General features: G+C 62.4%; 108 protein-coding genes (2 of these 108 only partly in view). 42 read left to right on the forward strand and 66 right to left on the reverse strand.

Annotation, left to right across the window (positions count from 1 at the left end):
• Both argB and slmA read left to right on the forward strand, forming a co-directional pair.
• On the forward strand, positions 1-43 hold the final stretch of the coding sequence (gene argB, locus LVD10_RS05090) for an acetylglutamate kinase (protein WP_232940210.1). The gene continues 866 nt to the left of window position 1, outside the view; only the last 43 of its 909 coding nucleotides appear in the window; its start codon lies off the left edge, out of view; its stop codon occupies positions 41-43.
• A gap of 142 nt (positions 44-185) precedes the next feature.
• Positions 186-797, forward strand: coding sequence for a nucleoid occlusion factor SlmA (gene slmA, locus LVD10_RS05095; protein ID WP_232940211.1), 612 nt, complete (start codon positions 186-188; stop codon positions 795-797).
• A 114-nt stretch (positions 798-911) separates the two neighbouring features.
• Here the strand turns inward: slmA and LVD10_RS05100 are convergent, their stop codons facing one another.
• On the reverse strand, positions 912-1,502 hold the full coding sequence (locus LVD10_RS05100) for a hypothetical protein (RefSeq protein ID WP_232940213.1): 591 nt from the start codon (positions 1,500-1,502) through the stop codon (positions 912-914).
• A gap of 41 nt (positions 1,503-1,543) precedes the next feature.
• A complete protein-coding gene (gene pyrE / locus LVD10_RS05105; RefSeq protein ID WP_232940215.1) occupies positions 1,544-2,194 on the reverse strand; it encodes an orotate phosphoribosyltransferase in 651 nt (216 codons plus the stop codon).
• A 215-nt stretch (positions 2,195-2,409) separates the two neighbouring features.
• On the opposite strand from pyrE, the gene LVD10_RS05110 reads away from it, so the two are divergent.
• Entirely contained in the window at positions 2,410-3,183 is a 774-nt protein-coding gene (locus LVD10_RS05110) for an exodeoxyribonuclease III (protein WP_232940217.1), read from the forward strand.
• Positions 3,184-3,219: 36 nt separating this feature from the next.
• Here LVD10_RS05110 and rph read toward each other — a convergent pair whose 3' ends face one another.
• Entirely contained in the window at positions 3,220-3,939 is a 720-nt protein-coding gene (gene rph / locus LVD10_RS05115; protein WP_232940219.1) for a ribonuclease PH, read from the reverse strand.
• A gap of 127 nt (positions 3,940-4,066) precedes the next feature.
• Here rph and LVD10_RS05120 point away from each other — a divergent pair, with 127 nt between their 5' ends.
• The 4 genes from LVD10_RS05120 to LVD10_RS05135 all read left to right on the forward strand — a co-directional run bounded on the left by LVD10_RS05120 (position 4,067) and on the right by LVD10_RS05135 (position 12,013).
• Positions 4,067-4,942, forward strand: coding sequence for a YicC/YloC family endoribonuclease (locus tag LVD10_RS05120; RefSeq protein WP_232940221.1), 876 nt, complete (start codon positions 4,067-4,069; stop codon positions 4,940-4,942).
• A 253-nt stretch (positions 4,943-5,195) separates the two neighbouring features.
• Entirely contained in the window at positions 5,196-6,695 is a 1,500-nt protein-coding gene (locus LVD10_RS05125) for a PKD domain-containing protein (protein WP_237062146.1), read from the forward strand.
• 455 nt (positions 6,696-7,150) lie between these two features.
• Positions 7,151-9,223 (forward strand): S8 family peptidase, encoded by a 2,073-nt coding sequence (locus tag LVD10_RS05130; protein ID WP_305080374.1) that lies wholly within the window; start codon positions 7,151-7,153, stop codon positions 9,221-9,223.
• Positions 9,224-9,838: 615 nt separating this feature from the next.
• Entirely contained in the window at positions 9,839-12,013 is a 2,175-nt protein-coding gene (locus tag LVD10_RS05135; protein ID WP_305080573.1) for a S8 family peptidase, read from the forward strand.
• A gap of 72 nt (positions 12,014-12,085) precedes the next feature.
• On the opposite strand, the gene ahr is transcribed toward LVD10_RS05135, so the two are convergent.
• Positions 12,086-13,093: an NADPH-dependent aldehyde reductase Ahr gene (gene ahr / locus LVD10_RS05140; protein ID WP_232940225.1), complete on the reverse strand. Its 1,008-nt coding sequence runs from the start codon at positions 13,091-13,093 to the stop codon at positions 12,086-12,088.
• Positions 13,094-13,213: 120 nt separating this feature from the next.
• Complete coding sequence (locus tag LVD10_RS05145) at positions 13,214-13,756, reverse strand: carboxymuconolactone decarboxylase family protein (protein ID WP_237062148.1); 543 nt, start codon at positions 13,754-13,756, stop codon at positions 13,214-13,216.
• Between the two features lie 156 nt (positions 13,757-13,912).
• Here LVD10_RS05145 and LVD10_RS05150 point away from each other — a divergent pair, with 156 nt between their 5' ends.
• The 6 genes from LVD10_RS05150 (at position 13,913) to LVD10_RS05175 (ending at position 19,903) form a co-directional block, all read left to right on the forward strand.
• Positions 13,913-14,503 (forward strand): TetR/AcrR family transcriptional regulator, encoded by a 591-nt coding sequence (locus tag LVD10_RS05150; RefSeq protein WP_232940228.1) that lies wholly within the window; start codon positions 13,913-13,915, stop codon positions 14,501-14,503.
• A gap of 112 nt (positions 14,504-14,615) precedes the next feature.
• Positions 14,616-15,860: a sterol desaturase family protein gene (locus tag LVD10_RS05155; protein ID WP_232940230.1), complete on the forward strand. Its 1,245-nt coding sequence runs from the start codon at positions 14,616-14,618 to the stop codon at positions 15,858-15,860.
• Positions 15,861-16,161: 301 nt separating this feature from the next.
• Positions 16,162-16,782 carry a guanylate kinase gene (gene gmk / locus LVD10_RS05160; RefSeq protein WP_237062157.1) on the forward strand — a complete coding sequence of 207 codons (621 nt, stop codon included), beginning with the start codon at positions 16,162-16,164 and terminating at the stop codon, positions 16,780-16,782.
• Positions 16,783-16,949: 167 nt separating this feature from the next.
• Positions 16,950-17,216 (forward strand): DNA-directed RNA polymerase subunit omega, encoded by a 267-nt coding sequence (gene rpoZ / locus LVD10_RS05165; protein WP_232940233.1) that lies wholly within the window; start codon positions 16,950-16,952, stop codon positions 17,214-17,216.
• Positions 17,217-17,256: 40 nt separating this feature from the next.
• On the forward strand, positions 17,257-19,377 hold the full coding sequence (gene spoT / locus LVD10_RS05170; protein ID WP_232940234.1) for a bifunctional GTP diphosphokinase/guanosine-3',5'-bis pyrophosphate 3'-pyrophosphohydrolase: 2,121 nt from the start codon (positions 17,257-17,259) through the stop codon (positions 19,375-19,377).
• A 142-nt stretch (positions 19,378-19,519) separates the two neighbouring features.
• Positions 19,520-19,903: a RidA family protein gene (locus tag LVD10_RS05175; RefSeq protein WP_232940235.1), complete on the forward strand. Its 384-nt coding sequence runs from the start codon at positions 19,520-19,522 to the stop codon at positions 19,901-19,903.
• Positions 19,904-19,957: 54 nt separating this feature from the next.
• On the opposite strand, the gene LVD10_RS05180 is transcribed toward LVD10_RS05175, so the two are convergent.
• Both LVD10_RS05180 and LVD10_RS05185 read right to left on the reverse strand, forming a co-directional pair.
• Positions 19,958-20,836, reverse strand: coding sequence for an NAD-dependent epimerase/dehydratase family protein (locus tag LVD10_RS05180; RefSeq protein WP_237062172.1), 879 nt, complete (start codon positions 20,834-20,836; stop codon positions 19,958-19,960).
• 226 nt (positions 20,837-21,062) lie between these two features.
• Positions 21,063-21,323 carry a GlsB/YeaQ/YmgE family stress response membrane protein gene (locus LVD10_RS05185; RefSeq protein ID WP_237062174.1) on the reverse strand — a complete coding sequence of 87 codons (261 nt, stop codon included), beginning with the start codon at positions 21,321-21,323 and terminating at the stop codon, positions 21,063-21,065.
• Between the two features lie 188 nt (positions 21,324-21,511).
• Here LVD10_RS05185 and LVD10_RS05190 point away from each other — a divergent pair, with 188 nt between their 5' ends.
• The 4 genes from LVD10_RS05190 (at position 21,512) to LVD10_RS05205 (ending at position 26,511) form a co-directional block, all read left to right on the forward strand.
• Positions 21,512-22,438 (forward strand): hydrogen peroxide-inducible genes activator, encoded by a 927-nt coding sequence (locus LVD10_RS05190; protein ID WP_232940238.1) that lies wholly within the window; start codon positions 21,512-21,514, stop codon positions 22,436-22,438.
• Entirely contained in the window at positions 22,431-24,515 is a 2,085-nt protein-coding gene (gene recG, locus LVD10_RS05195; protein ID WP_232940239.1) for an ATP-dependent DNA helicase RecG, read from the forward strand. The genes LVD10_RS05190 and recG overlap by 8 nt, the downstream gene beginning before the upstream one ends.
• 223 nt (positions 24,516-24,738) lie before the next feature.
• Complete coding sequence (locus tag LVD10_RS05200; protein WP_232940240.1) at positions 24,739-25,473, forward strand: hypothetical protein; 735 nt, start codon at positions 24,739-24,741, stop codon at positions 25,471-25,473.
• Between the two features lie 351 nt (positions 25,474-25,824).
• The gene (locus LVD10_RS05205) at positions 25,825-26,511 is read left to right on the forward strand and encodes a hypothetical protein (RefSeq protein WP_232940241.1); all 687 of its coding nucleotides are present in this window, start codon (positions 25,825-25,827) and stop codon (positions 26,509-26,511) included.
• Positions 26,512-26,598: 87 nt separating this feature from the next.
• Here the strand turns inward: LVD10_RS05205 and LVD10_RS05210 are convergent, their stop codons facing one another.
• Positions 26,599-27,903: a dicarboxylate/amino acid:cation symporter gene (locus LVD10_RS05210; RefSeq protein WP_237062176.1), complete on the reverse strand. Its 1,305-nt coding sequence runs from the start codon at positions 27,901-27,903 to the stop codon at positions 26,599-26,601.
• A 231-nt stretch (positions 27,904-28,134) separates the two neighbouring features.
• On the opposite strand from LVD10_RS05210, the gene LVD10_RS05215 reads away from it, so the two are divergent.
• The 4 genes from LVD10_RS05215 to phoR all read left to right on the forward strand — a co-directional run bounded on the left by LVD10_RS05215 (position 28,135) and on the right by phoR (position 31,849).
• Complete coding sequence (locus LVD10_RS05215) at positions 28,135-28,734, forward strand: chorismate--pyruvate lyase family protein (protein WP_237062201.1); 600 nt, start codon at positions 28,135-28,137, stop codon at positions 28,732-28,734.
• A complete protein-coding gene (gene ubiA, locus LVD10_RS05220) occupies positions 28,731-29,612 on the forward strand; it encodes a 4-hydroxybenzoate octaprenyltransferase (protein ID WP_232940244.1) in 882 nt (293 codons plus the stop codon). Before LVD10_RS05215 ends, ubiA begins: the two co-directional genes overlap by 4 nt.
• Positions 29,613-29,702: 90 nt before the next feature.
• Positions 29,703-30,407: a phosphate regulon transcriptional regulator PhoB gene (gene phoB, locus LVD10_RS05225; RefSeq protein ID WP_232940245.1), complete on the forward strand. Its 705-nt coding sequence runs from the start codon at positions 29,703-29,705 to the stop codon at positions 30,405-30,407.
• A gap of 140 nt (positions 30,408-30,547) precedes the next feature.
• Entirely contained in the window at positions 30,548-31,849 is a 1,302-nt protein-coding gene (gene phoR, locus LVD10_RS05230) for a phosphate regulon sensor histidine kinase PhoR (RefSeq protein ID WP_232940246.1), read from the forward strand.
• A 21-nt stretch (positions 31,850-31,870) separates the two neighbouring features.
• Here phoR and LVD10_RS05235 read toward each other — a convergent pair whose 3' ends face one another.
• The 4 genes from LVD10_RS05235 to LVD10_RS05250 all read right to left on the reverse strand — a co-directional run bounded on the left by LVD10_RS05235 (position 31,871) and on the right by LVD10_RS05250 (position 34,208).
• Positions 31,871-32,233 (reverse strand): hypothetical protein, encoded by a 363-nt coding sequence (locus LVD10_RS05235; protein ID WP_232940248.1) that lies wholly within the window; start codon positions 32,231-32,233, stop codon positions 31,871-31,873.
• Between the two features lie 14 nt (positions 32,234-32,247).
• The gene (locus tag LVD10_RS05240) at positions 32,248-32,892 is read right to left on the reverse strand and encodes a DUF938 domain-containing protein (protein ID WP_232940250.1); all 645 of its coding nucleotides are present in this window, start codon (positions 32,890-32,892) and stop codon (positions 32,248-32,250) included.
• Positions 32,889-33,665, reverse strand: a complete 777-nt coding sequence (yaaA, locus tag LVD10_RS05245) for a peroxide stress protein YaaA (protein ID WP_237062203.1) — start codon at positions 33,663-33,665, stop codon at positions 32,889-32,891. Before yaaA ends, LVD10_RS05240 begins: the two co-directional genes overlap by 4 nt.
• Positions 33,666-33,728: 63 nt before the next feature.
• The gene (locus tag LVD10_RS05250; RefSeq protein ID WP_237062205.1) at positions 33,729-34,208 is read right to left on the reverse strand and encodes a DUF4265 domain-containing protein; all 480 of its coding nucleotides are present in this window, start codon (positions 34,206-34,208) and stop codon (positions 33,729-33,731) included.
• A gap of 66 nt (positions 34,209-34,274) precedes the next feature.
• Between LVD10_RS05250 and LVD10_RS05255 the strand changes: the two genes are divergently transcribed.
• A complete protein-coding gene (locus LVD10_RS05255) occupies positions 34,275-35,549 on the forward strand; it encodes a M48 family metalloprotease (protein WP_237062214.1) in 1,275 nt (424 codons plus the stop codon).
• Between the two features lie 102 nt (positions 35,550-35,651).
• Here LVD10_RS05255 and LVD10_RS05260 read toward each other — a convergent pair whose 3' ends face one another.
• The 6 genes from LVD10_RS05260 to LVD10_RS05285 form a co-directional block, all read right to left on the reverse strand.
• A complete protein-coding gene (locus LVD10_RS05260; protein ID WP_237062216.1) occupies positions 35,652-35,966 on the reverse strand; it encodes an antibiotic biosynthesis monooxygenase family protein in 315 nt (104 codons plus the stop codon).
• 143 nt (positions 35,967-36,109) lie between these two features.
• Positions 36,110-36,811, reverse strand: a complete 702-nt coding sequence (gene phoU, locus LVD10_RS05265; RefSeq protein WP_232940256.1) for a phosphate signaling complex protein PhoU — start codon at positions 36,809-36,811, stop codon at positions 36,110-36,112.
• A gap of 41 nt (positions 36,812-36,852) precedes the next feature.
• Entirely contained in the window at positions 36,853-37,593 is a 741-nt protein-coding gene (gene pstB / locus LVD10_RS05270; RefSeq protein ID WP_255701180.1) for a phosphate ABC transporter ATP-binding protein PstB, read from the reverse strand.
• Between the two features lie 160 nt (positions 37,594-37,753).
• Positions 37,754-39,040, reverse strand: a complete 1,287-nt coding sequence (gene pstA, locus LVD10_RS05275) for a phosphate ABC transporter permease PstA (protein ID WP_232940258.1) — start codon at positions 39,038-39,040, stop codon at positions 37,754-37,756.
• Complete coding sequence (gene pstC / locus LVD10_RS05280) at positions 39,033-40,412, reverse strand: phosphate ABC transporter permease subunit PstC (RefSeq protein ID WP_237062218.1); 1,380 nt, start codon at positions 40,410-40,412, stop codon at positions 39,033-39,035. The genes pstA and pstC overlap by 8 nt, the downstream gene beginning before the upstream one ends.
• Positions 40,413-40,583: 171 nt before the next feature.
• A complete protein-coding gene (locus LVD10_RS05285; RefSeq protein ID WP_232940260.1) occupies positions 40,584-41,651 on the reverse strand; it encodes a PstS family phosphate ABC transporter substrate-binding protein in 1,068 nt (355 codons plus the stop codon).
• 235 nt (positions 41,652-41,886) lie between these two features.
• Here LVD10_RS05285 and LVD10_RS05290 point away from each other — a divergent pair, with 235 nt between their 5' ends.
• Entirely contained in the window at positions 41,887-42,462 is a 576-nt protein-coding gene (locus LVD10_RS05290; RefSeq protein WP_237062220.1) for a TRAP transporter small permease subunit, read from the forward strand.
• Entirely contained in the window at positions 42,459-43,826 is a 1,368-nt protein-coding gene (locus LVD10_RS05295; protein ID WP_237062222.1) for a TRAP transporter large permease, read from the forward strand. The genes LVD10_RS05290 and LVD10_RS05295 overlap by 4 nt, the downstream gene beginning before the upstream one ends.
• 27 nt (positions 43,827-43,853) lie before the next feature.
• Here the strand turns inward: LVD10_RS05295 and LVD10_RS05300 are convergent, their stop codons facing one another.
• The 4 genes from LVD10_RS05300 to LVD10_RS05315 form a co-directional block, all read right to left on the reverse strand.
• Positions 43,854-46,994 carry an efflux RND transporter permease subunit gene (locus tag LVD10_RS05300; RefSeq protein WP_232940265.1) on the reverse strand — a complete coding sequence of 1,047 codons (3,141 nt, stop codon included), beginning with the start codon at positions 46,992-46,994 and terminating at the stop codon, positions 43,854-43,856.
• Entirely contained in the window at positions 46,991-48,538 is a 1,548-nt protein-coding gene (locus LVD10_RS05305) for an efflux RND transporter periplasmic adaptor subunit (RefSeq protein WP_232940267.1), read from the reverse strand. Before LVD10_RS05305 ends, LVD10_RS05300 begins: the two co-directional genes overlap by 4 nt.
• 74 nt (positions 48,539-48,612) lie before the next feature.
• On the reverse strand, positions 48,613-49,920 hold the full coding sequence (locus tag LVD10_RS05310; RefSeq protein ID WP_237062224.1) for a TolC family protein: 1,308 nt from the start codon (positions 49,918-49,920) through the stop codon (positions 48,613-48,615).
• 57 nt (positions 49,921-49,977) lie between these two features.
• Entirely contained in the window at positions 49,978-50,337 is a 360-nt protein-coding gene (locus LVD10_RS05315; protein WP_232940270.1) for a hypothetical protein, read from the reverse strand.
• A gap of 187 nt (positions 50,338-50,524) precedes the next feature.
• Here LVD10_RS05315 and LVD10_RS05320 point away from each other — a divergent pair, with 187 nt between their 5' ends.
• Positions 50,525-50,917 carry an acyl-CoA thioesterase gene (locus LVD10_RS05320; protein WP_091513887.1) on the forward strand — a complete coding sequence of 131 codons (393 nt, stop codon included), beginning with the start codon at positions 50,525-50,527 and terminating at the stop codon, positions 50,915-50,917.
• A 22-nt stretch (positions 50,918-50,939) separates the two neighbouring features.
• Here the strand turns inward: LVD10_RS05320 and LVD10_RS05325 are convergent, their stop codons facing one another.
• Positions 50,940-51,536, reverse strand: a complete 597-nt coding sequence (locus tag LVD10_RS05325; protein ID WP_232940271.1) for a hypothetical protein — start codon at positions 51,534-51,536, stop codon at positions 50,940-50,942.
• Positions 51,537-51,769: 233 nt separating this feature from the next.
• On the opposite strand from LVD10_RS05325, the gene groES reads away from it, so the two are divergent.
• Both groES and groL read left to right on the forward strand, forming a co-directional pair.
• Entirely contained in the window at positions 51,770-52,084 is a 315-nt protein-coding gene (groES, locus tag LVD10_RS05330) for a co-chaperone GroES (RefSeq protein WP_232940272.1), read from the forward strand.
• Positions 52,081-53,709: a chaperonin GroEL gene (gene groL / locus LVD10_RS05335; RefSeq protein WP_237062226.1), complete on the forward strand. Its 1,629-nt coding sequence runs from the start codon at positions 52,081-52,083 to the stop codon at positions 53,707-53,709. Before groES ends, groL begins: the two co-directional genes overlap by 4 nt.
• A gap of 44 nt (positions 53,710-53,753) precedes the next feature.
• Here groL and LVD10_RS05340 read toward each other — a convergent pair whose 3' ends face one another.
• Both LVD10_RS05340 and uvrD read right to left on the reverse strand, forming a co-directional pair.
• Positions 53,754-54,887: a TRAP transporter substrate-binding protein gene (locus tag LVD10_RS05340; RefSeq protein WP_232940274.1), complete on the reverse strand. Its 1,134-nt coding sequence runs from the start codon at positions 54,885-54,887 to the stop codon at positions 53,754-53,756.
• Between the two features lie 122 nt (positions 54,888-55,009).
• The gene (gene uvrD, locus LVD10_RS05345) at positions 55,010-57,223 is read right to left on the reverse strand and encodes a DNA helicase II (protein ID WP_237062228.1); all 2,214 of its coding nucleotides are present in this window, start codon (positions 57,221-57,223) and stop codon (positions 55,010-55,012) included.
• A gap of 177 nt (positions 57,224-57,400) precedes the next feature.
• Here uvrD and hexR point away from each other — a divergent pair, with 177 nt between their 5' ends.
• Together hexR and LVD10_RS05355 are read left to right on the forward strand one after the other, a co-directional pair.
• Positions 57,401-58,255 (forward strand): transcriptional regulator HexR, encoded by an 855-nt coding sequence (gene hexR / locus LVD10_RS05350; RefSeq protein ID WP_232940276.1) that lies wholly within the window; start codon positions 57,401-57,403, stop codon positions 58,253-58,255.
• 138 nt (positions 58,256-58,393) lie between these two features.
• Positions 58,394-59,653, forward strand: coding sequence for a multidrug effflux MFS transporter (locus tag LVD10_RS05355; protein ID WP_232940277.1), 1,260 nt, complete (start codon positions 58,394-58,396; stop codon positions 59,651-59,653).
• Positions 59,654-59,667: 14 nt separating this feature from the next.
• Here the strand turns inward: LVD10_RS05355 and gstA are convergent, their stop codons facing one another.
• Positions 59,668-60,273, reverse strand: coding sequence for a glutathione transferase GstA (gene gstA / locus LVD10_RS05360; protein ID WP_232940278.1), 606 nt, complete (start codon positions 60,271-60,273; stop codon positions 59,668-59,670).
• Between the two features lie 62 nt (positions 60,274-60,335).
• On the reverse strand, positions 60,336-60,755 hold the full coding sequence (locus tag LVD10_RS05365) for a secondary thiamine-phosphate synthase enzyme YjbQ (RefSeq protein ID WP_237062237.1): 420 nt from the start codon (positions 60,753-60,755) through the stop codon (positions 60,336-60,338).
• Between the two features lie 87 nt (positions 60,756-60,842).
• On the opposite strand from LVD10_RS05365, the gene LVD10_RS05370 reads away from it, so the two are divergent.
• Positions 60,843-61,397, forward strand: a complete 555-nt coding sequence (locus LVD10_RS05370; protein ID WP_237062239.1) for a hypothetical protein — start codon at positions 60,843-60,845, stop codon at positions 61,395-61,397.
• Positions 61,398-61,423: 26 nt separating this feature from the next.
• On the opposite strand, the gene LVD10_RS05375 is transcribed toward LVD10_RS05370, so the two are convergent.
• From LVD10_RS05375 to LVD10_RS05385, 3 genes are all read right to left on the reverse strand, one after another.
• On the reverse strand, positions 61,424-62,395 hold the full coding sequence (locus tag LVD10_RS05375; protein WP_232940284.1) for a glutathione S-transferase family protein: 972 nt from the start codon (positions 62,393-62,395) through the stop codon (positions 61,424-61,426).
• 114 nt (positions 62,396-62,509) lie between these two features.
• Positions 62,510-62,911, reverse strand: a complete 402-nt coding sequence (locus LVD10_RS05380; RefSeq protein WP_232940286.1) for a DoxX family protein — start codon at positions 62,909-62,911, stop codon at positions 62,510-62,512.
• Positions 62,912-63,040: 129 nt separating this feature from the next.
• Entirely contained in the window at positions 63,041-63,928 is an 888-nt protein-coding gene (locus LVD10_RS05385; RefSeq protein ID WP_232940288.1) for a LysR family transcriptional regulator, read from the reverse strand.
• 218 nt (positions 63,929-64,146) lie between these two features.
• Between LVD10_RS05385 and LVD10_RS05390 the strand changes: the two genes are divergently transcribed.
• The 3 genes from LVD10_RS05390 to LVD10_RS05400 are packed head-to-tail and all read left to right on the forward strand — an operon-like array spanning position 64,147 to position 68,318.
• Positions 64,147-65,025 (forward strand): pirin family protein, encoded by an 879-nt coding sequence (locus LVD10_RS05390; RefSeq protein ID WP_232940289.1) that lies wholly within the window; start codon positions 64,147-64,149, stop codon positions 65,023-65,025.
• A 47-nt stretch (positions 65,026-65,072) separates the two neighbouring features.
• On the forward strand, positions 65,073-66,416 hold the full coding sequence (locus LVD10_RS05395) for a cation:proton antiporter (protein WP_232940290.1): 1,344 nt from the start codon (positions 65,073-65,075) through the stop codon (positions 66,414-66,416).
• A 36-nt stretch (positions 66,417-66,452) separates the two neighbouring features.
• A complete protein-coding gene (locus tag LVD10_RS05400; RefSeq protein ID WP_232940291.1) occupies positions 66,453-68,318 on the forward strand; it encodes a monovalent cation:proton antiporter-2 (CPA2) family protein in 1,866 nt (621 codons plus the stop codon).
• 99 nt (positions 68,319-68,417) lie between these two features.
• Here the strand turns inward: LVD10_RS05400 and LVD10_RS05405 are convergent, their stop codons facing one another.
• The 8 genes from LVD10_RS05405 to glmU form a co-directional block, all read right to left on the reverse strand.
• Complete coding sequence (locus LVD10_RS05405) at positions 68,418-68,645, reverse strand: hypothetical protein (protein WP_237062248.1); 228 nt, start codon at positions 68,643-68,645, stop codon at positions 68,418-68,420.
• A gap of 58 nt (positions 68,646-68,703) precedes the next feature.
• The gene (locus LVD10_RS05410) at positions 68,704-70,326 is read right to left on the reverse strand and encodes a Na+/H+ antiporter (RefSeq protein ID WP_232940293.1); all 1,623 of its coding nucleotides are present in this window, start codon (positions 70,324-70,326) and stop codon (positions 68,704-68,706) included.
• 248 nt (positions 70,327-70,574) lie between these two features.
• Positions 70,575-72,404, reverse strand: a complete 1,830-nt coding sequence (gene glmS / locus LVD10_RS05415; protein WP_237062250.1) for a glutamine--fructose-6-phosphate transaminase (isomerizing) — start codon at positions 72,402-72,404, stop codon at positions 70,575-70,577.
• 71 nt (positions 72,405-72,475) lie between these two features.
• The gene (locus tag LVD10_RS05420; RefSeq protein WP_237062252.1) at positions 72,476-73,246 is read right to left on the reverse strand and encodes a DeoR/GlpR family DNA-binding transcription regulator; all 771 of its coding nucleotides are present in this window, start codon (positions 73,244-73,246) and stop codon (positions 72,476-72,478) included.
• 108 nt (positions 73,247-73,354) lie between these two features.
• Positions 73,355-74,536, reverse strand: a complete 1,182-nt coding sequence (locus tag LVD10_RS05425) for a dihydrolipoamide acetyltransferase family protein (protein WP_237062254.1) — start codon at positions 74,534-74,536, stop codon at positions 73,355-73,357.
• Positions 74,533-75,516, reverse strand: coding sequence for an alpha-ketoacid dehydrogenase subunit beta (locus LVD10_RS05430; protein WP_237062256.1), 984 nt, complete (start codon positions 75,514-75,516; stop codon positions 74,533-74,535). The genes LVD10_RS05425 and LVD10_RS05430 overlap by 4 nt, the downstream gene beginning before the upstream one ends.
• Positions 75,516-76,625 (reverse strand): pyruvate dehydrogenase (acetyl-transferring) E1 component subunit alpha, encoded by a 1,110-nt coding sequence (pdhA, locus tag LVD10_RS05435; RefSeq protein ID WP_232940300.1) that lies wholly within the window; start codon positions 76,623-76,625, stop codon positions 75,516-75,518. Before pdhA ends, LVD10_RS05430 begins: the two co-directional genes overlap by 1 nt.
• A gap of 119 nt (positions 76,626-76,744) precedes the next feature.
• Positions 76,745-78,106: a bifunctional UDP-N-acetylglucosamine diphosphorylase/glucosamine-1-phosphate N-acetyltransferase GlmU gene (glmU, locus tag LVD10_RS05440; protein ID WP_232940302.1), complete on the reverse strand. Its 1,362-nt coding sequence runs from the start codon at positions 78,104-78,106 to the stop codon at positions 76,745-76,747.
• A 136-nt stretch (positions 78,107-78,242) separates the two neighbouring features.
• Here glmU and LVD10_RS05445 point away from each other — a divergent pair, with 136 nt between their 5' ends.
• On the forward strand, positions 78,243-79,133 hold the full coding sequence (locus LVD10_RS05445) for a cation diffusion facilitator family transporter (RefSeq protein ID WP_237062265.1): 891 nt from the start codon (positions 78,243-78,245) through the stop codon (positions 79,131-79,133).
• Here the strand turns inward: LVD10_RS05445 and LVD10_RS05450 are convergent.
• The gene (locus LVD10_RS05450; protein ID WP_232940306.1) at positions 79,124-79,972 is read right to left on the reverse strand and encodes a formate/nitrite transporter family protein; all 849 of its coding nucleotides are present in this window, start codon (positions 79,970-79,972) and stop codon (positions 79,124-79,126) included. The two genes, LVD10_RS05445 and LVD10_RS05450, sit on opposite strands and share 10 nt — an antisense overlap.
• Positions 79,973-80,445: 473 nt before the next feature.
• Between LVD10_RS05450 and LVD10_RS18035 the strand changes: the two genes are divergently transcribed.
• Entirely contained in the window at positions 80,446-81,750 is a 1,305-nt protein-coding gene (locus tag LVD10_RS18035; protein ID WP_237062267.1) for a glycosyltransferase family 4 protein, read from the forward strand.
• Between the two features lie 10 nt (positions 81,751-81,760).
• Here LVD10_RS18035 and LVD10_RS05460 read toward each other — a convergent pair whose 3' ends face one another.
• Together LVD10_RS05460 and LVD10_RS05465 are read right to left on the reverse strand one after the other, a co-directional pair.
• Entirely contained in the window at positions 81,761-82,390 is a 630-nt protein-coding gene (locus tag LVD10_RS05460) for a glutathione S-transferase family protein (RefSeq protein ID WP_237062269.1), read from the reverse strand.
• A gap of 149 nt (positions 82,391-82,539) precedes the next feature.
• On the reverse strand, positions 82,540-83,634 hold the full coding sequence (locus LVD10_RS05465) for a hypothetical protein (RefSeq protein ID WP_237062278.1): 1,095 nt from the start codon (positions 83,632-83,634) through the stop codon (positions 82,540-82,542).
• Between the two features lie 240 nt (positions 83,635-83,874).
• Between LVD10_RS05465 and LVD10_RS05470 the strand changes: the two genes are divergently transcribed.
• Complete coding sequence (locus LVD10_RS05470) at positions 83,875-84,012, forward strand: hypothetical protein (protein ID WP_237062280.1); 138 nt, start codon at positions 83,875-83,877, stop codon at positions 84,010-84,012.
• Between the two features lie 87 nt (positions 84,013-84,099).
• Here the strand turns inward: LVD10_RS05470 and rssA are convergent, their stop codons facing one another.
• The 19 genes from rssA to rpmH form a co-directional block, all read right to left on the reverse strand.
• Complete coding sequence (gene rssA / locus LVD10_RS05475) at positions 84,100-85,095, reverse strand: patatin-like phospholipase RssA (protein ID WP_237062282.1); 996 nt, start codon at positions 85,093-85,095, stop codon at positions 84,100-84,102.
• 186 nt (positions 85,096-85,281) lie between these two features.
• Positions 85,282-85,701, reverse strand: a complete 420-nt coding sequence (locus LVD10_RS05480) for a F0F1 ATP synthase subunit epsilon (protein ID WP_232940318.1) — start codon at positions 85,699-85,701, stop codon at positions 85,282-85,284.
• An 82-nt stretch (positions 85,702-85,783) separates the two neighbouring features.
• Positions 85,784-87,196, reverse strand: a complete 1,413-nt coding sequence (gene atpD / locus LVD10_RS05485) for a F0F1 ATP synthase subunit beta (protein ID WP_232940320.1) — start codon at positions 87,194-87,196, stop codon at positions 85,784-85,786.
• 34 nt (positions 87,197-87,230) lie between these two features.
• Positions 87,231-88,091 (reverse strand): F0F1 ATP synthase subunit gamma, encoded by an 861-nt coding sequence (gene atpG, locus LVD10_RS05490; RefSeq protein ID WP_232940322.1) that lies wholly within the window; start codon positions 88,089-88,091, stop codon positions 87,231-87,233.
• Between the two features lie 84 nt (positions 88,092-88,175).
• Entirely contained in the window at positions 88,176-89,720 is a 1,545-nt protein-coding gene (atpA, locus tag LVD10_RS05495; RefSeq protein ID WP_232940324.1) for a F0F1 ATP synthase subunit alpha, read from the reverse strand.
• A gap of 52 nt (positions 89,721-89,772) precedes the next feature.
• Entirely contained in the window at positions 89,773-90,309 is a 537-nt protein-coding gene (locus tag LVD10_RS05500; protein WP_232940326.1) for a F0F1 ATP synthase subunit delta, read from the reverse strand.
• Between the two features lie 12 nt (positions 90,310-90,321).
• Positions 90,322-90,792: a F0F1 ATP synthase subunit B gene (locus LVD10_RS05505; RefSeq protein WP_232940328.1), complete on the reverse strand. Its 471-nt coding sequence runs from the start codon at positions 90,790-90,792 to the stop codon at positions 90,322-90,324.
• Between the two features lie 69 nt (positions 90,793-90,861).
• A complete protein-coding gene (gene atpE / locus LVD10_RS05510) occupies positions 90,862-91,110 on the reverse strand; it encodes a F0F1 ATP synthase subunit C (RefSeq protein WP_067084854.1) in 249 nt (82 codons plus the stop codon).
• A 71-nt stretch (positions 91,111-91,181) separates the two neighbouring features.
• Positions 91,182-92,108, reverse strand: coding sequence for a F0F1 ATP synthase subunit A (atpB, locus tag LVD10_RS05515; RefSeq protein ID WP_232940330.1), 927 nt, complete (start codon positions 92,106-92,108; stop codon positions 91,182-91,184).
• A gap of 43 nt (positions 92,109-92,151) precedes the next feature.
• Entirely contained in the window at positions 92,152-92,514 is a 363-nt protein-coding gene (locus tag LVD10_RS05520) for an ATP synthase subunit I (RefSeq protein ID WP_232940332.1), read from the reverse strand.
• A gap of 214 nt (positions 92,515-92,728) precedes the next feature.
• The gene (locus LVD10_RS05525) at positions 92,729-93,628 is read right to left on the reverse strand and encodes a ParB/RepB/Spo0J family partition protein (protein ID WP_232940334.1); all 900 of its coding nucleotides are present in this window, start codon (positions 93,626-93,628) and stop codon (positions 92,729-92,731) included.
• An 18-nt stretch (positions 93,629-93,646) separates the two neighbouring features.
• The gene (locus LVD10_RS05530; RefSeq protein WP_232940336.1) at positions 93,647-94,447 is read right to left on the reverse strand and encodes a ParA family protein; all 801 of its coding nucleotides are present in this window, start codon (positions 94,445-94,447) and stop codon (positions 93,647-93,649) included.
• A gap of 170 nt (positions 94,448-94,617) precedes the next feature.
• Positions 94,618-95,250 carry a 16S rRNA (guanine(527)-N(7))-methyltransferase RsmG gene (gene rsmG / locus LVD10_RS05535; RefSeq protein ID WP_232940338.1) on the reverse strand — a complete coding sequence of 211 codons (633 nt, stop codon included), beginning with the start codon at positions 95,248-95,250 and terminating at the stop codon, positions 94,618-94,620.
• Between the two features lie 86 nt (positions 95,251-95,336).
• Positions 95,337-97,226 (reverse strand): tRNA uridine-5-carboxymethylaminomethyl(34) synthesis enzyme MnmG, encoded by a 1,890-nt coding sequence (gene mnmG, locus LVD10_RS05540; protein ID WP_237062283.1) that lies wholly within the window; start codon positions 97,224-97,226, stop codon positions 95,337-95,339.
• A gap of 757 nt (positions 97,227-97,983) precedes the next feature.
• Positions 97,984-99,366 (reverse strand): tRNA uridine-5-carboxymethylaminomethyl(34) synthesis GTPase MnmE, encoded by a 1,383-nt coding sequence (gene mnmE, locus LVD10_RS05545; RefSeq protein ID WP_237062291.1) that lies wholly within the window; start codon positions 99,364-99,366, stop codon positions 97,984-97,986.
• 97 nt (positions 99,367-99,463) lie between these two features.
• Positions 99,464-101,116, reverse strand: coding sequence for a membrane protein insertase YidC (gene yidC / locus LVD10_RS05550; RefSeq protein ID WP_237062300.1), 1,653 nt, complete (start codon positions 101,114-101,116; stop codon positions 99,464-99,466).
• A 31-nt stretch (positions 101,117-101,147) separates the two neighbouring features.
• Entirely contained in the window at positions 101,148-101,381 is a 234-nt protein-coding gene (gene yidD / locus LVD10_RS05555; protein ID WP_232940343.1) for a membrane protein insertion efficiency factor YidD, read from the reverse strand.
• Positions 101,378-101,767, reverse strand: coding sequence for a ribonuclease P protein component (gene rnpA / locus LVD10_RS05560; protein ID WP_232940344.1), 390 nt, complete (start codon positions 101,765-101,767; stop codon positions 101,378-101,380). Before rnpA ends, yidD begins: the two co-directional genes overlap by 4 nt.
• A gap of 35 nt (positions 101,768-101,802) precedes the next feature.
• Positions 101,803-101,937 (reverse strand): 50S ribosomal protein L34, encoded by a 135-nt coding sequence (gene rpmH / locus LVD10_RS05565; protein ID WP_091514029.1) that lies wholly within the window; start codon positions 101,935-101,937, stop codon positions 101,803-101,805.
• 505 nt (positions 101,938-102,442) lie between these two features.
• Here rpmH and dnaA point away from each other — a divergent pair.
• The 4 genes from dnaA (at position 102,443) to gyrB (ending at position 108,826) form a co-directional block, all read left to right on the forward strand.
• On the forward strand, positions 102,443-104,005 hold the full coding sequence (gene dnaA / locus LVD10_RS05570; RefSeq protein ID WP_237062311.1) for a chromosomal replication initiator protein DnaA: 1,563 nt from the start codon (positions 102,443-102,445) through the stop codon (positions 104,003-104,005).
• 33 nt (positions 104,006-104,038) lie between these two features.
• Complete coding sequence (gene dnaN / locus LVD10_RS05575) at positions 104,039-105,145, forward strand: DNA polymerase III subunit beta (RefSeq protein WP_237062314.1); 1,107 nt, start codon at positions 104,039-104,041, stop codon at positions 105,143-105,145.
• 134 nt (positions 105,146-105,279) lie between these two features.
• Positions 105,280-106,392 (forward strand): DNA replication/repair protein RecF, encoded by a 1,113-nt coding sequence (gene recF, locus LVD10_RS05580; protein ID WP_237062315.1) that lies wholly within the window; start codon positions 105,280-105,282, stop codon positions 106,390-106,392.
• Between the two features lie 13 nt (positions 106,393-106,405).
• Positions 106,406-108,826, forward strand: a complete 2,421-nt coding sequence (gene gyrB, locus LVD10_RS05585; protein WP_232940348.1) for a DNA topoisomerase (ATP-hydrolyzing) subunit B — start codon at positions 106,406-106,408, stop codon at positions 108,824-108,826.
• Between the two features lie 130 nt (positions 108,827-108,956).
• Here the strand turns inward: gyrB and LVD10_RS05590 are convergent, their stop codons facing one another.
• The 4 genes from LVD10_RS05590 to LVD10_RS05605 form a co-directional block, all read right to left on the reverse strand.
• Positions 108,957-109,634, reverse strand: coding sequence for a hypothetical protein (locus LVD10_RS05590; protein ID WP_232940349.1), 678 nt, complete (start codon positions 109,632-109,634; stop codon positions 108,957-108,959).
• Positions 109,631-109,903, reverse strand: coding sequence for a hypothetical protein (locus LVD10_RS05595; RefSeq protein ID WP_237062317.1), 273 nt, complete (start codon positions 109,901-109,903; stop codon positions 109,631-109,633). The genes LVD10_RS05590 and LVD10_RS05595 overlap by 4 nt, the downstream gene beginning before the upstream one ends.
• Positions 109,904-110,215: 312 nt before the next feature.
• Positions 110,216-110,899, reverse strand: a complete 684-nt coding sequence (locus LVD10_RS05600) for a phosphoadenosine phosphosulfate reductase domain-containing protein (protein WP_237062319.1) — start codon at positions 110,897-110,899, stop codon at positions 110,216-110,218.
• A 139-nt stretch (positions 110,900-111,038) separates the two neighbouring features.
• Positions 111,039-111,488: a GNAT family N-acetyltransferase gene (locus LVD10_RS05605; RefSeq protein ID WP_232940353.1), complete on the reverse strand. Its 450-nt coding sequence runs from the start codon at positions 111,486-111,488 to the stop codon at positions 111,039-111,041.
• Between the two features lie 197 nt (positions 111,489-111,685).
• On the opposite strand from LVD10_RS05605, the gene LVD10_RS05610 reads away from it, so the two are divergent.
• The gene (locus LVD10_RS05610; protein WP_237062321.1) at positions 111,686-113,854 is read left to right on the forward strand and encodes a TonB-dependent receptor family protein; all 2,169 of its coding nucleotides are present in this window, start codon (positions 111,686-111,688) and stop codon (positions 113,852-113,854) included.
• A gap of 173 nt (positions 113,855-114,027) precedes the next feature.
• Positions 114,028-114,372 carry a DUF8738 domain-containing protein gene (locus tag LVD10_RS05615; RefSeq protein ID WP_237062322.1) on the forward strand — a complete coding sequence of 115 codons (345 nt, stop codon included), beginning with the start codon at positions 114,028-114,030 and terminating at the stop codon, positions 114,370-114,372.
• Between the two features lie 168 nt (positions 114,373-114,540).
• Here LVD10_RS05615 and gmhB read toward each other — a convergent pair whose 3' ends face one another.
• Both gmhB and glyS read right to left on the reverse strand, forming a co-directional pair.
• A complete protein-coding gene (gene gmhB / locus LVD10_RS05620; protein WP_232940356.1) occupies positions 114,541-115,089 on the reverse strand; it encodes a D-glycero-beta-D-manno-heptose 1,7-bisphosphate 7-phosphatase in 549 nt (182 codons plus the stop codon).
• 83 nt (positions 115,090-115,172) lie between these two features.
• On the reverse strand, positions 115,173-115,343 hold the 3' end of the coding sequence (gene glyS / locus LVD10_RS05625) for a glycine--tRNA ligase subunit beta (RefSeq protein WP_232940357.1). It continues 1,911 nt past the right edge of the window; the window shows 171 of its 2,082 coding nt (coding positions 1,912-2,082); its start codon lies beyond the right edge, outside the window; its stop codon occupies positions 115,173-115,175.

Consider the following 115,343-nt stretch of genomic DNA (forward strand, 5'->3'; position numbering starts at 1 on the left):
CGGTGTGGGCACCCTGATCACCGACGGCGAGGCCGCGGACTGAAATCCCGACGGCACCCCGCCCGACGGAGCGCCGATTGAAGCGCGTCCGCTGAATCGTTAGGATTCCACCGCCCGCCGCTCCGGTGCGGTGGGCAATAACAAGAATGGATAACCCCGGGCCGTCCCCGGGTCAAAGGCACTGAATGAGCAGCGAAAAAATCAACCGGCGACAACAGATCCTGCAGGCACTGGCACATATGCTCGAGGCCAGCCCCGGCGCCCGCATTACCACCGCGGCCCTGGCCAAGGAAGTGGGCTTCTCGGAAGCAGCGCTCTACCGGCACTTCCCCAGCAAGTCCAAGATGTTCGAGGGCCTGATCGAGTTTATCGAGGAGACGATTTTCAGCCGCGTCTCCATGATCCTGCAGGAAGAACCATCGGCACCCCTGCGCTGCCAGAAGATCCTCCACCTGCTGCTGGCCTTCTGCGAGCGCAACCCGGGCATTACCCGCCTGCTCACCGGCGATGCGCTGACCGGGGAGACCGAGCGCCTGCACGGACGCATCCTGCAGTTTTTCGACCGACTCGAGACCCAGCTCAAGCAGATTCTCCGCGACGCCGAGCTGCGCGAGCAGTTGCGCCCGGCGATCCCGCTGGGCGGTGCCGCCAACCTGTTGATGGCCAGCGCCGAAGGTCGCATCGTCCAGTATGTGCGCAGCGGTTTCCGCCGCCGGCCCACCGAGTACTGGGCCGAGCAGTGGCCCGTGCTCATTGCGGGATTCTTCCGCGAACCGGTACCTGTCGCGCACGCCTGAGCGCGGGCTCCTCATCCTGATAGACAGCCAGAACCGGCTGAAAGTTCGGGCCCGGCCGGGCCCGATGGGAAAACAGGGGGGGACAGGCCACAGTGCGGACTGCGGCCGGGCCGGCTACTTGCCGGCAATCTCGGTATAGCGCCCCGCCGCGCGGTCGAACTCGGCGTTGATGCGCTTTTCCTCTTTGCGTCGCAGGGCCATCCGCTCCTCAAGCACCTCGATCTCGGTACGCAGGTCCTCAATGCGCTGCAGGCGCTCGGGACGCACTTCACCGCCATTGCGCTGGATCCGCGCCGCCTCGTCTTCCTCGCGCTCGATCTGCGAACCGAGACTGGCAATATTGGAGCGCATGATTGCCATATCCTGTTGCACGATTGCCAGCTTGCGATCGCGGGCGCTCTCGATATCCGCCACACTGCTGTAGCGCTTGAGCAATTCGCGATCGGTCTTTTCCCGCTCCAGGCGGCGCTTCTTCTCTGCCAGGGCGGCACCGGTCAGTTCCGGGGGCACCTCCTTCAGGACCCGGCCGGAGGGTGTAATTATCTCGTAGCCCCCCGCCACATAGCGCGGTGGCACCAGGTCGTCGATCACCTGTACCCCATTTTCATCGGTGTAGCGGTAAAGTACCTGGCCATCCTGCTTGGCGATGGCAAGTGCCGGCAGGGCCAACACCACCAGGAGTGGCCATACTGTGGAGATTTTCATCGAATCACTCTTTCCGTCCCGGCCTGCGGCGGCAACCGCAGTTATCCCGCCACGCCGTAGCGCTGCCGGTATTCGATTATTTTTTGTACGGTTTCGCTGTCCTGCGATTCCTCACTAAGGTAGCTGATTATATCGTCCAGTTGCACGATGCTGATCACAGGTACACTGTAATCACGCTCTACTTGCTGAATCGCCGACAGCTCCGTATCCTCCCCGGCCCGCTCCTGGCGGTTGAGGCCGATGACCACGCCGGCCGCCTCGGCGTTGTGCCCGTCGATGATATCCATCACTTCGCGCACGGCGGTGCCGGCGGTAATAACGTCATCGATAATGAGGACCTTGCCTTCCAGGGGCGCACCCACTAAGGTTCCGCCCTCGCCGTGGGCCTTGGCTTCCTTGCGGTTGTAACAGAAGGGCTTGTCCACGCCTTTCTGCGCCAGGGCGACAGCGGTTACCGCCCCCAGTGGTATACCCTTGTATGCCGGCCCGAAGATGACATCGAACTCCACTCCCGACGCCAGAATGGCCTCGGCATAGGCATGTCCCAGTGCGGCCAGGGCGGCACCGGAGTGGAATCGGCCGGCGTTGAAAAAGTAGGGACTGCGACGCCCGGACTTGAGGGTGAAGTCGCCAAAGCACAGCACCTGGTGGTCCAGGGCCAGTTGGATAAAGTCGCGCTGATACTGCTGCATGAAAAATTGCTAACTATTGGCTAAGGTGAAGGGAGATCTACCCGCAGCCCTGCGGGAGACATGTCAAATAATGCTAGTTAATACAGTGTACTGCCTCATACTGAAAGGCGCTATCCGGGCCGTGGCTGCCGCGCGCGGGGAGTGCTCGTATAATCATACGCCGCGATGCCTCTGTATGAATCCGAACACTAGTCCGCTGGTAAGGGGCTAAAACAATGCGAATAGTAAGTCTGTCGGTAGACGGCGTGCATCAGGCGGCACAGCGCGGCCTGTACGATTGGTTGGCGGACCAGGACGCAGACATCATCTGCCTGCAGGACCTCCGCTCCCTGGAACCGGAGTTGGATCACCCGATCTTCCATCCGGATGGCTATTACAGCTACTTCTTCGACTCCGGCACCCCGCATGAGAATGGCGTGGCGATTTACACCCGCAGCCAGCCCAAGGCGATCATCTTCGGCATGGGATTCGCCAATGGCGAGGATATGTACGGCCGCTACCTGCAGGCCGATTTCGAGCGACTCAGCGTCGGTTCACTGCTGGCGCCACAGGCGGCCGCCGGGGACGAGGCCTCGCTGGAAAAGAAGGTGCAGTTCTTCGACGACATGCAGGCCCACCTGACCAAGATCAGCCGCAAGCGCCGCGATTTCATCTTCTGCGGCAACTGGGGCATTGCCCACCGCCGCGCCGATGTACAGAACTGGCAGGACCACCAGGATACACCGGGGTTCATGCGCCACGAACAGCGCTGGCTGGACCAGCTGTTCAACGATATCGGCTATATCGACGCCTTCCGCAAGGTGGTGAAGGATGCCGATGAGTTCACCTGGTGGCCCAGCGGCACAGTGGGCGAGGGTGATGGCTGGCGCACCGATATGCAGGTGACTTCACATGGCCTGCGCAATCGCATCGAGTACGGTGCCATCAACAAGAACGTGGAATTTTCCAGTCACCTGCCGGTGATCATGGATTACGAGCTGGAAGTATGACGCAGCGGCGGCGGGCCGCGCCCGCCGCCATGATTGTCACTCGGCCAGGGCCTTCTTCTGCAGGCTCACCAGCTCGTCGATACCCGCCTTGCCCAGCGCCAGCATCTTCGCGAACTGTGCCTCGGTGAAGGGCGCACCCTCGGCAGTGCCCTGAACCTCGATCATGCCGCCGTCCTCGGCCATTACCAGGTTCATGTCGGTATCCGCCTGGCTGTCCTCCGGGTAGTCCAGGTCCAGCACCGGCTCACCCTCGTAGATGCCCACGGACACCGCCGCCACCATATTCTTCAGCGGGTCGACACTAATGATTTTCTCCCGCTGCATATAACGCAGCGCGTCCACCAGTGCCACGCAGGCACCGGTAATGGAGGCCGTGCGGGTGCCCCCATCGGCCTGGATTACGTCGCAGTCGACAGTGATCTGGTGTTCACCCAACAGGCCCAGGTCCACGGCTGCCCGCAGGGAGCGACCGATCAACCGCTGGATTTCCACGGTGCGGCCACTCTGCTTCCCGCGCGCGGCCTCGCGACCCATGCGGGAACCGGTGGAGCGGGGCAACATGCCGTATTCAGCAGTGATCCACCCACTGCCCTGGCCGCGCAGGAAGCGCGGCACATCGCTCTCCACGGAGGCATTGCACAGCACCTTGGTATCGCCGAACTCCACCATCACCGAGCCCTCGGCGTGGCGGGTGTAGTTGCGCGTTATCTTCACTGCGCGCATATGTTCCGGCTGGCGGCCGCTGGGACGTTGCATAAATTCACCTCGCGTTTGCATCCAAAGCTTTTCATTATACGCGCATTCAGCGGTGCCGCGGGGCCATCCGGTAGCGCCTGTCGCTATGCTATGATGCCGGACCATTTTTCTGTTTGCGGGAGAGACCATGGCCCAGAAACCAGTTCGCAGTATGACCGCCTTCGGACGCGCAGAGGCACCCTATGCCACCGGAACGGCCGTCTGGGAGCTGCGCTCGGTCAATCACCGCTATCTGGAGCCACACTTTCGCCTGCCCGAGGCCGGCAGGCCACTGGAACCCAAGCTGCGCGAGGCCCTGCGCAAGCAGCTGAGCCGCGGCAAGGTGGAGCTTTCCCTGACCCTCAAGCCCAGCGATCTCGCCAGCACCGGCCTGGAGATCAACCAGCCGTTGGTGGAAGCGCTGAAACAGGCTGCGCGCCAGGTGGCTCCCGGACTCGACACCATGCCCCTGGACCCCCTGCGCATCCTGCAGTGGCCCGGCGTGATTGCCGAGCAGGATATCGACCGGGAAGAGCAGGCAACGGCCGTGATGGCGGCATTCCGCGAGGCCATCGACCAGCTGATCGCCAATCGCGAGCGCGAGGGGACAGAACTGCGCAGTTTTATCGAAGCCCGGCTCGAGGGCATTGAACAGCAGGTGGAGTCGGTGCGCCAGCTGCTGCCACAGATTCTCGAATCCCAGCGGGAAAAACTGCGCACCCGCCTGGAAGAGCTGCTCAACGAACTGGACCAGGATCGCATCGAGCAGGAAATCGCGCTGCTGGCACAGAAAGCGGACGTGGATGAGGAGCTGGACCGGCTCGAGGCCCACGTCAAGGAAACCCGCCGGGTGCTCGCCGGCGGTGGCGCGATCGGCCGGCGACTGGACTTCCTGATGCAGGAGTTCAACCGCGAGGCCAACACACTCTCTTCAAAGTCTGTCGTCACCGATACTACCCAGGCTGCGGTGGAGCTCAAGGTGCTGATCGAACAGATGCGCGAGCAGGTGCAGAATATCGAATAACCCGCAGTTTTCGCCTGCCGGCCCTCACTGCGCCAGGCCAAGCGTGTCTTGGCTGTTATCCCCCTGAGGCGGCAGGACGCCGCCACAGACCTTCCGATTTAAACGATATTTTTTTGGTAGCGAGAACAAAACAGAAAAATATTGCGCACTGTTTCCCAAAAAGAAAAATTAACCTGCTTATAACTGTATCCAGAAAAAAAACCTGTCAGCATTGCTCCTCCCATTAAAGGAATAAATTGATTAAGGAGGATCGATGTTTCGATTAATGTTGCTGTCTGTCATGGCGCTGGTCGCCGTCTCCAGCCGGGCTGACATGCCCGATTACCCCGATGACGGCGCCGGCGGCAGTAGCCCCACCTATCTCGGCTGCGGAGTATACGGCAGCAGTTCTTCCGGATTTCCCAAAATGATGTACGCCCAGCGTGTACGCTACTGTCGCTACGATGGGCCATTGTTTTGTAACGGCAAGACCCAGGGGGAGTTTGCCGAGTGGGAACACAATGGCGTCTCCACCGGCAAGCAAAAGCGCACCATCATCGCCACTTACAATGCGCCGCAGAAGTCATCGGTGGATACACTGATGTATTTTATTGGGGGACAGTATTTTGATGCTGAAACCCCGAAGGCGAGCGGCATTGGGCTCTGCGAGGACTGGGACAACCTGTTCGACCACAGCGACTTCAACCTGGCCAACAAGAACATCCCCATGCTGCCGGATTCGGTTCCCTACGAAATTGCCACCGATGGTTTTTTCGATATGGGACGTACGTTTATGGCAGTTGCCATGGACGCCCGCTTTAACTATGACTTTACCAGAGACAACCAGCACGAAATCCTGAACGCGCACTATCAGTGGCTGCGCAAGAAATTCTATCGTTCTGAAATGAAGTTCATCTACCTGGTCGGACACAGCCGCGGTGGCACCCTGGCGACCATGCTCGCCAGCAAGTTCAAGGACGAGATGCCCGAGGTACCTGTATTTGTACAGCTGTATGATCCGGTCGCGAATCCGGATTCTGCGCACCATGAACTCGGCACTGACAAATACAGTAAGATCACCAATCCAATTCCACGACAGATATCTTTACTGGGGCAGACATATACAGTCCACGATTTCACTTATCGAACCGACCTTTTCAACGGTGTATTCAATACACCCCTGAAGCGTGATCGGTTGCTGATTCACAACCATGTCGCCGGACGACAGTTTATAAATGGGACGCTGGAGGACCTCAGCCACGAAGTGCGCGCGTTTGCCGAGCTGGACACGGGCACTGACAGCTCAGGCACGATCGGCAACTGGTATTACCAGAAATGGTATACGACCTCCCACAGCTGGATGGCCAACCTGCCCGACTACTATGGCAGCCGCTACCTGCAAGCGGCCAAGGATGCCTACGCAGCGATGGTACCGGAAAGGGTGGCCTCAATGGCGCCCGAGGCGCGCTGTAATATGTCACCGCGCTGGGCCGAGGGAACACAGGTCACTGTTTCCTTTGACGGCAACGGATCAGAGAGCCGTAGCGGCACTGCACTGGATTACCGCTGGCAGCTCCCGAATGGCACCACCCGCTCCGGTATCGGGCCCCACTCGGCAACCTTCTACTCTGGTGGTGAGCAGCTCTCGTCCCATTCGGTTCGCCTTACCGTGACCGACGCTAACGGCAATACGGATACTGCCTCCTGTTCTGTCACACTCGAGGACCGTGACCAGAGCTGTGGCGACCCTTTCTGCAAACCCGCGATACAATAAACCGGCTGGACGGGAGCCCCAGGCTCCCGTCACCAGCGTGGACACTTTCAAAAATATTCGAACAGCGAATATCCATAATACTCCCACCCAATTCTTCTCCGATTTATTGATCAGGCTCGCAAGCCATCCAGGGTGAACCACGACCAATTCTCAACTCTGGAATAAGAATCATCTTTCCAGTTTTCTTTCTCTTTTTCTGGCGCCCCTATCCTCGACTTCCCAGCATTTTTATTGAGGGAAATATTACTGCAACGTCACTGCTTGGTGCTGGCAATAGAAAGGCCGGTGAACCCGGCAAGCCGTGACCGGTTAAGGTCTCCTGAGAGAAGGTTCAGCACAGGTTTAAGCAAATTTATTCAGTCAAGGAAGTCTCTAGAAGCGGCTTTGCCGCTGAAATTGTGACCTGCCCCCCACAAGGGGAAAGGTCGATAATAATTATGGAGAACCGAGAAACAATGAAGCATCCGATAAAAAAACTGATCGGGACTGTGGCAGCCAGCAGTGTTATTGCGCTGGGTGCCTCCTTCTCCCTGCAGGCACTCGCGGTGGAAACGAACCAGCCCTCCGCCGCCCTGGCCAGTACCCCCATGGTCAGCGACCGCATCATCATCAAGTACAAGGACAATGCGCAGATAGGGGCCGCCAATGTCATGTCACAAACCGCCATTGAGCGTGCGTCCCAGGTGGCCGGTGCAAAAATGTCGCATATGCGGCGTCTTGCTACCGGCGCCCAGCTGATGCGACTGGAGAACCGCCGTGGCGGTGCTGACATGGCGGCCATCATCAGCCGCCTGCAGCAGGACCCGACCGTGGAATACGCCGAACCGGACCTGCTGTTGCAACCCATGGCCACCCCCAATGATCCCAGCTACAACCAGCAGTGGCACTATTTCGAAGCCACCGGCGGCCTGAACCTGCCCACTGCCTGGGACACCACCCAGGGTGAGGGCGTCAATGTCGCGGTACTGGATACCGGCTACCGCCCCCACGCCGACCTGGTGGATAACCTGCTGCCGGGTTACGATATGATTTCCGACGCTACCGTAGGGCAGGACGGAAATGGCCGGGACAGCGATGCCAGCGACCCGGGTGACTGGGCCCCGGCAGGTGCCTGCTACTCCGGTTCTCCGGCCAGCAACAGTAGCTGGCATGGCACCCATGTGGCCGGCACCATTGCCGCTGCCACCAACAATGGCACCGGTGTTGCCGGTGTTGCCTACAAAGCTAAAGTGGTACCGGTCCGGGTTCTGGGTCGCTGCGGTGGCTACACCTCGGATATTGCCGACGGCATGATCTGGGCCGCCGGCGGCAATGTCAGTGGCGTCCCCGCCAATGCCAACCCGGCCCAGGTACTGAACCTGTCCCTGGGTGGCAGCGGCTCCTGTGGCAGCACCACCCAGAATGCCATCAACACTGCCCGCAGCCTGGGTGCAACAGTGGTGGTTGCTGCCGGTAACTCCAATACCAATGCCAGCAATGCCACGCCGGCTAACTGTTCGGGCGTGGTGACGGTAGCCTCCGTCGACCGCTCCGGTGGCCGCGCCTGGTATTCCAACTACGGCAGCGTCGTGGACGTGGCCGCACCTGGTGGTGATACCTCGGTGTCCAGCAACGGCGTCCTGTCCACACTGAACAGTGGCAGCCAGGGCCCGGGCAGTGACAACTATGCCTTTTACCAGGGCACCAGCATGGCCACCCCGCACGTGGCGGGTGCCGCGGCACTGCTGTACGCGCTCGACGGTTCACTGACACCCACCGAGGTGGAATCCATCCTCAGCGATACCGCCCGCAGCTTCCCCTCCTCCTGTAGCCAGTGCGGTTCCGGGATTGTAGATGCGGCCGCTGCGGTGGCGGCAGTTTCCGGTGGTGGCGGCCCCGATCCTGATCCCGGTACCGGCGTGCTGGAAAATGGCGTGGCAGAGACCGGTTTGTCCGGCAACAGCGGCGACGAGCTCTTCTTCACCCTGGAAGTGCCGGCGGGAGCCTCGAACCTGCAGTTCGAGATTTCCGGTGGCAGCGGCGATGCTGACCTTTACGTCCGCTTTGGCTCGGCACCAACCACCTCGACCTATGATTGCCGTCCCTACCTGAACGGCAATAACGAGACCTGCTCCATCTCCAATGCCCAGGCCGGTACCTATCACGTGATGCTGCGGGGCTATACCAGCTTCTCCGGTGTGGACCTGGTGGGTAGTTTTGACGAGAGCGGCGGCGGCAGTGGTGGACCGACCGGGTGGACCGAGAGCAATCTCTCCGGCGCCACTGGCTCGTGGCAGCACTTCACCCTGCAGGTGAATGCCGGCATGACCTCACTGGATGTGAATATGTCTGGTGGCAGCGGTGACGCCGACCTGTATGTTCGGTTTGGTTCGCAGCCCACCACGAGCAGCTACGACTGCCGGCCCTATCGCTGGGGCAACAGTGAGACCTGCTCCATCAGCAACCCACAGGCCGGTACCTGGTATATCAGCCTGCGGGCCTATGACGCCTACTCTGGCGTCACTGTAGAGGCCCAGGCGAGCGAGTAATCCACCCAGGTCATACTGACTGTAAAAGCCGGCATCCCTGATGCCGGCTTTTTTTCAGGTGGCGAGCACGAGTCCGAAGCCTGTCCGGGTGAAAACCTGAAGGGCTTTTCCAGTTGCCCATTCATTACCGGTAAACGTTACCCGTCAGTGGTATTTCCGGCCTCTTTTGCCTCAACGCAGCACATTACCAGCCAATGAAAAGTGAGCACCAATATTAAAAATACCTTTTCTATTATCTAGTAAATAGAAGAAAACGTTTTAATTCTCGCTGCTCGAATAGCTCTTATATCTGGCAAAACCCATCTGTGAGGAAAGTTTTCATATGTTAATTTTTACCACTAAAAATCGAGCAATTTGAATTAGAAACATTCTGGCGCGCAAAGCAACGTCAGCCTTCCAAACATGATGAGGAAGTAACGGCCTTTTCCGTTTACAGCCTTTATCTTCACCATTATCAGGACACGCAGAGATCCCCGGCCGCTGATTGCGGCTTTTTTATTGCGTGGGCCGCAGTATCGGATAGCAAATTTAAAAAATTTCACTACTCAATTCAGCAACAGAGGAGGGCCTGCAAGAAAAGATTCAATCGTCGCGATTTGCCAAAAGCAATTTGCAATGGAACGTATCATTCTGGAGAACCTGGAAGTAATGAGAACCAAAACAAAACAACGAAAACAGATAACAACCCTATCGAGAAATACCCGTGGTAATTTACCCGGCACCCTGTCGCGGGCCCTGGCCGGCTTGCTGACCATGGTGGCCGCCGGTAACAGCCTCGCTGTAGAAACCCGCTCACCGTCAGAGGTGCCGGCAACCAGTATGGCAACTGCGACAGCGGACACAGCCGCTGTTACCGACCGGCTGATTGTGAAATACAAGAATGTCCCCGGGGCTTCCGCATCGGCGATGGCTGCACAGCGCATGTCGGATACCGCGGTCAGCCGCCTGTCCCGCAACGCCGGGGCAAAACTCAAGCACATGCGTCGCCTGGCCACTGGTGCGCAGCTGCTTCGTCTGGAGAAGGGCGCAAACGCCCGTGACCTCGGCGCTATCATGCAGCGCCTGCGCCAGGACCCGGAGATCGAGTATGTAGAGCCGGACCTGCTGCTCAAGCCACAGGCCGTGCCAACCGATCCCCGCTACAACGAGCAGTGGCACTATTTTGAGCCCACCGCAGGCCTCAACCTGCCAGATGCCTGGGACACCACCCAGGGCGAGGGCGTCGTGGTTGCGGTTATCGATACCGGCTATCGCCCACACCCGGACCTGCTGGATAACCTGCTGCCGGGCTATGACATGATTTCCGACAGCACCATTGCCCAGGATGGCGACGGGCGCGACGGCGACGCACTGGATCCCGGCGACTGGGCTCCTGCCGGGGCCTGTGGTGAAGGCGAGCCCGAGAGCGGCAGCAGCTGGCACGGCACCCACGTCGCCGGCACCGTGGCGGCGGCGACCAACAATGGCGCCGGTATTGCCGGTGTAGCCTACAAGGCGAAAGTGGTGCCGATCCGCGTGCTGGGTCGCTGTGGCGGTTACACATCTGACATTGCCGACGCAATGATCTGGGGCGCCGGCGGTGCAGTGGCAGGCGTACCGGCCAATGCCAACCCGGCCCAGGTACTCAACCTCAGCCTTGGCGGTGGCGGCAGTTGCGGCAACACCACCCAGAACGCCATTAATACGGCGCGTAGCCTGGGGGCAACCGTGGTAGTGGCCGCAGGCAACTCCAACACCAATGCCAGTAATGCCAACCCGGCCAACTGTGACGGTGTGGTAACGGTTGCCTCGGTGGACCGCTCCGGCGGACGCGCCTGGTACTCCAACTATGGCGATGTTGTCGACGTCGCGGCGCCGGGTGGTGATACCTCGGTTTCCTCGAACGGCGTGCTGTCGACCCTGAACAGCGGCAGCCAGGGACCGGAAAGCGACAACTACGCCTTTTACCAGGGGACCAGCATGGCAACCCCGCATGTAGCCGGTGCCGCGGCTCTGCTTTACTCGCTGGACCCGGCGATTACGCCAGACGAGGTGGAATCGGTACTGGCCAGCACCGCGCGCAGCTTCCCGGCCACCTGTAACCAGTGTGGAACCGGCATTGTCGACGCCTCTGCGGCAGTGGCCGCCGTAAACGGGGGGGGAACTGACCCATTACCCGGCGATGACGCGCTCTATAACGGGGTAGCGGTGGACAATCTGCAGGCAGTCCAGGGCACCGAATTGCAGTTCACCATGGAAGTGCCCGCCGGCGCCTCCGACCTGCAGTTTGAAACCTATGGCGGCAGCGGCGATGCGGACCTGTATGTAAGATTTGGTTCGGCGCCCACCACCCAGGCTTACGACTGTCGTCCCTACCGCACCGGCAACAGTGAAACCTGTACTTTTGCCACGCCCCAGGCAGGCACCTACCACGTCATGCTGCGGGCCTATAACAGCTTTTCCGGTGTAAGCCTGGTGGGCAGCTTCCAGGAGAACAGCGGCAGCGGTGCCAGCAGCGTTGTGGAAAGCGACCTTTCCGGCGCGGCCGGTTCCTGGCAGCACTTTCCGCTGGAAGTAGCGGCTGGCAGCAGCACCCTGGACGTGCAGATGTCCGGTGGCAGCGGCGATGCGGACCTGTACGTCAATTTCGGCTCCCAGCCCACGACCCAGGACTACGTCTGCCGTCCATACCGCAACGGTAACAGCGAGACTTGCAGCATCGACAACCCGCAGGCGGGCACCTGGTATATCAGCGTGCAGGGATACTCGGATTATTCCGGTGTCTCACTTGACGCCCAGGCGACTCCCTGAGTAAAACCCGGGCACAAAAAAAGGCCGGCACCATGCCGGCCTTTCCCGTTTCAGGGACAGCTCCCGGCGATCCTATTTCCCCGCCTCGAGCACGATACGATAGCGGGCATCACCACTCTTGAGCCGCTCCAGCGCCTCGTTCACCTTGCTCATCGGAAACATTTCCACTTTGGGTTCGATCTTGTGGCGTGCGGCAAATTCCAGCATCTGCGCGATGGTTTCGGGACTACCCACCGGTGAACCGGATACCTGCCGCTGGCTGAGGATCAGCTGGAATACGTTGAGGTCCAGCGGGTCGGTGGTTGCGCCGACAAAGTGCAGGCGACCGCGGGCTTTCAGCGTGGACAGGTAGAGGTTCCAGTCGAGCTTGGCGTTGACCGTCGACAGGACGGCATCAAAGCGACCGGCAGCGCCCTCAACCGCACCCTCATCGCGCGAATCCAGCGTATGGTGCGCACCCAGCTCCAGGGCTTCGTCGCGCTTGGATGCGCTGGAAGTAAATGCCGTCACCTCACAGCCCCAGGCATTGAGGAACTGCAGGGCCAGGTGACCGAGGCCGCCAATGCCGATCACCCCGACGCGACTGTTGGGCTTGATATCGAACTGCACCAGCGGGTTGAAGACAGTAATGCCCGCACAGAAGAGGGGACCCGCCTTGGCCGGGTCGATATTGTCCGGGATGGGGACCACGCTGTTGGCATCGGCCCGCACCCTGTCGGCAAAGCCACCGTGGTGGCCGATGATGGTGTGCTGGGCCTCGGCACACAGGTTCTGGTCGCCAGAGTTGCAGGAGTGGCAGTGATTGCAATATCCGGAATGCCAGCCGAGCCCCACAAGCTGGCCCTGCTGCAGGTGTGTAACCTGTCCTCCCAGCTGGCCAACGCGGCCAACCACTTCATGGCCCGGCACCACCGGGTACTGGGACATTCCCCACTCGTCGTCGATGATGCTCAGGTCGCTGTGGCACAGGCCACAGTACATCACTTCGATCTCCACCTGCCCGGGCTGCAACTCACCCGGATCGTACTGGAACGGGGACAGCTCGCCACCGGCTTCGCGCGCCGCATAAGCGTTGATCATACGTTACTCCATTGTGTTATCTGGCAGGGTAGGGTGTGTGCGCAATCAAAACCCTGAAGCGTAGAACATGGCAAGGACCGCCCGCGCCGGGATCACCGGCACGGGCAGGTGTGCGCCGGTTCAGCGCACAAATGCCTGGAACTGCTTGTCTACGGGCGTATCGGCAAAGTGGTTGATGTAGTTGCTCATCACTTTCTGCGCCACGCCCACGATGATTTCCAGCAGATTCTGCTGAGTGTAGCCGGCGTCGTAGAAACGCTGCAGCACCTCGTCGGCGACTACGCCACGATCGCGCACCACCGCCAGGGTGGTATCCCGCAGGACTTCCAGTTTCTCGTCGGGCAACGGAGTCCTGTTGCGCAGGGCCTCGCTGATTTCATCGTCCACTTTCATGGATTTGGCAATGGCGCTGTGGGCCGGTACGCAGTAATGGCAGCCGTGCTCCACATTGATGGTCTGCCAGACTACCGTCTTTTCCTCGGCGGAAAACGAGGTGTTGAGGAACTGCTCGTGCAGCACCTGGTAAGACTCAAGCGCCGTGGGCGCGGCGGCCATCACACCATGCAGGTTGGGGATCGAGCCGAAGGCCTGGATGGATTTATCCAGCAGGGGCTTGCTGGCTTGCGGGGCGGTGTCCTTGTCATGGATCTGGAATGCTGTCATCGCTGTACCTCCAGCTTGCAACGGATTTCTACTTGAGCGATCGCTCAAGAGGGAAGAAGCGTAACCCATATTTGAGCGACCGCTCAACCCCTTTGGATGTTTGCCGACCCACGCAGCCCCCGGTAGACTTTGAGCAGGTGTTCAAGCGGAGGGGTTATGGCCAATACCGCAAAATTCAACCGTCGTCAGGTGCTGGAGAAGGCCACCCGGCTGTTCTGGCAGAAGGGCTTCCATGCCACTTCGACACGGGATATCCAGCAGGCGATCGATATGCGTCCGGGCAGCATTTATGCAGCTTTTGGCAGCAAGTCGGGACTTTTCCGCGAAGTTTTACAGTTTTACGCCGCCAATATGACGGAGCAACTGGCCCGGAGCCTGGCGGCGGCGGACACCGTCGTAGGCGGCCTGCAGGTGTTTTTCCGGCGGGTCCTGCTGGAAGGGGGTGACGATGCCCCCAGCGAGCTCTGCCTGCTGGCAAAGTCCCTGTCGGAACTGGATGAAGAGGAAGGCGAACTGCTGCGGGAAACCCGCCAGCTACTGGCGGCGACGGAAGCGGAATTCCGCTCCCAGGTGGAACGCGCCGTGTCCCGTGGCGAACTGCCCACCCACACAGATGCCGCACTCCTGGCGCGCCAACTACAGGTCCAGCTGATCGGCCTGCGCAGCTACCTGCGCGCCACCGGCAACCGGGCAGCTGTCAATGAAATCGTCGGGCACCTGTTCGACACTCCGGAGATCAGTCAATGAGCCAGCGCGAGCTAACGGATTCCGAAATCCGCCTCCCGTAGCCGTTTGCGGCCCCCGGCGACTGTGGCAAAGTCGTGGGTCCGATACGGGATAAGAACTACAAGAGGTCGCCGTGAGTCTCGTCACCCTAGCCATTCCCTTTTTCCTGCTCGCCGTGCTGGTGGAGCTGGCCTTCGACCGCTGGAAAGGCTGGGGCCTGTACCGGCTCAATGACGCCATTGGCAGCCTGGGCGCGGGGGTGCTGAGCCGCCTCTCGGGCCTGGTGCGGGCTGGCCTGTTGCTGGTCATCTATATCCCCCTGCACGAGATGCTGCAGCCCTGGTACCAGCTGGCGGGGTTCAACTGGTCGATGGACAATCCCTGGCACCTGTTCCTGGCGGTAGTGGCATACGATTTCTGTTACTACTGGAAGCACCGGTTCGGCCACGAGATCAATATTTTCTGGGCGGATCACCTGGTGCACCACCAGAGCGAGGACTACAACCTCACCACCGCCCTGCGCCAGCCCTGCGGTGGCCTGCCCATCGGCTGGATCTTCTACATGCCGCTGCTACTGATCGGGTTGCCAGCGGAGATGCTGGTGACTGCCGGTGCCATCGACCTGATCTACCAGTTCTGGGTCCACACGCAGAAATTCCCCAAGGTACGCTGGATGGAGTGGATCCTGGTTACGCCGTCCAACCACCGGGTGCACCATGCGCAGAACCGGGTCTACGTCGACCGGAATTACGGCGGTGTGTTTATCTTCTGGGACCGCCTCTTCGGCACCTACCAGGAGGAGCTGGAAGACGAGCCGTGCATTTACGGCGTGCGCAAGCCGCTGAACAGTTTTGACCCGCTGGCGGCCAACCTGCAGCACTACAAGCGCATGGCCCTGGACGCCTGGCATACCCGCAGTTGGTGGGACAAGCTGACACTCTGGTTCCGTCGCACCGGCTACCGCCCGGCGGATGCCGAAGCGGCGATGCCCGTGCCCTCGTCTGACCTGGAGCAGTTCCAGCGCTTTGACCCCCGTATCGACCCCGGGCGGCGTATCTATGCCCTGGTCCAGCACCTGGCCTACTCGGCTGCCACCCTGCTGCTACTCTGGCAGGCTGCCGACATGAGCTACGCCGAGCTGTTGACCGCCGTACTGCTGGTGGCTGCCGGCCTGGTAGTCAATGGACGGATCCTCGATGGCCACCCCCGGAGCCACTACTGGGAGATCTCGCGACTGGCGTTACTGTTACTGGCGGCCCCCCTTGCGGGGCCGGCCGCCGGCCCCTGGGTGTTCGGCTATGCGCTGGCGAGCCTGGTGGCCTGGTGGTGGTTGGCTTTTGCCGGCAAAGAGGATACAGTCGCCCACGTTAGCGATTAGCAACAGGAAGCTGACGCCTACCACAGGGGGTTTGAGGTGGTTGGCAGGTTTCCGCTGGGCGATCCCGGCCGGGCTCAGCGACGCAGGTACCACGAAGTTTGTCAGTATGGTTTTCCGGCGTCGCTGAAAATCCCAACACTTCCCCCCCCCAACCCGGCCGGGGTGCAGCCTGGTTCACGTGCTCCTTCGAGTACCGTTCCGGCACCTATCCCGTCTCTCCCCAGGCCGGCCACAGTAAGGCCCTGCTGCCCGGGTCATTCGGTTATAATCTCCGCGCATTTGCCCCGAGACAGGAACAGTTGTGCAAGCAGGAACCCTATTTACCGTATCCGCACCTTCCGGCGCCGGTAAGACCAGCCTGGTGAAGGCCCTGGTCGACGGCGACCCCCAGGTGACCGTGTCCGTATCCCATACCACGCGCCCCATGCGACCGGGCGAGCAGAATGGGGTCAACTACCACTTCGTCGGGCGCGAGACGTTCCTGGAAATGCTGGATCGCGATGCCTTCCTGGAGCACGCGCAGGTGTTCGATAACTTTTACGGCACGTCGCAGGAATGGGTACAGGAGACCCTCGACAGCGGCCGCGACGTCATCCTGGAAATCGACTGGCAGGGGGCCGCCCAGGTCCGCCGGCTGCTGCCGGAAACAGTCGGCATCTTTATCCTGCCGCCTTCCCAGCAAGCACTGCGCGAGCGCCTGACCGGGCGCGGCCAGGATGACGAAAGCGTGATCGAGCGGCGAATGTCGCAGGCCATCGATGAGATGTCCCACTACGTCGAGGCCGATTACCTGGTGATCAATGATGACTTCCAGCAAGCACTGGAAGAGCTGCGGGCGGTGGTGACTTCCCAGCGCCAGCGCCTCGGCCGCCAGCAGGAGCGCCATGGCGACCTGCTGCAGGCGCTGCTCAATCGCAACTGACGCCACCGACAACACGTCACTGCTCGATTTACGTACACTGTACAGTACGGTAAACTCCCCGGTCCCGCGGATACCGGCGCCCGGCAAGGCAACAGGAAACCGCGAGCCCTGTACCGAATTCGCTCCCGGCCGCTGGGCCGGCAGCACTGCAATGGAATACTAGATCTATGGCACGTATTACCGTTGAAGACTGCCTCGAGCACGTCGACAACCGCTTCGAACTCGTCATCGTGGGCAGCAAGCGCGCCCGCCAGATTGCCACCGGTGGCCGCGATCCGCTGGTGGAGGAAGAGAACGACAAGCCCACCGTGATCGCCCTGCGTGAAATCGAGGAAGGGCTGGTGGACGCCAGCATCCTTGACGAGCCGGAAGAGGAAGAGGCCCCGGTGGCACGGGCGCCGGCGCCCGCGTACCTGCCGGAACAGGACCTGTAAGCGATCCTCAGATCTGTAGCAACGGGAGGCGAGCGCGGCTTTGCATACCATCGATAGTCTGGCCCATCGCCTCTCTTCTTACCTGCCCCCCGACCAGATCCAGATTGTCCGCCGCGCCTACTTTTACGCGGAGCAGGCCCACGAGGGCCAGCAGCGCCGTTCCGGCGAGCCCTATGTCACCCATCCGCTGGCGGTAGCGACCATCCTGGCCGGCATGCACATGGATCACGAGAGCCTGGCCGCGGCCATGCTGCACGACGTGATCGAGGATACCGGCATTCCCAAGGCCGCACTGCAGGAGCAGTTCGGTGACGAGGTGGCCGACCTGGTGGACGGGGTCTCCAAGCTGACCCAGTTCGAGACCGACAGCCCGGCGGAAAAACAGGCGGAGAACTTCCAGAAAATGGCCCTGGCCATGGCACGGGATATCCGCGTGATCCTGGTAAAGCTGGCTGACCGGCTGCACAACATGCGCACCCTTGGCGCGCTCAAGCCGCAGAAGCGGGTACGAATCGCCCGCGAGACCCTCGAGATCTATGCCCCCATCGCCCACCGCCTGGGCATGAACGATGTGCGTATCGAGTTTGAGGACCGCGCCTTCTTTGCCATCTACCCGCTGCGGGCCAGCCGGCTGCGCGCGGCACTGGTGGCGGCACGCGGCAACCGCAAGGAACTGCTGGAGAAGATCCAGAATGCCATCGAGGTGCGCCTGCAGCGGGAGAATATCGACGCGCTGGTAATCGGACGCGAGAAGCACCTGTTCAGCATCTACCAGAAGATGCGCGCGAAGAAGAAGTCGTTCAAGGAAATCATGGATGTCTACGCCTTCCGTATCATTGTCGACAGCGTGGACACCAGCTACCGGGTGCTCGGGGTTATCCACAACCTCTACAAGCCGGTGATCAGCGAATTCAAGGACTATATCGCCATCCCCAAATCGAATGGCTACCAGTCCCTGCACACGGTTCTGCTGGGCATGCACGGCGTGCCGATCGAAGTACAGATCCGCACCAAGGAAATGGACGAGATGGCCAACAGCGGTATCGCCGCGCACTGGCTGTACAAGGCCTCCGGCGACGAGGTGATCAATACCGGCGGCACCAGCCAGGTGCGCGCGCGCCGCTGGGTACAGGGACTGCTGGAAATGCAGCAGCGTGCCGGTGACTCGCTGGAATTTATCGAGAACGTGAAGATCGACCTGTTCCCGGACGAGGTCTACGTGTTCACCCCCAAGGGCGAGATCATCGACCTGCCAGCGGGCGCCACCGCAGTGGATTTTGCCTACTCGGTGCATACCGATGTCGGCAATTCCTGTGTGGCAGTACGCATCAACCAGCGGCTGGCACCGCTGTCGCAACCGCTGGAAAGCGGGCAGAAGGTGGAAATCCTCACCCGCAAGAATGCCCAGCCGAACCCCAACTGGCTCAACTTCGTGGTTACCGCCAAGGCGCGCAGTGCCATCCGCCACTATCTCAAGCACCAGCGCCACCACGACTCCATCGCCCTGGGCCGGCGACTGCTGGAAAAGGCCCTGCTCAAGTTCAACACCAGCCTCGACCAGCTGGGCGAAGAACAGCTCCAGCGCGGCCTGAAGGAAGCCAAGTGCGCGACCCTCGACAAGCTGCTGGAGGAAATCGGGCTGGGCAACAAGGTCGCCTTTTCGGCGGCCAAGCTACTGGTACCGGCCGGCAGCGCCGAGACCGAGGCCAGCAATATCTCCTCGCCGCTGAACATCGACGCCCAGGAGGGCATGCTGATCAGCTTTGCGCGCTGTTGCCGGCCGATCCCGGGCGACACCATCATCGGCCATATCAGCTCCGGCAAGGGCGTGGTGGTGCACCGCGATACCTGCCGCAACACCAATGACTTCCGCGATCACCCGGAAAACATCATGCTGGTGAACTGGTCACCGGATGTGAAGGGTGAGTTCCTGGCCGACGTGCGGGTGGAAGTGGAATCGGAGCGGGGCATCATCGCGCGCCTTGCCACGCGTATCACGGAAGAGGGCGCCAGTATCGAGCAGATCCATGTGGACGAGAAAGACGCCCATAACAGTGTCATCGCGATGACCCTGGAGGTCGGCAACCGGGTCCACCTGGCGCGCGTCATGCGGCGCCTGCGCAACCTGCCCTCGGTGATCCGCATCGCGCGCCCGGGATGATTTTGGGATAAGTGGCGGATTTTTCACCGTCCGACGCAAAACTTCTGCTTTATCCGGGGGCCAATGGCCGACGCCCTCCCCAAAACCCACCAGTCGCGCTATATTGCCCCGCTTCGTTTTTCAGCAAACACTGGAGTTACCCATGCCTAATCGCGCGGTAATAAAAACCGATAAGGCACCGGCCGCTATTGGCAGTTATTCCCAGGCCGTCAAGGTGGACAACACGGTCTACATCTCGGGCCAGATCCCGCTGGACCCGGAAACCATGGAAATCGTACCGGGCGGCTTTGAGGCCCAGGCACGGCAGGTGTTCGCCAACCTGAGCGCGGTCTGCGAGGCAGCCAATGGTTCGCTGGGACATATCGTCAAGCTGAATCTCTACCTGACCGACCTGAGTGACTTTGCCACCGTAAACGCCGTCATGGCCGACTGCTTTGACGAGCCCTTCCCGGCGCGGGCGGCCGTTGGGGTTAAGGAATTGCCCAAAGGCGCGCTGTTTGAGGCGGAAGCGGTAATGGTGATCTGAGCCGATCGCCAGGGGATCCGGCGCGGCGGCATCACCGCCCGCGCGCGCCGGGCTTCAGTCTATGTCCAGCAGGGCGCTGTAGCCCTTCCGGTAATCCGGGTACTTCAGTTCATACCCGCTTTCCAGCATGCGCCGGTTGCTGAGCTTCTTCGAGCGGCGCTGGCTGGTCTGCACTTCCTCGCGCAAATGCGCTCCCGTATAGCCCATCACCCTTGCCAGCCAGTGCTGCAGCTCATGCATCGGTACCGGATGCGAGTCCGCACCGATGTAGAGGCGCTCGGGAGTCCATCCCTGGCGCTGCTTCTCCATCAGGTGAATCAGGAAACCGATACAATCGTCCACGTGGATACGATTACTGAACTGCGGCGGGTGCGGCGGTGCACACCGGCCGGCGCGCACCTGGGAGAGCAGCCGATCGCGCCCGGGACCGTATATACCGGCGAAACGCACCACGCAGGTATCCGGGACCGCCTTGCGGATGATTTCCTCCGCTGCCAGCAGCATGTCGCCCTGGAACCCTGTGGGTATCGGGGGCGTACGCTCGTCGATCCACTCGTCACCGCCCTGGCCATAGACCCGGGTGGACGATACCCAGATCAGCAGGCGCGGCGGGTTTGGCAGATTGCCGAGGGCCTCGGCCATGGCGGTCGCGGTATCGACGTAAGCCCGCTGGTAGCCCCCGGTGGTGTATTCATCGGGAGTGAAAGTGGCCATTACCACATCGGCGCCACCGGCCAACAACCGTTCGATGTCTTCCGGCTTGGTGGCATCACCGCGCCGCCAGCGCACCGCGTCGGCCCGGCGCTTGCGCGCCAGGGCCACCAACGGATTGCGGCGGACGCCGTACACCTCGTAGGCATTGCGATCGAGCTGCAGCGCCAGGCGGGCACCCAGGTCACCGCAGCCAAAAATCCAGAGCTTTTGTTTGTTCATCAGCAACTCCGCAGGCAACCGGCCATCCTGCCGTCACCATGCGGTACCCCCCAAGAAATACAGTCCGAGCCATTGTTATGCAGCGGAACCCGCGGCCCGATAAGTGTGTCACTGTTTACACCGGGGTTCCTCGACCTCCAGCACAGTTCGGGCGCCGCGTACGACACAAGCCGGGGCACTACCGGGGGCAGGCCCGCCTGCGTTGCCCCCGGGGCGCCACGGCGGGTCAGCCGCCGCGGGTCTTCAGCTTGCGATAGATAAACAGGAAAATCAGTGCACCGATGGTGGCCGTCACAATATCGCCCAGGCCAAACCCGCTAACCGGACCGCCGATGCCCACCAGCGAACCAAGCCAGCCGCCGATAAACGCACCGATGATCCCGATGACCAAAGTGACGATCCAGCCGCCCGGGTCGGGGCCGGGCATAATCCACTTGGCCAGCGCGCCGGCGATCAGGCCAAGAATAATCCACGAAAAAATACCCATGGTGGCTCTCCACTCAGTGTGTCCTTACACGTATAGCAAATTTGCGCGCCTTTTTCCTCTTAAAGGGGTTTTTTATAGCAATTTTTTCTAAGAGATCAAAAAAGTATCCTCGGTCACGCCAGGGGCTGGCAGAGGGCGGTTTTATATGAATAATCCCTATTAAAGCAGACCAACTGATTGCCTTAACCATGACACTGAATGAACTCCGCTATATCGTGACCCTGGCCCAGGAGCAGCATTTCGGCCGTGCCGCCGAGCGTTGCTTTGTCAGCCAGCCGACCCTGTCCATCGCGGTGAAAAAACTGGAGACCGAGCTGGGCGTCTCGCTGTTCGAGCGCTCCAAGACACGGGTGCAGGCCACGCCACTTGGAGAGCGTATCGTGGCACAGGCGCAGCTGGTACTCGAGCAGGCAGCGGCCATCCGCGATATCGCCAGCGCCGGTAAGGACCAGCTGTCGAGCCCACTCTCGGTGGGCGCCATTTTCACCATAGGGCCCTACCTGTTCCCGCATTTCATCCCACAGCTGCAGCAGCTGGCACCGGACATGCCCCTGATCGTGGAGGAGGGCTATACCGCCACCCTGCGCCAGCGCCTGCGCAAGGGCGAACTGGATGCCATCATCATCGCGTTGCCATTCAATGAACCGGATGTGGTGACCCAGCCCCTCTACGATGAGCCCTTCGTGGTGCTGATGCCGTCGGATCACCCGCTGGCAGAGCAGGAGCAGATCTCCGCCAACCAGCTGTCCCAGGACAACGTCCTGCTGCTGGGGGAAGGACACTGCTTCCGCGACCAGGTGCTGGAAGCCTGTCCGCAGCTGCAGCAGAGTATTGAGAAAGAGTCGGGCAACGGCCGTATCCGCACTGCGGCGGACGGCAGCTCCCTGGAAACCCTGCGCCACATGGTGGCGTCCGGCCTGGGTATCACGGTGCTGCCGATGTCGGCGGTGACCGCCTCGCAGTACGCCAGCGGCCTGCTCACCACACGCCCGTTCGAGGCCCCGGCACCGCAGCGCACCGTGGCCCTGGCCTGGCGCGCCAGCTTCCCGCGCCATCGCGCGATCGATATACTGCGCGACGCCATCAACCAGTGCCAGCTATCCACCAGTGACTAACCCAGCCGACCAGCCCGTCACGACTTTGCGGGGCGTGGGCGACAAGTTCGCCCAGGTGCTGGCCCGCCTGCATATCTCCTCGGTCCAGGACCTGCTGTTCCACCTGCCGCACCGCTACCAGGACCGCACCCGGGTAACGCCGATTGCGGCATTGATGCCCGGCGTGGATGCGGTGATCGAGGGCGAGGTGCGCGCCGCCGATATCGTCTTCGGCCGCCGGCGCAGCCTCGTGGTGCGACTGCAGGACGGCAGCGGCACCATGTCGCTGCGTTTTTTTCACTTCAGTGCAGCGCAGAAACAGCGCTTCAGCCCCGGCGTGCGCCTGCGTTGTTTCGGCGAGGCGCGCCGCGGCAGTGCCGGCATTGAGCTCTATCACCCTGAAACCGAAATCATTGGCGACTCCACCCCGGACCGGCCCGACACCCTCACCCCCGTATACCCGCTGACCGAGGGCGTCACCCAGGCGCGCCTGCGCGGCCTGGTGCAGCAGGCGCTCGAGCGCCTGGAGCAGTCCGGTGTTACCGAGCTGCTGCCACCGGCGATCCTGCCCCGGGAGATGCGCTACCCGCTCGCCGACGCGTTGCGCTTCCTGCACACCCCCCCGGCAGGCGCCGATCTGGAACAACTGTTGCAAGGGATGCACCCAGCGCAGCAACGCCTGGCCCTGGAGGAATTGCTGGCCCATCACCTGAGCCTGCTGGAACTGCGACGCAAGGGAAACATCGATGCGGCACAGCCGCTGCCGGCGGACAGTGCCCTGGAGCGGGACTTCCTCGCCCGCCTGCCGTTTCGCCTGACTGGCGCACAGGAGCGTGTCTGCGGGGAAATTGCCGCAGACCTGGCACGGCCCACGCCGATGATGCGGCTGCTGCAGGGGGATGTGGGTGCCGGCAAGACACTGGTGGCCGCCCTCGCAGCCCTGAAGGCGATCGGCAACGGGGCGCAGGTGGCGGTGATGGCACCCACCGAGATTCTCGCCGAGCAGCACCGGCGCAACTTCAGCGCCTGGCTGGAGCCGCTCGGCGTCGCGGTTGCCTGCCTGACCGGCAGCCTCAAGGCCGGCGAACGCCGGTTGCAGGCTGCGGCCATTGCGTCCGGTGAAGCGCGCGTGGTGGTGGGTACCCACGCGCTATTCCAGGCGGATGTGGAGTTCCACAACCTGGCGCTGGTGATTATTGATGAACAACACCGGTTCGGGGTGCGCCAGCGGCTGGAATTAAGGCAGAAGGGGAGTGTTGCCGGGGGCGGCAAGCCAGTGCACCCGCACCAGCTGATCATGACCGCCACACCGATTCCACGCACACTGGCGATGTCGGTGTTTGCCGACCTCGACTGCTCGGTAATCGACGAGCTGCCGCCGGGCCGGCAGCCCATCAATACCGTGGCGATCTCGGGCGAGCGGCGCGATGAAGTGATGGAGCGCGTACACAAGGCCGTCGCTGAGGGCCGCCAGGCCTACTGGGTCTGCACACTGATCGAGGAATCAGAGAGCCTGCAGGCCCAGGCTGCGGAGTCAACAGCATCGGAGCTGGCGGAAGCGCTCGACGGTGTCCGCATTGCGCTGGTGCACGGGCGCCTCAAGGCCGCACAGAAAGAGCACGTGATGAACGCGTTCAAGGCCGGGGAGGTGGACCTGCTGGTGGCCACGACGGTAATTGAGGTTGGTGTGGATGTGCCCAACGCCAGCCTGATGATTATCGAGAACCCGGAGCGGCTGGGCCTGGCGCAGTTACACCAGCTGCGCGGGCGCGTGGGCCGAGGCTCGGTGGCCAGCCACTGCGTACTGCTATACGGCAGCCCCCTGTCGAAAAATGGCCGGGCCCGCCTGCAGGCACTGCGCCAGCACAGTGATGGTTTTGCCATCGCCGAGGAGGACCTGCGGCTGCGCGGCCCCGGGGAAATCCTGGGCACGCGCCAGACTGGTGAAATCGGCCACCGTATCGCCGACTTGCAACGGGATGCCCCGCTGCTGCCACTGGTGCAGAAAATTGCCGCCTCTGCCGAGTTGCCCGAGGCGGCGCGCCGCATGCTGGTACAGCGCTGGCTGCAAACCAAGCCACGCTTTGCCGAGGCCTGAGCATCGGGCCCAAGGCGCGTTACAATGGCGCCACACAAATGAATTGCAGGGTTTTGCCCGCGTCGCCGCCCGGTTGTCCTTACCAGGGAAGTCCGGGCGGGGCGGGGCCGGTTATCAACCAACGCTCTATCCCGGGACCGCACACGAGCCCTCTGCCTCACCCGATCCGAGGATCGACAGAACGAAAACAGCATCAAGAGCACTCTGGGAGAGTCCCATGCAAATGAGTCGCATAAGTCGCATTCAAAGTCCCATCAACAGGAGCCCCGTAAAGGCCAGCCCAATCAGTACCTGCAAATCACTACTGCTGTCCGCACTGCTTGCCTGCCTCGCAGTACCGGCACAGGCCCAGTGGTTTGGCGGTGGCGAAGACACACCCAACCCGAGCCTGCTGCTCCGGCCCAGTGAAATCTCGCTGGATGGCCCAACCCCGATGGATGGCCAGAGCCTGCAACTATTGCTTTCACTGCCCAACGGCCTCGGCAAACTGAAACAGGACGCCGTGGAACGGTTCAGTGCCCACCTGCAAACTGAGCTCCAGGGCAGGATCTCCGAACTGCTCGCAGACGAAGACATTCCCGTGGTAGGGCAGAACGGTGACCTGGTCCTGGACAGCTCGGTAGATGTCGCCATCCGGCAGAAAATTCGCGACGTGATGAGGTCCAGCCGCCACGACACGGAGAAAGGCTCTCTCAGGGTCTATGGCAAATTCCGCTACACGCTGAAGAACCGGCAGGGACGCCTGTTGGACGAGCAGCTGATTGATCTTGGGCAACTGGAAGTGGAACGCCGCTACATCACGCGTACCCCCAAAGATGGCGGTGCCGTCGAGGACAGCACCGGTCCGGCAGTGGAGCGGGCCCTCACCGACCTGGCCGATGAAATCGTCGAACAACTGGAGGACCGATTCGAGTCCGACAGGCTGCAGCAGCTGGCTTTGAAGAGCCAGTCTCGCTGATACAGCACTACAATCTGACCCCTCCGGCGCGGCGCGCAACCCAGCGTGCCGCGCTTTATTTTTTCCCGGACCTACCTATCCGACTGGCGCGTAACATGCCAGGGAAATTCCCCGTCTCCCGAGATAACACACTCTCTTTCACTTAGTGACTAATTTTAGAAATTTAGTCCCACAAATCACTCCAGTTGCGGACTGGCGTACTATAAAAATTTCTGTTATCTATTCCCCACATAACAACGGCGAATACAGCAGTCTCTCCCGGTAATCGCCCCTGTGGTTGCACTGCGTTGCGACCCATAAGAACGACGGTACACCGTCGCACAAATAAAAATAAATATGTCGGAGACAACAGTGATGATATTCCCCGCCCGCCGGTTTGCCATGACCGGCCTGCTGCTCGTGCTGTCTGTACCCACTTGGGCCCAGGGCAACTTCCTGGGTTTCAAGGATGATGCGGTCAATCCGCGGGTGCGGGTCGCACCGGCCGAGATTGCGCTGGATATTCCCATGCCGGTCAGCGGCGCAGGCCTTGCCGAACTCTTGGAAAAAGCCAATGCCGGCCTCAGCCTGACCGCCATCAAGGACGAAGCACTGCGTACCTACCACACCCATGTACACAATGAACTGTCGCGCCAACTGACCGAACGATTCACTGACAGCGAGGTGCCGCTGGTGGAGCGGGCAGCACACCTCACGCTGAAAAACACCCTGGACGTAAAGGTCATCAAGCGTTTCAGCGACCTGCGCACCGGCAGTGAATACAAGCTTGAGCGTGGCAAGGTGGAACTGGAGGGCGTCTATCGCTACCAGTGGCTCACCTCTGAAGGGCGCGTCATCCGCGCGGGGGAAATCGACATCGCCGGCCTGCGCATCAGCGAGTCCTACAAAACGAAAACGCCGCTCGGTGGCGGCGGCAACGGCGAGGATACCACCGAGGAATCAATCAAGCGGGCGCTCGCCGAAATGGTGGATGAGATGCTCGATGAGAGCGAAGACGACTTCGAGGCGGAGCAACTGCGCACGCTGGCCTCACTCTGAACCCCGGGCCAGCAACTTCTGTAAAGAGGGGGCGCCGGCAACAACTGGCTACCGGGCACCCCACTTCAGGCAAGATCCCGTATCCCGCTAGGTAGCCACGGCTTCCCGGTTGTTATCCGACACACTGTTGTAGTTACCATCGTAAAACACCTCCCGTGAGAGGGCGCCCTCGCTGTTGGCAACCACCGTGCTGACCACCGAATCACCGGTGATGTTAACCGCCGTGCGCACCATATCCAGCAGCCGGTCAACACCCATCACAATGGCGATGCCCTCCAGCGGCAGGCCCACCTGCTGCAGTACCATGGCCAGCATGATCAGGCCCACGCCGGGCACGCCCGCTGTGCCGATTGAGGCCAGGGTCGCGGTCAGGATCACCGTGAGGTAACCGGCGAGACCGATATCCACGCCGTACATCTGGGCAATAAAGACCGTGGCCACGCCCTGCATGATGGCAGTGCCGTCCATATTGATGGTGGCTCCCAGGGGTACGGTAAAGGCAGCCACCTTGTTATCCACACCCAGGCGCTTCTCAACCGTGGCCAGTGTGACGGGGATAGTGGCGGCCGAGGAAGCGGTACTGAAGGCAAAGGCCATCGCCGGGCGCATTTTCTTCAGCAGTTCCAGCGGGTTGAGCCCGGACAGCAGCTTGAGCACCAGGGAATAGACCCCCAGCCCGTGAAGCAGCAGCACACCCAGGACCACCAGGAAGTATTTGCCCAGGTCGAGCATGAAGCCCCAACCCAGCTCGGCGAAGGTCTTGGCGAGCAGGGCGAAGACACCGTAGGGCGCAAACACCATCAGCACGCCCACCATGCGCAGGATCACGTCGTTGAGGTCGCGGAAGAACGCCGACACGCGCCGGCCGGGCTCGCCGCAGTGCGCGATCGCGTAGCCCATCAGCAGGGCAAACACGATGATCTGCAGCATGTTCCCCTCGGCCATGGCCTGCACCGGGTTGGTGGGGAAGATATTCACCAGTACCTCGGACAGGGGCGGGGACTCCTTGGCCTCGAATGTCGCGGAGGCACTGGCCTCAACGCCGACACCGGGCTGCACCACCAGGGCCGCCAGCAGCGCCAGTGAAATGGCCACTGCGGTGGTGAGCAGGTACAGCAACAGGGTCTTGCCTGCCAGGGGGCCGATGCGGTGCCCCTCGGACAGGGCACAGGCACCACAGATCAGCGATACCAGCACCAGCGGCACCACCATCAGTTTGAGCGAGGCGATAAATACCCGGCCGATGATATCGAACAGGCCACCGGCGAGGTATGTGTCGAGGAAGTGGGCCAGGCTGCTGCCCGGCATCAGGGTGTGGCCGACGGCATAGATGACGACCCCGACCACGATGCCGGCCAGCATCCCCAGGAGTATTCTTGTAGTGAGACCCATGTCTGTTGCAGTTCTCCACGATTGTTTGGCCCCGTGCCGCAGGCCCGCACGATACTTTCCGTGCAGGAACCGGTGCGCTGGTGCGGGTCGGGGGACCGGATAGGTTCCGCTTTGCGCAAACGGCCACTATATCGGCAGCCGCGGCCTTCGGCAAAAGTCGGGTGGCGGAATTGGTTACCGGGCCGCAGGCCGGGGTACAATAGCGCCTTTGGTTTTGCTCCGGGGTTTGTGTTGTACCAGTCTCCTTACGCACCTGTGGGCCAGTGGTTCAGGCAGCCGCTGGAGTCCCTGCACTGCCGGCCGCCGGCTCCGCTGCTGGCGTGGCTGCTGCATCCCGGCTCATTGACGGCGGCGCTGCGGCAGCTGAGCGCCAACCGGTTCCGGGTACAGGTGCTGGACCAGCGCTGGGCGCAACCCAACCTCGAGGAGCGACGCGAACTCGGACTGCGCAACCGGCAACTGGCGCTGGTGCGCGAAGTGCTGCTGTACGGCAACGACACCCCCTGGGTCTATGCCCGCAGCGTTTTGCCGGAACAGACCCTGCGCGGGCCCGCGCGGCAATTGCGCCACCTGGACAGCCGCCCGCTGGGCGAGCTGTTGTTCAGTGAACCGGGCATCCGGCGAGACCCGATTGTGCTGAACCGCCAGCGGCGCAACCCGCAATGCGCCCTGCCGGAACTGGCGGGCGAGTCGGAACTGGCCTGGGGACGGCGCTCGACTTTCTGGCTGCATCACCGGCCGCTGCTGGTGGCGGAGACATTCCTGCAGGCTTTTGATCCCGACTGCCCGCCCATGGCGGGACGGCAGCCGGGAAGGGGACAGAACACGTGATCAGTCAACAACTCTCCCAGCGCTGGCCCGCAGCGCTCCCTTACTGGCAGCTGGCGCGACTGGACCGCCCGATCGGCTCACTGTTGCTGCTGTGGCCCACCTGGTGGGCACTGTGGCTGGCGGCCGGCGGCTGGCCCGGCCTGCACCTGTTTGCGGTATTCACCCTGGGCGTGATCCTGATGCGTGCCGCCGGCTGCGCAATCAATGACTTCGCCGACCGGGGTATCGACGGCCATGTAAAGCGCACTGCGGGCCGCCCGCTGGCCACCGGTAAAATCACTCCGGCCTCCGCGGTGTGGCTGTTTGTCGGCCTGAGCCTGGTGGCCCTGCTGCTGGTGCTGACCACCAACAGGCTGACGATCCTGCTGTCACTGCCGGCGGTGGCCCTGGCATTCTGCTATCCCTTCGCCAAGCGCTATACCCACCTGCCGCAGGTGGTGCTGGGCGCGGCCTTCAGCATGGGCATTCCCATGTCATTCGCAGCGGTGCGGGGCGAGGTGCCAGCCGAGGCCTGGTTGCTGTATACCGCCAACCTGCTGTGGACAGTGGCCTACGACACCTTCTATGCCATGGTGGACCGGGATGACGACCTGAAGATCGGGGTCAAGTCCACCGCGGTACTGTTCGGCGAGCTGGACCGGCCCATGACCGCCGTCCTGCAGCTGCTGGTGGTAACGTCGCTGCTGCTGGTGGGCCCGCGCTTCGGGCTGGGAGCTGTCTATTATGCCGGCGTGCTGGTCGCCGCCGGGCTGTTCGCGTACCAGCAGTGGCTGGTGCGCGACCGGGAAAGAACACCCTGCTTTCAGGCCTTCCTGAACAACAACTGGGTAGGCGGTGTCGTTTTTGCGGGTATATTTTTCTCTTTCCTGTTCGGCTGAACAAACCTGTCACGGCACAGGGTGACTGTCATATGGTTGTCACTAAAATGCCGTTAAATGACCCCACCGACAGTAGGGTGTGACAGTTACATGGACAGCAAAACGATTCTCATCGTCGACGATGAAGCTCCCGTGCGCGATATGCTACGGGTGGCACTGGAAATGGCGGATTACCGCTGTATCGAGGCTGAAAACGCGCAGGAAGCGCACGCACTGGTAATCGACGAGCGGCCGGACCTGATCCTGCTCGACTGGATGCTGCCCGATGTATCCGGGATCGAGCTGGCCCGGCGCCTGAAGCGGGACGAGCTCACCTCGACCCTGCCCATCATCATGCTGACCGCCAAGGGCGAAGAGGACCACAAGATCAAGGGCCTCGAAACCGGCGCCGACGATTACATCACCAAGCCGTTTTCCCCGCGCGAACTGGTTGCCCGCCTGAAAGCGGTGCTCCGTCGTGCCGGCCCCTCCACCCCGGAGGAACCGCTCACCGCCGGCGACCTGGTGCTGGACCCCATCAGTCACCGGGTAAGCATCAAGGGCCAGGCAGTGGATATGGGCCCCACCGAGTTCCGCCTGCTGACATTTTTCCTCTCCCACCAGGAGCGCGCCTACACCCGTACCCAGTTGCTGGACCATGTCTGGGGCGGCAATGTCTACGTCGAAGAGCGCACCGTCGATGTTCATATCCGGCGCCTGCGCAAGGCCCTCGCCGTCGACGGTCACGACCGCTTTATCCAGACGGTGCGCGGCACCGGGTATCGCTTTTCTGTGCAAACCGCCGAGAAAGTGTAAGAATTCGCCCTGCGCGACCTGCGGCACGGCCCGTCGCTGGAAGCCGTACCACCAGACAACGAGCAACCTGACCCGAGCCGGACCAGAGGCGGCGGCCACTCGCCGTACGCCCATCCGCAGACCGGAGACAGCCCACCACTATGCTGGAACGGAGTATCGGCGAGTTTTCCCGCTTCGCGGTGATCGCCCTCGGCACGGCAATATTCGGCTTTGCCACCACTGAATGGCGCTGGGCGCTTGTGTTGGGCCTGGGGGTCTACCTCTTCTGGATCCTCGCCCAGCAGCACCGCTTCAATCGCTGGCTGGCCAACGGCCGTCGCGGCCCTGCCCCCACCGTATTCGGCATCTGGGGCGAGATCTCGGACGATTTCTACCGCCTGCAGCGCCGCCACCGGCGCGAAAAGCAGAAACTCCACGCCATGCTGCGCCGGGTGCAGGAGAGCACCAGTGCCCTGCGCGAGGGTATCGTGGCGCTGGAAGACGACGGCAACCTGGCCTGGTGGAACCCCGCCGCCGGTGAGCTGTTGAAGCTGCGCCCGGAAGACGCCGGCCAGCCACTGGTCAACTTTGTCCGCGACCCCGGCTTCGTGCGCTATATCCACAATAACGAACCCGGCGCCCGCGGCCCGCTGACCATGCCCGCGCCGGGCAATGACGCCCGCATCCTGCAGCTGGAACTCACCCGCTACGGCCGCGACGAGGCGCTGGTGATCGTGCGGGACATCACCCGGCTGCACAACCTGGAGCAGATGCGCCGGGACTTTGTCGCCAATGTTTCCCATGAATTGCGCACACCGCTGACCGTGATTGCCGGCTACCTGGAGACCCTCGAGGGCAGCGGGATGGCGCCACAACCCTGGCAGCGGCCCATGGCGCAGATGCGTGAGCAGACCGCTCGCATGACGGCGCTGGTCAATGACCTGTTGCTGCTGGCGCGACTGGAAACCTCGGAGCGGGAAAGCGGGCGGGAAAAGATTACTGTCAGCGAGCTGATGGAACGGGTTGCTCAGGAGGCGCGAAGTTTCAGTGGCGGCCGCCACGAAATCACGGTGGACTGCCAGCAGGATTCAATCATCACCGGCGATGCCACCGAGCTGCACAGCGCTTTTGCCAACCTGGTGCTGAATGCGGTCAAGTACAGCCCGGAGGGCGGGCCGATCCAGCTGCGCTGGTGGGTCGATGGCCGGGGCGGCCACTTCGCCGTGCGCGACAGTGGCATCGGTATCGATCCCATCCATATCCCGCGGTTGACCGAGCGCTTTTACCGGGTGGACGCCGGGCGCTCCCGGGAGAGCGGCGGCACCGGCCTGGGGCTGGCCATCGTCAAGCATGTATTGCTGCGCCACGGGGCCGAGATGACCGTACACAGCAGTCCCGGGCGGGGCAGTACTTTCACCCTGCATTTCCCGGAACAGCGCCTGGCAACCAGCAGCGCCGCCTGATCCCGGGAACGGGCGGGGGCGTTACTGGTTCAGCTCCTCGAGCTCGACCTCTTTGCCATCCTTCGTATAGGTCACTTTCTCGCCTTCACCCACGGCATTGCACTGGCGCCGCAGGGTCAGGTGGTAGAGCTGCATATCTCCGTCGCGGACCAGCAGGTGTTCGCGGCCCTCATCGTCTATTGGCAGGCCGTTACTGCCCACCAGCGCATCGCGCAGGGCGCGCAGGGTGGTGGCATCCCGGTAGCGGGTCAGCTCGCTGGAGAGCCGCTTTTTCATCCGCTCACTCTCGTGCAGGGTGGCCGCGGTCTCGCGGTATTTCGCCAGGAAAAACACGGCGGCAATGGCAAACGCCATCACCACGGCAATCTCGAGCCACTGGGGCATATCAGCTCACCTCGTTATTGATAACTGCTTGTTGTCGACTGCCTGTAACCAGCCGGCGCCGCGCGATTGCGCCAGGCTACCAGCTGGTTATTGGCCGGCAGGAAATTCAGCTCGCGGCGCTCCAGGCCCGCGGCCGCCGCCAGGCCATCCAGCCACTCCAGGTCGCGAATCCCGCTGGCCGGATCCCGCTGGTGCAGCCACTGGTCGAAGTCGGCATTGCCCGGCCCAATATAATCGCCGGCAATTTTCATGGGACCGTACACTAGCAGCTGGCCACCGGGGCGCAATACCCGCGGCAGCTGCCGGAAAAGCGCCGCCACCGAGGATTCTGCCATGATATGCAGGCTGTTGGCGGTAAACACCGCATCTACCTGCAACTCCGGCCAGGCCCGGTCCACATCCAGCTCCAGGGGTGGTGGCAGGTTGGGTGAGGGACAGTGAGCCAGCCAGGCCCGGATACCGGGCAGGTTATCGGCCCGGTCCGACGACTGCCAGCACAGGTGCGGCAGCCGCGGGGCAAAATAGACCGCGTGCTGGCCGGTGCCGCTGCCGATTTCCAGCACCGAGCGGCTGTCGGCCAGCAGGCGGCGCAATTCACCGAGAATGGGCGCGCGGTTGCGCCCGCAGGCCGGCGCGTCGGGCAGTCCGGTTTCGCTCACTGGGCCTCGTCGCGGGTAAAGACCCAGTCGTTGCCGTTCGACAGTCCGGCGTTGTACGCGTAACCGGCCACATCGAAGTCTTTCAGCTCCGCCGCCTTCTTTACACGCTTGTCGATGGCCCAGCGGCTCATCATGCCGCGGGCCTTCTTGGCGAAGAAGCTGATCATCTTGTACTCGCCGTTTTTCAGGTCGCGGAAGTGCGGGGTAATGACCTCGGCTTCCAGTTGCTTTGGCTTCACCGCCTTGAAGTACTCGTTGGAAGCCAGGTTGACCAGTTCCCGGCTCTTGAGTCCCTGCAATTGTTCGTTCAGCGCTGCGGTAATCTTGCCATCCCAGAACTCGTACAGGTTCTTGCCCCGGGAGTTGGCAAACCTGGTGCCCATCTCCAGCCGGTAGGGCTGCATCAGGTCCAGCGGGCGCAGCAGGCCATAGAGGCCCGAGAGCATGCGCAGGTGCTTCTGCGCGTAGTTGAAATCCCGCTTGCCCATCGTCTCTGCCTCGAGGCCGGTATAGACATCGCCCTTGAAGGCGAGCAGGGCGGGGCGGGCGTTCCTGTCGGTGAAAGGCCGCTTCCACTGCTGGAAGCGGTCATAGTTGAGCACGCCCAGCTTGTCCGAGATTTTCATCAGGCTGGAGATATCCTGCGGGCCCAGCGCGCGCAGCTCCTTGACCAGTGTGGCGGAATCCCTGAGGAACTCGGGCTGGGTGGTGTCCAGCTCCGGTATTTCACTGTCGTAATCCAGGGTCTTGGCTGGGGAGATAACGATTAACATCGGTTTCCTTGGTTGGCTGGATTGTTGGTCGGTGCAAGTGGGCGGACGGTCCAAAAGCCGGGGTTACTCCGGCTTGAGAATTTCCGTCCACCAGTTGAGCGGTGTCTGGCCGTCCTGCGGGTCGTAGACGTTGCCATAGTTCCAGACACTGTTGGCACCGTCGCAGACGCTGTTGAGTATATGCTCGATATTGGCGAAGCCGCAGCTGACATGGATGCTGTAAACCAGCAGGCGCGGGGTCTCCATGTCCAGCTCGCCGCCGAGCTTTTCCAGCTGCGGGGTGAGCTCGTCGGACAGCTTCGCGCTGTCGCCGCGGCACAACACCCTGATCGCCAGGTTGCCCGAGCGCTTGACCAGCTCAAACTCCTGGGTGTCCTTCTTCACCTTGATGGTATCGCCGCTGGCGATCCCCTTGATAAACGCCGGGGAGCGCACCAGCTGGCAGCTGTCGTCCTCATTGACCCGCACCTGCAGCCGCTCCACCACCGGCTGGCCTTCGGGGTCCACGCCCGCGAACAGTTCAATAATCTGCAGTGCCGTCATAACCTCTCTCCCGGGACTGTGTAAAATAGGTCGCAACTAATCCAGGCATTATACAGGGAGGAGACAATGATCTCGCGTGCACTCACCGCGGCCGGCCTGGCCGTCACCCTGCTGTCCGGCTGCGCGGTCAATCCCGTCACCGGCAAACAGGAACTATCACTGATTTCCCAGGGGCAGGAAGTGGCCCTGGGGGAGAAGCAGTACCCCATCACCCAGCAGCAACAGGGCGGTGAATATGTGGTCGACAAGTCCCTGCAGGACTATGTCAGCCGGGTGGGCCAGAAGCTGGCGCGGGTTTCCGACCAGCCGCAGCTGCCCTACGAATTCGTGGTGCTGAACAACGGTACCCCCAATGCCTGGGCGCTGCCCGGCGGCAAGATCGCGGTCAATCGCGGGCTGCTGACACTGCTGGAGGACGAGGCGGAGCTGGCGGCGGTACTCGGCCATGAGATCGTCCACGCCGCGGCGCGCCATTCAGCCGCTGCCATGTCCCAGCAGCAGGTCCTCGGCGCGGGCCTGGCGGTACTGGGCGCCGCCACCCAGAGCACCGGTTACGGCGACCTGGTCTCGCTCGGTGGCCAGCTGGGCGGCTCCGCCTATATTGCCCGCCACGGCCGTGGCGACGAACTGGAGGCGGACAAGTACGGCATGCGGTATATGGCCGCCGCCGGCTACAACCCCCAGGGCGCAGTGGAACTGCAGCGCAAGTTTGTGAAATTGTCCGAGGGCAGCCAGTCCGGTGGCCTGGCAGCCCTGTTTGCCAGCCACCCACCGTCCCAGGCGCGGGTGGATGCCAATATCGCGCACGCCAAGAAGCTGTCCAGCGATGGCGCCACCAACCGCGCCGCCTACCAGCAGGCCATTGCCCAGCTGAAGCGCGACGCGGATGCCTACGCGACCTATGACAAGGCCCTGGCCGCAGTGAAGGAGAAGCAGTATGACCGGGCCCTCAACCTGACCCGCCAGGCCCAGCGCCAGCAGCCGCGCGAGGCCGCCTTCTTCCAGCTCGAGGGCGACCTGCTGGCGCAGAAGGAACAGTACCAGGCCGCCCACGGGGCCTATGACAAGGCGGTGCAGAAAAACCCGGGGCTCTTCTCCCACTGGCTCAAGCGTGGCCTGATGAGCGCGCAGCTGAACAACTACACCGATGCCGAGCGCGACCTGACCCGCTCCATGCGCTACCTGGAAACGCCCCATGCACATTATTTCCTGGGCCAGGTGTACGAAAAGCAGGGCAATGTACAGACCGCCTACGGCCACTACCAGACGGCAGCCAAGGCCGGTGGCGAGATAGGCACCAAGGCGCAGGCGCGGATGCAGGCGTTGGGGAATAAAGGCTGAATAGCCCCTACCGGCAGAAGCACAAAGGCCGCTTACAGCGGCCTTTTTTATTCCTGGTGCAGCAGCGGGTCGCTGCCACAACCAGCCCCCGAACTTGACGGGTCACCGGCCCTTCGGGGTTACCACCCATTCGGGCTCTTCAAATTCGCCGATGGGCGTGATTTCAACATATGGCGCGGCGCTGCGGATAATTGCATCGATCTCCGGGCTGTGGTTTCTCTCCATGGCGTCTCGCTGTTCCTTGCTGTCCCAGCTGGCAATGGCAATCAGCCGGGTCGGGTCGCCGATCTTGCGATGCAGTTCGGTGCCGCGGGCACCGGGGGCCTGCTGGATCAGCTCCGAGGCGCGCACCCAGGCATCGGCATATTCCTCGGCCGTGTGGCCCTCCCGGATTTTCACTTCGAATAAGTACTTCATCGGTTAGTCTCCGCACTAAATCCACTGGTTTCGCCAAGGTTAGCTGTTTAACCGGCGGGCATAAAAAAAGGCCGCGGGAAGCGGCCTTTTCTATGGCTGGTCTGCCGGGCAACCTGGATAGTGATGCTGCCCGCAGGGCCGGCTTACACCTTCTTCAGGTTATCCTCGTGGCCGTGGCGGATATCCGCGCCCTCCACCAGGTAAACCACCTGCTCGCAGATATTCTTGGCGTGGTCACCGATGCGTTCCAGTGAACGCAGGCTCCAGAGTACATTCATTACCCGGGAGATACTGCGCGGGTCTTCCATCATGAAAGTGATCATCTCGCGCAGGGCGGTGCGGTAATCCATGTCCACCTGCTCGTCTTCCGCCAGGGTGTCCAGTGCCGCTTTTACATCGAAACGGGTGAAGGCATCCAGGGAGTCGTTGAGCATCTTGCGCACCGCGTTGGCGATATGGCGAATCTCGGTATAACCGCGGGGGGCTGTGCCTTCCTCGGTAAGGGCGATGGCCATCTTGGCAATCTTGGCCGCCTCGTCGCCGACCCGCTCCAGGTCGCGGGCAATACGGATCACCGACATCACCATGCGCAGGTCCGATGCAGCCGGCTGGCGCTTGGCAATAATCAGGGTCGCGTGTTCGTCGAGATCCATCTCCCGCCGGTCGATTTCCTTTTCCACCCGCAGGACTTTCTCGGCCAGTTCGCTGTCGGCGTTGGCCAGGGACTCCACCGCTTCAGCCACCTGGCGGGTGACCATGCCACCCATTTCCAGCATCTCGCTCTTGAGGCTTTCCAGGTCTTCGTTGAATTGACGGGAGATATGTTGGTCGAAATGCATTTCCATAGTTTTGTCGCTTCTTTACAGCGCCATTGTAGACCAGCTTCTTAACCGAAGCGGCCGGTGATGTAGGCTTCAGTCAGTTCGTGCTGCGGATTGGTGAACACCGTCTCGGTATCGTTGACTTCCACCAGGTGACCCAGGTGGAAGTAAGCGGTGCGCTGGCTTACCCGCGCCGCCTGCTGCATGGAGTGGGTGACGATGGCGATGGTGTAGTTCTCGCGCAGCTCGTCGATCAGCTCCTCGATCCGGGCGGTGGCGATCGGGTCCAGGGCGGAGCAGGGCTCGTCCATCAGGATCACTTCCGGGCTCACGGCAATGGCGCGGGCGATACACAGGCGCTGCTGCTGGCCGCCGGACAGGCCGGTACCGGGCTTGTCCAGGCGGTCTTTCACCTCGTTCCACAGGCCGGCGCGACGCAGGCTGTTCTCGACAATCTCGTCCAGCTCGGCGCGACGGCTGGCAATGCCGTGGATCTTGGGACCGTAGGCCACATTCTCGTAAATGGTCTTGGGAAAGGGATTCGGCTTCTGGAACACCATGCCCACCCGCGCGCGCAGGGGCACCACATCCACCTTGGGGCCGTAGATCGGCTCGCCATCCAGGGTCAGGTCGCCATCGACCCGGCAGCCCTCGATGGTGTCGTTCATGCGGTTGATGCAGCGCAGGAAGGTGGACTTACCGCAACCGGACGGACCGATCATGGCCACCACCTCGTTGCGGCCGATATCCAGGCTGACATCGTGGATGGCCTGGGTTTCGCCGTAGAAGACATTGACGTTGCGCATGCTCAGCTTGGCATCGTCACACAACGGCTGGCCGACGGTCTCGCTTACCTTGGTATTGGTGTCCACAGTGTCCTGTTCCAGTTGTCCGGTTGCTGCCGGCGCAGCATTGCCGGCATCGAGGGTCATGGTATTCATGCAATCAGTCCCAGTTTATCAGCCGCTACCAGCGGCGCTCGAGTTTCTTGCGCAGCCAGACGGCACTGGCGTTCATCACGATCAGGAAGCTCAGCAGAACCATGATCGCAGCGGAGGTTTTCTCCACGAAGGCGCGCTCGGGGCTGTCCGCCCACAGGAAAATCTGTACCGGCAGCACAGTGGCCGGGTCGGTGACACCACCGGGTACGTCGACGATAAAAGCCACCATACCGATCATCAGCAGCGGCGCCGTCTCACCCAGTGCCTGCGCCATGCCGATAATGGCGCCGGTGAGCATGCCGGGCATGGCCAGTGGCAGCACATGGTGCAATACCACCTGCATCCGGGAAGCGCCCATGCCCATTGCCGCCTCGCGGATCGACGGCGGTACCGCCTTGAGTGCCGCACGACTGGAAATAATGATGGTGGGCAGGGTCATCAGGGTCAGTACCAGGCCGCCCACCAGTGGCGCCGAACGCGGCAGCTCGAAGAAATTGATAAAGATCGCCAGGCCCAGCAGGCCGAACACGATGGACGGTACCGCCGCGAGGTTGTTGATATTCACCTCGATCAGGTCGGTCCAGCGATTCTTGGGCGCGAATTCCTCCAGGTAGATGGCCGCTGCCACACCGATGGGGAATGACAGCGCCAGGGTCACCATCAGGGTAAGCAGTGAGCCCACCAGCGCCGCGCGGATACCGGCCTGTTCCGGCTCGCGTGAATCGCCGTTGGTGAAGAAGGTGGTGTTGAAACGCTTCTTCAGCTCGCCACTGTCCGCCAGCTGCGCCACCCACGCGGCCATCTGGTCGGAGGTGCGGCCACGGAAACCCTCGGCCGAGTCGTCGAGGCTCTTGTAATAGGTGTCCACATCGTCGTCGGCGGCAAACCAGACCTTCTCGGTCTTCCCCAGCAGTTCCGGGTTGGCCTGCAGGCGGTTTCGCAGGGTAAAGGGCGCACCGGTGGAGACCAGCGTGTAGAGCTGGCGCTTCTCGCCGCGGCTGCTGACATCCGGGAAACGCGCGCGCAGTGCCTCGCGCACCACACCGGTGAAGTTGGCCCAGGTGAGGCTCTCGTCATCGACCGTGTCGATGCCCAGCACCGCGGGGTCGTAGGTCACTTCCAGCTGCACCGCGGTCTGTACAAAGGCGCCGCTGCCCTTGCTGATGATATCGGTGAACAGCACCAGCACCGCCAGTATACCGAAGGCAATACTGGCAATACCGAGGCCACGAAACAGCTTTTCCTTGCGGTGGCGGCCGGCGAGGCTCTGCTCGATACGCTCGCGCACCTGGTCTTGGGTTAAATCAGTCATACTGTTCCCGGTATTTTTTCACGACGTGCAGGGCGATAAAGTTCAGCACCAGCGTGGACAAAAACAGCATCAGGCCCAGTGCAAACGCGGCCAGGGTCTTGGGGCTGTCAAATTCCTGGTCGCCCACCAGCAGGGTGACGATCTGCACCGTCACAGTGGTAACCGACTCCAGCGGGTTGGCGGTGAGGTTGGCGGCCAGGCCGGCGGCCATCACCACGATCATGGTCTCGCCAATGGCGCGCGAGACTGCCAGCAGCACACCACCGACGATGCCCGGCAACGCCGCCGGGATCACCACCTTGCGCACGGTCTCCGAGTGGGTGGAACCCAGCCCCAGGGCACCGTCGCGCAGGGACTGGGGCACTGCGTTGATCACGTCGTCGGACAGCGACGACACAAACGGGATAATCATCACCCCCATTACCAGTCCCGCCGCCAGCGCACTCTCGCTGGACGCCTCGAGGCCAATGGAGGTGGCCATCTCGCGCACGAACGGCGCCACGGTCAGCGCTGCGAAAAAGCCATAAACCACGGTGGGCACGCCGGCGAGGATCTCCAGTACCGGCTTGGCCAGGGAACGCACGCGCTTGCTGGCGTACTCAGCCAGGTAGATGGCGGACATCAGGCCCACCGGGACCGCAACGAACATGGCGATGGCGGAGACCATCAGGGTGCCGGTAAACAGCGGCACCGCACCGAAGGCACCACTGGAGCCCACCTGGTCGGCGCGCAGGGCCATCTGCGGGCTCCAGTGCAGGCCAAACAGGAACTCGGTCACCGGCACCGACTGGAAGAAGCGCAGGGACTCGAACAGCACCGACAGCAGGATGCCGACGGTGGTCAGGATCGCGGCGCTGGCACAGGTCACCAGCACCCCACGCAGGACTTTTTCCACCTTTTCCCGCGCGCGCAGTTCCGGCGAGAACCGCAGCAGGGTGAACGCACCCAGCCCCGCCGACAGGATCAGCACGATCACCGTCTGCAGTACCGCCGCGGTTCCCTGCAGGCCCTGCAGCCGCTCCGCCGCAGCCTTGACCTGGGCGCTGGGCTCACCGAACAGGTTGCCCGCCGCCACATTCTGGATCTGCGCGTACAGCAGGTCGCGGCCGGCGATGGTATCCGGCTTGTCCTCGATGGTACCCATCACCAGCGAGCGGATGATCGGGTCGTCAAAGGCCAGCCACGCCCCCAGCAGCAACAGCGCCGGCAGGCCGCACCAGAGCGCGGTGTGGGTACCGTAATAGCTGGGCAGGGCTGCCAGGTTGCGCATGCCACCGCGACTGCGGGCCGCCGCCAGGGCGCGGCTGAAGCCGGTGCCGTAGGCCACCAGCACCAGCAGCAACAGCAGGGCGAATAAAGTTGGTGTCTGCATCGAATTTCCGTGCGTTCAGGTATTTGCGCCGGGCATTATCCGGACTTTTTACTGTGAATTCATTGCCCAGCAGGGCCTTTCCAATACGAGAAAGGCCAAGCCCTTGCGGGCTTGGCCGGTAAATCCGTTTACCTGCTTCTCTGATTGAGAAGTTATCCTGTTATCAAACTGTTATTGCTTCTTCGCCAGGTTGGTCAGGGCATTCAGCTTGCGTACGTTCTGGGCCACCTGCTGGCGCTTGGCCATCGGCAGCGGGATCATGCCCTTGTCGGCCAGGTAGCCGTCCTCGCCCCAGGCGCGCTCGCTGGTGAACTCGGCCAGGAACTGCTTCATGCCCGGGATCACATTGGCGTGCGCCTTCTTCACGTAAATGAACAGCGGGCGGGATACCGGATAGCTCTGCTCGGCGATACTGTCAAACGTGGGCTTTTCACCCTCGATGATGGAACCGTGCACCTTATCGGCGTTCTGGTCCAGGAAGCTGAAGCCGAAGATACCAAGGGCGTCCGGGTTGGCCACCAGCTTGTTGACGATCAGGTTGTCGTTCTCGCCGGCCTCGATATAGGCACCGTCTTCACGGATGTTATGGCAGATTGCCTTGTAGGCATTCTTGTCCTCTTTTTTCTTGGCGGCAATCCAGTCGAACTTCTTGCAGCCGCCCTCCATCGCCAGCTCGGCGAAGGCGTCGCGGGTACCGGAAGTGGGGGGCGGTCCCAGCACCTCGATATCGGTATCGGGCAGCGCCGGGTTCACTTCTTTCCAGGTCTTGTAGGGGTTGGCGACCAGGGTCTCGGAACCGTCCGGGTTGGGGACTTCCTTGGCCAGGGCCAGGAAGATGTCCTTGCGTGACAGCTCGAACTGCTCGGCACCCTTGGCGTTGGCCAGGACGATGCCGTCGTAGCCCACCTGCACTTCCACCACGTCCACGCCGTTGCTGTTACACATCTCCAGCTCGGACTGCTTGATACGGCGCGAGGCGCCGGTGATGTCGGCAGTGCCCTCACCCACGCCCTGGCAGAACAGCTTCATGCCGCCGCCGGTACCGGTGGATTCAACCACCGGGGTCTTGAACTGGGTCGCGCGGCTGAAACGCTCGGCCACAGTGGTGGTAAACGGGTATACGGTTGAGGAACCGACGATGCTGATATGATCGCGGGCCGCCAGGGCCGCCTGGGAAGCTGCAATCGTCAGGACCGCCAGTGAGGAGGCCACGATCTTGCTGACAGGGCGCTTGTTCATGTTTAACTCCGGTGTGTTCTGAATTTGTTTCACGCGGCGATGCTAGGTAGAACGGGTGACGATTCTATGAACGGAATGTGACAAACAGGTTACATGCCGCCATATTTGCCCAATCCGCCACCCGCGCGCACCACCAGTACCTGCCCGGAGCCGGCGTGGCGCGACCTCTGGCGTGAAACTGGCGCCGGGGTTACTCTCTGCAACAGAACAATAAGATGAAGAGAGAGGCTTCCCCATGTCCCCCTTATTGGGTTGCGCACGCGGACTCGACCGGCTGGCCACAGCAACCGGCCGCCTGCTGGGCTGGTTTACCCTGGCAATGGTGCTGCTGCAGAGTGCCGTGGTGATACTGCGCTACGGTTTCAATGGCGGCTCGCTGGCGCTGCAGGACACCGTTGTCTACCTGCACGGTGCGGTATTCATGCTGGGCCTGGCCTATGCGCTGCAGACCGATTCCCACGTGCGGGTCGACGTCTTCTACCGCCGCATGGGCCCGCGGGGGAAAGCCTGGGTCAATGCGGTGGGTACCCTGGTGTTCCTGCTGCCCCTGTGCGCGTTCATCCTCGCTGGCAGCTGGCATTTCGTCACCAGCAGCTGGGCGGTACGCGAGGCCGGCGCCAGCGCCGACAGCCTGGGCGGTATCTTCCTGCTCAAGAGCCTGGTCCCGCTGGCCGCCTTCACCCTGGCACTGCAGGGCGTGGCGCAGCTGGCCCGTGCCCTGGCAACCCTGGTCCAGGTGGAGTCCGCGCCCCCAAAGCCGCAAGCGGTCAGCAAGTCCTCACCCCGCGTGGCTGAGGAGATGAGCGCATGATGGAACTGGTTCCCCTGTTGATGTTCCTCGCGGTCTGCGCCGCGCTGATGTTCGGCTACCCGGTGGCTTTCACCCTGGGCGGCACCGCGCTGCTGGCAGCGGGGCTGGGTATCGTTGCCGGCGCCTTCGACCCGGAGCTGCTACGCGCTTTCCCCGACCGCCTGTTTGGCATCATGCAGAATGGCACCCTGATGGCGGTGCCGCTGTTCGTATTGATGGGCGTGATGCTGGAGCGGGCACGGATTGCCGAGGAACTGCTGGTCAACCTGGCCCGGGTCTTCTCCCGCGTGCCGGCGGGCATGGCGGTATCCGTGGTAGTGGTAGGCGCGCTGCTGGCCGCCAGCACCGGCATCGTGGGCGCCACGGTTGTGACCATGGGCCTGATGTCCCTGCCCACCATGCTGAAGCGCGGCTATTCCCCCCGCCTGGCCACCGGCACCATCTGCGCAACCGGCACCCTGGGACAGATCATCCCGCCCTCGATTGCCCTGGTGCTGCTGGGGGATACCCTCTCCAACGCCTACCAGCAGGCACAGCTGTCGGCGGGCATCTTCAATCCCAAGCCGGTGAGCGTGGGTGACCTGTTCGTGGGCGCCATTGTGCCGGGCCTGCTGTTGGTGGGCGCTTACATCGTCTACCTGCTTTTTGTGGCGCGGCGGGAGCCGGACGTCGCGGCTGGCGACAGCCGCGAAGAGCGGGTGGAGCCGGTGGAAATCCTGAAGAGCCTGCTGCCACCCATCGCGCTGATGGTGCTGGTGCTGGGTTCCATTATCAGCGGCGCCGCCACCCCCACCGAGGCAGCGGCCGTGGGTGCACTGGGGGCGGGCCTGCTGGCCTTCGGCCGCGGCGCGCTCAACTGGGATCGTGCAGGGGAAGTGGGCCGCAGCACGCTGCAGGTGACGGCCATGGTGTTTGCGATCCTGATCGGCGCGTCGCTGTTCTCGCTGGTATTCCGCGGCTACGACGGCGAGGAGCTGGTAACCGGCTTCTTCAACAGCCTGCCGGGCGGGGTGGTGGGGGCCACCCTGCTGGTAATGGTGGTGATCTTCCTGCTGGGCTTTATCCTCGACTTTATCGAGATCACCTTCGTGGTGGTGCCGATTGTGGGGCCGGTTCTGCTGGCCATGGGCGTGGACCCGGTGTGGCTGGGCATCATGATTGCCATCAACCTGCAGACCTCCTTCCTCACCCCACCATTCGGCTTTGCGCTCTTCTACCTGCGCGGGGTCGCACCGGAGGCAGTGGCAACCGGGGCCATCTATCGCGGGGTGATGCCGTTTATCGCCATCCAGCTGCTGGTGCTGTGCCTGCTGGCCCTGTGGCCGTCACTGGCCACCTGGCTGCCGACCCAGCTCAGCAACTAGCCGGGGCTGCGGGGCGGCGAACAACAGTCAGTCCCGCAAGCGACGCCCCTTCCACAGGCGAAAAATCGCCGGGATCACCAGCAGCGTCAGCAGCATGGCGCTGACCATACCACCCACCATCGGCGCCGCGATTCGCTGCATCACTTCCGACCCCACGCCGCTGCCAACCATCACCGGGACCAGGCCGATAAATACCGTCGCAGTGGTCATCAGCACCGGCCGCATACGCTGGCCAGCCCCCTCGCGGATCGCCTGCTCCAGGTCGGCGCGGCGCAATGCGGTACCATCGACCGTGCGTGCCTCGCGCACCCGCTGCCAGGCCTGGTTGAGGTACACCAGCATGATCACGCCGATCTCCACGGCGACGCCAGCGAGGGCGATAAAGCCCACGCCCACCGCCACCGACAGGTTGTAGCCCAGCCAGTAGAGCAGCCACAGGCCGCCGATCAGGGCCAGCGGCAGGCTGCCCATGATCACCAGCACCTCGCCCACATGGCGGAAGCTCAGGTACAGCAGCAGCACGATGATCCCCAGGGTCAGCGGCAGCAACACCGCCAGCCGCTCCCGCGCCCGCTCCATATACTCGTACTGGCCGGACCAGATCAGCGAATAACCCGGCGGCAGCTCCAGCTGCTCCGCTACCGTCTGCTGCGCCCGGTCGACCCAGGAGCCCAGGTCCACGTCGGTGATGTCCACGTAGATCCAGCCGTTGGGTCGCGCATTTTCGGTCTTGATCATCGGAGGGCCGTCGCGTACCTCGATGCGCGCCACATCCCCCAGGGCCAGGTGGCTGCCGTTGGGTGCCACCAGCGGCAGCTGGCGCATTTCCTCCGGGGAATCGCGCCACGCCTGTGGATAACGGAGGTTCACCGGGTAGCGCTCCAGGCCCTCTACGGTCTCACTGACATTGCGGCCGCCGATGGCGGTGTCCACCACTGACTGGACGTCGGCAATATTCAACCCGTAGCGGGCCGCGGCCCGGCGATCGATATCCACATCGATATAGCGGCCTCCGGCCACCCGTTCGGCATAAACCGACGCCGTACCAGGCAGGCCGCCGAGGATCTTCTCCAGCCGAGTGCCGATGCGCTCGATCTCGCCCAGGTCTGGCCCGGCCACCTTGATCCCCACCGGGGTCTTGATGCCGGTAGCGAGCATGTCGATACGGGTCTTGATCGGCATCACCCAGGCATTGGTGACCCCGGGCAGCTGCACGGCGGCGTCGAGCTCCGCGCGGATCTTGTCCGGTGTCATCCCCGGGCGCCACTGGTCCCGTGGCTTGAAGCGGATGATGGTCTCGATCATGGTCAGCGGCGCCGGGTCGGTGGCGGTATCCGCGCGGCCGATCTTGCCCCACACCTGCGCCACTTCCGGTACCGACTTGATCAGCTTGTCGGTCTGCTGCAGCAGTTCGCGCGCCTTGCCGATGGAAATGCCCGGGTAGGTGCTGGGCATATACATCAGGTCGCCCTCATCCAGCGGTGGCATAAACTCACTGCCGGTGCGCGACAGTGGGTACAGGGCACTGGCAAGCAACAGCAACGCCACTGCCAGCACAGTACGCGGATACCGGATCGCCAGCGCCAGTGCCGGCCGGTAGGCGGCCGCCAGCCCCCGGTTGATGGGGTTGTCCTGCTCTGGCCGGATGCGGCCGCGGACAAAATAGCCCATCAGCACCGGTACCAGGGTAATGGCGAGTCCGGCAGCCACCGCCATGGCGTAGGTCTTGGTGTAGGCCAGCGGCGCGAACAACCGGCCCTCCTGGCCCTCCAGGGCAAACACCGGCAGGAAGCTCAGGGTGATGATCAGCAGGCTGAAGAACAGCGGCGGCCCCACCTCACTGGCCGACTCGGCCACGACCTGCCAGCGCTTGCGCTCAGACCAGTGCTCGCGTTCTGCGAGAGGTGTGCGCTCCAGGTGCTTGTGCAGGTTCTCGATCATCACAATGGCGCCGTCCACCATGGCGCCGATGGCGATGGCGATACCCCCCAGGCTCATGATGTTGGCGTTGATGCCCTGCAGGTGCATCACCACGAACGCACCCAGGATGCCCAGGGGCAGGCTGATGGCAATCACCAGCGACGAGCGCAGGTGGAACAGGAACAGGGCGCATACCAGTGCCACCACGATAAATTCCTGCACCAGCTTGTGGGCCAGGTTGTCCACCGCATCGTCGATCAGCTTGCTGCGATCGTAGGTGGGCACGATTTCCACGCCCTCCGGCAGGCCCTGCTGCAACTCGTCCAGGCGGGTGGTAACCCGCTCGATCACGGCGCGGGCATTGTCGCCGAAGCGCATCACCACCACACCGCCGACCACTTCGCCCTCACCATCGAGCTCGGAAATGCCGCGGCGCATCTGCGGCCCGGTGCGGATTTCGGCCACATCGCCGAGCAGCAGCGGCGTGCCGCTGTCATCCACTTTCAGGGGAATCTGGCGCAGGTCGTCGACGCCCTCGATATAGCCGCTGGCCCGCACCATGTATTCGGCCTCGGCCATCTCCACCACCGAGGCGCCGGTCTCGCGGTTGCCGCGCTCGATGGCGCTGCGCACCTGTGCCAGGGTCAGGTCATAGGCACGCAGGCGCAGGGGGTCCACCACCACCTGGTATTGCCGCACCATACCCCCGACGGTGGCCACCTCTGACACCCCGGCAATGGTCTGCAGCTCGTACTTCAGGAACCAGTCCTGCAGCGAGCGCAGCTGTGCCAGGTCGTGATTGCCACTGCGATCCACCAGCGCGTAACTGAAGATCCAGCCCACGCCGGTCGCATCCGGGCCCAACTCCGGCTGGGCCCCGGCGGGCAGCCGCGGCGCCACCTGGCTCAGGTACTCCAACACCCGCGAGCGGGCCCAGTAGAGGTCGACGTCGTCCTCGAACAGGACGTACACGTAGGAATCGCCGAAAAACGAGTAACCGCGCACGGTGACCGCACCGGGCACCGACAGCATCGCCGTGGTGAGCGGGTAGGTGACCTGGTCTTCCACTACCTGCGGGGCCTGCCCGGGGAAGGACGTCTTGACGATCACCTGCACGTCGGAAAGGTCGGGCAGCGCGTCCACCGGGGTGTTGCGCATGCTGTAGAGCCCGCCCAGGCACAGCGCCGCGGCGGCCAGCAATACGGCGACCCGATTGTGCAGGGACCAGTGGATAATCCGTGCGATCATTTCGGCTCGCCCCCGTGATCGTCGTGATCCATCTCACCGTGATCCATGTCTCCATGGTCCATTTCCCCGTGCTCCATCTGGCCGTGGTCCACGCCCGCCGGTTGCCGCACCGCCAGCACCTCGTACTTGCCGTCGGCGCGCTCGCGGATCTGCACCTCGATACGCTCGTCGCTCTCCATCGCCCGGCGCAGGTCGTCGCCCGCCTCCTCGGCCACGTAGAAACCCATCACCATTGCCGGCCAGTCCCAGGCCGGCACCGGCTCGTGGTCCAGCCGCGCATAGTGGTTGTCATCGGGCATGCTCAGGACCCGGGCACCGACCCAGGGCCGGTCCGAGGTATCCATGCGACCCAGGTCGGCGCTGACGCTGGATTCAGAGTCGATCAGGAACTGGGCCGAGGTAACGACCCGGTCTCCCGCCTGCAGTCCCTCGAGTATCTGCACCCGGTCGCCGAACTCGTGGCCGGAACGGACCCGCACCGAGCGGAAGCGGCCGTCGCCTTCCGCCAGCACCACCCGCTCCATGCGACCGGTGCGGATCAATGCCTCGCGGGGAATAGTGAGGGCAGTGGCGGTGCGGCCGTCCAGTTCCAGGCGTACAAACATTCCCGGCCTCAGGGTCTGGTCCGGGTTTTTCACCTGCACCCGGAGCGTCAGGGTGCGCATGGGCTCGTCCACCTGCGGCAGTATCTTGCTGACCTGGCCCAGCCAGATGCGCCCCGGGGCAAAGTCCCCGCGCACGGTGACCTTGTCCCCGCGTTCGACGGCGTAGCCCTGGCGCGGGAAGACCTCGCCCTCGACCCAGACCGTATCCAGCGGACCGACACTCACCAGTGCCTTCTCCGGCGTGATATACATGCCGCTGCGCACGCCCAGTGTCTCCACATAACCACTGGCATCGGCATAGAGCGTGACCTTCTCGCTGGCGCGGCGGTCGCGTTCGACCCGTTGCACTTCCCGTGCGGGGATACCCAGGCTGTGCATCCGCTCGCGGGCCGCCTCGATCAGCGCCCGGTTGCCACTGCCCAGGGCGGCGAGGAACTCCCGCTGGACCTTGACCAGTTCCGGCGAATAGATCTCCACCAGCGGCTGGCCCTTTTCCACCCGGTCGCCCTCGGCCGTCACCCAGCTCTTCTGCACCCAGCCACTCAGCCGCGTGTGCTGGTGGCGGATGCGGTCCTGGTCCAGCCGCACGATCCCCACGGTGCGAAGGGGCGCGGATACCGGCCCGCGCTCGACAGTGGCGGTGCGCACACCCAGGTTGTTTTCCACGGCGGGGGAGATGGTTACGGTCCCCGGCGCATCACCGGGTTCCTCGCCCTCGTAGACCGGGATCAGGTCCATCCCCATGGGGGACTTGCCGGGTCCGTCGCGGCGGTAGTTGGGGTCCATGGGTGCGACCCAGTAGAGGATCTTGCGCTCACCGCTGGCCCCGTCATCCATACCGCTCCCATCGCCGTTGCCACTGAGCCACCAGCCCAGCATTACGCCGACGATTGCTGCGGTAGCGACCAATATCGATGCTTTTATCGGTGCTTTCTGCATTATTCAGTTTCCCATCGGGCCCACCACCGGGGTGGGCGTCATCTGCTGCCTGTATCCGCGGTGTTGCACACCGCTCACTTGCTGTCCCGTGCCGGCGTCTCCACGCCGGGCGCCGCCGCGCGGTAGTAGCGAACGCGTGCCAGGGCGCGGTAATAGTCGTAATCCAGTTGCACGGCGTCGATCTGCGCCTCGATGGCCTCCACCCGGGCATCGATCACCGCATCCAGGTCTGCGGTGTTGCTGGCGTAGCCACTCAGCAGCGCCCCGGCGGTATCTTCCGCGGTAGGCAGCAGTTCGGTGTGGTAGAGGTGGCGCCGCGCCGCGAGGCTGTCGGCGGTGGCGGCGGCGCCATTGAGGCCGCTGTGCAGGGTTTGCAGGATGTCCTGGCGCTGCAGGATACCGGCGCTCTCCCGGGCGCGGGCGGCAGCCAGGCGCCGGTCCTGCCGCTTGCCGGTAAACAGCGGCAGGTCGAAGGACACCATCGCGCTGGCGAAGTCGGCACCGTCGCTGGTGGGCGTGGGTTCACGCTGGCCGTAGCTCAGTTCGAACTGCCACTGCGGCTTGTAGGCCTCGAGGGCGATATCCACATTGCGGCCCTCGGCCTCCACGCGGGCCGCGGCCGCCGCCAGGGCCGGGTGCCCGGCAACGGTTTCCGGCGCCACCGGCACCGGCCGGGACGCCAGCCAGGCACTGGTCTCCGCCCAGCCGGGCAGGCTGGTATCGATCGGTTCCCAGGCCGCAGTGCCTATCCACTGGCTGAGCTGGCCGCGACTGCGGTTGGCCTCGCCCTCCAGCGCCTGGATGCGGTCATCGAGACGCGCCAGGGCCAGCTGGGATTGCAGCAGCTGCTGGGACTGGGCCTCGCCGGTGGCCACCCGGGCACGGTCGTACTCCACCAGTTGCACCAGCCAGTGGCGGTTTTCCCGCATCAGTTCCAGGGACTCCAGTTGCGCGGACAGCCGCAGGAAAGCCTCGCTGACCTGCAGCGCCAGGCGCAGCTCCCGGTCGGCGGCATCGGCGTAGCCGGCCTGTGCCTGCAGCGACCCCCTCTCACCCGTGAGGCGGGCGCTGTCGCCGCGCGGCAGCTTCTGGCTCACGCCCACGAGTTTCTGCGTCATGGGCTGCTCGTCGAATGCGAAGCTGTCGGTGGGCAGGTTCACCGCGCCGAGCTTGATCATCGGATCAGCCCACTGGCTGTCGGCTACCGCATCCTGCTGTACCGCATCGGCCCGCTGGCGCACTGCGGCGACCTGTGGATCCAGCTCCTGGGCAAGCTGCAGGGCGCGCTGGTAATCGACCGCTGCCGGCGCCGGCACAGATGCCAGGGCAAACGCCAGCGCAAGCAGGCCGCACATCCGGCGGGCCCGTATTGGGGAAAACATGTGTCAATCCTGTCTGGTTGATGGCTCGCTGGTGCCGGGGCACCGGTTAACGGGTCATCAGCCGGCGATGGGGGGCCGGAACAGGCTTGCAGAGGGCGTCAGCGGGCGGTCCACACATTCGGTGCGGGCCGGCGGACGGTCGGGGGAGAAGTCCAGGGGATGGTCCGAGGACACGAGTGCCAGCGGCGCGGCGCAGGCACCGGCCTCGCAGCTCAGCTGGCATTGCCAGGCATCGGCGGCGGCTTCGGAGGCATCGTCTTCACAACAGGGCATATCGTGGTGCATATCCATCGCCATGTCGGCCCCACCGGCGGGGTTGCCCATACCGTGCATCTCGCCACAGTCATGCCCCCCCGCGACGGCGAGGCTCTGGGCGCTGAACAACAGCAGCAGGAAAATCACGGCTAGACGATGCATGGGAACGGATTCTAGGTGCCCGCGGGGCGCCGGGCAAGCAGCGGCCACTGCGGCCACCGGTCAGGCAGGGCCGGCGAGGCGGGTTTTCCCGCCAGCGCGACTGGCTAAAATCTATGCACTGTGTGCTATAATGCGCCGCCGCGCCCATGCGCGGGGCCCAATAAATCTAACAATTCGCGAGTACCCGATGTCCGCACTTGATGAAGAGCCGCAACCCACCGGCACCCTGACCCTGCAGACCCTGGCCATGCCGCGGGACACCAACCCGCAGGGAGACGTTTTTGCCGGCTGGCTGATGTCACAGATGGACCTGGCCGGTGCCATCCTCGCCCAGAGTATCGCCCGCGGCCGCGTGACCACGGTGGCTACCGGCAATATGGTGTTCCTGCGCCCGGTGCCTGTCGGCTCCACCGTCAGCTGTTACGCCGAACCACTGGAAGTGGGTCGCTCCTCTATCCGCTGCATGGTGGAAGTCTGGCTGACGCGGGTGGATTCCGGGGAACAAGTGAAAGTCACCGAGGGCGAGTTCGTGTTCGTGGCGATCGATGACCGCGGTAATACCCGTCCGCTGCCCCTCTGACCTGTTTCCGGCGCGACCGCCGTCAGTGGCGGCCCTCCGCTTCGGGCAGCACGACTCCCAGCCGGCCCAGTTCCCTGGCCAGCCGCGGGTCGCCGCTGCGCCGCCAGCGCTGATATAGCTCAAGCACATCGTGGGCGTCGTAGGGATGCTCCTTGGCGCATGCCCGCGCCACCAGTTCCAGCAAGCGGCCGAACATAGCGGCGAGTTCAGAGAACACGTGCCGGTTGTCGCGCGCATTGTCTGCCAGGTAGTCGTAAGCGCCACCGCCCATGCCGATGAAGTAGTCCTGCCGGATGCCGCGCCGGGCGTAGTTATCCGGGAAGAGCCCGCCGAGGAACAGCGCCAGGTCCCCCAACTGTCGCAGTATCTGGCAGCGCTCCCAGTCACTCGCCGCCTCGTGGGCGTCCTTGTAGAGAAGTGCCAGCGGGCGGATGCCCAGCTCCCCCCGGTCGTAGGTGAACAGCTCATCGCTGTCACCGAAACGGGCTAGCATGCTGCCCATATACCAGAGTGTGTCCTCCTGGGGCAGGGGCTCCAGTTCGCGGCCGCACTCTTCCAACCGGTTGCGGAAATAGTCCGCCAGCGTTCTCTCAAAGTCGGGCTGGTTCCGCAGCGACATGGTCCCACCTCCCGTGAATCCTATTGCCCTACTGAAAACTATAAGCCAGATTTCTGCGCTTTCAATTGTTAAAAACCGTTTTTATATAATAAAAAATTATACAAAATCCGCCGCGCGTCCCTCTTGAAAATGCCCCTCGCGCTCCTATTTTGCCGCTGTCGGGGGATGGTCAGCGTCCCAGGACTTCGAATCTTCAACCATTGAATTGCACATGCTTATTGGGAGGAAATCCGATGAGTATCAAACCGCTCTACGACCGGGTGGTTGTCAAACGCCTCGCCGCGGAAACCACGACCGCCAGCGGCATCATCATTCCAGACAAAGCCGCAGAAAAGCCCACCCAGGGCGAGGTAATTGCCATCGGCAATGGTGCGCCGCTGGATAACGGTGAATTGCGCGCGCTGGCCGTCAAGGTGGGTGACCGGGTGCTGTTCGGCCAGTACGCCGGCAGTGAAATCAAACACGACGGCGAGACCTACCTTATCGTCAAGGAGTCCGACATCCTCGCCATCGTTGAACCGACCCAACAGCAGGAGAAAGCCGCATGAGTGCGAAGGCCTTAAAGTTTTCCGATGACGCCCGCGAGCGCATGCTGACCGGCGTAAATATCCTGGCAAATGCCGTCAAAGCCACACTCGGCCCAAAAGGCCGCAACGTGGTACTGAGCAAAAGTTTTGGCGCGCCGCGAGTGACCAAAGACGGCGTTTCAGTGGCGAAGGAGATCGAACTCAAGGACAAGTTCCAGAACATGGGCGCACAGATGGTCAAAGAAGTTGCGTCCAAGACCGCAGATGTCGCCGGCGACGGCACCACCACCGCCACGGTACTGGCCCACGCGCTGCTGCGAGAGGGGCACAAGTCCATCGCCGCGGGTATGAATCCGATGGACCTGAAACGCGGCATCGATACGGCCGTGAAGGCTGCGGTAGAGGAACTCGCCAAACTCTCCAAACCCTGCGACGACACCAAGTCCATCGGCCAGGTGGGCACAGTGTCCGCCAACTGGAACGAGGACATCGGCAGGATTATTGCTGAGGCCATGGAGAAAGTGGGCCGCGACGGCGTAATCACCGTTGAGGAAGGCAAGTCGCTGCACAACGAGCTGGAAGTAGTGGAGGGCATGCAGTTTGATCGCGGCTACCTCTCCCCTTACTTCGTGACCAACCAGGAGAAGATGCAGGCGGAACTCGATAACCCCTTCATCCTGCTGTTCGACAAGAAAATCAGCAATATCCGCGACCTGCTACCGCTACTGGAATCCGTTGCCAAGGCCGGTCGACCACTGGTAGTGATCGCCGAGGATATCGAGGGCGAGGCGCTGGCCACACTGGTAGTCAACAGCCTGCGGGGCATCATCAAGGTGGCAGCGGTCAAGGCGCCCGGCTTTGGCGATCGCCGCAAAGCGATGCTGGAAGACATCGCCACCCTCACCGGCGCCAGGGTGATCTCCGAGGAGGTCGGGCTCACCCTGGAAAAAGCGCAGCTGGAACAGCTGGGAAGCGCCAAGCGCATCGTGATCAGCAAGGACAACACCGTGGTTGTGGATGGTGCCGGGGACAAAGCTGCCATCGATGGCCGGGTAAAACAGATCCGTGCTGAGATCGAGGCATCCACTTCCGATTACGACCGGGAAAAGCTGCAGGAGCGCGTAGCAAAGCTGGCCGGCGGCGTTGCCGTGATCAAGGTCGGTGCCGCTACCGAAGTGGAAATGAAAGAGAAGAAGGACCTGGTGGACGACGCCTTCCATGCAACCCGCGCGGCGGTGGAGGAGGGCATTGTACCCGGTGGTGGCCTGACGCTGGTGCGCGTTGCCGACAGCCTGCGTAAAAGCGGGATCAAAGGCGCCAACGACGACCAGCAGGTGGGGATCAATATCGCGCTGCGGGCGATGGAAGAACCTTTCCGTCAGATCGTTGCCAACGCAGGCGTGGACGGCAGCGTGGTGCTGAACAATGTGCGTGCGCACGATAACCCCAATTTCGGTTACAACGCCCAGACCGCAGACTACGGCGACATGCTGGAATTCGGCATCATCGACCCGGCCAAGGTCACCCGCTCAGCGCTGCAGAATGCGGGCTCCATCGCCGGCCTGATGTTGACTACCGAGGTAATGGTGGCCGATAGAGCAGAAGGCATAAAGCCTGAAACATCTGCAGGTGCTTATGATTACTGATTCATTACGGTAATCAAAAAACGGGGCCACAGGGCCCCGTTTTTTTAATCCGCGCTAATGGCTCTGGTCTGGTAATAAGCCTCTTCGCTGATGCGATGATAGGGGATCACATCGTCCCTGAATTCCTTGAAGGCCTCGTAGACCCGCGCGAACTGGGGGTCCTCGGCTGCGGTCTCCTCCAGGATTTGCCGGTTTACCTTCTTCAGGTGCGCCAGCACCTCGTCCGGCAGGCGCCGCAGTTGCACACCGTGCTCCTTCACCAGTTCCTGTAACGCGCGGTTGTTGCGCGCGGTGTACTCATCGAGCATATCCTGGTTGGCGTCGCGGGCGGCCACGCGCACGATTGCCTGCAGGTCTTTCGGCAGCTTCTGGAACGCGGTCTTGTTGACGATGATCTCGAGGATCGAGCCGGGCTCGTGCCAGCCGGGGTAGTAGTAGTACTCGGCGATCTGGTGGAAACCGAAGGCCAGGTCATTGTAGGGGCCGACCCATTCGGTGGCATCGATGACGCCGGTCTGCAGGGCTGTGTAAAGCTCGCCGCCGGGAATGGTGACGGCGGTACCACCGGCCCGGTTCAGTACCTCGCCCCCGAGGCCCGGGATACGCATCTTGAGGCCCTGCAGGTCCTCTACCGAGTTGATCTCCTTGTTGAACCAGCCCGCCATCTGCACGCCGGTGGAACCCCCGGCCATGGGGATCAGGTCAAACGGCGCATAGAGTTCTTCCCACAGTTCGCGGCCGCCGCCGTAGTGCAGCCAGCCGTTCATCTCCTGGGCATTGAGGCCGAAGGGCACGGCGGTAAAGAACTGTGCCGCCGGCACCTTGCCCTTCCAGTAATAGGCCGCGCCGTGGCCCACCTGGGCAGCGCCCTCGGACACCGCACCGAATACCCCCATCGCCGGCACCAGCTCCCCGGCACCGTATACCTTGATCTTCAGACGCCCGTCGGACATCGCCTCCACCGTGCGGGCAAAGCGCTCCGGCGCACTGCCGAGGCCGGGAAAGTTCTTCGGCCAGGTGGTGACAAGCTTCCACTCGAAAGTCTCGCGACTGCCGTCCTCGGTGAACTGCCGGGCCGGGCCCTGTTCCGAGCGGGAGACCACCAGCGCGCCGAAGGTAATGACCAGCAGGGCCAACAGGCCGAGGATGACGGGGGGATACCAGTTAATTTTTTTCATGTTTTTTATTGTCGGGTTTTCGATCTTCGCCAGTGGGGATACTGGCAAAGTTACGTGCAAGAGTCACCCGGTGCTGCTGTCAAATCCCGGCCCGCGCCGGGATGGCGGGCCGGCTCCCGAAACTACAACGGCTGCAGCTTGGCCATCGCTACCACCAGCCACTTGCTGCCGGCATCGTCAAAATTGACCTGCACCCGGGCCCGCGGACCGCTGCCCTCGAACTGCACCACGGTGCCCTCACCGAACTTGGGATGCTCCACCCGGCCACCCAGGGCCAGCGGCGGCAGGTCGTCGTCGAAATCCGGCGCCGGGTCGGAGAAGCGTCCCACCTTGCCATAATCCGGGTTGAACAGGGGGCGCGAGATCTCGGTCTTGAGGCGCACCTCGTGCACCAGTTCCGGCGGTATCTCGCCGATAAAGCGCGACGGGCTGTTGAAGGTCTCGCTGCCGAACAGGCGCCGGTTCTCGGCGTAGGTGATATAGAGCTTCTGCATCGCACGGGTAATGCCCACGTAACAGAGCCGCCGCTCCTCCTCCATGCGCCCCGGCTCCTGCGCCGACATCTTGTGCGGGAACAGGTTTTCCTCCACCCCGGCCATGAACACCAGCGGGAACTCCAGCCCCTTGGCCGAGTGCAGGGTCATCAGCTGCACCGCTTCCTCGAACTCGTCCGCCTGGCCCTCGCCGGCATCCAGCGCGGCGCTGTCGAGGAACTGGTCGAGCAGGGAGGGCTCCTCCACCTCGACCCCGGACTCGTCCGGCGGCACCTCGATGCCGTCGAAGCTCCGGCAGGCGCTGACCAGCTCCTTGAGGTTTTCCACCCGGGTCTGGCCCTTCTCACCCTTTTCCTTGCCATGGAATTCCAGCAGGCCACTGGTCTCGATCACGTCCTCGGCGATGGCATCCAGCTCCCGGTCCACCGCATCGCCTGCCAGCCGGTTGACCAGCTCCAGGAAGCCCTGCAGGGCATTGGACGCGCGCGCCGCCAGCACCCGCTGGGCCACCATCTGCTGCGCCGCCGCCCACAGGGAGCAACCGTGCTCGCGGGCGAAACCGCGCACGGCGTCGACACTGCGCGCGCCGATGCCGCGGGTGGGGGTATTCACCACACGCTCGAAGGCGGTGTCATCGTGGGGGTTGCTGATCATGCGCATGTAAGACAGCGCGTTCTTGATCTCCAGGCGCTCGTAGAAGCGCTGGCCGCCGTAAATGCGGTAGGGCACCCCTTCCCGCAACAGGGCCTCTTCCAGTACCCGCGACTGGGCATTGGAACGGTACAGGATGGCGACGGAGTCGCGCGGGTTGCCATCGCGCACCCACTGCTCGATGCGCTCGACAATAAAGCGCGCCTCGTCCTGCTCGTTGTAGGCAGAGTAGAGGGAGATGGGCTCGCCTTCCTCGCCCCGGGTCCACAGCTCCTTGCCCAGGCGGCCGGCGTTGTGCTCGATCACCGCGTTGGCGGCCTTGAGGATGGTGCTGGTGGAGCGGTAGTTCTGCTCCAGGCGTACGGTCTGCACATCGCGCATGTCACTGGCGAAATGCTGGATATTCTCGATCTTGGCGCCGCGCCAGCCGTAGATCGACTGGTCGTCATCCCCCACCGCGGTAATGTGGCACTGGTCGCCGGCCAGCAGGCGCAGCCAGGCGTACTGGATGGTGTTGGTGTCCTGGAATTCGTCCACCAGGATATGGGGAAAGCGCTGGCGGTAATGGGCCAGTACGCCGTCGTTGTTCAGCCACAGTTCGTGGGCCCGCAACAGCAGTTCACCGAAATCCACCAGGCCGCCGCGCTGGCAGGCTTCCTCGTAGGCGAAGTAGATGCGCACCATGGTCTGCAGCCAGGGGTCGCCGCCGGCCTGGATGTACTGCGGGCGCAATCCCTCGTCCTTCTGGCCGCCTATCCACCACTGGGTCTCCCGCGGCGGCCACTTGGCCTCGTCCAGCCCCAGGTCGTTCTGCACCCGCTTGATCAGGCGCAGCTGGTCATCGGAATCCAGGATCTGGAAGTTCTGCGGCAGGTTGGCCTCTTTGTAGTGGGCCTTGAGCAGCCGGTGGGCCAGGCCGTGGAAGGTGCCCACCCACATGCCGAAGGTGTTGACCCCCAGCAGTTCCTCGATGCGCGCGCGCATTTCGCGGGCCGCCTTGTTGGTGAAGGTCACGGCGAGGATGGAGTAGGGCGAGGCCCCCTCCACCTGCATCAGCCAGGCGATGCGGTGCACCAGCACGCGGGTTTTGCCGGAGCCAGCGCCGGCCAGTACCAGCTGGTTGCAGGGCGGTGCCGCCACCGCCTCGCGCTGGGCGTCGTTCAGGGGGTCTAGAATCTGGGATACGTCCATGGAGCGGGATTGTACCAGAGCTGGCGCCGGAACCCTGTGTAAATAAACAGGTTTTTGGTCAGTCCCGAAGCCGGGACAGGGTGCCGGCGCTGAACGAAACAGCCCGGGCCCTGCAATCGCTCGCCACAGCCGTGGGCAACCGCTAAACTGCGCGTCTGTAATAAGGAAGGAAGTCCCGTGAAGCCGGCGGAAGTCACGCAGAAAATCAGCGAACAGCTGTCCTCCATGCGCAAGTCCGAGCGCAAGGTGGCGGAGTATATCCTCGCCAACCCGGATGAGATCATCCATATGCGCATCGTGGACCTGGCTACCGAGGCCCAGGTGAGCGAGCCTACCGTGGTGCGCTTCTGCCGCGCCGTGGGTTGCTCAGGTTTCCAGGAGTTCAAGCTCAACCTGGCGCAGCAACTGGCCTCCAGCCCCAGTTTCGGCCAGATCGCGGTCACCGAGACCGACACCATCGCCGAGTACAAGCGCAAGGTGTTCGACTCCACCGTGGACACCCTGCTCAACGTGCGCGACAAGATCGACGCACGGGCGCTGGAGGCGGCCGTCTCCGCCATCGCCGCCGCCAAGCGTGTGGAGTTCTTCGGTTTCGGCGCCTCGGGCGCCGTGGCCAGTGACGCCCAGCACAAGTTCTTCCGCCTGCAGCTGGCCACCGCAGCCCACTCCGACCACCACATGCAGAACATGTCGGCCATGTCGATGGAGCCCGGTGACGTGGTGGTGGCCATCTCCCAGAGCGGCCGTACCAAGGCGCTGCTGCACTCCATGGAAATGGTGAAAGAGCAGGGCGGCACCGTCATCGGCCTGGCGCCCAGTGGCTCGCCGGTAGCCCAGCGCTCCACCATCCCGCTGGAAGTGGACGTGGAGGAGGATATCGAGATCTATACCCCGCTGTCCTCGCGCATCGCCCACCTGGTGGTGATCGATGTGCTCGCCATCGGCGTGGCCCAGCGCAAGGGACCCCAGCTGCAGGAGCACCTGCTGAAGCTGAAAAAGGGGCTGTACACCCTGCGCGAGGACCAGCGCTGAGCCGCTGGCGACCACTGCGCTGGCCGTGACGCCCCCGCGCCGCTAACATGCGCCCGGCCCTGACGGCCCGGGGCGCCGCAAACCGCGACTGCCCTTCACCTGAACCGACTTCGACGCCACCGGCGTGCCGAGAACCTTATGCATCCAACTCCCGCCGGGGAGGAGTCCGCGCCGTCCCGTTCGCTCGCCCTGTGGCTGGCGGCGCTGGTGGCGCTGACACCATTTTCCCTGGACACCTACCTGCCGGCAATCCCGGCCATGGCCGACTCCCTGGGCAGCGGGGTGGCACAGGTGCAACACTCCGTCTCCAGCTTCCTGCTGGGGTTCGCGCTGGGGCAGCTGACCGGCGGGCCCCTTTCCGACCGCTGGGGGCGGCGCACGGTCGGCACCATCGGCCTCACCATCTACCTCGGCTGCACCCTGCTGATCCTGTTCGTCACCAACGTACAGCAGCTGATCGGCCTGCGGTTGCTGCAGGCCTTTGGCGGCGGCTTTGCCACGGTGATCTGTGCCGCAATCGTGCGCGACCTGTACAGCGGCCGGGCGGCAGCCAGGGTGATCTCGATGATCAGCACCATGATGCTGGTGGCGCCACTGATGGCACCTGTGATCGGTTCCGCCCTGCTGGAGGCCGGCGGCTGGCGCGGCATCTTCGTGTTCCTGCTGGCCTATGGCGGCGCGATGATGATCCTGGTGCGCCTGCTGCTGCCGGAAACCGTGTCACGCTTTACCCGCGCCCGCCGCAGCCTGGCGCCCAAGCGCATGCTGGCGCGCAACTACCTGGAGGTGTTGCGCAATCGCCGGGCGCTGGGCTTCCTGGGCGCCCAGGCCTTCGTCAGTGGCTCCATGTTTATCTACATCACCACCGCGCCGTTTGTGTTCATGGAGTATTTCGGCGTGCCTTCCAGCCGCTTCCCGCTGTTCTTTGGCAGCTGCGTGGTGGGGTTGATCGTGATGGTGCAGGTGAATATCCGCCTGCTGAATTTCTTCGAGCCACGGCGCATCCTGCTGGCGGGGATTGGCCTGCAGATCCTCGGCTGCGGCCTGCTGTTTCTGGGCACACTGACCGGTATCCGCGAGCTGTCCCTGTGGATGGTACCGCTGGTGCTGACCATGTCCTGTATCGGCATCACCGGGCCCAACGCAGCGGCCTGCTACCTGGAGTTCTTCCCCCGTATCAGCGGCAGTGCCAACGCCTTCTATGGCGCCAGCCTGTTTATCAGTGGCGGGGTGCTGGGCGGCATCGTCAACGGGCTCCACACCGGCACCCTGGTGCCGATTGCCGGCACCATGTTCGGCTGCGCAATCAGTGCAATGCTGCTGGCCCTGTTCGTGGCCCGGGCACGGCAGCCAATCGAGGTCCGGCAACCGCCCCCCAGGCGTTTCGCCGCCGGCTGACCCGGCAACACGGCTCAGTTGCCCAGCAGGCCCTCTTCACGCAGGGCCCGACGGACACCGGGACGGTTGCGCACCCGCTCCTGGTAGGCCTGCAGGCGCGGCCAGGATTCGGTGTCGATATGCTGGCGCTCGAGCCAGCTGGCGATGGTGAACAGGTAGGCGTCGGCGGCAGTAAAGCTTTCGCCCATCAGGTAGTCCGGCCCCAGCTTGTCCTCGATAAAGTCGAAGCGCTGGTGGATTTTCTCCCGCGCCGACTCTTTTTCCGCATCAGTGCCGTTCCAGAACAGCGGCACAAAGCTCTTGTGCACTTCAGTGGAAATAAAGTTGAGCCATTCCTGCATGTGGTAGCGCTCACGGCTGCCGGCGGGGGGCGCCAGCCCGGCGTCCGGCGCCTGGTCGGCCAGGTACTGCACCACGGCCGGGACCTCGGTCAGGACCTCACCATCATCGATGCGCAGGGCGGGCACATAGCCCTTGGGGTTGATATCGCGGAAGTCATCACCGTCCTCAGTCTTCTTCTTGCGCAGGTCCACCCGGCACAGGTCCAGGTCGATACCCGCCTCGCAAGCGACGATATGCGGCGCCAGCGAACAGGCGCCGGGTGAATAGTAAAGCTTCATGATCGCTCCTGGTTTCTCCTGGTCATGGGCTGGAGTATAGGAAGCGGCGCGGCTGGCGAAGGCTACTCGCCGATGATCTTTACCAGCACCCGCTTGCGCCGGCGGCCGTCGAACTCGCCGTAGAAGATCTGTTCCCAGGGACCGAAGTCCAGCTCACCCCCGGTCACCGCCACCACCACTTCGCGGCCAAACAACTGGCGCTTGATATGGGAGTCGGCATTGTCCTCACCGGTGTCGTTGTGGCGGTACTGGTCGATGGGGCCGTAGGGCACCAGCTGATCCAGGAAGCGGGTAAAGTCCCGGTGCAGCCCGGGCTCGTCGTCGTTGATAAACACCGAGGCGCTGATGTGCATGGCATTGACCAGACACAGTCCCTCACGGATACCGCTCTCCTGCAGTGACTGCTCTACCTGCGGCGTGATGTTAATGAATTCCGTGCGTTTTTTTGTATCAAACCACAGTTCGCGGCGGTAACTGTTCAATTTATCTTCCTCCCGTTTGCAATATGCTGGCGTCTGCAGAGTCGCTGTATTTGAACCAATCAACAGTCAAAAGTCATGGAGGATGACATGTTGCCAAAGACCCTGAACCGCTGGCTCCTTGCCGCCGTTATTTCCTGCGCCACGGGAACCGCTGCCAGCCAGGCTACGGAAGAGAAATCACCACAGGAGGGCGGGGTGCCCCAGGCCCGGGTGGATGCCCAGCGGGCCCTGCTGGAAGAGCAGCGGCAACTGGAGGAAAAACTGGTCGCCGTGCTGGAGGATCCCTCGGGCGCTGCACGCGCCTTCGGGCAACTGCTGTCGGCCGGCGACCGACGGCAACTGCAGGCAGGTTGCTCATCCCTGGCCCGAGACCCGGACAACGCCCGCGCCCGCACACTGTTGCAGGACTTTATCGACCGCTACAGCGAACAGCCGCGCCGGGTGATCGCGCGCTACTGCTTCGGCCCCAGCCTCAACCAGCTGCACCAGGAAGTCCGCGCCACCCGGCGCGCCCTGCAACAGCGCCCCGCCGCCAGCCAGGTGGGTGAATTCGATTTTCGCTTCCAGCGACTGGAGGGCGAGGCGCAGGAGGCGCAGCAACGCTTCACAGCGATTCGCAGGATCATGCTCGCCGGGCAATAGGCGCCGGCCCGCCGGGGGTGCGCTGCCTAGCCGCGCCCGTGCGGCGCCGAATAATCCAGTTCCGGCCCCTTGGGCACGATACCCGTGGGGTTGATGGTGTCGTGGCTGGCGTAGTAGTGGGTCTTGATATGGTGAAAGTCCACCGTACCCGCCACCCCGGGCCACTGGTAGAGCTCGCGCACGTAACCCCAGAGATTCGGGTAATCCGCCAGGCGCTGCTTGTTGCACTTGAAATGCCCGTGGTAAACCGGGTCAAACCGCACCAGGGTGGTGAACAGGCGCCAGTCCGCCTCGGTGATGCGCTCGCCACACAGGTAGCGGTTATTGGCGAGCCGCTGCTCCAGCTGGTCGAGGGTACTGAAGAGGGGGTCGTAGGCTTTTTCGTAAGCTTCCTGCGTCGTGGCGAAGCCCGCACGATAGACGCCGTTGTTCACATTTTCGTAGACAATATCGTTGGTGGCGTCTATATCACCGCGCAGTTCCGCAGGGTAGAAATCGTCCCGGTTACCGGTGATTTCGTCGAATGCACTGTTGAACATGCGGATGATTTCCGCCGACTCATTGCTCACCACACACTCGCGCTGTTTGTCCCACAGCAGGGGCACGGTAACCCGGCCGCTGTAGTCGGCGCGGTTGCGCGTGTATAGCTGGTGCAGGTAGTCGGCACCGTAGAGCCTGTCGCCACTGCTGCCCTCGTCTTGCTTGAAGGTCCAGCCGTGCTCATGCATGTAAGGACTCACTACGGATACATCGATCAGGTCCTCGAGCCCCTTGAGTTTGCGGAAGATCAGGGTCCGGTGCGCCCAGGGGCAGGCGAGGGATACGTACAGGTGGTAGCGCCCCGGCTCCGCCTTGAAGCCCCCCTCGCCACTGGGGCCGGCACTGCCATCGACGGTGATCCAGTTGCGTAGCTGGGCCTGCTCGCGCACGAACTCGCCCTCGCTCTTGTCGGTGTCATACCAGCGGTCCTGCCACTGGCCGTTGACCAGCAATCCCATGGTCGCCTCCTGAAACGGGTCTTTATCGGTTAGCGTATGTTAAGGGCAAAGCCCTGCCGGGCCGGGCACAACAGCGCCCGGCCCGGTGGGGAAAGAACCCGGCAGCCGCCGGGCTCAGCTGCGGGTGCGGCTGAATATATGGTCCACGCTGAAGCGCCCGGCACCGGCGCAGGACAGGATGATGAAGCCGCCGGCGATGGTGATGTTCTTCATAAAGGAGATCATCTGTGCCTGGTCGCCCGGGACGTAGTGAAACAGCAGCGCACTGGCGAAACAGAACAGGGCCAGGCCCAGTGCGGCCCAGCGGGTCAGGAAGCCGAACAGGATGGCCAGGCCGCCGCCGAGCTCCGCCAGGATTACCAGGGGCAGGAGTGCTCCGGGCACACCGGCGGACTCCATATACGCCTGGGTCCCTTCATAGCCGCCGATCTTGCTCCAGCCGGCGACAATAAACATCCACGACATCAGCACCCGGCCCACCAGCTTGGCGCTGTCACAGAGAATCGGGTTGGTCATCGGTCTTCCTCTCTTTTCCTGGCAGTTATTACGGGCGTTGCAGGTTGCCCGTTACTGCCTTCAGTCTAGTTCCAAGAATCAAGAAGAAAACCGCAAAAAATCGCGGGAATCGTTCGAAATTTTAAGAAATCAGTCCAGCGGCGCCAGACCGTTACGCAGAGCCTGGATCAGGAACGCCGCCGCCGGGCCGGTTTTGTCACTGTCGGCGTAGACCAGGTAGACGGTGACCTCGCGCTCCCAGGGCTCCTCCATGGTGAGCGGCAGCATCCGGTCCGCCAGCAACGATTCACGCAGGCGGGTTTCCGGCAGCCAGGCAAAACCCAGGCCCCGCTCGATCAGCTCGATCGAGGTCTGCACGTTGCTGACGGTGATGCGCTGGTCGGAACCCAGCCAGCCGGAATCCTGCCGGTTGCGCACGGCGGAGTCGCGCAATACCACCTGGCGGGAGGCTTTCAGGTCCTTGCGCGCCACCGGCCGGCCCAGGTGGTGCAGGGGATGGTCCGGGTGGGCCACGGGAATAAACCGCACCCGTGAAACCGGCTCTCCCACGAAGCCCTGCGGCACCCGGCCCGAGAGAATAAAATCCGCCTCCTGTTGCAGCAGTAGCTCTTCGGCGCCGGACAACACCGTCTCGCGCAACTCCAGGCGGGTATGGGGAAAGCGACTGGCAGCCTGCTCGATGGCGCTGAACAGGCAGTCGTAATCAAAGATCACATCCACTGCGAGGGTCAGCACGGCTTCCTCGCCGCTGGCCAGGCTGCCGGCCACTGCCTCCAGCGCCTCGGCCTCGTTAAGGAGCCCGCCGGCGCGCGCCAGCAGGATGCGCCCGGCATCGGTGAGCTCGGCCTTGCGCCCGCGCACCTGCAGCAGGTCGACCCCGAGGCTCTCCTGCAGTTTGTGCACAGCGTGGTTGATGGATGACTGGCTCTTGTGGACGGCCTGGGCCGCCTGGGAAAAACCGCCGTGCTCCACCACGGCCTGGAACATGCGCCACTGTTCGAGGGTTACCTTGGCCATCTGCCACTTCTTCCTTGCCGGGGCGCGGCAGCCGGCGCCGCGCCCACACTTGATGATCGGGCCCGGGGCCTCGCGACCATCGGGTAGCGGCGCTGTTGGACCCGGGTTTCTGACGAATAATTCGAACACAACGCGCGATTATTTGCCATTTTTATCCGAATTCATCGGCTTATACTGCGACGATCATCACTGGCAACCAGATCCCACAGGAGGTGCCCATGAGCACATTCGAACTTCGCCCCGGAGCCCGGCCACTGGTCCGCGGCGTTGCCAGCCAGGCATCCGCAGATGGCGCGGGCGTGAAAATCCAGCGGGTGGCGGGCTTCGAGAGCCCCGATTTCAGCCCATTCCTGATGCTGGACGAAATACGCTCGGAGAACCAGGACGACTATATCGCCGGTTTCCCGCCCCACCCGCATCGTGGGATCGAGACCCTCACCTATATGCTGCACGGCGAGTTCGAGCACCAGGACCACCTGGGCAATCGCGGCGCGGTGTCCTCCGGCGGCGCCCAGTGGATGCGCGCCGGGCGCGGCATCATCCACTCGGAAATGCCCGCGCAACCGGAGGGTGGCGACACCGGCATGCACGGCTTCCAGCTGTGGATCAACATGGCCGCCGCCGACAAGATGGGTGCGCCCACCTGGCGCGATATCCAGGCGACGGAAATGCCGGAACTGGCACTGGACGACAGTGGCTCCTCCATCCGCCTGGTCGCCGGCCGCTGGACCATCAATGGCGAGGCTATGGAGGCGCCGCTGACCGAGGCCGCCGCCGACGCTGCCGTGGCGGATGCCCGCCTGGCGGCGGATGCGGAGGCCGACCTGCCGCTGCCACAGGACCACAGCGTGCTGGTTTTTGTCTACCGGGGTGCGCTGCTCACCGAGCGGGGCCGGGTCGGTCGCGGCAACTTGTTGTTGTACGGTGCCGGTGAGTCGCTACAATTGCGCGCCGATGGGCAGGGCGCCGGCCTGCTGTGCCTGCATGGCCGCCCGCTCGAGGAGCCCGTGGTGCATTACGGCCCGTTCGTGATGAACAGCCGCGAGGAAATCGAGCAGGCGCTGCGGGACTACAATAACGGCACCCTGGCTGGTTGATTCCCGGCCAGGCAACGCCCGGCCGCCGCGCGCTCTCGCGTGCGGCAATGCCCTTTTCCCGCAACCAGTACCTGCAGGCAGTGGAGAGCCCCGGCGGCATGGAAGTCTATTACACCTTTTGTTTCCTGGCCGCGGTGTCGGTATTCCTGGGGTTCCTCAACCAGTATGTGCTGCGCGCGCAGAGCACCATCGCGATCACTGCCGGTGCGCTGGCCCTGTCGCTGGCGGTGATCGGGCTGGGCAAACTGGGAGTGCTGGACCTGCGGGACTGGGCCGACCAGTTGCTGCCCCTGCTGAACCTGGAAGATCTGCTGCTCAAGGGCGTGCTGGGGTTCCTGCTGTTCGCCGGCAGCCTGCATATCGACCTGCTGGCGCTGCGCAACCAGCGCGTCGAGATCGCCATGCTGGCAATCGTGGGCACACTCATCTCCACTTTTGTGGTTGCGGGCCTCCTGTACTGGCTGTTGCCGATGCTGGGTATGCAGGTGGCCTTCGTCTACTGCCTGCTGTTCGGCGCCCTGATCTCACCCACCGATCCCATCGCGGTACTGGCGATCATCAAGAGCCTGCATGCCCCGGAGCAAGTCTCCATCCAGGTGGAAGGGGAGTCGCTGTTCAATGACGGCTTTGGCATCGTGCTGTTCACGGTGATCTTTGCCGTGGCATTCGAGGGTGGTGAGCCCACTGTTGCCGCCGTATCAGAACTGTTCGTGATGGAGGCGTTTGGCGGGATCGCCATGGGGCTCTTCATTGGCGGGCTGTTCCACTGGCTGATCTGCGCCACCAATGACCACAGCCTGGAACTGCTGCTGACCCTGTGTATCCCCACCGCCGGCTTTGCCTTCGCCAATATCGTCGGCGTCTCCGGTGCCCTGACCATGGTGGTGAGCGGTATCATCATCGGCAACTTCACCCGCGAGCGCGGGTTTTCCCGGGTGAGCCAGCACGAGCTGGACAACTTCTGGAACATCACCGAGGAATTCCTCAACGGTATTCTGTTCCTGCTGGTGGGGCTGTTCCTGATCACCATCGACCTGGGCCCGTTCGAATTCATGCTGATGGGGGCGGCGATTGTCATCGTGCTGCTGGCCCGGGTGGCGGCGGTCACTGTACCGTTCACGGTGCTGAAACGCTTCCGCCGTTACCACCCGTACAGCGAGCGCATTCTGATCTGGGGCGGCCTGCGGGGCGGGCTGGCGCTGGCCCTGGCGATGTCCATCCCCGCCGGCCACCTGCTGGTGCAGGGAGAGGACCTGCGCCACCTGTGGGTGGTGATGACCTACGGCGTGGTAGTCTTTTCCATTGTGGTGCAGGGTTCCACCATTGCGCCGCTGATCCGGCGCAGCCGCGGTATCCGCGAACCCGAGGCGATGGCGGCCGCGGATACCTGACCCGACTCCCGATAACGACAATACAGAATCATTTCCATGGAACACGGCGGATTTCTCGTACAGGCAGTCATCTACCTGGCAGCTGCAGTGGTCGCGGTGCCGCTGGCCACGCGGCTGGGGCTGGGCTCGGTGCTCGGTTACCTGCTGGCCGGTGTCGCCATCGGTCCCCATGCCCTGGGCCTGGTGGGCGATACCACCGAGGAGCTGCATATCGCCGAGTTCGGTGTGGCGCTGATGCTATTCCTGATCGGCCTGGAACTGCAGCCGCGCAAGCTGTGGCAGATGCGCGGGGCCATCTTCGGCACCGGCAGCGCCCAGCTGGCACTGACCGCCGTGGCGGTGGCCCTGATCGCAATGCTGATGTACGAGGAGAGCTGGCGCGCGGCGCTGGCCATCGGCCTGATCCTGGGCCTGTCCTCCACCGCCATCGTGCTGCAGTCGCTGACCGAGAAAAAACTGCTGCGCACCGAGGGTGGGCGCGGCGCCTTCGCGGTACTGCTGCTGCAGGACCTGGCGGTGATCCCGATCCTGGCACTGCTGCCGCTGCTGTCGGGCAGCCCCCCGGAGCCGGACCAGGACGGCCTGTCGGGCTGGCGTTACGGCGCCGCGGTAATCGGCACCATGGTGGCCTTCGGCCTGGTGGGCCGCTATGTGCTGGGGCCGCTGCTGCGACTGGTCGCCGGCAGCCAGCTGCGGGAAATGTTTACCGTTACCTCGCTGCTGATTGTCATGGCCTCGGCGGCGGTGATGAGCTGGCTGGAACTGTCACCGGCACTGGGCACTTTCCTGGCCGGGGTGATCCTGGCGGAGAGTGAGTTCCGCCACGAACTGGAGGCGGATATCGAGCCCTTCAAGGGCCTGTTACTGGGGCTGTTCTTTATCGCCGTGGGCGCCAACCTGAATTTCAACCTGGTGGCGGAGTACCCGCTGCTGCTGCTGGGCCTGCTGGCCCTGCTGGTAGCGGTCAAGTTCGCGGTGCTGTTTCTGCTGGCCAGGGTGACCGGCATGTCCCGCGGCGAGGACTGGCTGTTTGCCCTGTCGCTGGCGCAGGCGGGGGAATTCGGCTTTGTGCTGGTGTCCTTCGCGGCCCAGAACCGTGTGCTCGACAGTGTGACCGGCAACCTGCTGATTGCCCTGATCGCCCTGTCCATGGCTATGACGCCGGTGCTGCTGCTGATTTATGAAAAGTGGATACAGCCACGCTATAGCGGGGGCAGCGACAGTGGGCGCGAGTCGGAAGAGGCGGCCCCACAGGATGAGGGCTCCCCGGTGATCATCGTCGGCTATGGCCGCTTCGGCCAGATCGCCGGGCGACTGCTGAATGCCTGCGGTTTTGAAACCACGCTGCTGGAGCGCAATGCCGCGCAACTGGACATGGTACGCCGCTATGGCATCAAGGCCTATTACGGCGATGCCTCGCGCGAGGACCTGCTGCGTGCGGCCGGCGCCAAAAACGCGCGGGTAGTAATCCTGACGCTCAGCGACCAGGCCGCGTCACTGGAGATCGTCACCCAGCTGCAGAAGCATTTCCCGCACCTGACCATCCTGGCGCGGGCGCGCAACCGCATGCATCACTATGCACTGATGGAAGCCGGGGTTAAGTATATTTTCCGCGAAACCGTGGACTCGGCCCTGTCGATTGGCGAAAAAGCCCTGGAGTTGCTGGGCCTGAGCCCGCTGCAGGCACGGCGCGCGGCACGCAAGTTCAAGCAGCACGACCAGCGTATGCTGGAGTCGCTGTTCCCCTACTGGCGCGACGAATCGCAGCATATTGCGCAGACCAAAATCTACCGCGAACAGCTGCTGCAGGCCCTGCGCGAGGACCGCCGCGACCGCGACCTGCACCTGGACCACCACTGGGACCGCGACGAAACTGCTTCCAAGCCGAAGGCCGGTATGTGATCCCTCCGTTGCCGCCACGCAGGCGGTAGTGCACAAAGATATTGCTGAATCTCTCTCTCGAGCGGCAGGGGGCGCCCCGCGGGACAGTCGCGCCCCCTCTTAGAACAGTATCTCCCCAAGTGCCAGCAGCAGGTGGTACCTGCGGCAATTGGGGTCCTCGATCAGTAGTGGCCACGGCTGGTCCACCTCCTGGTCGACATTGATGATCACACTGGCCACCTGGGTCCTGCCGCGGTCCCGGTGTGGCTTGAGCACCGCACCGGGGTTGTAACGCCGGATCCCGAACACATGGGTCGACGCCAGTCGCAAGTCACAGTTGGGACCCACCGGGCGACATCCTCAGCTGACTTCGCCCGGCTACACATTGCCGGGGTGGCAGGTGTTGTTACTTGCTGATGGTGAGGCTCGCCTCCAGCAGGTCCACTTCCAGTACCAGCTGGCGATGGAGATCATCGTCGATCTTTCCTTCAATACGCAGGCGATACAGCTGTTCCCGTTCCGCCGACAGTGCTGCCAGGTGGTACTCGCGCTTGTGATTGGCCAGTGCACGGTCCCGCCTGTTTCCGGCCCGGCCTCCCGCTTGCAACCGGCGCCGGTAGTGTTCGAGCAACTTGTCCACTGCTTGCAGGGCGGTGCCTTCCCCGTCTGCACCCAGGGATGCGCGCACTGATTCCAGGCTGGCAATGGCCGCCCGGGTCGCTGCCACGCGCGCCATCCGCTCATCGCCAGTCGTCGGCTGCTCGCGCACCCGCGGTAACCGCCGTACCAGTGGGGGCAGGGCGACACTTGCCAGCAGCAGGGAAAGCAGGATCACTCCCATGGCCAGCACAATCGCCAGCTGCCTGCCCGGAAACGGAGCACCGTCCGGCAACAGCAGTGGCAGCGACAACACCCCCGCCAGCGTCACAGCACCACGTACACCCGCAACCGCGGTAATCGCTACCAGTAACAGGCGCTCGCGCGCATTACGGATCTCGCGGTGAATGCGCGACAGGTAGATAGAGGCCCAGACCCAGGTGAAACGCAATAGCAGAAGCATGGTGGCGATGGCCGCGACATAGCCCAGCAGGACCCAGTTATCGACGATGGCACTGTGGCGTGCCCCGTCCAGGTCATCGGTCACCACTCGCACCAGCTGTTCACCCAGCAGGATAAAGATTATCCCGTTGAGTATGGCCTGCAGCGTATCCCACACCGCGCCGCGCGCCATACGCGTGGCGGCCAGCTCCGGGCCGTACAGGCTCACGTAATGGGTCGCGATACCGGCGCTCGCCGCAGCCAGGATCCCTGAACCGCCAAGTTGTTCCGATGCCAGGTAGGCGGCAAAAGGCACGAGCAGGCTCACCAGGATCTGCACGCCGGTATCCTCGCCACCCAGGCGGCCCAGCCAGCGCAGTGCATAGCCACAGGCGAATGCAATTCCGGCACCCGTGGCGACACCGGCCACCACCATGCCAATAAAGCCCACCGCGGTCCCGGTCAACGAAAAACTGCCGGTGACCACCGCCGCCACGGCAAAGCGGAAAACATCCAGTCCGGAGGCGTCATTGAGTAAAGCCTCACCTTCGAGGATATGCCTCAGGCGCGGCGGCAGGGGGGTACTTCCCCGTACCGCGACCAGCGCCACCGCGTCGGTGGGCGCGAGAATGGCGGCTACGGCAAAAGCCACCGCCAGGGGTATTGACGGAATCAACCAGTGGATAAACAGGCCTACGCCCACCACTGTGAACAGCACCAGCCCCACTGCAAGCGTCAGTATCGGCCGTAGTTCACCGAAGAAGGTACCCTTGGGGATGCGCCAGCCGTCCAGGAACAGTAGCGGGGGGATAAACAGGAGGAAGAAGATTTCCGGGTCCAGGGGAATCCGCACGCCGGCGACACCGGCAAGCAGCACACCGATGGCAATCTGTACCAGCGGCAGCGGCACGCGCACGGGGCTCAGGCGGACGATGATTCCGCTCAGCGCCACGGCAGCCAGCAACACCAGGGACAGGACAACGTAATGCATACGGTTGGTCTTGGGACCTGCAGGGGAAGTGGTGATAGCCTGTTTTCGCCGGGCCCGGACGCCGGGCAGAACGCCCCGCACGGGCACATAAGCCGGCGTCAATGCACTGCAGACCGGCGACGGCGCCACAAGTTACCGGAGAGGTGAAAGTATAGAAGGGCGGCGGGAAGGGCGGGGGCTCGACGGGATCGCCACTGCCCCCGGAACCCGCCATGCAGGTCCCGGGGACAATATTATCGGGCGGCCGGTTACTCCACCGTCACAGACTTGGCCAGGTTGCGCGGCTGGTCCACATCGGTGCCCTTGAGCAGGGCCACGTGGTAGGAGAGCAACTGCAATGGCACCGTGTACAGGATCGGCGCCAGGCTGTCCGGGGCATCGGGTACTTCCACCACAGTGACACCCGGTTCGCTGGTAAAGCCCGCATTGGGGCTGGCAAACACAAAAAGCTCGCCGCCGCGGGCGCGCACTTCCTGCAGGTTGGACTTGAGTTTTTCCAGCAGCTCGTCGTTGGGTGCCACCACCACTACCGGCATGTCGCCATCCACCAGCGCCAGCGGCCCGTGCTTCAGCTCACCGGCGGGGTAGGCCTCGGCGTGGATATAGGAAATTTCCTTGAGCTTCAGCGCGCCCTCGAGGGCGATCGGGTATTCGACCCCGCGGCCCAGGAACAGGGTGTGGTGTTTTTCCGCGAAGGCCTCGCTGGTGGCCTGCACCAGCTTGTCGAGGCCGGTGAATTCCTCCATCAGGCCCGGCAGCTGGTGCAGGGCCTGCACCAGTTCGGCCTCGCGCCCGGCAGACAGGCCGTTGACCTTGGCCAGCGCGATACAGAACAGCTGCAGGGCCACCAGCTGGGTGGTGAACGCCTTGGTAGAGGCCACGCCGATCTCCGGCCCTGCCTCGGTCATCAGCGACAGCTCCGATTCCCGTACCAGCGAACTGTTGGGCACATTGCAGATGGTCATCGAGGCCAGGTAACCCAGCTCCTTCGCCTGGCGCAGTGCTGCCAGGGTATCGGCGGTCTCGCCGGACTGGGAGATGGTGACGAACAGGGTGCCCGGGCGCACCGCCGTCTTGCGATAACGGATTTCACTGGCCACCTCTACCGAACAGGGAATACCGGCCCAGTCTTCCAGCCAGTAGCGCGCCACCAGCCCGGCGTGGTAACTGGTGCCGCAGGCGACAATCTGCACCTGCTTTACTTCCGGCAGGATTTCGTTGGCGCGGGTCCCCAGTGCCTCGGCCAGCACCGACTCGCTGCCGATGCGGCCGGCGAGGGTAGCGCGGACCACTTCCGGCTGCTCGAAGATTTCCTTCTGCATAAAGTGGCGATAGCGCCCCTTGTCCGCCACATCGTGGCCACCGTCGAGTTTCTGCACCGGGCGGCTCACTTCCTGGCCGGCGCGATCGAAAATGGCAATACCATCGAGTGTCACCTGGGCCACATCGCCTTCCTCCAGGAATACGAAGCGGTCGGTGACCTGGCGCAGGGCCATGGGATCGGAGGCAATAAAGTTTTCCTCGATGCCCACACCGATCACCAGGGGACTGCCGGCGCGCGCGCAGACCAGGGTCTGTGGTTCCCGGGCACTGATAACCCCCAGGGCATAGGCACCCTCGAGCTCACGGGTGGCGGCGGTCACAGCCTCCAGCAGGCCCAGGCCCTCGCTGGCAAGGGAGTGAACCAGGTGCACCACCACCTCGGTATCGGTATCGGAGGCAAACTCATAGCCCAGGCCCTGCAGGCGGGCCCGCAGGTCGCGGTAGTTCTCGATGATGCCGTTGTGGACCAGGGCGATATCACCGGACACGTGGGGATGGGAATTGAGGTCCGAGGGCACGCCGTGGGTGGCCCAGCGGGTGTGGGCAATGCCCAGCCGACCCGTCGCTGGCTGTGCCGCCAGCCGCGCCTCGAGTTCCGCAACCTTGCCCTCGCTCTTGCGCAGCTGCAGTTGCTGCCCGCCATCCACCAGGCAGACACCGGCGGAGTCGTAGCCCCGGTACTCCAGCCGCCGCAGTCCCTCCAGCAGGATTTCGTTCACATTGCGCTGGGCCAGCGCGCCGACAATGCCACACATAGTAAAACCTCAGTTTCGATTCTTTACCGGCCGGTTTACCCTGGGTAAACCGGCCACAAGTTCTTTTTACCTCAGGCGTGAGTGCCCACTTCGGCACACACCACCCGCACCCCGAGCCGTTCCAGCGCGGCACGCGCCCCATCACCCAGTCCGGCATCAGTCACCAGGGTATTCACCTGGTCCCAGGGCAGTTCCTGGTTGGGAATCCGTCGCCCCACCTTGCTGGACTCGGCCAGGACCACCACCTCGCGGGCCACCTCCGCCATTACCCGGGAGAGGCCGATCTGCTCATTGAATGTGCAGGTACCACGCTCCAGATCAATGCCGTCGGCGCCGATAAAGGCCTGGTCGAAGTCGTAGCCGCGCAGGACCTGTTCCGCCACGCGCCCCTGGAACGCCTCGAAATGCGGGTCCCAGGTCCCCCCGGTCATCAGCAGGGTGGGCTCGTTCTCCAGCTCCCGCAGCGCGTTGGCCACATGCAGGGAGTTGGTCATGACTACCAGGCCGCGCCGGTGGTCGAGCTCGGGAATCATCGCCGCGGTAGTGCGGCCGTAATCGATCACGATGCGGTGGTGATCCGGTATCAATCCGGCCGCGGCGCGGCCGATGGCCCGCTTGACCTCGGAGGGCGCCTCTTCCACCACCAGCTCCCGTGGCACCGGGATGGCGCCGCCATGGCGGCGCAGCAACAGGCCGTGGCCCTCCATGGTGGTGAGGTCCTTGCGAATCGTAACCTCGGAAGTTTCGAATTTCCGTGCAAGCTGTTCCACGCTGGCCTCTCCCGCTTCGTTCAGGAGGGCCATGATCTGGTGCCGGCGTTGCTGGGTGTTGCGCTTTGACATGATGTATCAAGTTTCGTTTCGAAACTTAAAGATAGCAAATCGAAAGGAAAGTTCCCAAGGAAAATTTTCACATCACTGGAAGAAGGCGGAGCAATAGAGCCTGCGAAGCTAGCTGGACAGGGCGTTCACCAGGGCCTGTAAAAAACGCGCCAGCTCGCCGCCGGTCACTGCCCGGTGATCGGCACTGACCGACAGGGGCAGGAGCGGACGGGCCGCGGGCTTTCCATCCACAGCCACTACTCCCTGGTAAGTTCGGCCGGCCCCGACAATCGCCACAGTGGGTGGCATCACTACCGGGGTGGCATAGCGCCCGCCCAGGGCACCGAAGTTCGACAGCAGGATGGTTCCCCCCTGCAGGTCCTCGCGGGCGATACCGGTTTCGCGGGCCTGGTCCTTGTACTCACCTATCTGCTGCTGCAGGTCAGCATCGCTGCAGTTCGCCACGTCCCGCAGCACCGGCACGAACAGGCCGCGGGGAGAGTCCACCGCCAGGCCGATATTGATCGCCGCTGATGGCTGCAGCTGCCCGTCCTCGTAGAGCGCATTGAGGTGCGGCTCTTCCACACACGCCTGCTGTATCGCGCGGACCAGTCGTACCGTGGCGTTCTGTTCGCCCCACCAGGTGGAGATATCCACCTCGTCGCACAGGGTCATCGGTGCCACCTGGTCCCTGGACCGGCTCATGGCCAGTGCCATTGCCCGCCGCGCCGGGGAATCCGCCGGGCCAGCCACGCCCTGTTTGCGCTCGCCTGTTTCCCGCTGTGCCGCCGTGGCGGCAGGTCCTTTCTCGCGATCCCCGGCCAGCCGGCGCACTTCGGCCTCGGTAAACCGTGCATCCCGCGGTTGGTGCCGCTCCAGGTCGACCCCCAGCCGACGCGCCAGGGCACGCACACCCGGGGTCGCCCGGCGTGCCTCCCGCTCTCCCGGCGCCTGTTCACTGCCCAGCATCTCGCTGCCGCCCTGGATACGGCCAACCACGGTGCCGGCATCGGCCGCCGCAGTCTCCTCAGCCTGCGCTGCGGTCTTCTCATCGCTTTCCCGGGTGGCACCAGCCCTGCTGTCGGCAAAGCCCACCAGCGGCTCCCCCACCTCGACCGTGTCACCCTCCGCGGCGTAGAGTTTTTCCACGATACCGCCGCGGGGGGCGGGCACCTCCACCAGGGCCTTGGCCGTCTCGACGGTGACCAGGCTGTCGTGGGCGCCGATGGAATCCCCCTCGGCCACATGCCATTCGCGGATCACCGCATCCGGCAATCCCTCCCCCAGGTCCGGCAGCTTGAACACCTTCATGCCGGGTACTCCAGGGTGCGGCGGACACCGGCCAGGATTCGGTTGACGTCGGGCAGGTAGTGATTCTCCAGCCGATAGTAGGGCATCACCGTGTCATAACCGGTAACCCGGCAAACCGGCGCGTCGAGCAGGTCGAAGGCGTACTCATTGACCTGGGCAATGATCTCCGCTCCCAGGCCTCCAAACCGTGCCGCCTCATGGATAACAACGCAACGGCGGGTCTTCTCCAGTGAGTCGATGATGGTGTGGATATCCAGGGGCTTGAGGGTGGCCGGGTCGATCACCTCTGCCTCCACACCCTCACTGGCGAGCGCCTCGGCCGCCGCGAGGGTCTCCTTCAGTGCGGCACCCCAGGCCACCAGGGTGATATCGGACCCCTCGCGCAGGCGGAAACAATGATCCAGCGGCAACGCCTCGCCATCATCCGGCACTTCCTGGCGGGCGGCGCGATAGATCCGTTTGGGCTCGAGAAATACCACCGGGTCCGGGTCGCGGATGGCGGCCAGCAGCAGGCCGTAGGCGCGTGCAGGTGAAGACGGCACCACCACCCGGAGTCCGGGAATATGGGCGAAGAGTGCCTCGGTACTCTCGGAGTGATGCTCCGGGGCGTGAATCCCGCCGCCGTAGGGGGCGCGATAGACTATGGGGCAGGACAGGCGGCCACGGGTGCGGTTGCGCAACCGGGCGGCATGGTTGAGTACCTGGTCGAACCCGGGATAGATAAAGCCCATAAACTGGAATTCCGCCACCGGCCGCAAGCCCTGGGCCGCCATGCCGATGGCGATGCCGGCAATCATATTCTCTGCCAGCGGTGTATCCAGTACCCGGTCAGTGCCAAATTCGGCCTGCAGCCCGTCGGTGGCGCGGAAGACACCGCCGTTGACGCCCACATCCTGGCCGAACACCACCACCCGCTTGTCCTGGCGCAGTTCGTGGGCCAGGGCGAGTGTCACCGCCTCGACCAGGGTGATGGCGGCCATCAGGTTTCGTCCCCCGCCGGCCGCGCGGTCCCGACCTCGGCGCACTGCTCCAGCAGCGCCTCGGGCAACCCGGCGTATAGATGGTCGAACATGGCGGTAGGAGCATCCGGTTCCCGCTGCCGGTATTCCCGCAGTTCCCGCTCGAGGATTTCCGCCAGTTCACGCTGCAGCTCCTCCTCGCGCCCGTCATCCCAGAGGCCCGCGTGCTCCAGGTAACGCCGCAGCCGCTGCAGTGGTTCGCGAGCACGCGCCTGCTCCAGCTCCTCCGCCGGGCAATAGCGCGAGGCATCATCGGCGGTGGTGTGGTCGCTGAGGCGGTAGCTTACTGCCTCGATCAGCATCGGCCCAGCCCCCTTGCGCGCGCGCTCGATCGCATCGGCCACCGCGGCGCGCACGGCAATCACGTCGTTGCCGTCCACCTGCAGGCAGTTGATGCCGGCGGCCACCGCCTTCTGGGCAATGGTGCAGGCCGCCGTCTGGGCCCGGCGGGAGACCGAGATGGCCCACTGGTTGTTGTTGATCACGAACACCACCGGCAGTTTCCATACCCCGGCCAGGTTGATTGCCTCGTAGAAATCCCCCTTGGAGGTGGCCCCGTCACCGGCGCTGGATACCGCCACCCTGGGTTTTGCCCCCATCTCGCGCTGCTGGTAGGCGAGTGCGAACGCCACCCCGGCGGCGTGCAGTAGCTGCGTGGCGATAGGCACGCACAGGGGGAAATCCTCCCGGGCATGGGCAAAATCCTGGCCGCGCTCATCGCCGCCCCAGATCGCCAGGATCTCGGCAATAGTGACGCCGCGCTCCAGCAGGGCGCCGGTTTCCCGGTAGTAGGGGCAGTAGATGTCGTCCTGGCGCAGGGCGCTGCCGGTGCCGACGCCGATGGCCTCCTGGCCCAGGCTGGAGGGGTAGGTGCCCAGCTGGCCGGTGCGCTGCAGCTTCACGGCACGATCATCCACCAGCCGTGCCAGCGCCATCTGGCGGTAAAGCGCGAGCAGCGTATCCGGGGTAGCGAAGTCGGGCAGTGCCTGGGTCGCGCGTCCCTCCTCGTCGAGATACTGCAGGTGGGCAATATCGAACGAGGCTATCAGGTGCAAGCGGGGTTTGTGCATCGGGTAATTCCCTTTATTCCCGATGCGCAAGTGTAATGGATCAGCCGGTGGATGCCGGCAGGCGGGGAGGGGATAGCCGCCGGTTTTTCAGCCGCTGCGGCCATCCCCCGCTGTTGGAATCAGGATTTCCTGGTGGGGCGCTGCCAGCCGCTGACGTTGCGCTGCTTGCCGCGGGCCACCGCCAGGTCCTCATCCGGCACCTCCCGGGTGATGGTGGAACCGGCGCCCACGGTTGCCCCCGCACCCACCCGGACTGGAGCCACCAGGGCGGTATTGGAGCCGATAAAGGCGCCGTCACCGATTTCAGTCAGTGACTTGTTAACGCCATCGTAATTACAGGTAATGGTGCCGGCGCCGATATTTACCTGCTCACCCACCCGGGCATCGCCCACATAGGACAGGTGATTGACCTTGCTGCCGCGGCCGATGTGGGCCTTCTTGGTCTCGACAAAATTGCCCACCTTGGCCCCGTCCGCCAGCTCGGTACCGGGGCGCAGGCGCGCAAACGGGCCGATGGCGCAGGCTTCGCCGACCTGTGCATCCTCGATTATGGAATTCGCCTCGACCCTTGTGCCTGCAGCCAGCCGGCAGTTTTTCAGCAGGCAGTTGGGGCCCACCTGCACGCCATCGCCCAGGACCACCTCGCCTTCGAAGACACAATTGATATCGATCGAAACATCCGTGCCGCACTCGAGCCTACCCCGCAGGTCAAAGCGGGCCGGGTCCAGTAAAGTAACCCCCGCATTCATCAGCGCCAGCGCGCGACCGTGCTGCAGGGCACGCTCCATCTGTGCCTGCTGGGCGCGGCTGTTGACGCCGGCGACTTCCAACGGGTCGCTGGCGCGCACGCCGGTTACCCCAATATTCTCGCTGACAGAGCGCGCGATAACGTCGGTGAGGTAATACTCACCCTGGGCATTGTCGCTGGAGAGCTCCGGCAGCCACTGCTTCAGCAGGTCCGCCGGTGCCGCCAGGATACCGGTGTTCACCTCGCGGATCGCCAGGGTATCGGCGTCGGCATCCTTTTCCTCGACGATGGCCTGTACCCGGCCGCTGTCGTCCCGCACGATACGGCCATAGCCGGCCGGGTTCGCCATTTCCACCGACAGCAACGCCGGCCCCCGGTCGGAGGAGGAGAGCAGCGATTGCAGGGTGCCCGCCTTGACCAGCGGCACGTCACCGTAGAGGACCAGTACGGTGGCACCGGCACGGAAGTTGGGAATCGCCTGGGCCACTGCGTGGCCGGTGCCCAGTTGTTCCGCCTGCTCGACGAACTTCACTCCGCTGCCGGCATACTGCTCCCGCACCAACTCGGCGCCGTGACCCACCACCACGGTAATTTCCACATCCCCCAGCTGCTGCGCGGTTTCGATCACCCGACCCAGCATGGGTACGCCACCGATCGGGTGCAGGACCTTGGGCAGGTCAGAGCGCATCCGGGTGCCTTTGCCCGCAGCGAGAATAACGATATCAGTGGCCATGGAACCTCTTTCTGACTCAACGGTAAGACTAGGGCGGCAATTGTGGCCAGTTCCACCAGCGATCACAAGCGCAGGGCCATCTTGCGGCACCTAGACTATTGCACACGTGCAAAAGCGCGCGGGCAGGAGAGGGGACGTGGAACGGAAGGGCTTGTGGCTATCCATACTCGGTTGCCTGGCGATGGCGGCACTGGCGTTCCTTTTTACTTCCCTTTCCGGGTCGGCTGCGATTTTCCTGGATGGTGTCTTTTCACTGGTGAACTTTGTCATGTCGCTGGTAATGCTGCGGGTATCACAGCTGCTGCACCGCGCACCGGACCGGCGTTTCCACTTCGGCTATGCCAGTTTCGAACCCGCATTCAATGTCCTGCAAAGCCTGGTGAACCTGGGCGTCATGCTGATGGCCCTGTCATCCGCGGTGTTTGCGCTGTACCGGGGCGGCCGCGCTGTGGAAAGCGGTCCGGCGGTGCTTTATGCGGCGGTGGCAATGCTCGGTTGCCTGGTAATCTACATAGTGCTTCGCCGGATTGGGCGGATCTCCGGCTCCACCCTGATCCAGGTGGACGCCTTCAGCTGGTTGATTGACTGCTTCCTCAGCGGTGTTGTGCTGGTGGCATTTTCGGTGGTATGGATCTGGGGCGCGCGGCTGGGTCCGTGGTTACCCTATGTGGATTCCTGGCTGGTGATCGCAATGGTGGTGGTGATGCTGCCGATTCCGGCCCGCATCCTGTACCGGAACCTGATGGAAGTGCTGTTGGCGGCCCCGTCGGCGGAGCTGCAACTGGATATACACCGCGCCTTTACCCGGGCCATCCGGGATATCCCGGCCCGGGACTGGTCTCTCAGTATCAACAAGGCCGGGCGCAGCATTTACCTCCACGCCCGTATCCTGGTGGAGGAAAACCAGGAGCAGTGCCCGATCTCCCAAGCCGATACCTGGCGGGAGGTTCTGGTGGAGCGAATGGCTGACCTGGTAGATGAACAGGAATTCGACGTGGTGTTTACCTCCGACGCCGATTACCTCTGAGATCGCCGGGGCCAGGGCTTTTCAGACTTTTCTTCTTGTGCTGCCTTGTCGCTGCTGACATAGCCATACTTCAGCATCCCCACGAATACGCTGCCACCGACGGTATTACCAATGGTGGCCCAGGCGATATAACCCAGCATTTCGCTGGTATCGATCGCACCGGCATTGCCCAGCCAACCGCTGAACATGGCGACGGATCCCGCCACACAGTGGGCCAGGCCGCCAACCCCGATCACAAAGGTGATCAGGATAATCAGCACCACACGGCCGATCGTATCCTGCGATGAAGTGGCGACCCAGCCCAAGAGGCCCATCAGCCAGCCTGCCAGCACGGCCCCCAGGAATATCCCGGAGCCGGACTGCTCAAGGCTTTTTACGCCATAGTGTGAAAGTGCCTGCGGATCAATATAGGGGCTCACTTCCTCATACTGGGCCAGCAGCAGGCCGAACATCAGGGCACCAAGCAGGTTTCCGCTGTAGATCACCCCCCAGACACGGCCCAGAGCCCAGACACTTCTGCGACGATCGAGGACCGGAAGTATCGCCAGGGTAGTGTGCTCGGTGAACAGGTCGGTCCGGCCGATAATTACCATTACGAAACCGATGGGATAGCTGGCGGCCAGCAACAGGTGCAGCTGGCTCTTCCCCAGGTCTTCATTGAACAGGGTGTAGAGCACTGCCATAAGGAAGAAACTGAAGCCAATTTCCAGGCCCGCAGCGGTTGCGGACATAAACAGCGAGGAGGAATTGCGACGGTACTCATGCAGGCTGGCGGCCATCTGCTCCTGCAGTATTTCGCGGTCGCTTTTGGGTTTGTCAGAATCACCGTTGGTTGCCATGCACCGGCCCTGGTTTCCAGCAGCTACCACGAAGTGTGGCGCACTTGTGCAGGCTTTTAGCTTAGACCATCCGGGATTATGGGCCTGCGCAAAGCCGCTGGCCGGCACCACCAGGCGGAAGGCACGGGATATTTCGACTCGAGCTGACGCAAGTTTCCGGAACCACCATTTCAGCCTTGGCGACTATGGCAAAATTGAACACTGGTGTGACCATCTGGCCCAATAAGCAGGGAGGGCTTACCGTCGATGCACGGTGGGTGTGTTCTCAGTTTTCCTGGTTTATGATCACTTCATATGCAGGGACGCATATTCAGTTTTCAGGTGAGGACCGTCACCAAAGTGGATGGACCACATCCCAATCCCCTGCCTGTTTCCGGTTAACCGATAAACCCGGGTTCAAACCTGCGTAGCCCTGCAATTGGGTTACCGGCACTGTTTTGCCGCTGACATTCCGACAAGCCATGAAAAGCACTGTGAAAAAGGTTCTCCTGATTACCCCGCAAGCTTCCGAGGCCTTTGGTGGTGAGGCAATACTCCCTGTGCAATATTTCCGCCATTTGCCCGCTGCCGGGATAGAAGTTGCCATGATTGTGCATGAACGGGCCCGGCGTGAACTGGAAGGGCTGTTCCCCGGGCGCCAGGACCAGATCCACTTTGTGAAGGATTCATGGCTACACCGGTTGCTCTATCGCTGCGGGCGCCTGCTACCCCAGCGAATCGCCAGCTTCACCACCGTCTTCGCTGTCGACCTCCTGACCGAAAGGGCACAGAAGCGGATTGCCCTTCAGCTCATCCGCAAGGAGCGTATAGACCTGGTACATGTCCCGATCCGGGTTTCACCCAGACTCCCATCCAGTATCCACAACCTGGGACGGCCTGTGGTATTTGGTCCGCTCAACGGTGGCATGACCTTTCCCGATGGCTTTGTCCACCAGCAGGCCTGGCTGGAAAAGGCATTTATGGATGCGGGACGCACATTGTCATACCTGGCCAACCGATTCATACCGGGCAAGCCTCGGGCCACCACAGTGGTCGTCGCGAATGCCCGGACGAGAAAGGCGCTTCCTGTGACGACAGGAATGAAGATCGTGGAGCTGGTGGAGAATGGGGTAGACCTCTCACTCTTCCAGGCAAGACCGGCGCGAAAGAGGCAAGCCTCCGATTCCTGCCGTTTCGTATTCCTGGGTCGGTTGGTGGACTGGAAATGTGTCGACATGTTGCTCGAGGCCATGGCCCGCCTGAATTCAGCTGGTCTTGCTCCGGAACTGGAGATCATCGGTGACGGTCCAGAAAGGCCTGCACTTGAGCGTCTTTCCAACACTCTCGGCCTCAGCCAGCAGGTACGCTTTCGTGGCTTTGTCCCGCAGCGGGACTGCCCGGCACAGCTGGCCCAATGTGATTGCCTGGTGTTACCCAGCATGTATGAATGCGGCGGTGCTGTGGTACTGGAAGCCATGGCTATGGGTCGGCCGGTGATAGCCACCAATTGGGGGGGGCCGGCGGACTACCTGGACGCCGCATGCGGCATGCTTGTCGATCCCGGTAATGGCCGCCGGGATTTTATCGTGCGGCTGGCAGAGGCGATGCGCGCAATCATTGCCGACCCCGCCGGGGCTGAAGCCATGGGGGCAGCGGGGCGCGCCAAGGTGACGCGCCAGTTTGACTGGTCGAAAAAGGCCGGGAAAATGGTCGAGGTTTACGCCGCCACACTAACGGCAGGCCAGTCCCCGCGTTGCAAGGTGCCGCTGCCGGAAAAAGCCATAACGCGGTGTGGTTAAGCAGTGCCCCTCAGGCGTCGCTGGTTTCCGCCGCCAGGGCTTCATCCAGTTCGGTAGCCCGGCGGAAAGCCTTGCGGTCACTCACCCGGGCAAAATAATCGATAAATTCCTGTCGTTTTTCGATAGTCCCGAACTGTAGTCCCCAGCCAACCTGGGCACCGACATACACATCCGCAGCGGTGAATCGCTTGCCGGCGATATAGGGGTTGTCCGTTACCCCACGGGAGAGGGCATCCAGTGCCAGCCCATAATTGCCGTAGCCAGCCATGCGCTGCTTTTCGGGTGCGGGATCACCACCAAAAATGCTCCGGTTGGTCAGAGCCGCCTCAATGGGCCCCGCGGTAAAGAACAGCCAGCGATAGTAAGCGGCCCGTTCCTCCCGGGTAGGTGCGAGACCTGCTTCCGGGTATGCCTCTGCCAGATATGCACAGATGGCAGCGGTCTCAGTCACCACCTGGCCATTGTGAACAACAACGGGCACCTTGCCCATCGGGTTGATGGCATGGAACGTGGCGGATTTCATCCCTGCGCCGTACTCGACCACCTCCACCTCATACGGCTGGCCGATTTCCTCGAGCATCCAGCGGACAATGCGTCCGCGAGACTGGGGGTTGGTATAGAAAACCAGTTGATCAGTCATTTGGCTAAGTCCTCTGTGGAAAACACTGGAGAGTCTATTCCGGTTGCTGCAGTCCAGACGAGTGATACGCGCGACAGCGCCGGGAAATCACAAATAATTCACAAACGCCCAGCAGGTACAGATGTACCGCTCCGGGATAAAGTCGGTATTCAGGATCCAGCGGTTACTGAAGGGGAGGCGGGGATTCCGCGCTGCTGTGCCCACATTACTGCCGCCTCGATGGCATCACCCCATTCATTCACGAGCTCACGGGCGAACTGTATTTCCCTGTCCAGGGAAAATTCCTGGCCCTGCGGATCCTTGGCGTGTTTGGGGGCGATGCTTTCCCATGCCTGGGCCAGCTCCAGCGTCGATAACCCGAGTTCCAGTTGCCGGTTGGCCCGGGACAGGCTTTCGACGGGATCCGCGCGCAATGATTCCAGCGTTAACGGTGCGGTCTCGGTCGCCCCCGTTCCGCCCGCCACGGACGACATGGCGGTGGCCTGGGCTGCATAGGCACAGGCAAGCAGGCAACAGATGCTGGTCATGGAACCGGGATAAGATTGTGCCTCGCTCACTAGACTGGCGGGAACTGAACCCACCTGGCGAAGCCTTTCAAGTAGTTCGAGGGTTTGCCTGATCCGGGGCTTGCCGCCACGGAATATTGCAACGATATAGGCGCGGAGATCACAGGTCATCGACAGTATCCGGTAATTTCCGTTTTCTGCACCGCCGGTCGCCAGCAGGATATTGTCCCAGTTGGACAGCTTGATCGCAGGCCTGGCATAAGGCGCCATTGAGAAGCACAGTCGCGCCACAGTGCGATCAAATAACTTCTGTGTCTCGCTAAGGTGGGCCGGATCAACCAGTCCCGGCAAGCAGGCGTTGGATAACCGGGTAATTGCCCGCGGCTCCCGCAGTACAAAGGATTTGCCCGGAACTGACAGTACGCGGCTCAACAGGGTGGAACCACAGAAACCAGAATGGATAATCAAGGTGCCGGTCACTTCCCCGGGCGCGGGGTCGCTACGCCATCCGCGCAGCCTCTCTGCCGTTATTGCAACCAGGTCATTGGTGGCAGCCAGCGGGTGCCGGCCATCATGGAAGGGCATTGTCTCGATATGATCTATCGACACCTGTGCGAAATGGAATTCATCTGTCTCTGCATCGTAGTCAACCGGTAACCAGCTGGAATCGTCAAGAATCTCAGTGGTGCTCTCCATGGATAACGCCCGTCCGGGACGGCAAATTCCAGTTGCACTCATGACTACTTACTCTCCCGAGTCCACACCAGCAGTGATGCGATTTTTTGTTCATTTTTCTTGTGCTGGCATCACGTGATCGATATACCGACGGGTATATCTGCAGGTATCCGCCGTACACACAAAGTGACGGATGGTGAGTCATGGGTCAATTCGTCTGGTCGCTGTGGGGACTGGACCCGTCGCAAACGCACTGCGTCCTGTCGCAGCAACGCACGCGGGCAAGTCCTGTGATATGGAAAGGTGCTGCTTACAGTAGCGGAAAAATTCTACTGCCTGCTACTCGAGCAGGCCGGTGAATACGACGGCAGGGGAAAAGAGGCTGGCGAGGCGCGGGAGTTTATCCGCAAACAGCAGCGACTGACGGAGCCTGCAATCTGAACCAGGTGTTGGCTCCGATAGTGATGTCACCAGATTACCGTTACCACGCCCCGATTCCCCGAACGACGGGATTTCCCGGTTTGGGCACTACGGCTCCAGGTTTGCCGGCACCACGTCCTCAATCCAGGTTTTTACCCGTTCGACCTCGGCCCTGCCTGCCGCCACCGCCTCGGCGGCCCGGGAAAATTCCATGCTTCCAATGCCACCGACCTTGGGGATGATCATGATGTCCGGGGGGGAGCCTGCGAGCCGGGAGCGCTTGTGACGTCGCTCAAGAATCTCCATGGAGGTCGACATGGTTTCCAGCATTCCGGGAGCATACGGCGTGGTCCTGGTGAATCGGTCTCCTATCTGCGCCAGCTGTTGCCGGCCCTGCGTCAGTAGCTTCTCCAGGGACACCCCCGCGGAAACTTCCTTATTCACGCGCTGCAGGGGGGCAGGCGTCTCGGGTGCTTCACTGTTGTCGCCATCGCTGGCCAGGGTTTCCACTTCCCCCTGCCGATGTTCCCACATTGAGACCCCGTCCTCGGTAACATCGACCGCAATTACGCAGGTAGCGCCCATCGCGCGACAGACATCAATCGGCACAGGGTTTACGACCGCCCCATCTACAAGCCAACGCCCCGCAACCTGCTTCGGGGACAGCAACCCGGGAATGGAGCAGGAGGCACTCACCGCGTCGCTGAGGTTGCCTTCCTGCAGCCAGATTTCCTGGCCGCTGTTCAGGTCAGTTGCCACCGCGGTAAATGGGACAGGCAACTCCTCGATATTCTCGTAGGCAAAGCCTTCAAAAAAGGCCTGGAACGGTTTCTTGCCGCCAATCAGTCCGCCACTGAATGTCCAGTTGATATCCAGCAGGGAGAACACCCGCCAGTTATCCAGCATGTTCACCCATTCTTCGAGTTTATCCAGGCAGCCGGCAGCATAGGCTGAACCAACGAATGCCCCCATGGAAGAGCCCGCGATCACCTGGGGGCGAATGCCCATTTCATCCAGCGCACTCAGCACGCCGATGTGGGCAAAGCCTTTCGCAGCGCCACTGCCAAGGGCAATACCGATACAAGGCTTCGATGAGGATGCCATGGGAATCTCCTGGAACTTTTAGCTGATCCTATTCACACCTGATGGAACATTCGGTGATTTTCCCGCGATTCATACCCGGGCCGGTATGGATCGCGACACGGCGGGCAAGCGGGCATAAAAAAAGCAGCCGAAGCTGCTTTTTTAATCGCCTGCAAACAGGTTCCTACCGGGAGTAGGAGGGGCTGCTTACTTGCCGGCGGCCTTGCGGATGGCCTGCATGGTGCGCAGGCGCGCCTCGGCCTCGGCCAGCTGGGCGGAAATGCGGGCGTAGTCGACCTCGGAAGGAGCCTGGTGCAGGGCGTGGGCCGCTTCTTCGCGGGCCTTCTGCGCAGCTTCTTCGTCGATCTCGCGCTCGGCGACATCGGCCAGGATGGTGACCATGTTGGGCTGTACCTCGGCGTAACCGCCGCTCACATACAGCACTTCCTCTTCACCACCCTGCTTGATGATACGTACCGGGCCCGGCTTGAGCGCTGTCAGCAGCTGGGCATGGCCATAGGAGATACCCAGTTCACCCTCGACACCGGTGACGATAACCATCTCCACCAGTCCGGAGAACAGGGATTCCTCAGCGCTCACGATATCGCAATGTACAGTCATAGCCATAAGGCTACCTCATTCTCTGCAGTTTGCCTTGCGAATTCCCGCCACCGTGCCCGGACGGGCAGGGCGGCGGGGAGTTCCGCGCTTACTTGGCCTTGTTGGCTTTCTCGACCGCTTCGTCGATGGTGCCGACCATGTAGAAGGCCTGTTCCGGCAGGTTGTCGTACTCGCCGTCGAGGATGCCCTGGAAGCCACGGATGGTTTCCTTCAGGGACACGTATTTGCCCGGTGCACCGGTAAATACCTCGGCCACGTGGAACGGCTGGGACAGGAAGCGCTCGATCTTACGGGCACGGGCCACGATCTGCTTGTCTTCCTCGGACAGCTCGTCCATACCCAGGATGGCGATGATGTCCTTCAGCTCCTTGTAACGCTGCAGTACGGACTGCACGCCGCGGGCCACTTCATAGTGCTCCTGGCCGATTACCAGCGGGTCCAGCTGGCGGGAGGTGGAGTCCAGCGGATCCACGGCCGGGTAGATACCCTTGGCAGCGATGTCGCGGCTCAGTACCACGGTGGAGTCCAGGTGGGCGAAGGTGGTGGCCGGGGACGGGTCGGTAAGGTCGTCCGCCGGTACGTATACCGCCTGGATGGAGGTAATGGAACCGGTCTTGGTGGAGGTAATGCGCTCCTGCAGGACGCCCATCTCTTCCGCCAGGGTCGGCTGGTAACCTACCGCGGACGGCATACGGCCGAGCAGGGCGGATACTTCGGTACCGGCCAGGGTGTAACGGTAGATGTTGTCGACGAACAGCAGTACGTCGCGACCTTCGTCACGGAACTTCTCGGCCATGGTCAGGCCGGTCAGGGCCACACGCAGGCGGTTCCCGGGCGGCTCATTCATCTGGCCGTAAACCATCGCTACCTTGGACTCGGAGAAGTTCTCGACGTTTACAACGCCGGCTTCCTGCATCTCGTAGTAGAAGTCGTTACCTTCACGGGTACGCTCACCCACACCGGCGAATACGGACAGGCCGCTGTGCTCGGTGGCGATGTTGTTGATGAGCTCCATCATGTTTACGGTCTTGCCCACGCCGGCGCCGCCGAACAGGCCAACCTTACCGCCCTTGGCGAAGGGGCATACCAGGTCGATTACCTTGATGCCGGTTTCCAGCAGCTCGGTGGAGCTGGACTGCTCTTCGTAGGTGGGGGCAGCGCGGTGGATGGAAGCGCGCTCTACTTCAGCGCCCTCGCCACCGATGGGGCCACACTCATCGATCGGGTTGCCCAGCACGTCCATGATACGGCCCAGGGTGTCTGTGCCCACCGGCACGGAAACCGGCGCACCGGTGTTCTTCACTGCCAGGCCGCGGGAGATACCCTCGGATGAACCCATGGCAATGGCGCGTACCACGCCGTCACCCAGCTGCTGCTGCACTTCCATGGTGAGGTTCTTGTCCTCAACCAGCAGTGCGTCGTATACCTTCGGCACGGAGTCACGCGGGAATTCCACGTCGATTACCGCCCCGATAACTTGCACAATTTGCCCGTTACTCATTTCCGGATCCTCAAATCAAAATTCGTTCAGCCGCTTAAACCGCTGCGGCGCCGCCCACGATCTCGGACAGCTCCTGGGTAATCGCTGCCTGGCGCGCCTTGTTGTAAACAAGCTGCAGCGCATCGATCAGCTCGCCGGCGTTGTCGGTGGCGCTCTTCATGGCAATCATGCGCGCCGCCTGTTCGCAGGCCTTGTTCTCTACCACGGCCTGGTACACCTGAGACTCGATGTAGCGGGCCAGCAGCCCGTCCAGCAGGTCCACCGGCTCCGGCTCGTACAGGTAGTCCCAGTCGTGCTTGAGCTGGTCGTTGTCTTCTTTCGGCAGCGGCAGCAACTGCTCCACACGCGGCTTCTGCGACATGGTGTTGACGAACTCGTTGGACACGAGGAACAGGCGGTCGATTTCGCCCTCCGCAAAACGGTCCATCATGACCTTCACCGAACCGATCAGCTTGTTCGCCTGCGGGTTGTCACCCACATCGCGCAGGGCCGCCACCACCTTGCCACCAATGGTGTTGAAGAAGCTGGCCGCCTTGTTGCCCACAGCGCAGATCTCGACATCGACGCCGCGCTCGGACCAGGCCTGCATATCGCGAATAGCCGCCTTGAACATATTGATGTTCAGGCCACCACAGAGACCGCGGTCAGTGGATACCAGGATAAAACCGACCCGCTTGGCTTCGCGCTCCTGCAGGTAGATATGCTGGTATTCGGCCGATGCGTTGGCGACGTGGCCGATCACTGCGCGTATGCGCTGGGCGTAGGGACGCCCCAGTGCCATGCGATCCTGAGCCTTGCGCATCTTACTCGCCGCGACCATTTCCATCGCGGAGGTAATTTTCTGCGTGCTCTTGATGCTGGCAATTTTTGTGCGTACTTCTTTTCCGCCTGCCATAGTGATTTACCTTGTTCGCTGGATTTCTCAGAACCGCAGGAGCTCGCCCGAAACCGGACAGGCCCCTGCAGGCCTCCAGGGTGCTTACCAGCTACCGGTAGCGACAAACTTCTCGATGCCGGCCTTGAAGGCGGCGTCGATCTCGTCGTCGTACTTGCCGGTGCTGTTCACTTTCTCCATCAGCTCTGCATGTTCGCTGTTCATGTAAGCGAGCAGGGCGGATTCGAAGTCCAGCACTTTGTTGACTTCAACGTCGTTCAGGTAACCCTTGTCGGCAGCGTAAACAGACACAGCCATTTCCGCGATGGACAGCGGGCTGTACTGCTTCTGCTTCATCAGCTCGGTAACACGCTCACCGTGGTCCAGCTGCGCCTTGGTGGCCTCGTCCAGGTCGGAAGCGAACTGGGAGAAGGCCGCCAGTTCACGGTACTGGGCCAGCGCGGTACGGATACCACCGGAGAGTTTCTTGATCACCTTGGTCTGCGCGGAACCACCAACGCGGGATACGGAGATACCCGGGTTGATGGCAGGGCGGATACCGGCGTTGAACAGATCGGTCTCGAGGAAGATCTGGCCGTCGGTAATGGAGATCACGTTGGTCGGTACGAACGCGGAAACGTCACCGGCCTGGGTCTCGATGATCGGCAGGGCGGTCAGGGAGCCGGTCTTGCCTTTCACTTCGCCGTTGGTGAACTTCTCCACGTAGTCGGCGTTTACACGCGCGGCGCGCTCCAGCAGGCGGGAGTGCAGGTAGAAAACGTCACCGGGGTAAGCTTCACGGCCCGGGGGACGCTTCAGCAGCAGGGAGATCTGGCGGTAGGCCCAGGCCTGCTTGGTGAGGTCATCATAAATGATCAGGGCGTCTTCACCGCGGTCGCGGAAGTACTCGCCCATGGTGCAGCCCACGTAGGGAGCCAGGAACTGCATGGAGGCCGGGTCGGCCGCGCCGGCAGCGACCACGATGGTGTGGTCCATGGCGCCATGCTCTTCCAGCTTGCGCACCACGTTGGCAATAGAGGACTGCTTCTGGCCCACGGCAACGTAGATACACTTAATGCCGGTGCCTTTCTGGTTGATGATCGTATCGATCGCAACGGCAGACTTACCGATCTGGCGGTCACCAATGATCAGCTCCCGCTGGCCGCGGCCGATCGGGATCATGGTGTCGATCGCCTTCAGGCCGGTCTGGACCGGCTGGTCTACGGACTGGCGGTCGATAACGCCGGGCGCTACCTTCTCCACGGCGTCGGTCAGGCTGGTATTCAGCGGACCCTTGCCGTCGATCGGGTTACCCAGGGCGTCAACCACGCGACCCAGGAGCTCCGGACCCACCGGGGTTTCCAGGATGCGGCCGGTGCAACGACACTTCTGGCCTTCGGCCAGGGATTTGTAGTCGCCCAGGATTACGGCACCGACGGAGTCGCGCTCCAGGTTCAGCGCCATACCGAAGATGCCGCCATCGAACTCGATCATCTCACCGAACATTACGTCGGCAAGGCCGTGGATACGGACAATACCGTCGGACACGGAAACGATGGTGCCCTCGGTACGGGCCTGTGTGTCCACATCGAGACTCTCGATGCGGCTCTTGATAATTTCACTGATCTCAGAGGGATTCAGTTGCTGCATGCTCTGTTCCTCAAGTTCCCAAGATGCCAGAGATGACATCCGGGAAAGTTGTTTAGGAGTTCATCGCCTCGGCGAGTTTGGCCAACCGGCCGCGCACTGTGCCATCGATGACCGTATCGCCGGCGCGAATGATCGCGCCGCCCAGGAGACTCTCGTCGACGGAGCCGTGCAGGTGCACCTCGCGCTCGAACTTCTTGCTGAGTGCCTGGGTCAGTTGCTGCGCCTGCGCTTCGCTGAGCGGGCGCGCTGAGACGACTTCCACCTCCAGGGAGGCTTCGGCCTGTGCCTTGAGCTCTTCAAACAGCTCGTAGATTTCCGGCAACAGCGGCAGGCGGTGGTTCTCCGCCAGCAGCCGGATAAAGTTCTTGCCGGATTCACTGAGGTCATCTGAACAGATGGACAGGAATTTGTCTGCGCGTTCATCGCTGGTGAGCTGCGGGTTCTCCAGCATCTCACCAACTTTCTCGCTTTGGCTGACCGCGGCCGCCGTTGCCAGCGCAGTACTCCAGCCGCCGAGATCGGAGGCTTCCTGCGCGTAGGCAAACGCCGCTTTGGCGTAGGGCCGGGCCAGTGTGCTGAGTTCCGCCATGGGGTTCCTCGCTTACAGCTCGGCTGCCAGTTTGTCGATCAGATCATCGTGCGCCTTGGCATCGATATTAACCGAGAGGATCTTCTCAGCGCCGGCCACGGACAGGGCGGCAACGCGGCTGCGCAGCTGCTCCTTGGCACGGTTCACTTCCTGCTCGATCTCGGCCTTGGCCGCGGCTTTCAGGCGATCACCTTCCTCGACTGCGGCCTGCTTGGCCTCGTCGAGAATCTGGTTGGCGCGCTTGTTGGCACCATCGATGATATCCGCAGCCTGCGCTTTGGCTTCCTTCAGCTGATCAGCGGCCTTGCGCTGGGCCAGCTCCAGATCCTTACCAGCACGCTCGGCCTCTTCGAGACCAGTGGCGATCTTCTGCTCACGTTCCTGCATGACACCCAGCAGGGCGGGCCATACATACTTCCAGCAGAACCATACGAAGACCAGGAATGTAATCGACTGGCCTATTAGAGTCAGGTTGATATTCACACCGACACCTCTTGCTCTTTGCTCTTTATAAAAAGAACGGGGGGGTTAAGGGCAATTGGAACGATGGAATTAACCAGCCAGACCAGGAGCGACAGCGAAGATCAGGTACATGGCGATACCAACACCGATCATCGGTACGGCGTCGAGCAGACCTGCCATCAGGAACATTTTGCCCTGCAGAGCCGGAGCCTGTTCCGGCTGACGCGCAGAACCTTCCAGCAGCTTGCCGCCCAGGGTGCCGAAACCGATAGCAGTACCCAGTGCGCCCAGACCAATCAGCAGTGCGCTCGCGATGTAAACCAGACCAAGTGCTTCCATTGTATTCTCCATCAAAGTTGAGAGTTTAAGAGTTGTGGAAATAAGTTCTCTGGGGCCGCGCCCCAATCCAATCAGTGATCAGTTGTGTGCTCATCCTCACGGTCATGGGCCATGGACATGTAAACCGTGGTCAGGACCATGAACACGAAGGCCTGCAGGGTGATCACCAGGATGTGGAAGATCGCCCAGCCCAGCTGCAGGAACGCTGCACCGATAAAGCCCAGTACGCCGACGCCGAAGACGATGGCAATCAGGATAAAGATCATCTCGCCGGCGTACAGGTTACCGAAGAGACGCAGGCCGAGAGAGACCGGCTTCGCAATCAGGGAAACCAGTTCCAGCAGCAGGTTGAACGGAATCAGGAAAATGTCCACGTACCACTTGCCGGAGTGGAACGGGTGCAGGGTCAGCTCCTTGATAAAGCCAAGGGCACCTTTTTCGCGGATGCTGAAGAAGATCATCAGGGCAAATACTGCCAGAGCCATACCCAGGGTGACGTTCAGGTCGGTGGTGGGTACGACCTTGAAGAACAGGTGATCATTGCCCGCGGCCGTCGCCGCAGCCATGGGCAGCCAGTCCACCGGAACCAGGTCCATCAGGTTCATCAGGAAGACCCAGACGAAAATCGTCAGCGCCATCGGCGCCACCATGCTGTTGCGGTGCTGGAAGGTATCTTTCACCAGCTTGTCGACGAAATCGACGGTCAGCTCGACGAAGCTCTGGAAACCACTCGGCACACCGGCGGTAGCCTTCTTGGCGGCGCGGGCAAACAGGAAGCAGAACAGCAGGCCCAGGCCGATGGCCCAGCCGAGGCTGTCCAGGTGAATTGCCCAGAAGCCCATGTCCGCAGCTTCCCGGGAGGAGTGGGCCATGGTCCAGGTGCTCTCACTCAGAACAGTGCCGTCAGCGCGGGTGTAACCCGCCGGCAGCTTGCCGTAGGCCATGTTCTGCAGGTGGTGTTGGATATAATCCGTCGCGGTTTGAGCTTCGCCTGCCATAGTTCCTCAGCACTCGATCAATAGAATTAGTCTTCTGCGCCGGTCAGCGGACCATGCGCGCCACCATCAGCCACTGCAGGACAACGCAGCAGCCGTAGCTGATAAACAGCGCGGCCGCATCGAGCGGCCTTACCACGGCAAACACTGCCGCGAACCCCGTCAGGGTCAGGATGAACTTGCCCGTCTCCGCGCGGTAGAAAGATGCCACCACCCGGTCGGCGGACCGCGCGCCGCGATGGCGGAAAGCGCGGAAGCCAAAATAGGCATTGGGCAGCGCACACAGCGCACCACCGATAAAAACCGACAGCGCCGTCACCGGCCGGCCGTAAAAATGCAATACCGCTCCCGCCAGCGATACCAGCACCAGCTGTACCGCGGCGACCAACAACACCGGGGGTCTGTACATAGGCGGGACTTGGCCGACCAGGTTAGCGCTTTCCGCCCAAAATTTGGGCGAGCGAATTATAGGAGTAACCGCATTCCCGGTTCAACTGCAAAATCTGGCCAAGTTATTTAATTTTCAGTGTTTTTTCGTTGCAAATTGCCAGAGCGGTGAGTATTCACTAACCAGGCTCTCCGAAAGTACCGTGCGCCATTTTGGGGCGCACGATTCTACCGGGTTATTCCTCGCGGTACCCCAGGTGGGCAAGGATACCGTCCAGCTCATCGAGGCTGTTGTACTTCAGCACCAGCTTGCCGACACCGCGGTCGTTGTGATCGATATTGACCGGCACCCCGACTTTCTCCGACAACCTCTCACTGAGGCGGCGGATATTCGGGTCCTGCTTCGGCTTGGCCGGCGCCGGGTTCTGCGCCTGCTGCACAATACGGCGCACCAGCGCCTCGGTCTGGCGGACCGTCAGGCCCTTGTCCACCACCTGGCGCGCAGCGGCGCGCTGGGCTTCGCCGGCCAGGCCCAGCAGGGCCTTGGCATGCCCCAGCTCCAGGTCGCCGCGCTCGAGGAAGGTACGCACATCCTCGGTGAGGCTCAGCAGTCGCAACAGGTTGGTCACCGCGGTACGGGACTTGCCCACCGCCTCGGCCACCTGCTGCTGGGTCAGCTCGAATTCGTCCTGCAGGCGCTTCAGCGCCAGCGCTTCCTCCACCGGGTTGAGGTCTTCCCGCTGGATATTCTCGATCAGCGCCATGGCGATGGCGGCTTCATCCGGCACGTCGCGCACCAGCGCCGGTACCCGGTCCAGCTCGGCCAGCTGGGCAGCACGCCAGCGCCGCTCACCGGCGATGATCTCGAAGGACTGCTCGCCCACGGGCCGCACAACGATGGGTTGCATGATGCCCTGGGCGCGGATGGAATCCGCCAGTTCCTGCATGGACTCCTGCGGGAAATCGCGGCGCGGCTGGTAGCGCCCCCGCTGCAGAAATTCGATCGGCAGCTCGCGCAGCTCGCCGTCGACGGCGTCCTTACTGTCGCTGCCGGTCGCCATGGCGATGGCCTGGCTGGCCTCACCACTGATCAAATGGGACAGGTTCTTGCCCAGCCCCTTGCGCCTGGTGGCCATATGTTTCTTACCTCTGGATTAAACGGCTTCCGCCACCGGGCGGCTCGGGTTCTGGTGGGACGCGTGGCGGCGGGTCATCTCGCCAGCCAGCGCCAGGTAGGCAATGGCGCCCTTGGAATGCTTGTCGTAGTCCAGCGCCGGCTTGCCGTAGCTGGGGGCTTCGGCCAGGCGTACATTGCGCGGGATACAGGTGCGGTAGAGGCGCTCACCGAAGTATTCGGAAAGCTGCTCGGAAACATCGCTGGTGAGGCTGTTGCGCGGGTCGTACATGGTGCGCAGGATGCCCTCGATCTTCAGCTCCGGGTTGGCGGCACGCTGGATCTGGGTAATGGTATCGATCAGTGCCGACAGGCCCTCGAGTGCATAGTACTCGCACTGCATCGGGATCAGCACGCCGTTGGCCGCACAGAGGGCGTTGACCGTGAGCATGTTCAGCGACGGCGGGCAGTCCACCACGATGTAGTCGTAATCTTCCGCGATCGGGCGCAGCGCCCGGCGCAGGCGCGACTCGCGCCCGTCCATATCCAGCAATTCAACTTCCGCTGCCGACAGGTCACCGTTGGCGGGCAGCAGGGCGAACCCGCTCTCGGTGGACACTACCGCGTCACGCGCTGCCGCTTCCCCGGCCAGCACATCGTAGGAGGAGAGAGCCAGCTGGCTCTTGTCCACACCGCTGCCCATGGTGGCATTGCCCTGGGGATCCAGGTCGATCAGCAGGACCCGGCGGCGGCTGGCGACGAGGGAGGCGGCCAGGTTGACGCAGGTGGTGGTCTTGCCCACACCGCCTTTCTGGTTGGCTACGGCGAATATCTTGCTCAAGGTTCTTGTCCTTTGTTCTCCCCGGGGACGCCCTCCCTGAAGTCGCCCGGGTCGCACGGCAGCAGCCGGCGTCAGCAGTCGCGGCCCGTTGTCCGGGCGCGCGCAGGTCTCGGAAATCTGTTATTAAAACTGGTTCTTTTCAGCGCGGGATAGTCGCCAGGCCGCCGCTTTCAAGCGCGGCGGAGGACGATGAGGTGGCGATCCGCATCGCAACCCGGTACCGACAGGGGGTGCACCTGCTCGACCTTAATCCCTTTTGCAAGTGTGCTCAACTCATCTTCCGGCCACTTGCCCTTCATAGCGTAAAACCTGCCGTCATCGGTTAGCAAGTGCTCACACCAGGCCGCCATGTCGGACACGGAGGCAAACGCCCGCGAAACCACTCCGGCAAAGCGCTGGGCGGGGCGATAGGCCTCGACCCGCTCATTGACTACCGTGACATTGGGCAATGGCAACTGGGTGGCGACCTGGAACAGGAAGCGGGTTTTCTTGCCGTTGCTGTCGAGCAGGGTGATCGGCCGGTCGGGGAACATGATCGCCAGCGGGATGCCGGGCAGCCCACCGCCACTACCCACATCGATCAATGGCTCATCCGCCCCGCCACAGAGCTTCACCACGCTCAGGCTGTCGATGACATGGCGCTCGAGCATCTGGGCCGGGTCCCGCACGGCGGACAGGTTGTATGCCGAATTCCAGCGCGCGAACAGCTCCAGGTACTGCAACAGCTTGTCCTGCTGTGCCGATGTGAGCTCGAGCCCCATGGACGCTGCGGCCTCGGTCAGGCGCGGGCGGTACTCTTCCATCTGCAGAGAAATGGTCGGATCTCCCCTGTTAACCCCGAGGGGCACAATCTCATGCGCGGGCGTCGCCCGTCGCGGCACACTGCCGGTCAACCGGCCTTTTTGCGGGTCAGCAGCCCGCGCTTTTTCAACTGGATCAGCAGCAGTGACACCGCCGCCGGCGTTACGCCGGGAATGCGCGACGCACGTGCCAGGGTGTCCGGCCGGGTCTCCTCGAGCTTCTGCTTCACCTCACTGGAGAGGCCGGACACCGAACCGTAATCAAAATCCGCCGGCAGCGGCGTGTCCTCGTAGGCCTGCAGGCGCTCGATCTCCTCCCGCTGGCGGTCGATATAGCCGGCGTACTTGGCTGAGATTTCCACCTGCTCGGCGACACGCTCGTCCCCGACTGGCTCGCCCTTGAGGTGAGCCACCTCGCCATAACCGAGCTCCGGGCGACGCAGCAGCTCGATCAGGCTGTATTCACGGGCCAGCGGCTGCGGCAGGCGCGATTCGACGGCGGCAGCCTGGGGGGTCTTCGGGTGAATCCAGGTCTCGCGCAGCCGCTGGGTTTCCCGCTCGATGGCCTCGCGCTTGTCGCTGAAGGCCTGCCAGCGCACATCGTCCACCAGTCCCAGCTCCCGGCCGGTTTCGGTCAGGCGCAGGTCGGCGTTGTCCTCGCGCAGCATCAGCCGGTACTCGGCGCGGCTGGTGAACATGCGGTAGGGCTCCTTGGTGCCGCTGGTGATCAGGTCATCCACCAGTACGCCCAGGTAGGCCTCGTCCCGGCGCGGGCACCAGGCGTCGCGGTCGCCCGCACGCAGGGCGGCATTGGCCCCGGCCAGAAGCCCCTGGGCGGCGGCTTCCTCGTAGCCGGTGGTGCCGTTGATCTGCCCGGCAAAGAACAGGCCCTGGATAAACTTGGTCTCCAGGGACGGTTTCAGGTCGCGTGGATCGAAGAAATCGTACTCGATGGCATAGCCGGGGCGGGTGATATGGGCCCGCTCGAAGCCGCGGATGGACTGCACCAGCTCCAGCTGTACATCGAATGGCAGGCTGGTGGAGATGCCATTGGGGTAGAGCTCGTTGGTGGTCAGCCCCTCGGGTTCGACAAAGATCTGGTGGCTGTCCTTGTCCGCAAAGCGGTGCACCTTGTCCTCGATCGACGGACAGTAGCGCGGCCCGACGCCCTCAATCACCCCGGAGAACATCGGTGAGCGGTCGAGACCGCCGCGGATGACATCGTGGGTACGGGTGTTGGTGTGGGTAATCCAGCAGCAGGCCTGGCGGGGATGTTGCGCGCGACTGCCCAGGTAGGACATCACTGGCGTGGGGGTATCTCCCCACTGCTCCTCCATCACCGAGAAATCCACCGAGCGTGCATCGATGCGCGGCGGGGTCCCGGTCTTGAGGCGCTCGACCCGGAAAGGGAGCTCGCGCAAACGTTCAGCCAGGGCGATGGAGGGCGGGTCACCGGCACGGCCGCCGGAGAGCGAGTCCATACCGATATGGATGCGGCCGCCCAGGAAGGTGCCGGCGGTGATGACCACATTCTGCGCCCGGAACCGCAGTCCGGCATTGGTTACCACGCCAGCGACCCGGTCCCCCTCGACGATCAGGTCATCGGCGGCCTGCTGGAATATCTCCAGGTGCGGCTGGGATTCCAGCACTTCACGGATTGCACTCCGGTACAGGGCGCGGTCGGCCTGGGCGCGTGTGGCGCGCACTGCGGGTCCCTTGCGGGCATTGAGCACGCGGAACTGGATGCCTGCGTGGTCAGTGGCGTGCGCCATGGCGCCTCCCAGGGCGTCCACTTCCTTGACCAGGTGGCTCTTGCCGATACCGCCGATTGCCGGGTTACAGGACATCTGGCCCAGGGTCTCGATGTTGTGGGTCAGCAGCAGGGTGGAGGCACCCATGCGTGCGGCCGCGAGGGCTGCCTCGGTACCGGCATGTCCACCGCCGATCACAATCACGTCGAAGCGTTTGGGAAATTCCATAACCTCTGCCAGGGGGAGTTAAAAAGGGCGCACATTTTATAGCCAGTACCCGTTGACAGCAAATGCCGATTTCAAGGGAAGCGGCGTCTGCTGAAAGCATTGTAGGGTCGCCACGCCAAAGGTAATCCCCAAGTGGACGACAGGCTCTCCTGATCGGCAGGCAGAGATATTGAATTATTAAACTTATACATATGTATGTAGAAAGATTGTTTTGTATTTGTTGTAACTATTGGGGACGCCTTTTTCCGGTATAAACAAGAAAAATACATATAAATCAATGGGTTGGGAGAAGTGCAACCATGCCAACAACCCCTTGGCCGGGGCAGGGGCAAGCGCGGTACATGGTTGTGGACAGACGGGATAACTTTGGTGTCTATCGCCGGACGCTGAACTTATGCCCGGGTTCCTCCGCAGGTTGCGGCGGTTTTATCCTCCTTTTTATGCACAGGCTTGTGGTGGCGGGAGCTTCCTGTTGATAACTGGCGGCATAAGCTGTCCCGCTCCTGTGTGTGGTCCGCGTCTTCTGGATAACCCTGTGGTCAGATGTGCGCAACTGTTGTGGTCAAGGCGTTGACTTCCGCTGCATAGTCCCGGCGGCCGGGCGACAGGCATTTGTACGGGTAGTTATACAGGCACAGGTGCGGCCAATGCGCCCGGGGCGGTATTGCCCGTTTTTGCGGTGCGGCGACAACCGGGAGGAGCGGGTCAAGAGCGACGGGGGGAGGAAAGGGGCAGGGCGGGTAGCCCTGCGCGGGGGTTATTTGCCGATACAGAAGCTGCCAAAGATCTTGCCCAGCAGCTCATCGGCGGTCATGGTGCCGGTGATTTCCCCCAGTGCCTGCTGGGCCTGCCGCAGGTCCTCGGCCAGCAGCTCGCCGGCACCGCTGTCATGCAGCTGGCTGGCGCCCTGCTCGATAAAGGCCCGCGCCCGGGCGAGGGCATCCAGGTGGCGCCGCCGGGCGCTGAAGTTCCCCTCGGCAGCGCCGCTGAAGCCCATGCATTGCTTGAGGTGCTGTTTCAGGGCGTCGAGCCCGGCCCCCGTCCTGGCGCTGATGGCGATCACCGGCACACCGTCGGTGTGCGCCTGGAGGCCGGCACCATACTCGGTCAGGTCGATCTTGTTCAGTACCAGGGTGAGCCTGTCCGGGTCCGGCAGGCGGGCGGTGAACTCCGGCCACACCTGTTCCGGGTCGAGTGAGTGTGCCTGGTCCGCGTCGACCACCAGCAATACACGATCCGCCTGGTGGATTTCATCCCAGGCCCGCTGGATACCGATCTGCTCCACCTGGTCCGGTGAATCGCGCAGGCCGGCAGTGTCGGCGAACTGCAGGGGCATGCCATCGATGTCCACGTACTCGCGCAGGATGTCCCGCGTGGTGCCGGCGATATCGGTGACGATCGCCGCCTCGTGACCTGCCAGTGCGTTCAGCAGGCTGGACTTGCCTGCGTTGGGGCGGCCGGCAATCGCCACCTGCATGCCCTCGCGCATGATGCTGCCCTGGCGTGCCTGGGTCTCGACCGCCGCCAGTTGCGTCAGGAGCTGTTCCAGGTCGGCTGCCACCTTGCCGTCGGCAAGAAAATCGATTTCCTCTTCCGGAAAATCGATCGAAGCTTCGACATATATACGCAGATGGGTCAGTGAGTCGCTTAATTCTTCGATTTTTTCGGAAAATGCGCCCTGCAGGGAGCGCATGGCATTCCGGGCGGCCTGGGCGCTGCCGGCCTCAATCAGGTCCGCGATGGCCTCAGCCTGCGCCAGGTCGATCTTGTCGTTGAGGAACGCGCGCTCGGAAAACTCCCCGGGGCGGGCCTGGCGGGCGCCCTCGTGGATACAGGCCTGCAACAGCTGGTCGAGAATCACAGGTCCGCCGTGCCCCTGCAGCTCCACCACGTCCTCGCCGGTGAAGGAGTTGGGGCCGGGAAAGAATAGGGCGATGCCCTGGTCGAGTAATTCTCCCCGGTGGCTGAAGTCCCGGTAGTGGGCACGGCGCGGCTGCAGGGGGGATTCCCCGGCGATGGCAGCGGCGATTTGTGCGGCGCGGGGACCGGACAGGCGAATCACGCCGATACCGCCGCGCCCAGGTGCTGTGGCGACGGCGGCGATGGTGTCCCGCTGCCGGTTGGGATTTTGCTCTGACATGGGAAAAGTTTATCCGACTGGGAGATTTCTGCGCTATGACGAAACAGGGCCGCATAAAGCGGCCCTGTTTCGTTGGACGGTAAGCAGTGACCGGCGGTTACTTGCCCTCGGTCTCGATCTGCTTGTTGAGGTACCAGGTCTGGGCGATGGTGATCAGGTTGTTGGCAATCCAGTAGATCACCAGCCCGGCCGGGAACCAAAGGAAGAAGAAGGTCATCATCACCGGCATCAGCTGCATGATCCGCGCCTGGGTGGGGTCCGTGGGCTGCGGCTGGAGTTTCTGCATCAGCCACATGCTGGCGCCCATGATCACCGGCAGGATGAAGTAGGGATCCTTCACTGACAGGTCGTGGATCCACAGGATCCATGGCGCATGGCGCAGTTCCACGGTTTCCATCAGCATCCAGTAGAGTCCGATAAACACCGGCATCTGCAGCAGGATGGGGAAACAGCCCCCCATGGGATTGATCTTCTCCCGCCGGTAGAGCTTCATGGTCTCCTCGGCGAGTTTCTGGCGGTTGTCCTTGTATTGCTCCTGCAGTTTCTTCATTTGCGGGGCAAACTTGCGCATGCGCGCCATGGACTTGATCCCCGCCGCGCTGAGCGGGTAGAGCAGGGCCTTGATAAATACCGTCAGCAGGATAATCGCCCAGCCCCAGTTGTCGACGATATGCTCGTGGATAAAGTTCAGCACCCGGAACAGCGGCTTGGCGATCCACCACAGCCAGCCGTAGTCGACGGTCAGGTCCAGGTAGGGCGAGATCTCTTCCAGGCGGTAGACGTCCTTGGGACCAGCATAGAAGGAAGCGCGCAATTCACCCCCGGTGCCCGGTTCCACCTGCACCGGCGGCGATACGAAGCGCATTACGTAAAGGCCACCCTTGAGCTGGCGCATCTCGAAGGTGTTGCGCACGTCCTGTTCCGGGATCCAGGCACCCAGGAAGTAGTGCTGCACCATGGCGATCCAGCCGCCCTCGATGGTGGCGGTGGTGGGCTTCTCGGCCATCTCCTCGAAGTCCTGCTTGAAATAGTTTTCCTCCGGGGTGCGCATGGCACCGCCGAGGAAGGGCGACATGCCGATGCCGGCGTCGCTCGGCGGTACGTGGGCATCGCGCTTGAGCTGGCCGTAGAGGGCGGCGGACCAGGGCGCGGAGCCGCTGTTCTGCACCTGGTAGGTCACGTCCACCAGGTAGTCGCCGCGGCGGAAAGTAAAGCGCTTGGTGATTTCCGCATCGCCCTGTTTCAGTGTCAGGTCGACGGTAAGGGTGTCCTGCCCCTCGGCCAGGGCGAAGGAGGTATCTCCGGCGCGGAACAGGGGACGGCCCTTGGCGCTGTCGGTACCGTTCGGGCCGATCAACCCGCTCTGGGAAATATAAGTGCTATCCCGTGTCTGCTTGAGCAGCAGCAGGGGCTCATCCGGGGTTTCCCGCTCCTGGGCGTGCTGGCGCAGGGCCACCTTGACGATATCTCCGCCGCGGGGATTGATCAGCAGCTCGAACACGTCAGTGGTCACGCTGATCAGCTTGCCATCGGCGGCGGGAGCCGGCGCTTCAGTGCCCGGTTGTTGTAGCTGGGGAACATCTCCGGTATCGGTATCCGTCTGGGTGGGGACGGTGCCGGCCTGCCCGGTGTTGACGATCTCGCGGTCGATTTCCGGGGCGCGCCGCTCCTGGAATGCGTTCCACTGGAAAATAAGGGCCAGTAAAACTGCGGCGATTCCGCCCAGCAGCGCGTAACGTTGCCAATCCATCTTATATCCTGGGGTGTCTTCTAGAGGTTTGCTAATGGTCTTGTTCGTCGGAAGCGGGTGGAACCGGATCCAGGCCGCCGGGGTGCCAAGGGTGGCATTTTATAAGGCGACGTCCGGTTAAATAACCCCCCTTTAGGAATCCGTGTGCTTTTAATGCCTCCTCCGCATAATGGGAGCAGGTGGGATAGAAGCGGCACTGGTTGCCCACCCAGGGACTGAGCAGGTAGCGATAGACGTGAATCAGCCTGATCGCCAGCCAGGTCATCGTTTCTTCTCTTCGGATTCCTGTACCCGGCGGGCCAGCTTGCGCCACTGTTTGTCGAACAGTTTTGCCAGTGCGGGCCGGTCGAGGTCGCCGATTCCCGGGCGCGCGATTACCACGACGTCCACGGCCGGCAGGCGGTGCTGGCGCAGGCGGAAGCTCTCGCGGGCAATTCGCTTGATTCGATTGCGGTCAGTGGCGTTGCGGACGTGTTTTTTGGCCACCACGAGGCCCAGGCGCGGGTGCCCGAGATCATTGGGGACAGCGAGGATCAGGAGGTTGGGGTGCGCGGCGCGTACCTGGGTGCCGGAAAATACGGCGCGGTACTGTGCCGCGTTAAGCAGGCGCAGCGGCTTGGCAAATCCGAAGTCGCTGCGTTCCTGTTGCATATATAAGGAAGGACGTCCCGCGGGGCGGGGCGAACTTATGCAGACAGGACCTTGCGACCCTTGGCGCGGCGACGGGCCAGTACCTTGCGACCGTTTTTGGTGGCCATACGGGCACGGAAGCCGTGGTTGCGCTTGCGCTTCAAGTTGCTGGGCTGGAATGTACGTTTCATGGTCTTGCTACCTGAGACTTTGTATTCGGATATTCATGGGGCGAACCCCGGCCGCTGGCTCTGCTACCGGCCCCTTGTGGGCGGAACTGTGCGCTGCGAAGGCGGCGGATTGTATAGAAAGGCAGCAGTGAAAGCAACGCAGGGGAGGGTGAATTCATTGGAAATTGCCCTTCGTCCGTTTAATTCTAGACCCACCGCGGGGGTGACCGATCGGACGCTCCTGGCGGGGCCATGTGCCCACCGGTTGATACCAAGATATTCACAGGTTGCTGTGGATAAAATTCCATCTCCTTTTGTTTGGGGTGGTTATATATTGTTCAAACCCTTGAAAGTAGGGCATTTTTTTGCCGATGTTTTTTAATAAAAAGCTTTCCTGTTGTGGATAACCAGCGCCGCGGGGGGGTATAATCTCTGCTCTTTTGCGCGGCCCCACAGGCTCTTTCCCGGGCTACCGGCTCTGCCGCGACATTCATATACAGTTTTTCTGGGGTTTTTGGGGGGTTCCTTGTCTGAGTCCGTTTGGAAGCAGTGCGCGGCCTGTTTGCAGGATGAATTGCCGTCACAGCAGTTCAACACCTGGATCCGGCCGCTGCGGGTAACTTCCGCCCATGCCGCTGAGCTCCGCCTGCAGGCCCCTAACCGGTTCGTCCTTGATTGGGTCAACGGGAAATTCCTCAACCGTATCCGGGAACTGGTGGCCCATTACAGTGGTGGGCAGGCCCCGGAGATTGTCCTGGAGTCCGCCGCCCGTGGGACTGCGCCGCGCTTTACGCGCGGTCGCCGGGGAGCCGCGGCAGCATCAACGGATCGGCCCGAGGCCCGTGCGCCAGCAACCCTGGCCGAGGAGGCTGGGGCTCCCCAGGCGGTAGCGGCTGAAGAGGCCACTGCAGACCAGGTGAGTAGCGGTGAGTTGGCGCTTACTGACCCGCGCCCACCCGTTGCCTCAGCGCCGCCATCACCTCCGCCGACGCCGGTAGGGGGCAACCCCACTGGGCGGGTGTCCAGCGATGGCGGGCGCAACGTCGAGGTGGAGGGCGCCATCAAGCACGGTAGCTCCCTCAACAGGAACTTTACCTTTACCTCCTTTGTAGAGGGTAAGTCCAACCAGCTTGGCCTGGCTGCGGCACAACAGATCGCCGATAACCCTGGTGGGGCCTATAACCCTCTGTTTATTTACGGTGGTGTGGGCCTGGGCAAGACCCACCTGATGCACGCAGTGGGCAACGCGCTTCTGGACCGCAATCCGAATGCCAAGGTGGTCTACCTGCATTCCGAGCGGTTTGTGGCGGATATGGTGAAGGCCCTGCAGCTGAACGCGATCAGCGATTTCAAGCGCTACTATCGCTCGGTGGACGCGCTGTTGATTGACGATATCCAGTTCTTTGCCGGCAAGGAGCGCTCCCAGGAAGAGTTCTTCCACACCTTCAATGCCCTGCTGGAAGGTGGGCAGCAAATCATCCTGACCTGCGATCGTTACCCGAAAGAGATCGATGGGCTGGAGGAGCGCCTCAAGTCCCGTTTTGGCTGGGGCCTGACTGTGGCGGTGGAGCCGCCAGAGCTGGAGACGCGGGTCGCGATCCTGATGAAGAAGGCGGACCAGGTGGGCGTGGACCTGCCCCACGACTCGGCTTTCTTCATCGCCCAGCGGATCCGCAGCAATGTGCGCGAGCTTGAGGGCGCGCTGCGGCGCGTTGTCGCCAACGCGCAGTTTACCGGCAGGCCGATCGATGACGTGCTCGTGCGCGAGGCACTGAAGGACCTGCTGGCACTGCAGGACCGGCTGGTGAGTATCGACAATATCCAGCGGGTGGTCGCGGAATACTACAAGATCAAGGTGGCAGACCTGCTCTCCAAGCGCCGCAGCCGCTCGGTGGCACGGCCCAGGCAGGTGGCGATGTCCCTGGCCAAGGAGCTGACCAACCACAGCCTGCCCGAGATAGGTGACGCATTTGGTGGCAGGGATCACACGACGGTGCTGCACGCCTGCCGTAAAATCCGTGAGTTACAGGAATCCGACGCAGATATTCGCGAGGATGTGAAACTGCTGACTCGCTCCCTGACGACCTGACCCAATAAACGACAACACAAGGCGATAAGACCCATGAAATTCAATGTGAGCCGGGACGCCCTGCTGAAACCGCTGCAACTGGTTGCCGGCGTGGTAGAAAAGCGCCAGACATTGCCGGTACTGGCAAATGTGCTGATGCAGTTGCGCGGGCAGGAGTTGTCCCTCACCGGTACGGACCTGGAGGTGGAGATTGTTGGCCGCCTGCCGGTAGATGCCGTTGAACTGGAGGGTGAGGTGACGGTTCCGGCGCGCAAACTGCTGGATATCTGTCGCTCCCTGCCGGATGGCGCCGAACTGAAGTTCGAGCGCGATGGCGAGCGCCTGATCCTGCGCAGTGGCCGCAGCCGCTTCCAGCTGTCCACGCTGCCGGCTACGGATTTCCCCAACCAGGAGGAAACCAGTGCGCAGACCCGCTTCTCAATTTCCCAGCGCGAAATCCGCCGCCTGATCGAGGCCACCGGTTTTGCCATGGCGCAGCAGGACGTCCGCTATTACCTCAATGGCCTGTTGCTCGAGTGTCGCCCGCAGCAGCTGCGTGCGGTGGCCACCGATGGGCACCGCCTGGCCCTGTGTGACCGCGATGCGCCGGGCCTCAATGTGGAAGGCCCGCTGCAGGCAATCCTGCCGCGCAAGGGTGTGCTGGAGCTGGGTAGGCTGCTGGAAGATACCGACGCGACTGCCGAGGTAGTGCTGGGTAACAACCATATCCGGGTGATCAGCGGCCAGTTCACTTTTACCTCCAAGCTGGTGGATGGCAAGTTCCCGGACTACGAGCGGGTGTTGCCGCGCGCAACCGGCAACGAGATTTACGCCGACCGCCAGGCACTGCGCCAGGCATTCTCCCGTGCGGCAATCCTCTCCAACGAGAAGTACCGCGGTGTACGCCTGCAGATTTCTGAGGGGATCCTGCAGATCGTAGCGAACAACCCGGAGCAGGAGGAGGCCGAAGAGCAGGTGGTGGTGGACTACGTCGGCGAGCCGCTGGAGATTGGTTTCAATGTCAGCTACCTGCTGGATGTGACCGCCGCCATCCATAGCGACCAGATTCGCATCGGCCTCGCGGATGCCAACAGCAGTGCGCTGCTGCAGCAGCCGGAAGAGGGCGATGCACTCTACGTTATTATGCCGATGCGGCTGTAAGCGACTTTAGTGACTGACAGCCGTATCCCACTCCCACTCTTCTGCGCCGGGGTCTTCCGGAGCCCGGCGTACCCCCTTCCGTCCCCTTTGCCAGCGCCTGTTGATTCCGTGTCGCTGGGCCCGGAGTCGCTGCGGTGACCCTGCGCCGCCTTGCCCTGACTAATTTCCGCAATATCCCCCATGCAGACCTTGTGCTTGGGCCGGGGGTTAACCTGTTCTGTGGCATGAACGGCTCGGGCAAGACCTCCCTGCTGGAGGCAGTGCATATGCTGGCCAGTGGGCGGTCTTTCCGCACGCGGCAGCACCAGTCCGTGATCCGTGAGGGGGCTGACCAGTTGACCGTGTTCGGGCAGCTGGAGCGGGGTGACTCGCTCGGGATCGAGCGGTTGCGTGCCGGGGGAGGGCGTATCCGTGTAAACCAGGAGAATGCAGGGTCGAGCTCGCAGCTCGCCGCATTGTTGCCCCTGCAGGTGATCAATAGTGAGAGTTTTTCGGCACTGGATGGTGGCCCGGGGGTGCGCAGGCGCCTGCTGGACTGGACGGTGTTCCACGTGGAACATTCCTTTATCGAGGTCTGGAAAAGCTACCAAATCGCGCTGAGACAGCGAAATGCACTGCTCCGTCGTGGTAAAATCGGGAGTGATGATATCGGCATCTGGGAGCAGAGGCTGGCGGTTACCGGCGATACGGTAGACCGCCTCCGGCGCGAAGCGTTTGTTGCCCTGGAGGCCGCATTCTTCCAGTTCCTGGATGATATTCCTGATTCCCCCGTGCGGCGGGTGGAGTTCTCCTATCGCCGGGGCTGGCGAAAGGATGCCGATCTACTCGAGGCGCTGGCGGCGTCCAGGGAGGCGGACCTTGCGCAGGGGTATACCCGGATTGGTCCGCAGCGAGCAGACCTGCGGTTCAGCGTAGCCGGCGAGCCGGCACACCAGATCCTATCCCGGGGCCAGCAGAAGATGCTGGTGTGCGCGCTCAGGGCCGCCATGGCAGAGGTGGTCATGCGGCGCGGAGAGCGCCCGGTCTTTCTTGTGGATGACCTGCCTTCGGAGCTGGACCCGGAAAATCAGTTGCAGTTCGCCCGCTGGGTGAGCAGGGTGGCCGGCCTGGTGCTGGTAACCGGTATTGATCCAGAGATTACGAGCCGGCCCTGGCGGAAGCTGGGCCAGCCATGGAATACCCCGACCATGTTCCACGTGGAACATGGAACAATCAGAGCTGTCCCGCTGACAGCCGATAATAGTTGAATGGAGTAATTCAATGTCAGAGCAGAACAGCTATGACTCCAGTAGTATCAAGGTGCTGAAAGGCCTGGATGCGGTGCGCAAGCGTCCGGGGATGTATATCGGCGATACGGATGATGGTACCGGTCTCCACCATATGGTTTTTGAGGTGGTGGACAACTCCATCGACGAGGCTCTGGCGGGACACTGTGATGAGATCCGGGTTGTCATTCACCCGGATGAGTCTGTATCCATTTCCGATAACGGCCGTGGTATCCCCACTGAAATGCACGAGGAGGAGGGGGTTTCTGCCGCCGAGGTCATTATGACCGTGCTGCATGCCGGCGGTAAGTTCGATGACAACACCTACAAGGTGTCCGGTGGCCTGCATGGAGTGGGTGTATCGGTGGTAAATGCGCTTTCAGCAGAGCTGAAGCTCACCATTCGCCGCGGTGGCAAGATCCACGAGCAGGTCTACCATCATGGCGTGCCCCAGGGGCCGCTGGCCGTTGTCGGTGAGACGGATACCTCCGGTACCGCAGTGCATTTCAAGCCGTCTGACGAGACCTTCAGCAATATCCAGTTCCACTTCGACCAGCTGGCCAAGCGCCTGCGGGAACTGTCTTTCCTCAACTCCGGCGTGCGCATCGTGCTGAAGGATGAGCGTTCCGGCAAGGAAGAGGTATACGAATACGAGGGCGGCCTGCGGGCTTTCGTGGAGTTCCTGAACCACGCCAAGACCCCGATCAACAAGGTCCTGCATTTCCAGAGCCAGCGGGAAGACGGCATCGGTGTGGAAGTGGCCCTGCAGTGGAACGACAGCTTCCAGGAAAACCTCTTCTGTTACACCAATAATATTCCCCAGCGGGACGGCGGCACCCACCTGGCGGGTTTCCGTGCCGCGCTGACCCGCGGGCTGAACAATTACATTGAAAAAGAAGGACTGGGCAAGAAGGACAAGGTCCACACCACCGGCGATGATGCCCGTGAGGGCCTGACCGCCATCATCTCGGTCAAGGTGCCGGACCCCAAGTTCTCGTCCCAGACCAAGGACAAGCTGGTGTCCTCTGAGGTGAAGCCGGCTGTCGAGCAGGAAATGGCCCAGTATTTCAGTGAATACCTGCTGGAGAACCCACAGGAGGCCAAGTCTGTTGTCACCAAGATGATCGACGCGGCCAAGGCCCGAGAGGCCGCCCGCAAGGCGCGGGAGATGACTCGCCGCAAGGGCGCGCTGGATATCGCCGGCCTGCCCGGCAAGCTGGCGGATTGCCAGCAGAAGGATCCGGCGCTGTCAGAGATCTACCTGGTGGAGGGTGATTCTGCCGGCGGCTCCGCCAAGCAGGGTAGGGACCGTCGCACCCAGGCGATCCTGCCGCTCAAGGGCAAGATCCTCAATGTGGAGAAGGCACGCTTCGACAAGATGCTTTCCAGTGCCGAGGTCGGCACCCTGATTACCGCCCTGGGTTGCGGTATCGGCAAGAGCGAGTTTGACCCGGACAAGCTGCGTTACCACTCCATCATCATCATGACGGATGCTGACGTGGATGGCGCGCACATCCGAACCCTGCTTCTGACCTTCTTCTTCCGCCAGATGCCGGAGCTGATCGAGCGGGGCCATATCTTTATCGCCCAGCCACCGCTGTACAAGATCGCCAAGGGCAAGCAGGAGCAGTACCTGAAGGATGAGGGTGCCCTGACCCAGTTCCTCACCAATGCCGCCCTGGACAGCGCCACCCTGTATGTAAATCCCGAGGCTCCGGGCCTATCCGGCGAGTCCCTGGAAAACCTGGTGGGCGAGTACCGAGCAGTGCTGAATACGATCGACCGGCTTTCCCGGGTTTACCCGGAAGAAGTGCTGCGCAGTATGATCTACCAGCCCAGCCTGACACCCGAGGACCTGCAGTCCCGGGAAAAGATGGAAGCCTGGTGCGAGAAGCTGCAGGAGCAGCTGCTGGAGGAAGCCAATGGCGGCGGCCGTCGCCACGAACTGACGGTCCAGGAGAACACCGAGCGGGGTCTCTTCCTGCCGCATGTACACATTGTTGCCCATGGTGTCAGCAGCGATTACCTGATCAACCACGAGTTCTTCGAATCGGCGGAATACCGCTCGATACGTACTCTCGGGGAAAAGATGGTGGGCCTGATGGAAGAGGGCGCCTTTGTACAGCGCGGTGACAAGCAGCAGCCGGTCAGCAGCTTCCCGGAAGCCCTGGAGTGGCTGATGAATGAGAGCCGCCGCGGCTATAGCATCCAGCGTTACAAGGGCCTGGGCGAGATGAACCCGGACCAGTTGTGGGACACCACCATGAACCCGGAAACCCGTCGTATGCTGCAGGTAACCGTGGAGGATGCCATTGCCGCGGACCAGATCTTCACCACCCTGATGGGCGACCAGGTGGAGCCGCGCCGGGACTTTATCGAGAGCAATGCGCTGGCGGTAGAGAACCTGGACGTCTGATGTGCGGGCGGATTGTGTGATGAAAACATGCGGCCGAAGAGTCGGCCGCAACATATCCCGTAGCTAAAACCGTAATTTGCAAATAGCTCATGAGACAATGTGAGTTGAGTTTCAGGTCAATTACGAGTTCTCAATGGAGAGCTTGTGCCAGCGCGTTTAGTTTGTCGAACTTTTCATGATCTCTCGTGATGGTGTCGAATACGTGGATGCTGAAAAGTTTTGTATCCGTATAGAACCTTACAGTAGTCGCGCCTCCACCCGCCTTTTTATATTTAACTGGCGCAAGCGTTGCAGGCTTGCCATTTACCAATATATTTCCAGAGGCCTCTCTTACTCGTAGACGAGTCACGTCTGGATCAGTAAGAAAGCTATACTCAGTTAAGAACACGATACCCAAAATCGGATGCTGAAACTGGTATGTGAGAGAATGTATGGCTCCATCAGAAGACGGGTCTCCCCCAAGTCTCACTAACTCAGCCCGATCAAACTCGCTTCCTTCGAGATTAATTGGTGAGAAGCCAAGTTGCCCAAGCTGTTGAAAATTACTCACCTTTGTACGAGCCGTTAAGCGCGCACGTAAATCACGCCCTTCAGGTCGGTCAACGGTAATGTAACCATTGGCATTGAGCTCGCTATCCCACTGCTTCGCTTGTTCCGACATAATCTTAAGTTCCTCGTCAGCAGCAGTAACTGAACGGGGGTCAGAAGATTTATCTATCAAAATGTGCATCTTGAACTGATCTTGAGATGCGCCGGCAAGTGCCAAACTAGGGATAAGAGTGAGAATAAAGAGGATTAAATATTTCATACCTCACACTCCTTTCTGGCGCTGGATCCTTCAGCTTTCTCAATAATGGCACCACCTTGCTCAGGGTCACAAAATAGGTAGGTGTGAGTGGCCTGTACATTGAATTCATTAAGGGTATAGCCAGCTACTTCGGGCTCATCATGATTGCCGGTGGCAAAGGAAGACTGATTGCTTGTCGAAAATGGCGCAGGAGCATAGTGCTGATTGGCTACATAGCCTCCAGGTAGTAACTTGGTGAAGTGCTGGGCGTGAATGATTAGTTTATGCATTGTTGCCGAGGCAACGGATGTGGAGCTTACATCCCCCCCCCGGATGAATCACATAAAACATTGCTAGAAGAGCTAGTTGTTGGAAAGGCTGAATAACTATCTGCTGAGCAAAAAAGGCCAAAAACACAAAAGAGAAATCTATTCTTCATAATCAGGTCTCCAGCTAGAAAAATCCCGATTACGCTAAGAGCTACATCCAATCAGATCCAATGGTTATTTTGAATACAAATAAGAGCCACTATCGCAAAGTGTAATTAAGTAAAGTTCTGCAGGGGCAGTGTCCGGCCAGAATCCCGCACACTAATCCCTCGCCTATTTTTCCAGTAACAGCCCACACTCCCGGTGTTCCTCGCCCTTGGTGGGATCGAAGTAGACATCATTGTCCGGGAGCCCGTTTTCGTACACGTACTCTTCCACGTCCAGTTCGGTCAGGTGGAACATGGGCGCCACCCGGATGGTGCCGTGGTTACCCTTGGTGAAGATATCCAGGTTCTTGCGATGCGCGTTCTGGTCGTGGCGGATGCCATTCAGCCACACATCCGGCTTCAACTCCTGCATCGCCCGATTGAACGGCTCGAGCTTGACCGTGCGGGAGAAGAAGTCGTGCTCCGGCGTGTCCAGTGGTGGGATACCGCCGTAGACCGCGTTGTAATGCGCCGCGGACATCTTCGGGGAATAGGTGTACAGGTTCAGGTCGAGTTCCTTGATCAGGCGCTCGATATGCCGGTAGGTCTCAGGCGTGTTGTAGCCGTGGTCGACCCAGATCACGGGAATGTCCGGCCTGGCGCGGGTGACCAGGTGCAGGAACGCGACTGCCAGCGGCCTGAAATTGGTGAAAACCACCGGGTTCTCCGCGTGCTCCATGGTAAAGCCCATGATCTCGCTGGGCTTGGCTGCCCGGAACTGTTCGTTCATGGCCTGCAGGTCGGCACCATGTTGAAAGGTACGGTGTACAGAGAGAGGCTGGGCGATGGCGCTGGTCGTTCTGCTTTCCACGTCAGGATTTCCCGGTCGGACTTCTGGATTGGAGTCCGCATGCTACTGTGTCCAGGGTTGACTGAAAAATACTAAAAAAGAGTCAATATAGACTGATCAGTTATATAGGACATCGGTGGCCGAGACCCGTCTTGCCTGCTCAGGCGCTGCGTCGCTGCTGCTGCCGACGTTCCATCAGTAGCTCCTGCTGTCCGGCCACCGGGTTGCTATTGCGGTCGACTTCAACAAAGCCGTGCCGTTGCAGGAAAAAGCGACCACCCAGGTTTTCCTCCAGGATCCTGGCCCGGCTCACGTGACCTTCCTCCAACAGGTGTTCCAACAGCAGGCTGCCGGCACCGCTGCCCTGCGCGGCGCGGGCCACAAACAAGCAGCAGAGCTCGCCATCACGATTTACCGCAATCAGCCCATCGGCCCGCTCCAGGCCCCGCATTGAGAAGACATGCACAGCATCGGCACCCAGCGAATCCCGAAATACCACCAGTCGGGCCTCCCAGAACCGCCGCGGCAAGGACGGGTGTGCCTGGCTGAACGTATCAATCCAGAGGCGCTCAAGGCGTTGTCGATCGGCAGGTACCAGAGGTCGAATCATCGATGCACCGTAAGTAAGTACTCGCCGACGAATCTTAATCCGGCATCCCCGCGCTTCCTAACAGGCAGCCGACGGATAAGTACCTCAGGGCAATCTCTCACTAATAAGTGTGGCGCACTCGTAAAACTGATAGTAAAATGGAATCATTCTCATTAACAAATTCAATTCAATAACGCGTTACCGTCCATGGAGGATGCATGACCCGCTTTGTCCTGTCGCCACTGGCATTGGCCCTGGCTACTTCTCTCTCTGTACCTGCCCTTGCTGAGGAGGGCGCACCCACCCTGGAAACCCTGTCAGTGATTGGCGACAGCGAGTCGGCCAAGACCCTGCCCGGTTCCGCCCACCTGGTGGACGCAGAAGAACTGGCGAAGTTTGAGTTTGTGGATATCAACCGCATCGTGCGCGGCGTGCCCGGTGTCTACCTGCGCGAGGAAGACGGCTACGGCCTGCGCCCCAACCTGGGTATCCGCGGTTCCGGCAGTGGCCGCTCGGGCAAGATCTCGCTGATGGAAGACGGTGTACTGGCGGCCCCGGCCCCCTACGCGGCGCCTTCCGCCTATTACTTTCCCACCGCCGGCCGACTCAACGGCATTGAGGTCCTGAAGGGCCCGGGCACCCTCAAGTACGGTCCCTTCACCGTGGGTGGCGCGGTGAACATGCTCAGCACCCCGATTCCCGAGGCCACCACCGGCGTCGTCAAAGTTGAAGCCGGTGAGAACGGCGAAAACCGCCTGCATACCTATTACGGAAGCAGCACCGACACCACCGGTTTCCTGGTGGAGACCCACCAGCAATACGCCGATGGCTTCCGCGAAATCGATCGCGCCGGTTCCGCGGATATCCAGAAAGAGGATTACCTGGTGAAGGGCCGTATCAAGTCCGACGCCAGTGCCGCCTACCAGCAGCAGCTGGATATCAAGCTGCAGTACTCGGAAGAACTGTCAGGCATGAGTTACGTGGGCCTGACCGACGCAGATTTTGCCGCGGACCCCAACCGCCGCTACGGCCTCACCGCCCTGGATGAGATGCAGAACCGCCACAGCACGGTACAGCTGAATCACAGCATCGCGCTGAACGAGAGCTTCACTGTCCACACGCAGGCTTACTACAACAAATTCAAGCGCGACTGGTTCAAGGCCGACAACGCCGGTGACCTGATCGACGCTGCCAACGGTGGTGATACCCTGGCGCAGGCCATCCTGGATGGCGACGCCGATTTCGATGGACTGGAGGTCAAGCACAACAACCGCAAGTATGACTCCCGCGGGTTGCAAGTAAGTGCTAACTGGCAGCTGACCACAGGCGCCATCGCCCACGACCTGGACTTCGGGGTGCGCCGTCACTGGGACGAGGTGGACCGTTTCCAGCCCGTGGAGCTCTACAACCAGGTGAATGGCAACCTGTCCTTTGTGGAGAAAGAACTCCCCACAGGCGGTAATAACCGGGTGGAAGAAGCCGACGCGACCTCTCTCTTTATTTATGACGACATCGCCCTGGCGGAAGACCTGACCCTCACCGCGGCCCTGCGTTACGAGGACATCAGCACCGAACAGCAGCGCTACGATGATGTCGAGCGCAACCTCGAGGGCGGCTATCGCTCCAACGAGGTGGACGAGTGGCTGCCGGGCGTGGGCCTGGTTTACGACGTCAATCAGCAGTGGAGCCTGCTGGCCGGTGTCCATCGCGGTTTCGCCCCTCCCGGTGCCGGTTCGAAGGACGGCGTGGGTGCCGAGCTGTCTACTAACTACGAGTGGGGCGCGCGTTTCGATAACGGCAACCTGAACGGTGAGCTGATTGCCTTCTACAGCGATTATGAGAACACCGTGCAGAACTGCTCCGTGGCGGTACCCTGCCCGGATGGCGCCGACAGCGGTACCTTCAGCCTGGGCGAAGCGGAGATTCAGGGCCTCGAGGCCGCCATTGGCAGTGAGTGGGCACTTGCTAACGGCTGGATTGTCCCGCTGCGCGCGACCTATACCTACACCGATGCCGAGACTACCGAGGACAGCGACGATGGCGCCATCCTCGCCGGAGACAACCTGGCCTACCTGCCGGAAAATGTCTTTGCCCTCAGTACCGGTATCGACAGTGGCGCCAACTGGCGGGTGAACCTGACCGCGGCATTCCAGGATGAAATGTGCGTGAACAGCGACTGCAACCGTGGTGGTACCAATCAATACGATTACACTGGTTCCCTCTGGGTGCTGGACGCAGCGGCACATTACGACTTCAGCCAGGACCTGAGCGGCTACCTGAAAGTCGATAACCTGCTGGACGAGCAGGAGATCATCAGCCGCAGCCCGGATGGTGCCCGCGCCAACAAACCGCGCACCGCGATCGTGGGTGTGAAGTACGTGTTCTGATCCCGGGGAGGAGAGCACGACTGAGGAAAGGCCGCGATATTCTCGCGGCCTTTTTTTGTCCCGGGAAAAGCCTGCCCACATGTTGCTTTCCGCCAGCTTGAACAATCCGCTGGCGCTACCAGATCACCCCGGGAGAACCTACATTGTAAATACCGATTCCGGAGGAACTGACCATGCGAGCCACATTCGCTATTGCCGGACTGGCTGTGCTCCTGCTGCAGGTAGCCATTGCCCGCGCCGAACAGCCCAATGAACCTGCTGACGAAGCTGGCCAGCAGGCAATCGCTATCGCTGCTGGTCACCTGGATGTCCGTGCTGACCGCCTTGCGGTTCTTTCCGTCGAGGCACGGACCTGGACCGATTCCAGCCTCGGCTGCCCCAAACCCGGGCGCCGCTACCTGCCCGGTACCTTCGATGGCTTTGTCGTTACGGTGGCCCATGGCAGTGAACGTTATAGGGTTCACCTGGGTGACGATCGCGGGCTGGTCTGTGAGGGTGTGCTGCGGGAAGGGCCCTGATAAATACTCAGATACCTGGTATCGGGTCGGCTACGCAGTATCGAAACGGCCAAAAATATCCATAACCATTTCGATACTTGCAGATAAAGGCGAGCGGGAAAGGTTTCTGATCGATGTGCCGTGTCCAGCTCGTGGGCAAGGCGCAGCAGAGTGCACGGCCAGGAAATACTACTGCAGCAAGAAATCGGCAAATTGTGCCAGGTTCTCGAACAGGATGGTTTCCACCAGTCCTTCATCGGGATTGCTCACCAGTTGCTGCAGTGTTTCCTCACCACAGCCGGTGCGCACCAAGACCGGTTTGCATCCTTTGCCCACGGCGGCCTGCAGGTCACGCAGCCGGTCCCCGACGAAGTAGCAGTCGTGCAGGCTGGTATCGAACTCCGCCTCGATCACATCCAGCAGGCCAGTGGCGGGCTTGCGACAGCGGCAGCTGTCGGCATCGTCATGGGGGCAGTAAAAGATAGCCGCCACCTCGCCGCCGGCATCCTCCACCAGTGCGCGCATTTTTGCGTGCATGGCCTCCAGGTCATCCAGGTCAAACCAGCCGCGGGCCAGGCCGGGCTGGTTGGTGGCGATGGCGAGCTGGTAACCGGCCCGGGAGAGTTCGGCCATTGCTTCGATGCTGCCGGGCAGGGGTGTCCAGTCGTGGGCACTGCGGCAGCCACCTTCCACTTCCCGGTTAATCACCCCGTCCCGGTCGAGTACGATGATGGTCATAGTCCAGATCCGGTTGCGCCACCGGGGGCGCCTGCCTACTGGCGGGCGCCCCTGGTTTGCGGGCCAGAGTTATTTGGCCTGGGTTATTTGGCCGGTGCCAGCAGGGAAATATCGGCAACTTCCAGGAACAGCGCGCGCAACTGCGCCAGCAGTGCCAGTCGGTTGTCCCGCAGCTGCTCGTCTTCCGCCATTACCATGACGTTGTCGAAGAAGCTGTCGACCGTTTCCCGCAGGCCGGACAGTCCGGCCAGGCC

It is taken from the genome of Microbulbifer zhoushanensis (assembly GCF_021729055.1).
Classification (GTDB): Bacteria; Pseudomonadota; Gammaproteobacteria; order Pseudomonadales; family Cellvibrionaceae; genus Microbulbifer; species Microbulbifer zhoushanensis.

Coding starts and splice junctions, on each gene's coding strand:
- slmA (WP_232940211.1), top strand. CDS start 186: ATGAGCAGCGAAAAAATCAACCGGCGACAACAGATCCTGCAGGCACTG.
- LVD10_RS05100 (WP_232940213.1), bottom strand. CDS start 1,502: ATGAAAATCTCCACAGTATGGCCACTCCTGGTGGTGTTGGCCCTGCCG.
- pyrE (WP_232940215.1), bottom strand. CDS start 2,194: ATGCAGCAGTATCAGCGCGACTTTATCCAACTGGCCCTGGACCACCAG.
- LVD10_RS05110 (WP_232940217.1), top strand. CDS start 2,410: ATGCGAATAGTAAGTCTGTCGGTAGACGGCGTGCATCAGGCGGCACAG.
- rph (WP_232940219.1), bottom strand. CDS start 3,939: ATGCAACGTCCCAGCGGCCGCCAGCCGGAACATATGCGCGCAGTGAAG.
- LVD10_RS05120 (WP_232940221.1), top strand. CDS start 4,067: ATGGCCCAGAAACCAGTTCGCAGTATGACCGCCTTCGGACGCGCAGAG.
- LVD10_RS05125 (WP_237062146.1), top strand. CDS start 5,196: ATGTTTCGATTAATGTTGCTGTCTGTCATGGCGCTGGTCGCCGTCTCC.
- LVD10_RS05130 (WP_305080374.1), top strand. CDS start 7,151: ATGAAGCATCCGATAAAAAAACTGATCGGGACTGTGGCAGCCAGCAGT.
- LVD10_RS05135 (WP_305080573.1), top strand. CDS start 9,839: ATGGAACGTATCATTCTGGAGAACCTGGAAGTAATGAGAACCAAAACA.
- ahr (WP_232940225.1), bottom strand. CDS start 13,093: ATGATCAACGCTTATGCGGCGCGCGAAGCCGGTGGCGAGCTGTCCCCG.
- LVD10_RS05145 (WP_237062148.1), bottom strand. CDS start 13,756: ATGACAGCATTCCAGATCCATGACAAGGACACCGCCCCGCAAGCCAGC.
- LVD10_RS05150 (WP_232940228.1), top strand. CDS start 13,913: ATGGCCAATACCGCAAAATTCAACCGTCGTCAGGTGCTGGAGAAGGCC.
- rpoZ (WP_232940233.1), top strand. CDS start 16,950: ATGGCACGTATTACCGTTGAAGACTGCCTCGAGCACGTCGACAACCGC.
- LVD10_RS05175 (WP_232940235.1), top strand. CDS start 19,520: ATGCCTAATCGCGCGGTAATAAAAACCGATAAGGCACCGGCCGCTATT.
- LVD10_RS05180 (WP_237062172.1), bottom strand. CDS start 20,836: ATGAACAAACAAAAGCTCTGGATTTTTGGCTGCGGTGACCTGGGTGCC.
- LVD10_RS05185 (WP_237062174.1), bottom strand. CDS start 21,323: ATGGGTATTTTTTCGTGGATTATTCTTGGCCTGATCGCCGGCGCGCTG.
- LVD10_RS05190 (WP_232940238.1), top strand. CDS start 21,512: ATGACACTGAATGAACTCCGCTATATCGTGACCCTGGCCCAGGAGCAG.
- LVD10_RS05200 (WP_232940240.1), top strand. CDS start 24,739: ATGAGTCGCATAAGTCGCATTCAAAGTCCCATCAACAGGAGCCCCGTA.
- LVD10_RS05210 (WP_237062176.1), bottom strand. CDS start 27,903: ATGGGTCTCACTACAAGAATACTCCTGGGGATGCTGGCCGGCATCGTG.
- phoB (WP_232940245.1), top strand. CDS start 29,703: ATGGACAGCAAAACGATTCTCATCGTCGACGATGAAGCTCCCGTGCGC.
- phoR (WP_232940246.1), top strand. CDS start 30,548: ATGCTGGAACGGAGTATCGGCGAGTTTTCCCGCTTCGCGGTGATCGCC.
- LVD10_RS05235 (WP_232940248.1), bottom strand. CDS start 32,233: ATGCCCCAGTGGCTCGAGATTGCCGTGGTGATGGCGTTTGCCATTGCC.
- yaaA (WP_237062203.1), bottom strand. CDS start 33,665: ATGTTAATCGTTATCTCCCCAGCCAAGACCCTGGATTACGACAGTGAA.
- LVD10_RS05250 (WP_237062205.1), bottom strand. CDS start 34,208: ATGACGGCACTGCAGATTATTGAACTGTTCGCGGGCGTGGACCCCGAA.
- LVD10_RS05255 (WP_237062214.1), top strand. CDS start 34,275: ATGATCTCGCGTGCACTCACCGCGGCCGGCCTGGCCGTCACCCTGCTG.
- LVD10_RS05260 (WP_237062216.1), bottom strand. CDS start 35,966: ATGAAGTACTTATTCGAAGTGAAAATCCGGGAGGGCCACACGGCCGAG.
- phoU (WP_232940256.1), bottom strand. CDS start 36,811: ATGGAAATGCATTTCGACCAACATATCTCCCGTCAATTCAACGAAGAC.
- pstB (WP_255701180.1), bottom strand. CDS start 37,593: ATGCGCAACGTCAATGTCTTCTACGGCGAAACCCAGGCCATCCACGAT.
- pstA (WP_232940258.1), bottom strand. CDS start 39,040: ATGACTGATTTAACCCAAGACCAGGTGCGCGAGCGTATCGAGCAGAGC.
- pstC (WP_237062218.1), bottom strand. CDS start 40,412: ATGCAGACACCAACTTTATTCGCCCTGCTGTTGCTGCTGGTGCTGGTG.
- LVD10_RS05285 (WP_232940260.1), bottom strand. CDS start 41,651: ATGAACAAGCGCCCTGTCAGCAAGATCGTGGCCTCCTCACTGGCGGTC.
- LVD10_RS05290 (WP_237062220.1), top strand. CDS start 41,887: ATGTCCCCCTTATTGGGTTGCGCACGCGGACTCGACCGGCTGGCCACA.
- LVD10_RS05295 (WP_237062222.1), top strand. CDS start 42,459: ATGATGGAACTGGTTCCCCTGTTGATGTTCCTCGCGGTCTGCGCCGCG.
- LVD10_RS05300 (WP_232940265.1), bottom strand. CDS start 46,994: ATGATCGCACGGATTATCCACTGGTCCCTGCACAATCGGGTCGCCGTA.
- LVD10_RS05305 (WP_232940267.1), bottom strand. CDS start 48,538: ATGCAGAAAGCACCGATAAAAGCATCGATATTGGTCGCTACCGCAGCA.
- LVD10_RS05310 (WP_237062224.1), bottom strand. CDS start 49,920: ATGTTTTCCCCAATACGGGCCCGCCGGATGTGCGGCCTGCTTGCGCTG.
- LVD10_RS05315 (WP_232940270.1), bottom strand. CDS start 50,337: ATGCATCGTCTAGCCGTGATTTTCCTGCTGCTGTTGTTCAGCGCCCAG.
- LVD10_RS05320 (WP_091513887.1), top strand. CDS start 50,525: ATGTCCGCACTTGATGAAGAGCCGCAACCCACCGGCACCCTGACCCTG.
- LVD10_RS05325 (WP_232940271.1), bottom strand. CDS start 51,536: ATGTCGCTGCGGAACCAGCCCGACTTTGAGAGAACGCTGGCGGACTAT.
- groES (WP_232940272.1), top strand. CDS start 51,770: ATGAGTATCAAACCGCTCTACGACCGGGTGGTTGTCAAACGCCTCGCC.
- groL (WP_237062226.1), top strand. CDS start 52,081: ATGAGTGCGAAGGCCTTAAAGTTTTCCGATGACGCCCGCGAGCGCATG.
- LVD10_RS05340 (WP_232940274.1), bottom strand. CDS start 54,887: ATGAAAAAAATTAACTGGTATCCCCCCGTCATCCTCGGCCTGTTGGCC.
- uvrD (WP_237062228.1), bottom strand. CDS start 57,223: ATGGACGTATCCCAGATTCTAGACCCCCTGAACGACGCCCAGCGCGAG.
- LVD10_RS05355 (WP_232940277.1), top strand. CDS start 58,394: ATGCATCCAACTCCCGCCGGGGAGGAGTCCGCGCCGTCCCGTTCGCTC.
- gstA (WP_232940278.1), bottom strand. CDS start 60,273: ATGAAGCTTTACTATTCACCCGGCGCCTGTTCGCTGGCGCCGCATATC.
- LVD10_RS05370 (WP_237062239.1), top strand. CDS start 60,843: ATGTTGCCAAAGACCCTGAACCGCTGGCTCCTTGCCGCCGTTATTTCC.
- LVD10_RS05375 (WP_232940284.1), bottom strand. CDS start 62,395: ATGGGATTGCTGGTCAACGGCCAGTGGCAGGACCGCTGGTATGACACC.
- LVD10_RS05380 (WP_232940286.1), bottom strand. CDS start 62,911: ATGACCAACCCGATTCTCTGTGACAGCGCCAAGCTGGTGGGCCGGGTG.
- LVD10_RS05385 (WP_232940288.1), bottom strand. CDS start 63,928: ATGGCCAAGGTAACCCTCGAACAGTGGCGCATGTTCCAGGCCGTGGTG.
- LVD10_RS05390 (WP_232940289.1), top strand. CDS start 64,147: ATGAGCACATTCGAACTTCGCCCCGGAGCCCGGCCACTGGTCCGCGGC.
- LVD10_RS05395 (WP_232940290.1), top strand. CDS start 65,073: ATGCCCTTTTCCCGCAACCAGTACCTGCAGGCAGTGGAGAGCCCCGGC.
- LVD10_RS05400 (WP_232940291.1), top strand. CDS start 66,453: ATGGAACACGGCGGATTTCTCGTACAGGCAGTCATCTACCTGGCAGCT.
- LVD10_RS05410 (WP_232940293.1), bottom strand. CDS start 70,326: ATGCATTACGTTGTCCTGTCCCTGGTGTTGCTGGCTGCCGTGGCGCTG.
- glmS (WP_237062250.1), bottom strand. CDS start 72,404: ATGTGTGGCATTGTCGGCGCGCTGGCCCAGCGCAATGTGAACGAAATC.
- LVD10_RS05420 (WP_237062252.1), bottom strand. CDS start 73,246: ATGTCAAAGCGCAACACCCAGCAACGCCGGCACCAGATCATGGCCCTC.
- LVD10_RS05425 (WP_237062254.1), bottom strand. CDS start 74,536: ATGAAGGTGTTCAAGCTGCCGGACCTGGGGGAGGGATTGCCGGATGCG.
- LVD10_RS05430 (WP_237062256.1), bottom strand. CDS start 75,516: ATGGCCGCCATCACCCTGGTCGAGGCGGTGACACTCGCCCTGGCCCAC.
- pdhA (WP_232940300.1), bottom strand. CDS start 76,625: ATGCACAAACCCCGCTTGCACCTGATAGCCTCGTTCGATATTGCCCAC.
- glmU (WP_232940302.1), bottom strand. CDS start 78,106: ATGGCCACTGATATCGTTATTCTCGCTGCGGGCAAAGGCACCCGGATG.
- LVD10_RS05450 (WP_232940306.1), bottom strand. CDS start 79,972: ATGGCAACCAACGGTGATTCTGACAAACCCAAAAGCGACCGCGAAATA.
- LVD10_RS05460 (WP_237062269.1), bottom strand. CDS start 82,390: ATGACTGATCAACTGGTTTTCTATACCAACCCCCAGTCTCGCGGACGC.
- LVD10_RS05465 (WP_237062278.1), bottom strand. CDS start 83,634: ATGAGTGCAACTGGAATTTGCCGTCCCGGACGGGCGTTATCCATGGAG.
- rssA (WP_237062282.1), bottom strand. CDS start 85,095: ATGGCATCCTCATCGAAGCCTTGTATCGGTATTGCCCTTGGCAGTGGC.
- LVD10_RS05480 (WP_232940318.1), bottom strand. CDS start 85,701: ATGGCTATGACTGTACATTGCGATATCGTGAGCGCTGAGGAATCCCTG.
- atpD (WP_232940320.1), bottom strand. CDS start 87,196: ATGAGTAACGGGCAAATTGTGCAAGTTATCGGGGCGGTAATCGACGTG.
- atpG (WP_232940322.1), bottom strand. CDS start 88,091: ATGGCAGGCGGAAAAGAAGTACGCACAAAAATTGCCAGCATCAAGAGC.
- atpA (WP_232940324.1), bottom strand. CDS start 89,720: ATGCAGCAACTGAATCCCTCTGAGATCAGTGAAATTATCAAGAGCCGC.
- LVD10_RS05500 (WP_232940326.1), bottom strand. CDS start 90,309: ATGGCGGAACTCAGCACACTGGCCCGGCCCTACGCCAAAGCGGCGTTT.
- atpE (WP_067084854.1), bottom strand. CDS start 91,110: ATGGAAGCACTTGGTCTGGTTTACATCGCGAGCGCACTGCTGATTGGT.
- atpB (WP_232940330.1), bottom strand. CDS start 92,108: ATGGCAGGCGAAGCTCAAACCGCGACGGATTATATCCAACACCACCTG.
- LVD10_RS05520 (WP_232940332.1), bottom strand. CDS start 92,514: ATGTACAGACCCCCGGTGTTGTTGGTCGCCGCGGTACAGCTGGTGCTG.
- LVD10_RS05525 (WP_232940334.1), bottom strand. CDS start 93,628: ATGGCCACCAGGCGCAAGGGGCTGGGCAAGAACCTGTCCCATTTGATC.
- rsmG (WP_232940338.1), bottom strand. CDS start 95,250: ATGGAAGAGTACCGCCCGCGCCTGACCGAGGCCGCAGCGTCCATGGGG.
- mnmG (WP_237062283.1), bottom strand. CDS start 97,226: ATGGAATTTCCCAAACGCTTCGACGTGATTGTGATCGGCGGTGGACAT.
- mnmE (WP_237062291.1), bottom strand. CDS start 99,366: ATGTCAGAGCAAAATCCCAACCGGCAGCGGGACACCATCGCCGCCGTC.
- yidC (WP_237062300.1), bottom strand. CDS start 101,116: ATGGATTGGCAACGTTACGCGCTGCTGGGCGGAATCGCCGCAGTTTTA.
- yidD (WP_232940343.1), bottom strand. CDS start 101,381: ATGACCTGGCTGGCGATCAGGCTGATTCACGTCTATCGCTACCTGCTC.
- rnpA (WP_232940344.1), bottom strand. CDS start 101,767: ATGCAACAGGAACGCAGCGACTTCGGATTTGCCAAGCCGCTGCGCCTG.
- rpmH (WP_091514029.1), bottom strand. CDS start 101,937: ATGAAACGTACATTCCAGCCCAGCAACTTGAAGCGCAAGCGCAACCAC.
- dnaN (WP_237062314.1), top strand. CDS start 104,039: ATGAAATTCAATGTGAGCCGGGACGCCCTGCTGAAACCGCTGCAACTG.
- gyrB (WP_232940348.1), top strand. CDS start 106,406: ATGTCAGAGCAGAACAGCTATGACTCCAGTAGTATCAAGGTGCTGAAA.
- LVD10_RS05590 (WP_232940349.1), bottom strand. CDS start 109,634: ATGAAATATTTAATCCTCTTTATTCTCACTCTTATCCCTAGTTTGGCA.
- LVD10_RS05595 (WP_237062317.1), bottom strand. CDS start 109,903: ATGCATAAACTAATCATTCACGCCCAGCACTTCACCAAGTTACTACCT.
- LVD10_RS05605 (WP_232940353.1), bottom strand. CDS start 111,488: ATGATTCGACCTCTGGTACCTGCCGATCGACAACGCCTTGAGCGCCTC.
- LVD10_RS05610 (WP_237062321.1), top strand. CDS start 111,686: ATGACCCGCTTTGTCCTGTCGCCACTGGCATTGGCCCTGGCTACTTCT.
- LVD10_RS05615 (WP_237062322.1), top strand. CDS start 114,028: ATGCGAGCCACATTCGCTATTGCCGGACTGGCTGTGCTCCTGCTGCAG.
- gmhB (WP_232940356.1), bottom strand. CDS start 115,089: ATGACCATCATCGTACTCGACCGGGACGGGGTGATTAACCGGGAAGTG.